A 115343-nucleotide genomic window follows, 5' to 3' on the forward strand; every position below is an offset into this window, starting at 1 on the left:
CATCTCCATTTATTATTTACGAATGATTTTTTCTATGTCGCTCCTATGGAGCTTTAATTGCTTGGGTTTTCTTTTTGCCATATTTATTTAATCCCTAACGGGATTATCACAATCTCAACGTCCCAGAGGGACAAAATATTTATAGTTATAAAAAAAATTATACCAAGTCCCGTTAGGGACGATATAACACATATTAAGATCCTGAAACAAGCCTGCTTCCCGGCAGGCAGGTTCAGGATAAACTATCTAGTATCTCTTTCAGTTTTCTCAGATTTTCCTGCCAGTCTCTCTGTTTTGCTCTTTCCTTTTCAACAACTTCTGCAGGAGCACCACCGACAAACTTTTCATTCGATAATTTCTTTTCAATTCCTGCAAGAGAACCTTCAAGACGTGTAATTTCTTTTTGAAGTCTTTGTCTCTCAACACTAAGATCAATCAGTCCTTCAAGCGGAACATAAATCTCGGATGATTTCACTATTGCGGAAGCACTTGCTTTTGGTTTAGTAATATTTCCACCCGATTTCAGATCTTCAACTTTCGCAAGCTTTTTTATGTAATCAATTTGTCGTTCTTTTACTTCATTTGTTTTCAGAAGAACATTTATTTTTTTGGATGGAGGAATGTTCATCTCGCCACGAATATTTCTAATTGCAGTAACGATATCCACAACTACTTTCATTTCTCTATCTGCCTGCAGATTTATCAAATCATTTTTCACTTTTGGAAATTCAGAAGTAGAAATACTTTCTCCTTCTTCTCTCTCCTTCATCAATTGATAAATTTCTTCAGTAAGGAACGGCATAAACGGATGAACCATCTTCAGCATATTTTCAAAGATTGATAACGCTCTCGAAAGCACAGCAGATTTAATTTCCTCATTATCACCATAAAGTCTGTTCTTTATCATTTCAATGTACCAATCGCAGAAGTCATTCCACACAAAAGAATAAATTATTTTCGTAGCATTATTTATTTCAAAGCTGTCCATTGCTTTGTTGAATTCATCGAGTGTTTCGTTGAAGCGTGAAATTATCCATTCGTCCGCAAAATCAATATGCGTTGTAATTAGTTTTTCATCAACTTTAAAATTCTCAGCGCCTACCTTGCCGACAGGCAGGTTCATCAAAAGAAATCTTCCTGCATTCCAGATTTTGTTGGCAAAGTTTCTTCCAAGCTCACATTTCTCAGTAGAGAAGAGAACATCCTGACCGAGTGGTGCAAGATAAAGCACAGAAAATCGTAATGCATCGGCTCCATATTCTTTAATTACATCAAGAGGATCAGGCGAGTTGCCAAGTGACTTGCTCATCTTTCTTCCCTGCAAATCGCGGATGATGCTGGTGAAGTAAACATCTTTGAAAGGAATATCTTTCATAAAGTGCATCCCAGCCATTATCATTCTTGCAACCCAGAAAAATATAATGTCCGGACCGGTTACAAGTAAGCTGGTTGGATAATAATATTTTCTTTCTTCTTCTGTTCTGAAAATTGCGTGAGCCCAAATCCAGCTTGATGCCCAGGTATCAAGAACATCTTCATCCTGCCTTAAATTTTTTGAACCGCAATGCGGACATTTCTCCGGCGGATCTACGGAAACAATTGGTTCTTTACATTCAATTTTACAATGATCATCACCGATGCAATACCAAACGGGAATTCTGTGTCCCCACCAAAGCTGACGGGAGATACACCAGTCACTTATGTTTTCCATCCAGTGAAAATAAGTTTTCTCCCAGTGAGCTGGATAGAATTTTACTTTTCCTTTTCTTACAACTTCAATAGCAGGTTCGGCAAGTTCCTTCATTTTCATAAACCATTGCTCAGATAAATACGGTTCAATCGGAACTCCGCCTCTTTCTGAGTAACCGACTTTATTCTGATAATCTTCAATCTTTTCTATCAATCCGTTTTGCTCAAACCATTCAACAACTTTTTTTCTTGCTTCGAAGCGATCCAAACCTTGCAGCCAATCAGGAACATTTTTATTTGTTGTTGCATCAGGATTGAAGATGTTTACAATTTCCAGCTTGTGTCTTTGTCCCATTTCATAATCATTTACATCGTGTGCGGGAGTAACTTTAACTGCACCTGTTCCAAATTCCATATCAACATATTCATCTGCAAAAATTGGAATCTCTCTTCCTACAACCTGCCTGCCGGCAGGCAAGGTCGGCAGCTTAACTTTTTTGCCGATGAAACCTTTGTATCGTTCATCATTAGGATTTACTGCGACACCCGTATCGCCGAGTACTGTTTCCGGTCGTGTCGTAGCAACAACAATATATTTGTCAGAACCAATAACCGGATAACGAAAATACCACAACTTCCCGTTTACTGTTCTGTAAAGAACTTCTTCATCAGAAATTGCTGACTTGTTTGCAGGATCCCAATTTACCATTCTGTAACCGCGATAAATTTTTCCTTCTTTGTAAAGATCAACGAAAGCTTTTATTACTTCGCGGTAGTAATCATCATCCATTGTAAAACGTTCACGTCGCCAGTCGCAGCTTACGCCAAGCTTCTTCAATTGCTGAATGATTATTCCGCCGTATTCTTTTCTCCACTCCTGGCAGTGTTTAAGAAATTCTTCGCGACCAATTTTGTATTTATCAATTCCCTTCTCTTCAAGGAATTTTGTTACCTTTGTTTCGGTTGCGATTGATGCGTGGTCTGTTCCCGGAACCCAGCAGGAGTTGAAGCCCTGCATTCTTTTCAGACGGATGTAAACATCCTGGATTGTGTTGTTGAGAATGTGTCCCATCGTAAGCATTCCGGTAATATTCGGTGGAGGAATTGCAATCGTGAACGGTGATCTGTCGTTAGGCTCTGAGTCAAAGAGTCCGTTATCGAGCCAGTATTTGTACCACTTATCCTCTGTGCTTGAAGGGTCGTATGCTTTGGGTATTTCTGTTCGCCGCGGCGAATTGGTTTCTGTCATTAAATTTCTGTTTATTCGATTTTTGAAGTTTAAATATAAGGATTTTCGGGATGGTGGATTAAGATAAATAGAACTAATGAATAGTGTTAATGTTTATAACTTTCTTGGGCTAAAAATAAATACCTGCTTATTTTATATACATAAGATCTTTATATCAATCGATTATTTCTATAATTTAATATGAAAATTCATCGCCAACATTTTCTTATATTTTTAGTAAATTTGAGTCAAAAGAATTATTTGAGCAAATGATTTCAAAAGAATACATACGAGAATTAAAAGATAAAGGAAATGGTGCTATTCTACATTTTGTGAATGATACAAAAGAGAATAATAAAATTTTATTTTTTCTTGAAAATCTTGGCTATTTACCGGAAGATTTTGATGGAAGTTGGCTCATAAATTTTTTGCAAAACAGAAGTAACCAAATAAGATTTTGGGCAGTAAAGAATATCGGTAAACTTAGTGATGAAACTTATTTATCAGCACTATGTGAAGTTGCAAAAAAAGATTCTGACACAACGGTAAGACGTGAAGCCGTATCTTCTTTAGGCAGAATGCGAAATCCAAAATCAAAAAAATATTTGTTTGAATTGCTAAAAGACGAAGACCCAAAAGTGGTTTGTCAAGCAATTAGAGGTCTTTTAGTTTTTCGTGAGGATAAAGACATTCAAGATACCTTAAAGCCATTAATTGACCATCAAAATGAAATGGTTAAAAGTGTTATCTACAAAGAATTTTTCTCAGAAGGGAAATCAAAAAATGAACAACCACACCCCGAATCTTATGATTATTTAAAAAACGTAATTGTTAATGGAGATGTTAGAGAAATTCTAGAAAATGTTCCTGATGAAAGTGTTCATTTAACTTTTACTTCACCACCTTACTATAATGCTCGTGATTATTCTATTTATCCAAGTTACAAAAATTATTTACTTTTTTTAGATGAAGTCTTCAAAGAAGTTCATAGAATAACTAAAGAAGGACGTTTCTTTATACTAAACACTTCCCCAATAATAATTCCTCGCGTAAGCCGAGCACACTCAAGTAAAAGATATCCGATTCCTTTTGACATTCATCCACACCTCATTGAAATGGGATGGGAATTTATAGATGATATAATTTGGCTAAAGCCCGAAGCAAGTGTAAAAAACAGAAATGCCGGATTTTTACAACATCGTAAACCACTCGGTTACAAGCCAAATGCAACAACAGAGTATTTAATGGTGTATCGAAAGAAAACTGAAAAACTATTGGATTGGAATATCCGACAATATGATTGGACAACTGTAATGGATAGTAAAGTTGAAGATGGATACGAAACAACTAATATTTGGAAAATAGATCCGACTTTCGACAAGATACATTCAGCAGTTTTCCCGGTTGAATTATGTAAAAGAGTGATTAAATATTATTCCTTTAAGGGTGATTTAGTTTTCGACCCATTTGCAGGAAGTGGAACTGTTGGAAAAACAGCAAAAAGTTTACATCGGTATTTCTTCTTAACGGAAAAGGATGCGAAATACTTTAATTATATGAAGCAAAAAGCCCACAACGAAAGTCTATTCAAAGAAAAAGAAACAAGTTTCCTTACCCTTGAACAATTTATTCAATCAAAAACTACATGACACTTACTGACCAAGTAATCAAAAATGTAATTCGTAAGCTCATTAATGGAAAAGATTATCGCATCGAAATAGTAACTTTAATAAATGCCGAATTTCTTCAATACGCAATTGACTTCTTTAAAAGAATTGTTGATGGAAAACTAAAAAATGAAAATATAACTGTTGACTGGTATAAGAAAGAGTTCTTAAACCCAACCCTTTCTTCGAGTGAAATAGCAATTAATTCTGGATTGAATAAGAAGACGATTACTAATATGTATAACACAGCAAGAAGAGAAATTGTCATTGAGGCTTCCAATGAACATTATGATACTCTTTACAACGCTATAAAAGAATTAACAGAAACTGAACACGAATTAGATTTAACTCTTACGATTAAATTTAGAGGTGTAAGTGTTGATTTAAATGTAAGTGAAAGTCTAATAGTTATTAACACGCTTGCTGTAAAAAGAGCGGAACTTCGTGGTGGACTTTGGAGCACTGCCGGTAAACGTGCAGAAAAATATTTAATGACAACTCTTTGTAAAATTTTTGATGTTCCCGCTAAACACTACGACCAATCTCGTGTCCCCGAATCAATGAGAGAAGTTGACTTCTATTTAATCAATGATAGTAAATTCTATCGTTGCGAAGTTAAGCTTATGGGAAAAGGAAATCCTGAAAGTGCAGATGCTATTTTTGCAAGAGAGAGTAGCATATTTGTTGCTGATAAACTTTCTGATTTAAATAAACAGCAAGCAACAAAACTAAATTGCGAATGGATTGAATTAAGAAGCCCTGAAGGATATAGGAGATTCTCTCAAATATTACAAAAACTTGGAATATCGCATACTCCTTTCAATGATGATATTGATAAAAAGTTAGATATTATTTTTAAAGAGATGTTTAGGTAAGTAAGTTTATAACCTCAAACGCATCATTAATCACCATTTCAATTTCATTTATTCTAAAGCTGTGCTGTTCACGTTCTTTTTCTGTGGAGGCATCTTTTTCTCCGGCAATATAAAACTCGGCAAGCTGCATTGCTTCTTCTTCGTTGTTTGCATCAATGTTTACTATGTAATCACGGTGCAGCAGGACTTTGTATGTTTTCATTAGTGAGTTTCCTCTTGTAAAAAATAATTACTTCTAATTTAAAAAAATCAACATTAAGAATCCCTGATAGAACACAGATGATGCAGATTTAACTGATTAACGCAGATCGAAGGCAATCTGCATAATCAGCGTTACCTGCCTACCATCGGGTAGGTCTGCGTGCTATTTTTTACAGCACCCGTTCGGGAATAAAAGTTAAATAATACTTGCTTTTATACCCGTAAAGGTATAATTTAAAGTGAATGTTAAAAAACAATACCCGTACAGGTATAATAAATGACAAAGATATTAAACCCAATCGCATCGTTTGTAAAAGAGAAACGGAAAAAACTAAACCTCACTCAGATTGATCTCGCGGAAAAAGCTGGTGTTGGAATCCGTTTTGTCAGAGAGCTTGAGCAGGGAAAAGAAACCCTTCAGCTTAATAAAGTAAACCAGGTGCTGCAGCTTTTCGGACATGAAGCCGAACCAGTAAAAAAATCTTTTAAGGATTAATTATGAGACGAGGAAAAGTATTTTACAAAGATGAGTTTGCAGGAATAGTAATTGAAGATGACAATGGTGTTTCATTCACTTACGATAAAGACTACCTGAAAAGAGAAAATGCAAAACCCGTAAGCTTGACAATGCCATTGAGAGATGAACCGTACACAGATAAAGTCATGCTTCCTTTTTTTGATAATTTAATTCCGGAAGGATGGCTGCTTGAAATTGCAGAGCAAAACTGGAAAATAAATCCGCGTGATAGGATGGGTTTATTACTTGCTTTCTGTAAAGACACGATAGGAGCAGTAAGTGTAATAAGGGAAGAATCAAATGAGTAAATGTCTCTATTGCTACAACAAATTAGAAGGTGGTGAAAAAGATTTCCATCCGGTTTGCAGTAAAAAGTTTTTCGGCTCGCAAATCCCGCCTTTAGTTGACCTCGATATGAAGAAAATCAAAGAACTTGCTGTTGAAGCACTCGGAAAAAGTATTTCAGTTCCGGGTGTTCAGCCAAAATTATCTTTGGACTTCAAAGGAAAAGGAGGAAAAGAAAACCGCCTGACAATTGTTGGTTTGTGGGGAAGATTTATTTTAAAACCTCCTTTTAACGAGTATCCTGAAATGCCTGAGCTTGAAGATGTGACAATGCATTTATCTGAACTGCTGAATATAAATACTGCGGAACACAGTCTGATTAAATTAAAATCAGGCGAGCTTGCTTATATTAGCAAACGATTTGACAGAACAAAGAATGGAAAACTTCACGTAGAAGATATGGCTCAACTAACCGGAACATTGACAGAGAACAAATACAGAAGTTCGATGGAAAAAGTTGGTAATGTAATTTTGAAATATTCAAGCTATCCCGGTATCGATGCAATCAGATTGTTTGAACTAACTTTGTTTTCATTTATTACTGGAAATTCAGATATGCACCTGAAGAACTTTTCTTTAATCAGAAATGAAGATAATGAGATAATGTTATCACCGGCTTATGATCTTCTATCAACAAAACTTCTGATTCCGAAGGACAAAGAAGACCTGGCATTACCTTTAAATGGCAAAAAAAATAATTTCAAGAAAAAAGATTTTGATCTTTTTGCTTCGCAGTTAGGAATTAACGAAACAGCGTTGAAGAAAATTTATCTGAGGTTCGGCGACTTATTCCAGGAAATGAAAACACTCATCAACAAAAGTTTCTTGTCAAAAGAAATGAAAGAAAAATATTTTGCTTTGCTTGATGACAGAAGGAAAGCACTTTGGAATTAAAAACAATAGAACACGGATTAAACTGATCAGACCGATTTACACTGATTTAAATCTGTGTTAATCAGTTTCATCAGCGTCATCAGCGTTCTATTGGATTCAATCTTCAACCAAATAAAGATAATTTGGAATTTTAATCTGGATGCCGTGGTATTCGCCTTCAAGATCGCTCCATTGGTCGCCGACAGTTCCAACAATATCATAACCGTGTTTTGTTAACCAGACTCGCTTGCCACTTTTAAAATCTTTTGTTTTCATTTTTGTTTCATCCCCGATTTGAGTAATCAATGTATCAAATTTTGTGTAGCCAGCATTCTTCAGGTTCTGATATGTTGCTTCATACTCTTTGAAGTTTCTTCCGGTGAGAAAAATAATCTTTGCACCTTTCGAAAGCAGAAAATCATAAAGTGTTTTCACCTGTTCGATTGCAGGTGCTTTTAATTCTGCATTCCACTTCTTGTTCATCTCGTACACATAACCAAATCCCATTTCTTCGGCTAATCCATAATTATCAAGTGCTGTTTCATCAACATCAAATACTACAACAGAGTTTGACTTGAATTCAGCTTTCGCAAATTCTTTTTTTGCATCCTCAATTACTTTATTCAGCTCTTTATCAAACTTTCCGGATTCGTAATATTGTTTTACTTCTTCTTTCGCGATGGAAAGGTTAATTGGTTTCTCATTCTTTTCGCAAGCGAAAAAAAGAACAATCGAGAGAGCTAGTATAAGAAAAAGCTTTCTTCCGATGTTGAAATTAAACTTCAAATATCTCTCTGTTTAATTTAGTCTGGCGAATAATTGATTGGAGAGTACCTATTTTTATCTGTGAGTGATTAGGAATGGGAACTGTGATGGTGGAATCCCCTATTTTCTTCTGCATAATAATATGACTGCCTTTTTGTCTAACTTTCTGAAAACCATTCGATTCCAGAAGTTTACATACATCTTTTCCAGAAAGAATCTTCAGCTTACCCAACATTAACCTCAAGCTGAGTTACAAAAAACTCAGAGTGAAGTCTTTCCTTAATTTCAGAAGGAGAAGCTGACTCTAAAAATAATTCTATAGCTTCTTTAAGATTAGAGCTGGCTTCTTCAACAGAATTTCCCTGACTGGCTATATCGAGTTCAGGACACAACGAAACATACATGTTGTCTTCTTTTTCAATAATTGCTGTAAAGTTTCTCTTAATATTCATAACTCATTTCCTTTTTGAATTCTTTTAAAAATAAGCATAGAGAAAATTTGAAACAATAAAACTTTTAATCCGAGACTGCCTCATAGCTGCGCTCCTCGCAATGACAATTAATTATTTTCCAAAGAAAAATAACAATGGACGATCCAGCCGTTTTGCCCATTCAGATTCGTTGTGTTCAGCACCACGGGCGTAAAAATAATCAAGATCAGTTCCGATTACATAACCCATTTGTGTTAATTTACAAAACATTTTCTGTCCACGAAGTAATCCATCTTCACCATGATCAATATAAAATTTAATTTGTTTTTTCGGTTCCGAATATTCCTCCAGCATTTTAAAAACTTTGTCATCGTTATAATAAAATGAACTTGACATACACCCAGCCATCGAGAAAACTTCGGGATGATTCCACGCAATCAGGAAGGAAGCAAGTCCACCCATCGATGAACCCATAATTGCAGTATTCTTATTATCTGCAAGCGTTCTATATCTTGAATCCACAAAGGCTTTCAGTTCTTCAATTAAAAATTTTCTGTATCTCTCACCTTTTTCACTATCACTATATTCTTCAAGACGATCGTTATTGTTATAGATTCCTACAACAATAATCTCTTTCATCTTAAACGCATTTGTCAATTTTGTAACAGTTTCATCAACCTGCCAGTCTTTTCCTGCAAAAGAAGTTTTAGGGTCAATCAAATTTTGTCCATCGTGCATATAGAGCACAGGATATCTTTTTGAAGCATCTTCTTCATACTTTGCCGGCAGCCATACAAAAAAATCCCGTTTGCAATTAAGAATCCGTGAATACATTTCCCGATGGTATTCAACGTTACCAATAACGGATATTCTCCCCTTGTTTTTTTTCTTATTGAATTTTCTTTTTCGTCTGAAGATTGCCATTTCACTTAAAAGTTCAACAATGCTTGGAAATAGATGCTAAAAATAACCATCATTGTCCGATTATTGAAAGAATTTTATTATGTGTTTAAGAGCATTTCACATAAAAATTTTAACAGTTAACTAAGGCAAGTAATGGATTATTAGTCAAATTTTGTGGATTTTAGAGGTGTAAATAATAATATTTTTAGATGGAAGAATTATGGCAATCATCAGACCATTCAAAGCACTCAGACCCACAAAAGAAAAAGCCCAACTAGTTGCAAGCGTTCCTTATGATGTTGTCAACCGAGAAGAAGCTGCGAAGTATGCAGAAGGAAATCCGTTAAGCTATCTACACATCACGAGATCGGAAATAGATCTGCCTGAAATAAAAGATGTTTATTCAAAAGAAATTTACCAAAGAGCAAAAGAAAATCTGAATAGAATTATAAAAGAAGTTCCGCTTAAGTTAGATGATAAGCCAGGCTTTTATCTTTACAGATTAATAATGGATGGAAGGGCACAAACCGGAATCTGCGCTACTTTTTCTGTTGATGATTATGATAACGACGTAATATTAAAACATGAGAAAACCCGTAAAGTAAAAGAAGACGATAGAACAAATCACATCGTTACTACGGAAGCTCAGACTGGAATTGTATTCTTAACTTATCGTGGAGTGAAAACGGTTAACGAAATAGTTGACAAAACAATGAAGGATTCAAAACCGGAATATGATTTCACAGCACCGGACGGAATTCAGCATACTGTTTGGATTGTTCCTGAAAATTACAATCAAATTATTGTTGATGAATTCAAGAAGATCAGCAAACTATACATTGCTGATGGACACCACAGAGCAAAAAGTGCAAGCCGCGCAAGAGAAGAAAAGAAGAATGGGAATCCGAAACACACAGGCAATGAAGAATACAATTATTTTGTTGCTGTCCTCTTTCCGGCTGAACAATTAAAGATACTTCCATATAATCGTGTTGTATTTGATTTGAATAAATTGAGTAAAGAAAATTTTCTCAATACAATTAGTGAAAAGTTTGAAGTGAAAACCACAACCAACAAACAACCGCAAACCAAAAACAATTTTTGTATGTATTTGGATAAACAATGGTATCATTTGAAGGCAAGAGATTCTGTGCTTGCAAGTTTATCTCTTGAAAAATCTGTTGGGGAAAAACTTGATGTGAGTATTCTTCAAAACTTTTTGCTTAATCCAGTACTTGGAATTGATGATCCGAGAACAAACAATCGTATTGATTTTATCGGCGGAATCAGAGGAACGACAGAGCTTGAAAAATTAGTTGATTCGGGAAAAGCTGTGGTTGCTTTTTCACTTTATCCAGTCGGGCTTGATGATTTAATGAATATCTCGGATGCAGGAGAAGTTATGCCGCCAAAATCAACCTGGTTTGAACCAAAACTAAGAGATGGACTATTAACGCACTTGATTTAAACTATTAAAAAATCATCTTGAATCAGGAAATAAATAAGGCAGAGAATGAAATGAAAAAAGAATTTAATGTGATAATTGAAAAAGATGAGGGGGGATATTATGTTGCTACAGTACCTGCGTTAAAGGGCTGCCATACTCAGGCAAAATCTCTTGATGAGTTGATGGAAAGAACAAAAGAAGCAATTGAGCTGTGTTTGGAAGAGGTTAAAAATTATTTGAGTTAAAGAAATGAAACAAGTAATTCAATCAATTCAAAGTCAAATTAAGGATGGACTGTTTACTAATGAAGCTTCAGTTATTCGCGGAATAATTAATCCGATTTTGCAAAAACTAAATTGGCCGGCAAATGATGTTAGAATTGTTCGTCCTGAATATACTGTAGGGAATCAACGCGTAGATATTGCTTTGTTCCACAATAACCAACCTTTTATATTCATCGAAGCTAAAAAAATTGGAGCAGCTGATGGTGCTGAAAGACAATTATTTGAATATGCATTTCATTCTGGTGTTCCGATTCTGATTCTTACAGATGGCCCAACCTGGCATTTTTTTCTCACTGCAGGTCTTGGAACTTACGAACAAAGGAAAGTAAATAAATTAGATCTAATTGAATATGATGATTTGGAACAACTTTGTTCTAAGTTTAATGAATACTTGGACTACTCAAATGTAATTACAGGTAAAGCACAAAAAATCTTGCAAAAAGATTACGAAGATATAAATCGTGAAAGAGAAATTATCCGAACATTACCTAATGCTTGGAGAAAAATTATAGATGAAAATGATGAATTACTTTTTGAAATAGTTGCAAACAAAGTTGAAGAACTGTGTAATTATAAACCCTTAAAAGGTTTAGTATTTAAATATCTTTCGAAACTTAATGTTGAAACAGAACCTGTAGAACATAAAGTAACTACAGATGTACACACGGCAAAATTAAGGATTAAACCTTCGGGAGGTTTAGGATTTACAAGAATAATCAATTGTAGTTTTGGTGGAAACAATCCTGGAAATAGATGGGCAAATTTAATTACCGCTGGAATTTCTATGGCTGTCAAATTAGGATATTCAATAAATGATTTACAAAAACACACTTCAATTAATTTAATTAAGGGAGAAGAGCACGAGCGTGGATTCAAGTTTGTTCCCAAAACCGGATTATCTTATCAGGGAATGGATGCAAATAAAACTTGGGAAAACGCACTTAAACTTGCTCAATTAACAAAGCAAAAAATTTATGTAGAGTTCGAATGGACTAGTAATCCAAACGCTGTTTATCCTGGGAAAAAAGAAATTTTATTTTGGGAACCTTAATCTTCGAAACAAAAAATACAATAAAAGGAAAATATTATGGAAAAAAGAATTTATAACTTCAGTGCAGGTCCGGCAATACTACCGGAAGAAGTTTTATTGGATGCACAAAAAGATTTATTTGCGCTTCCCGGCGTGGGGATGTCAATACTGGAAATTTCACATCGTTCAAAAACTTACGATGCGATTCACACAGAAGCGAAGGAAGGGCTTAAAAAACTCCTTGATATTCCGGACGATTATCAAATTCTGTTTTTACAAGGCGGTGCAAGCTTACAATTTTCAATGGTTCCTCTAAATCTTATGCCTCCGAAAAATAAAGCTGATTATATTTCAACAGGAAGCTGGTCGAAGAAAGCAATTAAAGAAGCAAAAAGAGTTGGAACTGTAAATGTTGCTGCAACCACAGAAGAAGGCGAAGGAGATAAAAAATTCTTTAAACGAATCCCGAAGCAAAGTGAACTGAAACTTGATCCTGATGCTGCTTATGTACACTACACATCAAACAATACAATCTTTGGAACTCAATGGACAAAAGAACCTGAAGTTGGAAATGTTCCATTGGTTTGCGACGCATCATCAGATATACTTCATAAAAAAATTGATATGAAAAAATATGGACTAATTTACGCTGGTGCACAAAAAAATATCGGACCATCGGGTGTAACATTGGTAATTATGAGGAAAGACCTTGTTGAAAGAAGTCAGGATTCGTTGCATACAATGCTTAATTACAAAATTCACGTTGAAAACGATTCATTATATAATACACCAAATACGTTTGGTATATATATAATAATGCTGGTAACACGTCATCTTTTAAAGCTTGGCGGTTTGGATAAAATGTATGAAACCAATAAGCACAAAGCCGGTATGCTTTACAAGTGCATTGATGAAAGCGGTGGTTACTACAAAGGTCACGCAGAAAAAGATAGTCGTTCATTAATGAATATTACATTCAATCTGGCAACACCTGAATTAGAAAAGAAATTAATTGATGAAGCAACAAAAGCTGGATTCAACGGATTAAAGGGACACAGATCGGTTGGTGGATTACGTGCATCAATTTATAATGCATTCCCGACAAAAGGAGTGGAAGATCTTGTTTCATTTATGAAAGATTTCCAAAAAAAGAATGGATAATTAAATCTAAGTGTTTCTTAGTGTTTTACGTGTCTTAGTGGTGAAAAAAAATGCTTTGCCACTAAGACACTAAGAGCACTCCCAAAGGGATGGCTTTGCCAAAAGTTTCACAAAGAGTAACCAGAAAGCCCAAAATGAAAAAGTTTGTACCCGCATTATTATTCTTATTTGTATTTGTTTCTTGCAGTAAAAAGGAACAAGAGAAATTTGAGGCATTCAGTCCAGAAGCATTTGCTTACGATATTGGTGATAGCTGGGAAGTGAATGCAACAGTCAATGTAAAAGGATTCGCAGTGAAAGAAATTGAAAAAGAATTTTCAGCTTCGATTGATTATACTGTTGACATATCAGGACCCGACAGCCTTGATGTAGAAGCAATTTTTGCTGACACAAAAGAAGTAACAAGTAACGAGTTAACTGATCTTCAACTTGAAGCACAATTTGAATTAAATTATGATTCACCCGAAGGATTATACAAAATCGTTTTTAATATCACTGATAATAATTCGGGTGAGACTACTTCAGCACTGGCTGAATTCGAACTGCAAAAATAATAAACAAAATCAATCTGTAAGTTCTTCAGGCGGAATTAATTTTCTACCAGCAAACCCTGTGTCAACTTCGTGATAATATAAAATATCATCTTCATCGCTTCTCCAGCAGAGAAAAACTTCCTTGCCATTTATTATCGAAGGAAAATCAACCAAACCGATTTGAAAATTCCAGTCCTTAAAATAACATCCGATTTCTTCAAGCTCTTTCATAAAATCATCAATGTTATCAGCAAGCTTTTGAATGCGCGGATCTTTTTCAACTTCACCACCAATATCATCGGCAATCAATCTCATTTCTTTGCTTGAGTCGAGAATATCTTGAACTATTTTTTTTACAAGAGGTAAAGTTTTTTTTGCTTCCGATGGAGTAAAATATTTTAATTCTGTTGTCATTTATTTTTTAAACTTTGTTAATAGTTAAATTAAAACATTATTTGATTAAAAGCAGTTTCATAATTTGGTTTTAACTTCCCTCCCGGAAACAATAATTATTGTTCAAAAGAAAGAAAATTTTATCAATTGTGAAAATCATCATATAAGATTAGATTTCAATTAGTCTGTTTTTCTTCATACAGGCATTTTTCAGCATACAGATTTAGTGGATTTTTCATATCCCATTAGCATAATTATTGCTATTATTCTTCAATTTTACAATAGATTTAACGAAAGATTATTTTAACAAAAATAAAGGACTTTAAAATGAAAAGATTCTTACTGATCGTTTTGATATTCATTACTATCCAAAGCGTAAATTTTGGTCAGTCACCTGTAATACAAAACATTATCAACCAAACAAATCTCGATTCATTAACTCACTTCGTAAGAGAATTATCCGGAGAAGTTTCAACTATTATTGGCGGATCACCATATACAATAGTATCCAGAAATAAAAACAATGCAAGCAATAATATGGCAGCAAATTATATCAAGCAGAAACTTGATAGTTATGGTTTAGTTACTTATGACCAGTGGTGGAGTGGAACCGGAAGAAATGTTTATGGTGTGCAGCTTGGCTCACAATATCCAAATAAAAAATATATTATCTGTGCGCACTATGATGATATGCCGAGTGGTGCAACTGCGCCGGGCGCAGATGACAACGCAAGCGGAACTGCTGCGGTGCTTGAAGCTGCAAGAATTTTCACTCAGTATGATTCTAAATACACGATCATCTATGCATTGTGGGATGAAGAAGAGCAAGGATTAGTTGGTAGCGCTTATTACGCTCAACAAGCAGCACTTGCAGGAGATTCGATTATGGGAGTAATAAATATGGATATGACTGCATGGGATAATGATAATGACAGTGTTGGAGAAATTCACGTCAGGAATTATGCAAACTCAAATGCTCTTAAAGATTTAATGATTCAGGTTAACACAACTTATTCAATTGGTATAACACCAGTTGTTGAAAACCCAGGTACAACTGCAAGTGATCATGCTTCTTTCTGGAACAATGGATATGGCGCAATCCTTCTCATTGAAGAATATTACGGAGGTGATTTTAATGCTTACTATCATAGTGTAAATGATAAAATCCAGTATTACAACCAGCCGTATTATCATAAAATGAGTAAACTGGCATACGGCACCGTAGCAACACTTGCACAATTGACAGATATTGTTCCTGTTGAAATGATAACATTTACTGCTTCGGTCCACAATTCGAAAGTGCAACTGATCTGGTCAACAGCTACTGAGTTGAATAATATGGGTTTTGAAATCCAGCGCTCAGTGAATGCTGAAGATGATTTTGCTACTGTTGGATTTGTTGATGGACGAGGCAGCTCTACTGAAATTAATTACTACTCTTATAGTGACAATCCACAGGTAAGTGGTATTAATAAAATTTATTATCGTCTGAAGCAGGTTGATTTTGATGGAGCTTTCAGCTACAGCAGTGTTGTAAACGTAAACTATGATGTTCCGTCTGAGTTTGTTCTCTCACAGAACTATCCTAATCCATTTAATCCAACAACTATAATCAGCTACTTTGTACCCAAGGAAAGTTTTGTAAGCATAAAGATATATGATTTCCTCGGAAGAGAATTGAAAACATTGGTAAGTGAGACAAAGTCCATTGGAAGTTATGAATTATCTTTAGATGCAACTAATCTGCCAAGCGGTACATATTTTTATTCAATGACTGCTGATGGTTTTTCCAAAACAAATAAGATGATTGTAATAAAATAAACTATCAGTATTTTAATTTGAAAGGCGGTCTGTGTGATCGCCTTTTTTATTTAATATTTTTCTTCAAAGATACAGCCCCTCGTAAGTCACCAATTTTATATCCGACAGCATTATCATTCGGATATTCCTGATTTATAAGCTGCTCTACTTCCGGTGAAATATCATTTTCAGAACCATGACAATTCAGACATTCAGCCTGAACAAGAATTGGTTTCAGATAGCGCAAATACTTGAATTCACCTTCTTCAACAATTTCTGCATATTCACTATCATCATACAACTCATTATTTAGCTGCATCAGAGTAAACTTGTTAAGTACTCTTTTTTCAAAATCATCCGGTGCATTATTAACATTTCTGTTTTTTAAAGATACTCTCTTGACATAAACACCTTTCTGAACACCAAAGTTATTTGTAAGAATCTGTGCTGTATCGGAACAGACGGAAACTGCTGACAGCATACCATTTGTCCGGATTTGATTTATGAGGATACTTTTTAAATCCTTCATAAATTCAACTGCTGTAGCCCGCATTCCTGCTATTTGATTTTCACTTACCTCAATTTTATTTTCGGAACATCCTGATATTAATCCAAAAATAATTAACACATTTAATATGAATATTTTTTTCATGATTTGCTCCTCTTGTTTCTGCAAACATAAACAGTGATTTGATTTAACTCAATCTCAACCCTAAAATAGATTTGTCAGAATATCTTTAATTTTGTTTTTAATAAAATTTACAATTGAAGTGACAGATTCATCTATCCAGTTAACACATAAAAAAATATTCTATTTCTGGCTGCCTCTTGCAGCAACCTGGCTTATGATGGCAGTTGAAGGACCATTCCTTGCATCCCTGATAGCCCGTTCAACAGAACCAAAATTCAATCTCGCCGCTTACGGAATTGCTTTTTCTTTTGCATTGATCATTGAAGCACCAATAATAATGATGATGAGCGCTGCAATTGCACTAGTTAAAAACAAACAATCATTTCTCAAGCTAAAAATTTTTACTTATGCAGTAAATGTTTTAATTACACTGATAATGCTGATTGCAATTATACCTATTATCTTCTACTTCATAACAGAAACCCTGATAGGATTACCTGAAGAAATTTCACGGTTAACGCACATTGCAACAATTATTTTACTTCCATGGCCGGGAGCAATTGGCTTCCGGCGATTCTATCAGGGAATTCTGATCAACAATAATCTTACACGAAGAGTTGCCTATGGCACAGTTGTCAGATTAATTGCTATGCTGGTTTGCGGATCAGTGTTATATATATCCGGTATTGCTGAGGGTGTTGTGATTGGTGCAGCCTCTCTTTCATTTGCAGTTATTATGGAAGCAATTGCTGTAAGACTAATGGTCAGCAGCACGTTAAAAAAAATCAATTCTGAAGAACTCTCCCCTTTACAGAATCTCGAATATAAACAAATAATAAAATTTTATTACCCTCTAGCTCTCACCTCCCTTATTGGACTTGGTGTTCAGCCACTGCTCACATTTTTTATTGGTCAGAGCAGAATGGCAATTGAATCATTTGCGGTACTGCCGGTGGTGACATCGTTCATTTTTGTTTTCAGATCGCTTGGTTTGTCTTATCAGGAAGTAATTATCGCACTTCTCGGTGAAAAGAATGAAGGACTTAAGCCATTGCTTCACTTTGCATTTTTACTCGCGTTATTTCTGGTGGGCGGGTTATCTTTATTTGCATTTACACCCCTTGCCGATTTCTGGTTTATTACAGTATCCGGCTTGAGCGCTTCGCTCGCTGATTTTGCCAGAGTACCTTTGATGATCATGTTTTTCTTCCCCGCATTAACTGTTCTGATTAGCCTTCAGCGCGGGTTATTGGTTGCATCCAGGAATACTAAGCCAATTACTACGGCAACAATAACCGAGGTTTTAATAATCGTAATTATGATGATAATTCTGGTTAATGAATTGGATGTTATTGGAGTTGTTGCAGCGATGTTTGCTTTGGTTGCCGGAAGAGTAGCGGCGAATGTTTATCTGATTAGCTCTTCATTCGTTTCAATAAAAAAACCAGTGCAGCTAAACTAGCTACACTGGTTAATGAAATTTAAACTGCTTGACTTAGATACTTTTTAGAATCCTAATGTCAGAGCAAATATGTGGTTGCCATCAAAATATTCAACATCTCTGTAAGCATAATCAACCTTCACACTGATTCCTTCAAATGCATAATTCAAACCAGCGCCTGCGGTGAATCCAAAGATATAATCTGTGGATTCAACTTCAAGGCCGCCCTGATATCCGGCTCTTAAGAAAAATAAGTTATTGTAACCATATTCTGCACCGAGCTTATATTCGTCAGGCGAGAAGTTGTTATTCTGGAAAGTTGTTGATAGTTGTAAGGTATTCATTTCGTCTATCACAGGTTTATATCCTACACCTATTTCGAATGTTGAGGGAAGCTCGAAAGCTGCCGCATCAATTTTATAGTACTGTGGCGGTCTGTTTAAATCAGTAACACTTGCTTGAGTATAAAGACCTGAGCCATCATATTCCATTTCCGGACCGATATTTTTCATCACAACTCCAATGCTCAAGCCGTTAATATCTGCAAGATCATTATAAATTACACCGACGTTGAGAGCAAATCCGCTGGCGCTGACATTTCCTAATTTTTCACTCAGGAAATTACCAGTTAGGCCAACCGCTATTCGTTCAGTCAATTGCCTGGAATAACTTACTCCAGCGGTAAGAAACTGTGGCGAGAAAGTATCGCCTGTACCATCAGGATCTTGCGTTGTTGTAACAAGGATGTCACCTACATCAAGAGCTTTAACACTAAAAGAGATAACTCCAAATCCTTCAAAGTTTGCTGCAACAGCTCCATACTCAACACCTATGTCTGCTATATATGACATGTGAGAAAATAAAACAGATGCTGAACCATCTATTTTCGCAACACCTGCAGGATTCCAGAATAAAGACTCGACCCCATAAGATGTTGCAACGTTTGATTCACCCATTGCAATTCCACGCGGGCCAGCAGGAATCAGCAGTTGTGCAGCTCCTCCTGTTCCGGTTCTGTTACCACCTCCGGCGTATGCAACATCAAGCACAAGCAGGAGGGTAAATACTACCGTAAATAAATTTATTAATTTTTTCATTTTTACTCCTTTTAAACTTGATTTCATTTAGAATCTATCCAGTATCTGTTGTTCTTGAATAATTGCAAGCTTGAGGATCTTGGTAGTCCCAACCACTGGCATATCGATATATGCTATGTACAAACCGCTTGCAACTGGCAAACCATTTTCATTAGCAAGATCCCATCTTTGAAATTGACCAGAATCATCTTTTTGAATGGTTCTAACATGAACACCAGCTAGATTAAAGATTCTAATAGTTGCTTGTTCCGGAAGATGCGTGAATGTTACAAACCTGTTGTATTTGTTCAATTCTTCCGAATTAACTCCATAGTATGGATTCGGGAACACATTGATTTCATCTACTTGATCTTTAGCTAATTCTGTAGAGAATGTAGCCGCGGTTGTCTTATAATTATAAGTATCGGTCCCAATCTGAATTGGGTTATCATAATTGAATCTAAATATATCACCGGTTGTAAATGTAGATTTATACAGCACTAGATTCCATGTTGCATTATCAGCAACAGTCTGAGATGCTTCATCAATTGGATCTGTACTATATGGTGTGTTCACTATCCACATATATTCTCTATTTGTCGTATTCCATGCGGCACCACCATTAACTGTTGGATTACCTGATCTATCCCAGAACAAGGCATTAACTTGCTGATTTGCATCTATGTTCCATATTTCGAATGGAACTTTGATAGCAAACCTTTGATCAACACCTGGACTAGGATTAAGCGGATGATCAGCAAGCGAATAACCGCTTGCACCAAAAATGGTTATATATGAGCCACCACTCTGGACGTACTTAATAGTGACCCCATTTATTGTTGTATCAGCAAAAACACCAGTCCATCGGAATTCATAATCCTGTTGCAATATGTTCACATCTAATGTGCCGCCTGCTCCACCATAAACAGGCAGAGAAGAATTTGCAAGACCATCAGGATAACCGAAATAAATAAAATCATTTAATATATAATTATCATTTGACCATTGACTACCATCGAAGCTCAATGCGACACCATTTACTGATGGCGGATTATTTTCTGAGAAAGTTAGTGGTGCTGCATAACCAACACTTACACCAACTTGAATTCCATCTATAATTGGGTCTGCAGCGATTCCAAAATTAGTGCTAATGTCATCTCTATCCGGGTAGATGTCTATTCCATCAATAACAGACTGGTTTTCAAGTTTAGGCGAGTTGCTAGTAAGATCGGTTAAATTCCAATACTTAGCCAATCTGCTATTAAAACCAACAGTTGTTATAGTAGTCGTTCCTTCACCATCCAAAGGACCACCACCATATCCGTCATCATAAACTTTCCAATAAACATCAATCGGTACCGCTCCTTGTATCATTATACTCCATTCTTCTCCGCCAACAAATGAACCATTACCCGTACGATTGCTATCACCGAACACAATCGTATTTCCTATTATTACGGGTGTGATATGACCTTCATATACACTTCCATCATTTCCAGCATCAAAGGCCGGAGCTTCAAGAATTGTAACTCCTGGCGGAAATACCATTATTAAACCATCAACCCAATCAGCATCGGGAGATTCATAACTTAACATACACTTAAGTTCCAGCTTTCCGGATTGCGCACCGTAAACTGCAGCAATGTCAACTGCAACATTGGTAAGTGTATCAGGACCTTTTGAATTCATATTTCTGTTTACAACACTTGCAGGAACCCAGTCACCGTTTGCGTCTCTGATTTCCTGACGTTCTGAGAAGAATATCTGATAATCATGTCCTGTCGTTGCTGCTGGATCAACTACTCTTAGGTTTAGTGTGCCGTCAGCAGTTCCACTGTGTGTAAATTCTAGTTCAGTTCCATTACCTTCACCATAAGTAACACCTGGATCTGGTGAATGGGGAACAACAGTAAGTATTGATATCGGGTTTTCAAGGTTATTCGGAACAGCTTCTGGATCAGAATTGTAATTGTATGCTGTAACGGCAAAATAATAACGAATTCCATTGATCAATGGTGTCTGTTTGATGGCATCATTCTTAATAGAAATATATCGTTTAATTCCTGTATCGTTACCAAATTGAACCGGTAGGACTACAACAGATCCTGTTTTAATATCGAATACCAGGTCATTTATTTTTCCAACCTGATCTATAAGATCATAGGTTGCTATTCTTACACCTTCACTGACAGAAGCTGAGGCAGAAGGTAGTTGATATATATTATAACCTTGGAATCGATAGCCTTTACTATCCGATGTTTCCGTTGCCAGAACCTTGCTATTGTCTTTTGACCAATCAAGAACTATTTCCTCATTCAACTCACTTACAGTTACGGCTGGAGCAGGTGGAGGAACCGGTAAATCAAAATTATTATCATACGCTACCTGTGCAACCTGATCATAATATTTAAGCAATCCAACAGCAGAAATTCTATCTACTCCAGGAATAGCTCCAGCTACTATTTCGGCAACCACAACAATTTGAGTATCGCCAGGTTCAAACTGGAAAGGTCCTGATGCGGATCCGATTCTACGATCACCGGCAGGTAGAAGTTGTCCATCCAACCAGCCTTGTCCTGTTTGTGGGTCACCACTAAGTGTGAATGAAGTTGGCAAGCCAGTAGTTGGATCTACGAATGGCTCTCCTGTTTTACCAATTCTTCCACGAAAGAAATTGTAGAATTGATAGGACCCTTGTATATCTCCCTGAGTTGGATCCGTAACGTTCGCATCACCTCTTGCAAAATAGTAGTAGGCTGTCATTGGCAAAGTATCACCACCCGCAGTAATTGGACCCTGGAAAAAGTCGAAACCAACAGCCGGTGGAGGTAATGGATTATAAGTGGCATCTGTTGCATTAGCATTATACACATAGCCTAAACTTAATTCAACATCACAACCCGCATAATCATCTGAAGAGTTTCCTAAATCAACGTCAGACCACATTGATACATACATACTATCTAAAACAGCATCACTTTTATTTATAAGAACAAATTTTCTAAAGAACATACTTCCTAATGCGCCAGTCTGAGAGTATGCCCAGATAGTTTCCTGCATCTCAATACCAAGTGGTGCGGCACCATAAAGGTTTTGTACTCTTTGTGCATCCAAATCATTAGTTACGAACCAAATTGTCTGATTGGCACCAGGTACACCTGGAATATCAATAGCCGGATCATAGACACCATTTTCATCAACATCATCATATGGTGCACCATCAGCTGCAGGCCAGTTATTCCAATCGGATTCATACTGCGCTCGCAGTGCAGATTCCGATGAAGCTTCTAATGTAGCATCAGATGATAAATCTACGGGAGGACCGCCTGGATAAACATCAGGTCGGACTCTGAAAATATTCATTTCGGGTCCGGCTTGTAGTTGTGCAACTGGCACACCACTATTTAAAATCTTACCAGATTGTTGCCCGGTTCTATAAGCAGTGCCTCCAACCTGAGGAACGCCTGCTTTTAAACAACCCCAAAGAAATCCAGATTGGAATACTGCAGTTTTACCGCTTCCTTTTGGATAAACCAATCCTGAGTTTTGTTCGTTCACATCTATATCCGTTATCCCATCGTTCTTATGAACGGTTAATATGTTGTTGATATCGGTATATGTACGAACAATTACATCAGTTGGTTTTTGAAATGTGTTACTGTTGTTTTTCTTATCATCCTCTGACAAAATACTGATATTAAAACTAACTATCAGCAAAAGGAGAAGGATAAGAATATTTGTGTTTTTAATGTTCATATTATTAAACTCCTATTTGTTTTATCATTTATAAAACCATCCTTTTAATACTCTAACCTAATACCTAATCTGATCTGCCGAGGTGTACCGTAGAAGAACGGATTAGTAGTATAAGCAGCGCCGGTAGTAGCTGCTCTCCATTGTTCATAATAATCAATATTAATTGCTTTGTAAAGTTTTTCATAATCCGATCCGTAGGTTTCAATCAAGGTCCCTCCTAGGCTTGGATCGCTAAGGTAGCCGTCGTCATCAGCAGTTCCGGTTCTGAGGAATACATTTTCAATATTCTTTGTATCGAAAAGGTTAACTACCTGAAAATAAACATTAAGGTTTAACATGTCGAAAAGGTTAAAAGTTTTATCTACTCTCAGATCAACCTGAAATGTTGAGGGAGTCGTAGAAGAATTTAACGGTTCGATAGGTTGTCTGTCTCTAGCATCTCCTTCCAAGTCGGCTCCGCCAATTCCCTGAGTAAATGGGTGACCACTCGTGAACGTCAGCAGCGCAGATAAACCCAATTGTTGCAGAACAGGACCGCCATCGTTTAATCCCCAACGATAATCAATATTAAAATTACCGCGAACATCATTGTTGTATTCAAGCGGAGAAATGTATTGTGGTTCAAAAATAGTAACACCATCAAGGGGTGCTCCTACTATGCCTCTGTTTGAGTTAGGGAATGAACCTGTTCCCTTTGCATCCTGAAATGTAAGAGATCCATTTACCATAATTCTTTCGAAACGACGCATGTTAAATGATATTTCAACTCCTTTTGTTGTTGCAAAATCGCCGTTTGTTAATATGAAATAGGCACCATATGTGGATTGATCGTTCGTGTTTTGCGTTGTATAAACAACCTGATCTTTTATGTCTTTATAATAACCAGTGATATCAACTGATGCGATTTCTCCGATCTGCTGTGTGAATCCAATTTCATACTGTGTTGTTCTTGTAGGTCTGACATTAAATCCAACCGGGGCTGGAATGAAGAATCCGCCGCCGATGTTGCTGGATGTCAGATAGTATCCCTGGTAAACATCTCTTAATCTTGATTGCTGAACAAACTTACCATACTGTGCATGGAACACAGTTTGATCAGTTACTGGGAATGAAAAACCCAATCGAGGACTGAGAGCACTGAATGTTGGAACTTCAACAAGCGGATCGTTCCCTTCCGGGCCTGCACCAGTAATGCTACCGTCTTCATTTCTCCAGACTTCACCGGTTGCTTTATTGAAAGATAATTCGGGTCTCTCGGGATTGTAAAGCTGCAAATTATCTATATCAATATAGTCATATCTAAAACCAAAGTTGATTATAATATCATTATACTCAATTCTATCTTGTATATAACCAGCAGCAAAGATAGGTTTATGTGCTTTTTCAACAGGATCATCACCATCATATTCATTTCCAAAAACGTCATATCCGAAATTGTTTACACCTCTGGTAATATAAATTTTTTTTTGTTGTTCTAAATCTGATACTCCCTCAAGCAATGCAGGAAGCGCAAAAACTCCTTCGTTGCCAAGGCTATAATTTCTCATAGTATAACTCTGGAATTCACCACCGATTTTAATTGTATGAGTTTTTTGAAGAACAGTTGAAAGGGCTGCAGAGAAGTTAAGATTCTGTCTGTTATAATTCTGATAACCAGCAACTACATCACCCGGGGCATTAATTGCGAAGGTGAATATCTGATACTGTGGTTGCCTAACATATCTACCAGAGTTACTTGCTGGTCTTCTATTCCACACAAATCCAACCTCAGCATTTGCTGCGCTATCACCATAGGCAAGGAAATTGTCCTTTAAATATGGATCAAATCTGTCAAGAGTACTGAATGCATATCCGCCGTTCAACTCAACAAAGGTAGTTGGATTAACAAGCCAGGTTGCTTTTAAGTTAAAAGCTCCATTGCTCTCATCAATCTGTTCGGTTCTGGCAGTGTTAAGAAAATTCGCTATGTTACCAGCCACACGTGAAGAACTGAAAGGATTAAAAGAAGTAGAAGAGGTGTAAGTTCCAACTGCTCTTAAGATTACGGGATTAAAATCGAAGTTTAAGCTTCCAGTCCCAGTGTAATTCATAAGGGAATTGCCATAAACTGCACCTGCAGGATATTCAAAATTTACAGTGTCGTGCGTTGTTGGATCTCCGATACGACCTAAACTAATTCCTGGATATGGTTGTGGATTTTGATCACGAAAATAATTGTAATCAAAGAGTCCGAAAAATTTAATTACATTGCCATAAATTGGTCCGCTTAGACTTCCAACAAATTCATTGTAACCCCAATTATACGTACCAAGTGTTTTCTCACCGTTATACTCAAATCCTGAGAACCCCTGCATATCCATAATATATTCTGCACTTGCTTTGAAATCTGAAGTACCGCTCTTGATTTGCTGCCTGACAATACCAGAGTTAGCACCTCCGTATTCAGCATTGTAACCTCCAGACTGAACATTTATTTCTTCAAGAGCATCCTGAACAAGTGTTACTTGTCTTCCGCCTACCATGGGGTCGGTGATATTAGTGCCTTCGAGATAGAACCCAACTTCATCCTGTCTGCCGCCACGGACGAAGATAGTATTGTCCTGAAGTACAACACCGGGAGTAAGCGAAAGGATATTATCAACACCTCTAATTGGTAAGGATTCGATTACATCGCTGGTAGTAATTCTGTTTGCATTTGTATTATACTTATTTACTAATTGTTTCTCGGCAACAATTTCTACTGTGCCTACCTGAATGCCTTCAGCTGGCAACTGGAAATCCAACCCTGTAGTAAGGTCGGCATTTATACGAACATTAGAAATTGTTTTTGCCTGATAACCGATGTACGATGCCTTAACTTCGTATGTACCTGCAACAAGGTTAAGGATGATGTATTCACCGTTTACATCGGTTGCAGCACCGTATGAGGTGCCAACTACGATAACGTTAGCTCCTACAAGAGCCTCACCCGTTTCCTGATCTGTGATCTGGCCTCTCAACTTTCCAGATTGGGCCAGTGCCATTGCTGGCAAGAGCAGGAGTAAAAAGAGAATAGTAATTAATCTATTCATATCTCTCTCCTAAATTAGTGGATAATGATGATTGAATTAATTTTTTCATTTATTCTGTCCTGTTCTATTAAATCTGAACTCTTACTAAAAGATCTGTAAAAGAAAATATTTAACATTAGATTTCCTTAGAGTGGACAAACCCTAAGAAAATCTTGACAACCCGTGAATAGAAAAAAAGAATGACACAATTGTGTTAAGGAAAGTGTAAAAAAAAGTCAATAAACCTCCGTTTATTTAATGTTTTTTAATTGTTATAGCTAACCTTGTAAAAATTATTAATAAAGTCAACTTTTTTTTAAAAAAATTTGTGCTTTCAATAATTATGCTATGTCAACTATTTTAAGTCGGGAAGATCGACCACAGGACTATAATCTTGTGAGCAATTTTAATTCAACACCTTGAAATGCTGGTTCATATCTGCATACACCACCGATACAAATATTACCTGCTTGTCTTGTTCCAACAAGCAAACTGATATCGGAATGATTTCCAATTTTGTAACCAATCTGTGCAAAGCCCCAAAATTTTCTAACTGTTCTTCCCGGTTCGGGCTCCTTTGTTTGGAGTTCAGAGACTAACGCAATACTGAAGTTAGGTGATCTGAGATATTCAACATTTAACACATCGGTGTAGTATTCTTCAGTGGTTGTTCTATCTGTAACGTGCTGATGTTCAATTATTATTTTAATGGTATTCACTCCTCCGAAATAGAATCTGTTTTCAAGAATAGGTGTGATATTTTTTGTGTTTGTAGCAAGTTCTTCATTGTATGCAAATGCTGCAATTGTTGTTATGCTTTCATTCCAATCCTGCTGACCTGTTACAAATATTTCTTCAAGCTGAGTCGTTACTGGAATATTTATTTGATTTACTCTCTGATAATAAGAACCAGATGCGAGGGTTTTAGTTTGTGTATATGCTGCAGTCAGATATGTGGCATCACTTAGTTGGTAACCAGCTACAGTCTGGAAACCTTTTTCGTTAGCTTGATTTAACGGTGATGGATGTCTGTTTGGCAAGATATAAGTGTATTCAAGTCTGACGGCTGGGGGAGTATTGTAATAAATTGTTCCGTCTTGAGAGGTGAATGCAATGTTGTCATAATATTTATATTCACCAAGAAGTGATAAATCACCAAAGTAAAAATTCAGATTTCCATAAAATCCCTGACCTACTATATTTTCGGATCCATTAAAAATATTTTGCTTAATATCCTCATTAAACTTAGTAGTGTATTCACCATAGATATCAATATTCCAAAAACTCGGCATTACTCTAACTGAAGCCATTGTAGTGTTTGCAACATCTTCTGATGGAGGGAGATTTGAAGCAACTGTCAGCCCGGCTTTCACCGGGGTCCAGCCACGGTATTCTAAATCGGCAGCGTGCAATATATCTTTTCTTTCATTACTAAAATTAGCAGCGGTTCCCGTTAGCCCTGTTAAAACAAACCCAGCATATCTTCCAGTTACTTTCAATCCCAATAAATTATTATCAATTCTTATCGCGCGATCCTCGTAACTTTTTAAAACCATACCTCTTCCAAATAGAGAATAAAAATTTCCGCCGGTTATTGCTAATCCTTCTTCACTTTCGCCAATGTCAGCTTTAAAGTACAGAAAATCCACACCGGCATATTTTTCTTTCCCGCGACTAATTGATGGGTCAGGATCGTTTGGTTGAAACACATCCAATCTTAAACCTGTGGAGAACATTCCTAATGAGTAATCAAGATTTAACCAGTTTTCCAAAATTTCTCTTTCCTCATCAACATTGTAAGAATATTCAAGACGGTTTGCGAAGCCTAATCCCTCCGGCCAGGTAAGACCGACTGATTCATTCTGTGAAAATGATTTTGAAGGATATAGAGTTAAAATTGATACGACAATAAATAAACTATAATATGCAGAGCAGAAATTTTTCATTTGTTGTTTACCGGATGAATTAGATTGAAAGAATATTGATATGCTATCAAGTATTGAACTCAAAAATCATTTTTTATTAACATAAAAAGCCCCGGCGTGTATCCGGGGATTAATTTCACTTATTAAGTTCTGCTGAGATGATTTCTTTAACTTTTATTTCATCACCTTTCATATAGCCAAGATGTGAATAGATTATCATCCCCTTTTTATCAAGTATAACCGAGTATGGAACCGATTGAGCGTAATATAATCTTGAAATATCCATGTTAGTATCAAACAAAACCGGGAAATCATATCCTTTGGAATTAACCAGCGGTTTTACCTTCGAAACAGTCTTTTCATCATCTGTCGAGATTGCATACATTTTAAAACCTTTGTCTTTGAATTCTTTATATAACTTTTTGTATTCGCTGAGTTCGTCCAGGCAAGGCTTGCACCAGGTTGCCCAGAAACTTAACAATATTGGTCCATCACCTAATTCAGATTTTAGTTCAAATGATTCTCCATCAAGATTTTCTGTTTTGAAATTTGGACCTTTACGGATACCTTCTGAATCTCCCTGCGATAACACAGGAGTTGAAAAAATTATCAGCAGAAAGAGAGTTATTATTATTTTCATTTACTTCTCCAGGATCATTTTTCTGGTTTGTTTAAAGTTATTGATCGTAAGTGTGTAAAAGTAGATTCCGCTTGAAATGTTTGATGCATTAAAATCAGCAAAATATTCTCCGGTACTTTTGTGCTCATTAACAAGTGAAGCAACTTCTACTCCTAATACATTATAAACCTTTAATTGAACCAAGCCGGGTTCTCCGACTTTGTAATTAATTCTTGTTGAAGGATTAAACGGATTCGGATAATTCTGATTAAGCTGATATGCATTAACAATTTGATTATCAGTTACACTGACTGCAGGATCTGTACTGCAAATAAAATCAAGAACAAATCTGTTTGATGGATTTCTAAAAGTACCAACTTCAATCTGAACATGAGCAGTTCCTATAGAAACCATATCGGTGAATACATGCAGCGAGGTTAAAAGAGTATCTCCCGGATCAAGAGGCGGAGTAAGAAAATCAGGTGTGGTTGCAACACTATCTGTTGTTGAAGAAAAACACAGCTCACCAAAACACAAGGATGAGGTCCAATCATTTGGAACATCATTGATAGTTCTTACTTCAAAAATAGTTTGCTGGAATTGAGAAATATTTACGACCTCAAATTCGATAACAATCTCATAAGTGCCGACTGGCTCATACTTGGTCATCCCGTGTGTTATAATCTGGATTTCCTGTGCATTGGTAACCGGTATCAGGAATAAAAAAAAGATTACAAAAATTATATAAACATTTTTCATGATATACCTTGTGATTAAATATACTTGCAATAAATTTTTAAAAATTGAAGGTACATCATCGGGATGTACCTTCACAAAACAAATGGTTATTTAAGCAAAACCATTTTTTTAATCGATATAAAATCTCCGGCTGTCAGTTTATAAAAATATGTTCCTGAAGCAAGAGATGATGCATCAAAATTAATACTGTAAACTCCGGCTGCTTGTCTTGCATTTACAAGTTCGGTTACTTCGCTGCCCATAACATCATAAATTTTAAGGCTCACAAGCGATTCTTCCGGAATTGAGTACGAAATAGTTGTCGATGGATTGAACGGGTTCGGATAATTCTGATCTAAATTATAAGACTCTGGAATTGAGCCCTCAACAGGATTATCTAATACAATACCTTCAGTTAACCATCGAACTGATCTGGAAATCAATGAATCTGCGATGCCCCAATTTGCATTATCCATAATTTGTTCGAATCCAATTCCAAAATAAACTACTCTATAGTCTCCATTATCAGCTTTTACAGAGTTGATTTTGGGACCAGCATTGAATTGAATTACCGGTGTTGTGTTTGCATCAAAGGGAGATACTTCATCAGGAGACATTGTATATATATTTTTTAAAGAAAATCCGGGGATACCATTTGAGATTGGATCGCCAGTAATACCTGTAAAGAAGAAAGAAGGACCAATTGCTGCCACATAATTTGCGTGGAGATAATTATTGAAAAAGCTTTGCGCAAATTGGCTTTGCCCGCCTGGTTCAAAAATATCTGCCCCAATATTTTGACCTGACATTAACAAGTTGCCATCACCGTCAAGATATGCTTGTAAATTATTAACTTCTTCAGGATAAAATGCTGGCATTGTATTACCACCAACCCAGGCAATCAATGTAAAATAGGAAAGATCAACACCCGCTGCACTTAATGCGTTTCGTGAAACCATACCATATCTTCCTTCATAGAAATTATCAAGCGAATTTGTAATAATTGAACCATAACTGCCTTCGCTTGCATCAACAACAAGCAAGTGAACACCGGTGTTTGTAACGAGACTAAAGTTAATTGTAACTATTGTTCCGGGATCATTTTTTGAAACACACTGAATCGTAATTGTTCCGGCACCGTTAAAACCATTGGGATCGATATCAACAGAAATTTCTGTTGAATCATCAACAGCTACTTGAACGGAATCTATTTCTCCGAATGGAAAGGTACCATTAATAGTTGTGAACTCTCCTGTCCACCCAGCTGGTCCGTCAAAAGTTGCAGTTATATTGTATGTGTCGTCTAATAAACCTTTATTGTACAGAGTTGCTGAATACTCCGCAGTGGAGTTATTCGATATAATTGCATCGGGACTTTGTGTTGCTATTGCGGCAACATAGTCCGGACTTATCAATGTCATTTCAACAGCTTGCTGAATTGGCGAACCACTTGAAAGAGGAGTACCAACTTTGTAAACTAAAACAACTATGTTGCATTTCTCCCAGACCATATCGGGAATTACTCCCGTCACTGCTGGAACAGTACGGCTTACGGTTTTAGTTATGGTTTCATTTACATTCCACGTACCATTTATTATTTCTTCCCCCAGAGCGCCGTTCATCATATCTCTTACAAGATGGTTGTGCACGTACTGAGAAGAACCTGGACAAGATCCATTTCCAGTTTGACTCCAGATAATACTATCTTCAAGTAATATAACATTAAATTTATACTGCCCACTTAAACTTGTAAGTGCTTTGAAATCAATCGTAGCATTAAATTCTCTGGTGTTTTTATTAAAGCTTCTATCAACATCAATTGATACTGTCGCGGGAACAGAATTCCTGGTATTCATCTGACCTAACCAGGCGTTTCTATCAATTATTCCGCTTACTCTATCTACAATCCCAGTTGGATATGATGAAAAACCAAAGCTTGAGATAATCGAATTTCCTGAAAAATAGGAAAATGGATCAGAAGAAGAATTAGCCGGACCATGATAGCAAATTGTTATTGCATTAGGTATAGCATTATGTATTTGTTGAATCGCTGTATGTCCGCAGGGACACCATTGACACCATGTGCCGGTAACTTCTTCAAGAACCGGATTTCTTTGTGTCTGCGCCAGTGAATCATGTGAAAGTGTGATCACTGCAAGTGAAATACTTACGATTAACGCAAGGTTACGTAGTTTTAGTTTCATAACTACCTCTTTATGATTTATGATTATTTGATTATTTGTTGTTTATACTTTTAATTTTTCTACATTCAAATCTGATTCGACAAACTTTGTAATCTCAGCTGTTGATAAATATCCGATCATAAAAATAACCTTCTCAAACGTAAATTTCACTATTAAAATAACCTGTCTGCTTTGATTCTTTCCCAAAATAAATATGTCATAAACAGAATCAAAATTATTTAATAGATAAGGCACAAACTTAATGTGCCTTATCTAACTTATTAAATCAATTTATTTCAGAATGTTCAATTTTCTAACCGAACTGAAATTTTCAGCCGTCATTCTATATAAATATATACCCGAGGCAAGACTTCGTGCATCAAATTTTATTTCATAAGTTCCGGCTTCTTTGACTTCATTAACTAAAACCGAAACTTCCTGACCGGTTAAATCATAAACTTTGATGTTGACAAGACTTGTTTTAGGAACTGCAAATTTTATTGTTGTTGATGGATTGAATGGGTTCGGGTAATTTTGATGCAGAACGAAATCTTTTGGAACATCAAAAACAACTTCTGCAATATTGCTGTATTGAATTCTTCCATCAAGATCAACTTGCTTTAATCTGTAGTAGAATGTTTCTCCACCCTTATAACCAACTTCATCAGTATATGAATAATTTTTAGTTTCAGTAGTTGTTCCGGCACCGGGAACAAATGCAATTGTAAAGAACTCGGTTCCATCAGCAGATTTTTCTATTTCAAATCCATGATTGTTCAATTCGGTTGCCGTTGTCCATCTGAGAATAACACCATCAACAGAAGCTTCTGCTGTAAATGCTGTAAGTTCAACTGGTACTGGCAGCAATTCTGTTAACCAAACTTTATCTCCCTGCAAAATTTCTTTTGTATTAAGATTTTGAATAAACACCGAAAGCTGACATTTCTCAGTAATCCAGGTTGAGTTTTTATTGAATGAAAGTGGAATTTCTATGTATGAATTATTAAGTAAATCAACTGCTGTTCCATTTTCATCTGGGATCATTAATCTCTGACAATAATCCACCTGTGTTTGCCCGTGCCAACTGAACGGAATGTCCGTTTCTGTAAGTACAAAATGAACTACAAGGTTATTCCATGTTGGAGGAATATTTGCTACCCTGTTTAGCCTGACAAGGATGTTGTAATCTAAACCAGAGTTTGTTCCAAAAATGTCAACTGAAAATGCCGACATCAGTGCTTTCCTGTTTTGATAGATTGGAAGATAATTCTGATACATACTTTCAGTATTGCTTCCTCCCACAAAATAATCTACTCCATCAAAAACTGCTGTAGGAAATCCGTTAATTCCATAATAAGTATTTCTTGCATTAGAGTAATTGTTTGTAAAAGAATCTCCATTGTGATGTTCAATAACTGCAACTGAATGACCATTGTCAACAAGATCCTCTCCGCCCATCTGTGCCCCGGGACAATAAACACACCATGTTCCGGTTCCGATTTCCAGAATTACCATTTCTCTATCAGTTGTATAAGTATTGAAATATTCTGTTCTGGAATCATTTGTTGGATCCATATCACCAGTAAGATTGGTCTTTACAGTTATTTCATATAAATCATTTGCTGCATTGAGCACGTAAGATGGAAAGGATACAGTTTGTTCAGCGCCAGCAGCTAAAGTAATTGGTGTACAGTTTTGTGAGTAAACCTGACTTCCTCCAAGTTTAATTGTGCAAGTTGCGTCAAATGTTTCCGAATTCAATCCAAAGTTTTTTAAAATTGCCTGCGGAGTAAAATTTGTAGCTGGTGGGTATGTTGCATCAACTAAAATATCTTTTACCATTACATCATGTGTAAGTGGAACAAATAATTTGAGATCATCAATGTACCAGTAATTAAGATTGTATGAATCACCTGAGAAAAACCAGCAGATTTGAAAATCTGCAGCACCAACATTTGCATTATTAATAGTAACAATTTCTGTTGTAGCCGGTATTGAACCCGTTGGATTAACTTTTGACCATACAATATTCCATGAACCGCCACCAGATCTCGTTGCAACTCCCAGTGTATAAGCCCCGCCATAATGATCAAGATTAAATTTAAACTCAGTTGTTACAACTGTATTTCCTGTAGTATTAATTATTGGGCTGATTAATCGTGAATCACCAACAAAGGAAGGTGACCAGCTAAATCTTGCTTCAGGTGCAGTTCCACCAGAATTATTTGTCGAAACTGCAGACCAATTTGTTGCGTGGGCATCAATCGTCCATCCGCTGGGTGGAAATGTACCTGAGAAATCAACATTGAATATTGATTGTGCCATCAATAACGATGGTAACAAAAATAGAGTGAGTACGAATTTTTTCATAAGAGCTCCATTGGTTTAATGATTTGTAGTTATTAAATAATTAACCCAAATAATATTTGGGATGTATTGAGCTTTCTATTTTAAAATTTTAAACATTTTAGTTTGAAACAAATGAAAACGATTCAATTTTGTTTGCGGGATCTTTTCCTATTTCACTGATATCAATTCCCTGATCCCATAAATGATAGAACAACATACTGCAGGCTTCAGCAAGCTGTTTATGTTCAATATAGATCATTGTTAATTCATTTGATATGGGTACTGGTTGTTCAAGTGCAAACATTACTTTCTCCTGATCAAACACAAGCATTTTAATCGGCAGTTTCTTAACAACTCTTGCTTCCTGACCAAGCTTTAGAGATTTTTTTACTGAAGCAAGCAGCCAGTCAACTTCCTTAAGTTCCTGCAATTCATAAATATCCTTACAGGAACCACCGCGTTTTAATAATTTAAATTCTTCATCCTCTTGCTCTTCCAATCTGTCGGAAGTATCACAAGCATACGGTCCTTTATTGAATGTTAGCATCTCTCTTCTGGTGCTTCGGACACAGGCAGCATAGCGTTTATGTATTTGTCCTTTTTCTTTCATCACATCAATAAATTCAAGAGGATTAACGATGGTTTTGCTGCTTTGAAATATTGGCGTGAAAACCTGGGAAATCTGGTTTATTAATTCTTCCTTCCGTTCAAGATCTTTTTTATATGATTCGACAACACGTTCAAGTGCAATTTTGGGCTCAACTGCTTCGTAAAGTTTGTTTCTGCCTAATTTTTTCTCGACACATATATTTCTGCTGATAAGTTTGTTGAGCACTTCGTAGATTTTCGTTCGTGGAATGTTGACAGCTTCCTGGAGTTCTAATACGGTAAACATCTTACCACTCAGTAGTGTCATATATACTTTAGCTTCCCTCTCGGTAAGCCCAATCTCGATAAAAGATCTGAGGTATTTTGAAGTATCCATTAGGTGTGATTTCTATTCAATTACCTGTTAAAGGGGTTAACAATTAATAAATTTTACCCCACTGGGGGTAAAACTAAAGAATAGGAATATAATTTTCAAATAAATTTTCCAATGATTTCTAATTTATTTGAAATTCAATCAGTAAACGCAGGAAATCAATAGTTTAATCGAATGTTGATCCGGTTTGGAAAACTTCCTTCGTAATCTTGTTCTGAATAAATATTACAAAATTTAGTTTTTCAATATTCCACGATGAGAGAAGAGCATCTTGAAAATTAAAAGATAGTCCTCCCTGATCAATGAATTGACGCATGGGACTTCCATCCTTGTTGGGAAGCATAAGACGGGTAACATCGTAGAATTTTGTCTCACCATTCGAACCGGGTGCTTGCTCAAATTCTATATCAGTTTCAGTGAGTACTGTATGAATGACAAGGTCACTCATATTTATAGATGATGTATCTATGAACTTAATATTTACATTGACTGTATAATCACCTTCCAAAGTTGCATCAACATTAATGTTAAATCTTGGAGAAATAGCAAGTCTCGTGTCCACGGCGGATTTGACACTATTAGAATCTGTTGAAATCGGTTTCAATAATCCGTCCACAAGCGAAGTTGGTGCAAAGAAAACATTATAATAATTGATGCGGGTATCACAAATTTCCTGAGCAGCTAAATAAAATAAATCATTTGGCGCCGGAAAGTTTGTAGGAAACTTAACAGCAACTAACTTACTTCTGCCATAAGTAATATCTGTCAATTTTTCAATTATTTTATTCGACGTAACACACGGAACACAACTTACATTTGCAAAATCTTCAATAAGTACAACCTTACTATTCGCTGAAATATTTGCGGAGTTATCAACGTTCATATTAAGAATTATATTTCCGGTTGGTAATATTTCAGGAGTGATTGGCGGATTTGTCTCACAGCTAAAAGTTAATAATACAAGGAGAGTAAGAATTACAAAATGTTTGATCATAATTTTAAAACCTATAAATGAAACAGATGACTAAGTAATAAACATTTTCATTTTTGTGTTGTTAAATTATTCAATAATAGTAAAATAATAAAGACAATTAATCCACACTTTGTAAAAGATCAATCTAATAATAAAAATGCCGTTACTCTATTCAGAATAACGGCACAATAATATCAGAGAATAGATATTATTCTCCGGAACTCATTGCGTTTGTGTGAGCTAACCAGAATCCACCGATGCTGCCTATTTTGGTATCACCCCAGGTTTTTACTTCTACTGTAAATCCATCTCTCGATATAGATAATGGCTTAACAGCATATTTAACTGCGGTGTTTTTATCAACATCAATCATCGTAATACCACAAATAACTTCGGGTTTGTTTTCAAACGGTTTTAGAAAATTAACTTCAACGGTGAATTTTCTTTCACCTGTATTTTCGTGAAGTGTGTAATATTTGGTCTCTGAGTTTCCACCCCAGGTTCCGCTGAGTACCTGCGACTGGCTAAAAGCAACCGCAGATATCATTAAAAATAATCCAAATGTTAATAATAGATTTTTCATCCGATCCTCCAATGATTTATTAAAGAATAGTTAATTAGTGCTAATATTTAGTACTTAAAATAGGTGGTGAAATATAATTATTCTGCTCTTTAAAAAATATTTATTTTCTTTTCAATAAAATTATCTTTTTCTCTTTTTCAAATCAGATTTTTTTACTCCTTTACAAACAAGATTATAAGAATCGTTTATCCATTCAAGAATATGTAATGATGGAATAGAGCCATCAATAATTATTGTATTCCAGTGTTTTTTATTCATATGGTATCCGGGTTGAACACTTTCAAACATCTCTCTTAATTCAATCGTTTTTTCCGGATCGCATTTTAGATTTATCTGCAGGGGGACGCTGTCAAGTGAAGCAAGAAGAAAAATTTTCCCGGCAACTTTAAATACAAGCGTCTCTTCATCAAAAGGAAATTCCTCGGTTACGCTTTCTTTCTTCAAACAAAATTCTCGGATTTGTTCTATATTCATTTATACGCTGATTGCTAAACTGTTAAATTGTTAAATTGTAAACACTAATTAATATAATTCAAATGATTTGCTACTACAACGGACAATTTCAAACTATTTCAGATATCAAAGTTTCGCCCTTTGACAGAGGATTTCTTTTTGCAGATGGAGTGTATGAAGCAATCCGAACTTACAACAAAACGCTATTCAGATATGATGATCATCTTTCAAGATTAAAAAGAAGTCTGAAAGAAACCAGAATTGATTTTACTGAACTTATAAGTTTAGAAAATATTATCTATGAGTTGATGATAAAAAATGAAATTGAGAATGAAGCATTAGCCTATATTCAGATTACACGCGGATCAGCGATTCCAAGAACTCATCATTTCCCGGAAGAAAAAATTTCACCGACAATTTTCATTTCAGTGAAAGAACTAACTAACAATTATGAAGAACAAACCAATGGAGTAAAAGTTATTCTTCAGGAGGACGTACGATGGTTAAGATGTGATATCAAATCTACTTCCCTTCTTCCTGCTGTTTTCGCAAGTCAGAAAGCAAAAGAACAAAATGCCGCCGAATCAATTCTGGTTCGCGACGGATTAATCACTGAAGGAACACACACAAACTTTTTCGCAATAAAAAATGAAACTGTTTACACAGCACCAAAATCAAGATTTATTCTTGAAGGAATAACGAGAAAAGTAGTTTTGGAATTATGCTCAAAATTTAAAGTTGATTTCATAGAAGATTTTATTAATAAAGATGAACTCAAAAGTTATGACGAATTTTTTATCACCAGCACAACAAAAGAAATTACTCCGGTTACAGAAATTGATTATTGGAAAATTAATCAGGGAAACCCGGGCAAGATAACGATGTCCCTTCAATCTCTTTTCAAAAAAATTGTTGAGGATTATTAATGCCGGAATCAGGTAAACAATCAGCCAAAGTTTTTATACTTACCGGCGAATGGCAGGATATCAGAGGAAGAAATAATCTAAAATTTATCGGGACATCAGATGATTTGGGTACGGTTGAAATTAATTTTTCAAACAATCCTGTTTTTTTTGTTGAGAATAAATCAGAAATTCCACACCTCTCAGTTCATTTTAAAAGGAAGCAAGTCGAACTTAAAAATTTTGATGATAAAAATGTTGATGCTTTATACTTCAACTCACAAAGTGATCTGAAAACAGCAGTTGAAGAGTTGGAAAAAATTGGAATAAAAACTTTTGAATCGGATGTCAATCCTGCAAGAAGATTTCTGATGGAAAGATTTATAAACGCACAGATAAAAGTTGATGGAGTATTTTATCATAAAAATAATCTGTCGTCATTTAACAATCCAAAGCTTGAACCATGTGAATTCACACCAAAATTATTAATTGCTTCTATCGATATCGAAACCGGTCAGAATGGTCAGTTATATTCCATTGCAATCCATCTTTCCGGAAAAATTGATGAGAAAAAAGTATTCATTATTTCAGATAAAAAAGAAAAACTTCCCGCACATATTGAAATCTTTCCGGATGAAAAAGAACTTCTTGAGAATTTTCTGCATTGGTTTAATGAGAAAGATCCTGATGTGATAATCGGATGGCATGTGATTGGGTTTGATCTGATGTTCCTTGAAAATAAATGCAAAGAATTGATGATTCCTTTTAATATCGCACGGGGCGAAGGAAGAGTTTCGCTTCGACAAAGAAAACCGCGCGGATATTTTGCTTCTGTAACCGGAAGAGTAATTATTGATGGACCGCAGGCACTTCGTACTTCATTTTTTACTTTTGAAGATTATCGGCTTGAAACTGTTGCACAGGAATTATTGGCTGAGGGAAAAACAATCACTGCAGATAAAGATAAAGTTGAGGAAATTGAAAGGTTGTTTTCTGATGACAAAGCTGCACTTGCTGAATATAATTTGAATGATGCTGTGCTTGTTACAAATATTTTTAAGAAAGCAGGATTGATTGAACTTTCCATTCGTCGTTCACAGCTTTCCGGATTATTAATGGATGAACTCGGAATGATGACCGCAGCCTTCGATCACTTTCTTTTACCAAAATTTCATCGAGCCGGATATGTTGCACCAAATGTGAAAGATCTTGAAGCTTCCGAACATTCAGCCGGTGGATATGTTATGGATCCTGTTCCTGGAATTTATGATGACGTAATTGTACTTGATTTTAAAAGTTTGTATCCATCTATTATTCAAACATTCAAGATTGATCCATATTCAAATCTTAAATCTGATGTTGATACAATAAAAACTCTGAATAATCTCCGATTCTCATCAACAAAACATTTTCTGCCTGAATTTATTGATCATCTTATTGAACAAAGAAATCTTGCTAAGAAGAAAAAGGATAAACAGCTTTCGCAGGCAATTAAAATTTTGATGAATAGTTTTTACGGGGTGATGGGTTCATTCGGATGCAGATTCTATCATCCGAATTTGCCAACGGCAATTACTGGAACAGGACACAAATTATTACTTGGCAGTAAAGAATTTCTTGCTGAAAAAGGATATGAAGTTATCTACGGAGATACCGATTCTCTTTTTGTAAAACTTCCCCGTGAAATCGGGATCCCTTCGGGAAAAGAAGGTGAAGGAGAAACCGCTGAATCAACCGGGAATAAAATTGCAAAAGATTTGAATCAATACTGGGCAAAGAAAATTCAAAATGAATATGGATTGAAATCATACCTGGAAATTGAATATGAAAAATATTATCGTAAATTTATTTTAACTCCTGCAAGAGGAAGTGAAACCGGTGCAAAGAAAAGATATGCAGGATTATTGTCTGAGTCCGTCAAAGCCGGAGGAAAAGAAACAATTGAATTTATTGGGATGGAATTTGTCCGATCTGATTGGACAAGACTCGCAAAAGAATTCCAGGTTGAACTTTACAACAGAATTTTTAACAATGAAGAAATAGAAAACTGGCTGAGAGAAGTAGTTAATAAAGTTAAATCCGGCAAGTATGACGACAAGCTTGTTTATAGAAAAAGATTGAGAAAAGATGTTGACGAATACACAAAGAATATTCCTCAACACGTTCGTGCTGCACGAATGCTTCCCGAAACAACTCGTCCCGGCGAAGCGACAAGCCGGAGCCGGAGTGGAACAGTTTATTATGTTATTACAAAACGTGGTCCTGTTCCGGTAGAATTGAAACATACGGATATTGATTATGATCATTATATCGAAAAGCAGCTTAAGCCAATTGCTGATTCTGTTTTGAGTTTACTTGGTGAATCATTTGATTCAATTGTTCAATCAGATCAGTTAAGTTTTTTTTGAGAAAGAACTGAGATAACTCTTTGTAAAAAGATTTCATTACTGAAATTAAACTTTTGATCTACATAACATTTACTTGATTCAATCTTTACTATTTTTGTGGAAACAAATGAAGGATTTTATTATGAAACTCCACGATATTCTTCTTAACAATCAAACCGATATAATCAACGAAGCATTTGCCGCTCTGGAAAGATCACATTTAAAACATTATAAATCTTCTAGTGCAGATGAGAATTGGCAAAGACTTGCCAAATTATTTGATCTTACTTTAAACGGAGTAAAAACTAAAAGTCTTGTTGATATGATAACGTATTCTGAAAAAATTGCGAAGGAAAGATTTGAGCTGGGCTTTGACCTGCACGAAGTTCACTCAGCTTATAATGTTCTGGAAGAAACTATCTGGAATACAATTATTAAAGAAATTGATCCTTCTGAACTCGCTGAATCACTTGGTCTTGTTAGCACTGTGCTTGGTAAAGGAAAGGAGTCATTGGCTTTGGCTTATGTTTCACTTGCAAGCAAGCAGAAAGCGAAAAGCCTAAACCTTACGCAGCTTTTTAAAGGATTGTAATTGCGGAGTTTATTTTGAAAATTCAATTCATCGGTGCAGCCAGAACAGTTACCGGTTCACAGCATCTTCTTACCATTAACAATAAAAAAATTCTTCTCGAATGTGGGCTATTTCAGGGCAGAAGAAAAGATACTTATGAAAAAAATAAAAACTTCAGCTTCGATCCAAAAGAAATTGACACATTAATTCTTTCACACGCGCACATTGATCACAGCGGTAACATACCTCATCTCGTAAAGGACGGTTTCAGAGGACCGATATATTCCACTTCTGCAACAAAAGATCTGTGTGAGATAATGCTTAAAGATTCTGCATATCTTCAACAGAGAGATATTGAATGGCTGAATAAAAAAAATAAAAAGCATATACCTGACGAATCTCTCTATTCAATTGAAGACGTTGATGCTGCTATACAATATTTTGTTCCGGTAAATTACAACACAGCAACGGAAATTTTTCCCGGAGTAACTGCTTACTTTCAGGATGCCGGGCATATACTCGGCTCTGCGGGAATTTTTCTGGAGATTGAAGAAGAAAACGGGAAGAAAATTAATTTCGGTTTCTCGGGTGATATTGGAAGATATGATACGCCAATTATAAAGGATCCTGATTATTTCCGTGATCTTGATTTGCTTATAATGGAAAGCACCTACGGAAACAGACTTCACACAAAAAAGGATGAAGTAGAAGAAGAAGTTGCAAAAGTTGTGAGACAAGTTTTTGACAGAAAAGGAAAAATAATTATTCCGGCGTTTGCTGTTGGCAGAACTCAATTACTGGTTTACGTTTTTCATAAATTATTCGATCAAAAAAGAATTCCTGAAATTCCGATTTATGTTGATAGTCCGCTTGCAGTAAATGCAACTAAAGTATTTAAAGATCATCCTGAATGTTTTGACAGAGAAACCAGCAGAATATTTTTGGAAAGCGGCAACGATCCTTTTGGTTTTGGAAGGCTCAAATACATTTCAACTGTTGATCAATCAAAAGAGCTGAATGATATAAATGATCCGATAATAATAATTTCCGCATCAGGAATGGCTGAAGGTGGAAGAATTCTTCATCATCTTGCAAACAATATTGGAAATCCAAAAAACCTGGTTTTGTTTGTCGGATACGCTGCAGAGCAAACTCTTGCAAGAAAAATTATGGATGGAATAAAACAAGTGAACATTTTAGGCGAAGAATATTCTGTCAATTGTCAGATTAAAATAATGGACTATTTTAGTGGTCATGCTGATCAAAATGAACTTTTAGATTATTTAAGCTTAAATCCTCAAAAACGCTTAAAAAATATCTTCCTTGTTCATGGTGAAGAAGATCAGGCTCTGCCTCTTAAAGAAAAAATATTGCAAAAAGGATATAAAAACGCAGATTATCCTATGTCAGGAGAAAAATTTGTGATATAGGGAACTTTTTAGTCTTCCTTTCATCTTATTATCGGATTATATTTGCCACTTTGAAATTAATAGAATTGGATAGTTAGTCCAGTAATACCACAGTTTTTCTATTCACTAAAAAATTAAATGAAAGCGAGCGATAAGCTTGAAGATAACAAAGCAGTTTACAAATCGTGAAAGTAAATCTCTTGATCAATACTTACAGGAAATAGGAAAGGTTGACCTATTAACTCCTGATATGGAGATTACGTTAGCTATTCGAATTAAAAAGGGTGATATGCTTGCCCAGGAACAATTAATCAAAGCTAATTTAAGATTCGTTGTTTCAGTTGCAAAACAGTTTCAGAATCAGGGACTTTCACTCGGTGATTTAATTAACGAAGGAAATATTGGTTTGATAAAAGCTGCGCAGCGTTTTGATGAAACACGTGGATTTAAATTTATTTCTTACGCTGTTTGGTGGGTAAGACAATCTATTATGCAGGCGATTGCAGATCAATCGAGAGTTGTTCGTCTGCCTTTGAATCGTGTTGGAAACTTAACAAAGATCAGCAAAGCGTACAGAGATCTTGAACAGGAGTACGAAAGAAAACCAACTACAGATGAGCTTGCAAAAATACTTGATATGACTGCTGACGAAGTTGCTTACGCACTTCAGATTTCAGGTCGTCACGTTTCAATGGATGCACCATTAAAAACCGGTGATGAAAATAAGAATACTCTTATTGACGTTCTGCCAAATGATGAACAGCCATTACCGGATAAAGAATTGATGAAAGAATCTTTGAAGAAAGAAGTTCAGAATGTTCTCGGTACACTTACGGAAAGAGAATCTGAAGTAATTAAATTATATTTTGGAATTGAAGGAGACCATTCGGCAACATTAGAAGAGATTGGCGAAAAGTTTAATCTCACCCGCGAAAGAGTAAGACAGATTAAAGAAAAAGCTTTAAGAAACTTAAGACATTCAAAAAGAAGCGGAAGATTAAAAGCTTATCTCGGATAAAAATAAATATTTGAATTAATATTGAAGTCCGGCAATTGCCGGACTTTTTTTTGTACTAAAGATGACATCTTTTCCCGCCAAAACGGGACAAGTAAAAAGATGTAATCTTTAACTTACATAATGTGCCTTCACTTAAAAACATTCCTCACAATTTCAAAAAAGCCAACCGAAGTACCAATAACTCCACCGATGCTTGAAAGTATGAACACAAGAAAAACTTTTAGCAGACGATTCTTCCACCAGTTAGATACTTTCCTGAAATCTTTTGAAACTTCCTGAAACTCTTTTACAATCGGTGGCTGCATATACGCTTGAACAAAAGCTGCAACATATCCAACACCAATTAATGGCGAAAGACTTGTAATCGGTGCCGATAAAAATGAAACAAGAATTGTTACCGGATGTGCCACGGCGAGTAATGAACCAATTGCACTTGGAATTCCGCAGGCAAGAATCCAGAAGAGTGCATTGCTTCCAGCTTCGGTAATTCCCTGGCTGAATCCGATATAAAATATTGATGCAACAATTATGAACGGAATTCCCCATCCTAATATTTTATTTAATACTGGGGGCTTAGGAATTTCTTCAATACTTTTTAAATCAACTTTCTCGTTACTTTCTAAAAACTTTTTAATTCCTTTCACGTGTCCGGCACCAACAACAGAAACTATTTTTTTTCCATTACTATCTTTCATCTTCTGTGCGATATATTGATCTCGTTCATCTATAATAATTTTTTTTAATACTGGCATTGCTTTTCCAAGTTCATCCATCATTTCAGAAAGAACATCTTTATTTCGGAGCTCTGCCAGTTTTTCTTCGGTTAATTCCTGCTTCTCGAACAAACCACCAAGACCACCGGCAAGGAATTTACTTTTCTGCCACAAGTTCATTGAATGCCAGGCACGTCGTAATGTTATTCTCACTTCCCTATCGCAAAGTTCAATGGGAATGTTTTTTTCATTTGCGACCTGAACTGCTTCAAGCAATTCAGTCCCGGGAGAAACTCCAAGTTTTTCTCCAAGTTTTTTCTGATATGAAGAAAGAACAAGATTAACAATCAATGTACTAAGCTGCTTTTCTTTAATTATTTTTCTGAGATCTAAATTCTCCCAGCGATTTTTTTCCGAAAGTGCTTTCAGTCTTTTTTCATCAAGCTCGACACAAACAACGTTTGGTTTTTCTTTTTCTATCACTTCTTTTACAAGATCAGCAGACTGACGTGAGATATGTGCTGTTCCAACAATGATGAATTCTCGTCCAGCTTTATTTATAAAGTGAACATCTTCACCATATTTATTTACTACTAATTCTGTCATTACTGTGTGAGTTCCATTTTCTATTTAAATAAAATGAGTGGCAAATTTAATCAAATAAGTTTTAAGTGACAGGTATCACGCACTACAAAAAAGCAGATTGAATTGAAGAGATGTCTAATCTATATTTGCCGCCCGGTAATTTATCCACAATTATCAATTCATAATTCATTAACTACATAAGGAGCGCTAATGCTTAAGATTTTTATTTCTGTTCTGTTACTAACTGGAATTAATTTGTTTGCACAAAATCCCGGCGATATTGTATGGAACAAATTATTTGGCGGAACAGAATACGATGAAGCTAATTCGGTAGTTTATACAAACACCGAAGAATTCATTGCTGCAGGTTATACACAGTCATACGGTTTGGGAAGATGGGGAAATGCTTATCTGTTCAAAGCTGATTCATCAGGTGATTCAGTGTGGACAAGAAATTTCGGCTGGGATGGAAACGATGTTTTCGCTGACCTTGTTGAATCATCTGACGGTAAGTTTGTTGCTACAGGATTAACAGACACTCCAAATGACTTTGAAAATATTTACCTGGTAAAGGTAGATATCGATGGCAATCTTCAATGGGAAAAGAACTTCGGTGGACCGGAAAAAGAAGTTGCTCTCTCACTTGTAAATGCTGATGACGGCGGTTTGGTTATCACTGGAGTAACAAGGTCTTTTAGTGTTGGCGAAGAAGATTTGTTTATTCTCAAAACAAATGTTGATGGCGATTCACTGTGGTTTAAAACTTACGGCACAGCCGGAAATGATGGTGGTTATGGAATCAGTAAAACTTCCGATGGCGGATATATCATTACCGGACAATATAATTGGAGTGGTCTGTGGTTACTAAAGGTTGATGCATCAGGTGATACTATGTGGACAAAAGTTTTCGGTGGCAATAATTTTGAAGAGGGAGTTTCAGTTATTGAAACTGATGACAATGGATATATTGTGTGCGGACATTCATCTTCTTTTGGTAATGGTGAACTGGACGTATATGTGATCAAAACTGATTCTGCCGGTAATCTTCAATGGCAAAAGACTTATGGCGGTTCTGGCTACGATGAAGGCAGAAGTATTTTAAAAAGAGATAACGGATATCTTGTCCTGGGCAATACTGATTCAGGTACCGCTGGTGAGTTTGATTATTTTTTAATCTGGACTGATCAAAACGGCGATACAGTTCAAACAAAAACTTATGGTGATGCGGGGCAAGACAGATGTTTCGATGTAATAAATGTTGGATACAAATATTTTTTAATTGCCGGTACGGATTTTAATATTGTAACTTTAGGTGATGCCGGACTTTTATTAATTGAATCCGGTAACAGCCCTTCAGATGTCAAACCCGATCTAATGATTTCCGGATTTTCATTATCGGATGCTTATCCAAACCCGTTTAATCCAACAACGACAATCCGATACGAGATTGGTGAATACGGATATGTGTCATTAAAAGTTTATAATATTTTAGGAATCGAAGTTGCAACTCTTGTCAACGAAGAAAAGCAAGCCGGCAATTACGAAGTTGAATTTAATTCTGTAGAGACAAGTCACGACTTGTCTTTACCGAGCGGAATCTATTTGTATCAATTAAAAGTCGGAAGTTATTCTGAGACAAAGAAAATGGTTCTGTTAAAATAATTCTTTAAAATAAAAAATGTCATCCTTCGACACTTCGACAAGTTCAGTGCAGTCATCTCAGTGTGACATCAACAATTAAATATATTTGTTTATCTAAAAAAACAAAGCCTCTCCCCTTCGGGGAGAGGTTTGGAGAGGGGCTGTCCTTATTTCTCTATTTCATAAACAGGTTTAATATCTACCGGAAGTTGTTCAAGATTCTTTCTTAATGTTTCCATTGAAGGTGAATTAACTGCATACTTTGCAATTAAATCTTTTGCACCCTGATAATCTCCTTTTGCCTGAATCATCAAAACCAGGTTTGCAAGATCACGCAATGCCGGACCAATCTTTTCAAAATTAACTTTTACTTTTTGTGTTTGATCATTGAACTCGTAAGCACCTCTTTCAAGAAGAAAATTATAGATGATTGCATTGCCGCCGCCGTGAGCTTCATTAATTCCAAATCTCACTGAACGGAAAGTACCTGCAAGAAATGTAACATAGGTTTCTCTTTCAAATGTTTCCGGAAAAACCCCCTTCTCTATCATAAAAACATTGTTATACATTCCAAGTATATCTGCTTTACATTCTTCAAGGGTTGCATAAGTTTCCTTCAACTCTTTTCTTACTTCAGTATCCCTTCCATCAACTTTTATAAAACCGGGACCAATTCCGTGAGACATTTCGTGCATTAATGAATGAGTGAAGAATGAATTAAATGTAACATATTTCATTTGATCAGGATCAAGAACAATTTCTGTAATCGGGATAAGCAGCTTGTCATACTTTGCGTGTGCAACATTTTTAAGCATAACTTTTTTTGAACCCTTTACTTTACGCACTCTTTCATCATTCGGAAGATTGAATGCAAGGGTTTGAACTCCGGCTTTTGTATCACCTGCTGTAAAAATCTCATTTACAACTGCAAGCGGTGATTCTGATCCACGTTCAAAATTTTTATACTGATCCGGAATCGGCAGATGAATTTCCATATCTCTTAAATACTGCTTGAACACATCAAGCTTTTTACTTTCTTCCTGATCTTTAATCGTAAGAAAACTTTCGAATGAAGCTTTATAGTTGAACATTCCGTCTTCATAAACTTCATAGGGACCAATCACGATTTCAATTTTATGATCTTTCAAATCCATCCAGTCCATATCGCTCTGATAATAATCATTGCTCAGGAATGCATCAGCTCTTGAGTTTAAATATTTTTTGAGTGTTGGATTATCAGCATACGCTGCAGCTTCTTTCAATAATTTAGAAGCTTCAGTTAATTTATCTTTCCAGTATTCGCTGTAAGGAATTGCAGCGAGTTTTCCATTCTCTCGTCTTATAACAGTAAACTCTGATGTAAAAGGTTTTTCGTCACCTGGATTTGCTTTTATCCAGTTTTCAAATTCTTCTTTGGTCATATCTTCAGGATAAAAATTTGCACCGAGTGGTTTTTTAAGTGAATCAATAAAAGGTGCATCATGCTCAAGTCTGTCGAACGGACCAAACATAATATTGAATAACTCGAGTTGCAGTTTGGAAACTTCTGTATTTTCTTTCAGCAGTTGTGCTTTTATTTCATCGTTCTTTGAGTAAACCTGTTCAAGAAAGATTTCATCCATTATTTTTGATGCCAGGTATAATTTTTCGACTACAACTTTTTCACGTTCATCGAGGGTGCTCGAATCATAATCAAGTTTGGTAGGAACAAACTTTGCAATTTTTTCTTTGAGCATTGCTATATCCTCTGCTTCTTTATTTTGTTCTGTTTTCTTTCCACATCCGAGAAGGAAGAAAGCAAGAACTACGAATATGAATGATTGAATGGATACATGGATGTATGTTTTATATTTCATTTGAATCACCTCATTAATTCAGCCAGATTCGATTGAATCTGACGATTATTATTTTAAAGTTATAAAAAATGATTTTAATGATAAGAAATATAAAAATAAACGCGCAATTAAAGCTTAGATTCAGATAATAATCAAAGCCACTCATCAAATAATTACGACAATTAAATTCGATTCTGCTTAAGTTTGTAAATCAACTAACTACAATAAGGTATAATAATGAAGCATCACAAATATTTTTTACTAATTATATTGTTCACTATTCTGATTGCTGCTTTTACATTCGCACAATCACCCGAACGCAAAGACGTTCCTGATAAATACAAATGGAATCTTTCTGATATTTATCCAACTACTGATGCATGGCAAAAAGATGTTGACATGCTTAAAACAGACGTTGATAAACTTGCTGCATTTAAAGGAACTCTTGGCAAAAGTGCTGATGAACTTTACACAGCATTAAAAACTTCATCAAATCTCCTAAAGACTTTATCAAAAGCATGGACTTATGCCAGCAACCTGAGCAATGAAAACCTGAATATTTCTGCAAATCAGGCAATGATGCAGCAGATGAGCGCACTCGGAACAAAGCTTGGCGAAGTTACTGCATTTATGGAACCAGAAATTCTTCAGATTCCGAAGGAGAAGGTTGATCAGTTTTTTAAAGAGAAACCGGAACTTGCAAAAGAATTCAATATGTATATTGATAACATTCAAAGACTTCGTGCACACACACTTGATGAAGCCGGAGAAAAAATACTTGCAAGCTTCGGTTTAGTTTCTGGTGTTGAAAGTGATGTTTACGATATTTTCACTAATGCAGAAAAACCGGCTCCAACAGTTACTATATCAACAGGTGAAGAGATTGAACTGACTCCAGCATCATACACCAGATATAGAACATTGGATAACCGCGAAGATCGTTCTAAAGTTTTTGAAACATTTTTTAACAGCTATGGCGATTTCAAAAATACTCTCGGTGCAAATCTCGGTGGAAAAGTAAAGAAGGATTGGATTTATGCGAAGGACAGAAATTATAATTCTTCTATGGAAGCCGCTTTGAATTCAGATAATCTTCCCGTGTCCGTTTACACAACACTGATTGCAGAGGTTAATAAAAATTTACCAACTCTTCAACGTGCTTTGGATCTGAAAAAGAAAATGCTTGAATTAGATACACTGCATTATTATGATTTATATGTTCCTCTTGTTCAGAAAGTTGACATGAGTTTTACAGTTGAACAAGGACAACAGATACTGCTTGAGGCGCTAAAACCACTTGGCACTGAATATATTTCAACATTACAAACAGCATTTAACAATCGGTGGATCGATTACATTCCAACGGTTGGAAAAAGAAGCGGTGCATATTCAACAGGCGGGGCTTATGATGTTCATCCTTATATATTAATGAATTGGACAGATGATTATGAATCAGTTTCCACTCTTGCTCACGAACTTGGTCATACAATGCACAGTTATTTTTCAAACAAGACACAGCCTTTTTCAAAAGCGGATTATGCTACGTTCGTTGCAGAAATTGCATCAACAGTAAATGAAAATTTGCTGAACAACTACATGGTTCATCATGCTAAAAATGATGAAGAGAAACTTTATCTTCTTGGGAGCTATCTCGAATTACTCAGAACCACTATCTTTCGTCAGACTTCCTTTGCAGAATTTGAATGGGAAATTCATAAAAGAGTAGAAGCCGGAGAACCAATTACCGGTGAAGATATGTGTGCAATTTATTTTGATATCGTTAAAAGATATTACGGAAACGATCAGGGTGTTTGCAAAGTCGATGATTACATTCAGTATGAATGGTCATACATTCCACATTTTCTTGGTTATAATTATTATGTTTTTCAATATGCAACATCTCTCATTTACGGAACGGCACTTGTAGAAAAGATGACATTGAAAGGTCAAGCGGGTGTTGACGCATATTATAATATTCTAAAAGGCGGTGGATCAAAATATCCAACCGAGTTAATTAAAGATGCGGGAATTGATCCGATGTCACCGGAACCGGTTGCGCTCACAATGAAAAAGATGAATAGTGTAATGGATCAGATGGAAGCTATATTGAAAAAGATTGGTAGATAAACATTTTATTAGCTGTTACAGCTTTGGAGTTTGTCAGAGAACTAGCAATTTGTCAACCTGAACTCGCCTGCCTGTCGGCAGACAGGTTTCAGGTTCTCATTCCATTTCAATTTCAAAGCAATAGATTCCGATCCCGATAAATTCGGGACGGAATGACAGTATTAAGACAGACTCTTAACCTGGACAGCTTTTTTCAGCTTCAAGCTTTTTAAGCGTTCATATTAAAAAGATTTTTAATACAATCGAACTTGCAAATTGAGTTTATTTTTATAAAGTTCACTCAGGAAATTTTTCCGAAATAAAAAGATGATAATTTTGAAATAATCAAATGTGGAGGATTTAATGAAATTATTTTGTTCAACCCTAACAGTGTTCTTAATATTTATGATCACTAATGTTTTTGCACAATCAGCATTTCAAGGCAAAGTAGTTTTCTCTGTTGAAACGGATGGTGAAGAACAAGTAATGAATTACTTAGCAAAAGATAATAAGTTGAGAATGGAAGTACCTGATGAGGGCGGCTATATCCTTTTTGACACCAAGAATTCAAAAATGTACATAATTATGGATGAACAGGAAATGTATATGGAAACTGATTTGCAGGGAATGGGTGAAAATAGCAATAGCAGTACCCGTAGTATCACCAAAACTGGTCAGACAAAAAAAATACTTGGTCATGATTGTGAAAAATTTACGTTTGTAGATGAAGATTCAAAAGGCGAAGCATGGATGACAAAAGAACTTGGTTCGTTTATGTTCTTCACTCAAAATCAGCAAGATGTAGCAGGCTGGCAGAATGAAGTTTTGAAAGAAGGTTATTTCCCGCTGCAAGTAACTGAATACGATGAAGACGGAGTGGTAGAAAGCAATTACACAGTAGTTGAAGTCACGCCAAAAGAATTGAGTGCTGATATGTTTACTCTTCCTCCTTCATACCAAAAACTTGACATGGGAAATATGGGTAATATTAAAGATATGATGAAATAGAAACTCAAACCATAGACAATTTTTTAGGGCGGAGAATTTTTCCGCCTTATTATTTTCTGCTTTGAAGCGTTCGTTAACAAACCAAAAAAATCCGAGTTGCTCCATATAAAATGATAAATGAATAAAAACAATTTTTAAATTGTGAACGGCAAACCAGTTTTGTTTCGATTGCAAGAAATAAATTTTGTTGATGATAAAGATGGTAAACCGATTGCGATTAATCAGTTCATCGGTAAAAGACTAATTGCATCTTTCGGAAATTCGGCTAGCGATTTGCAAATGCTTCAATGGACCGCAGCCGGAGATGGAAAAAGATTAATGCTGATTGTTCATCACACTGATGCCGAACGTGAATGGGCTTACGGTCCCGAATCGAAGAGAGGAACTTTTTCTGATTCATTAATGGAAGAAGCAAATTCCAATGGCTGGACGGTTGTAGATATGAAAAATGATTGGAAAGTAATTTATCCCTAACACTCATTATTGAAATATTTTTTAATGGACAATGAAAATCGACCACAGCGTAAAAACATCAGGCTAAAGGAATATGATTATTCATTTCCCGGATGGTATTATGTAACTATTTGCACATTTAATAGAATAAATTTATTTGGGAAAATTGCAGATGGGAAAATGGTTTTAAATGAGGATGGTAAAATTGTTGAAGAAGAATGGCTGCAAACAAAAGAAATAAGGAAGAATGTTGATCTGGATTATTATATAATTATGCCCAACCATTTGCATGGAATAATTATTATTGAACAATCGTTCGAAGATGTGATTATAAAAGGTAGGGGCGAATTGAATTCGCCCGAAAAAATCGATTCGGGGCGTATACAATACGCCCCTACAAACGATACATTTATATCTCCGTCTCATACACTCGGTGCTATTGTAAGAGGTTTCAAATCATCCGTAACAAAAAAAATAAGAGAACTATCCGGTAATTCTGAATTAAGAATATGGCAGCGAAATTATTATGAGCATATTATTAGAAATGATAATGATTTACACAGGATAAGAACCTATATACAAAACAATCCACTCAAGTGGGAACTGGATGAATATTATAATGCCTGATTAAAAGGTTTGCACAGTTGTTGATATGAAAAACGATTGGAAAATAATTTATCCGGAGAAATGAAACTGAAAATTATTTTTAAAAATCCTAGCGTCGGTTTAACAGCCGACCTTTTTTATTTATTTTTATTTCAAATAAATTCAGAAATTATTATAAAATCCATCTGCCTCGGTGATTGCTTAAATTAATTTATTTTGAAATCACTATTTTACTGACCCAACTAAAGAAATTATAAAACAGCTTTATGAACGAAAAAATATTACCCCTCTTTACCGAAGAAAAGACTATTAAGAAAATTCAGAATAAATTACCAAAGCTATTTCAAATTGCTGAATTAGAAAGCCAAAGAGCTGGAAAAGTTGGAATGGAAGTAGGTTCAATAAGGGAAAGAATAATTGTTTCACTACTGGTATATAAATTTGGCGAAAGAAATGTCGAAACAGAAATTCCTATTACTGAACCTGAAGTGGATGTTAAATTATTTGGTGACTCAATATCTATTAAAACTAAGACAGGAAATAGTTACACAGGTGTGAAACTGATTTGGACAGTTGATGCTGAAAATGCAGTAGAATTTCAGAATACATATAAACCGTCCTGTGATATTATTTTTGTAAAAATAAATTGGGGAAGCAAAGGTGGTTTATTCTATATTCCGCTCGAAATACAGTTAGAAGTATTTCAATTGTTGGGCAGAGAGAATTATATTAAATTGCCAAGTAAAGGAACAAATCCAAGAGGCGTTGAAATTTCAACTAAGGCATTGCAAATGTTGGTTGAACATAAAAAGAATAAATTTGTGAATATTGATTGGAAAAAAGAGGATATTAAATTTAATGCATTTAAAAGATGGATTGACTTATGGGATCAAGAATAAATTTATCTAAAAATGGAACCACAACAAGTTCTTTTGGTAGCCCCGGTAGAATTAATCACGACTCATCAAAATTTTATAACTCGCGATTATATGAAGGATTACTTCCTGATAAAAAATTAATTTATCTTGAGAACAAAATTCCAACCGAAATAATTAATTCTCATTTTTGCCACTCAAGTGAACAGATGAATGAATTACCTGATAATTCTATTCATTTGATGATAACATCTCCCCCGTATAATGTAACCAAAGAATATGATAATAATCTTAATCTTGAAGAATATATACTCCTGCTTAAAAATGTATGGAAGGAAACTTATCGTGTATTAGTTCCCGGTGGACGTGCATGTATAAATGTAGCTAATCTTGGAAGAAAACCATATATCCCTTTGCACTCATACATAATTAAAGATATGACAGAGATAGGTTTTATGATGCGAGGAGAAATAATCTGGAACAAAGCTGCAAATGCCAGCCCTTCTACAGCCTGGGGTAGTTGGCTATCTGCAGCAAATCCGGTTCTTAGAGATATTCATGAGTATATATTAATTTTTTCCAAATCATCATTTACCCATTCGGGAAATGGAAAAGAAAGCACTATTAAGAAAGAAGAATTTTTAGAGTGGACAAAAAGTGTATGGACTTTTCCACCCGTATCTGCAAAAAAAATTGGTCATCCCGCTCCCTTTCCCGAAGAACTTCCAAAACGTCTAATAAATTTATATTCTTTCAAAAACGATGTGGTATTAGATCCTTTCGTTGGTAGTGGTACTACTAGCTTATCCGCTGTAAAAAATAAACGTGATTTTATCGGTTATGACACCAACAAAAAGTATATACAGTTAGCTAATAAACGAATTACTGAATATGCCAGCCAGATAAAAATGGAGATATGAAATGATTAATTTTTTAACCATAGTTATATATCTAACCTTAAGCATAACCTCATTTTGTTTCGCACAACAAGAAACTCTGAGACCAATTAATCCTGACACGCTTAGATGGTTTGGTCTGCAACAAAGTTACCCTCAATTCAGTTATACATGGATAACCGGAAATGAGAAAGATGAGAACATTTACATATTTAGGGTGAAATTAAAAGCTAATGGACAGTTACCGCCACTCAAACATCCTGACACGCGTTATGGTACTGTACTCTCTGGAACTCTTTATATTGGATTCGGAAAGTCAATTGATAACTCTGCGATGTTTGAAATTTCAAATGGTGAAGTGTATTGCATTCCAGCAAACCAAACGCACTATATAAAAGCTGGAGATAGCGATGTTACATATCAGGAAGTTGGCTTTGGACCAACGGCAACAACTGGAACAGCTGTATTTAAATAGTATGAAGATTTGTTATATATCTAATAATGAAAACATTCCTGAATTCTTAAACTGAAAACTAAAGTACACCAACTCCCAGCGGACATCTCACCCAGTTCCTGTCTTCTTCTTCAAAAATTTCATTTTCTTTAATCACTATTCGTTCTGCAGGAATTTGATGAACGGTCAACATATGATTTTGAATTGCTTCGGCTCGTGTAGTTGCAAGATTTTGAAATTCAATTACAGAAACAGGTTGAACTAAAATAATTTTTTCTCTTAACTCATCGAGATAATTTCTTAAATCACCGTTACCATCAGAATCAATTGAATTTTTAATTTTAATTAAGCTAAGAGTTGAATCATCATAGCTTTGCACATAAAGTTCTTCAATAATTTGCTGACCTTTGGTGTAATCATTATTTGTCGGAGATGAACTCGAATCACTAAAGTTCTGTCCTGTTAATCTGTAATTATAAATGCTGTCAAACTTTGCTTCGCGAATTGCCCTTCCATCTGTGATTGTATCAACAGCTCCATAAATTTCCAAAACAATTCCCGGGCGTTCTGCCATTATCTTTGACAGGTTTATCATCTTTTCAAACTGATGATTTTCAAGTTTTGCATTTCCAGCTTCAAAGTCAACTGATTCGAGATCTTCTCCACCAATTCCAAGCAAGTTTCCTAAAAACCTGAATGGTGCTGTAACTATTGTTGTGAGAACCCTTTTAACTGCCCACCAGACTAAAGCCCCGGTATCTGTTTCTGGATCATTCAAATCTCCTTCTACTTCAAGGTCAAGATCTATATTATCGTTGGCATCTTTCAGAAGTGCAATTGCAAGTTTAATCGGCAGACCTAATCCTTCTTCACCTTCAACTTCATCTCCAAGTGTAAACTTGTTTAAAAATATTTTACTGTATGAAGTAAGAATTCCTTTATCAATTTTGTATTGAATATCGAGAGAAAGTTTCCCGCTCTCCAGATAATAACCAATAAAGTCAATTGAATATGGGGTAAGATTTGTCATTTCGATATTATGGAAATTCACTTTGATATTAGAGTAAGCTATCGGATCGAACGGATCCATTTTTCCTTCTATTTTTGCCAGACCATATTCATCGACTGTTCCTTGCAGTTTTATTTCTGCACCAAGAGGATTTTCACTTGTAAAACCTGTTACTTCTCCATTCATATTGTGAATCTTCGATGCGAACTTCAGCGGCAGACTAAAATCAGAAAAAAACACTTCACTGTTTTCAATTTTTATCTTACCAATATCATATTCAAAATCTATTTGGTTCTTTCCGGTATCGACAGACTCAACGAAAGGTTGATTCGTATCAGTGAGACTAATGAAACGTGCATTGGGATCGGTAAATCCCATAGCAAGTGTATCAGAGATCTCTCCCGAATCTTCTGCTGCAGGTGATACTTTAAATAGTTCAGACAGGTTAAAGCTTTTATCTTCAGCAATGGCTATCCTCGCATAAAGATTTTTGAGATCAACTTCGCCAATGCTTATCTGTGTTGGGTTGAACGTCCCTTTAATATCTAAAACCGTAAGAGTTTTCCATTCAAGGAATCTTTCATCGTTTTTTGTATCGTAAAGTTTTAAATCCTCAAGTTTTGAGTTCGCATTAAATGATACTTGAATTTTATCGGATGCAGATGGTTCGTTCAGTTTGAGATTTCCATCAATAGAAAGTTTTCCGTCATCCAGCCGCAGATATGCAAAATCTGAAATGTATGGAGATAAAACCACCAGACTGGCTTCATTGAATGAAAATTTTAAATCTGCTTTTAATGGAGTCATTGAAAAATTTCCGCTAAGCGAAAATGTTCCGCCTCGTCTGAGTTTTGAGGTCAAATGAAATCCCGATGTGTCCGCTGAATTAAGATGTAAATCAGTAACAGTAACGCTGAAGCTGTCAATTTTCGTTTCTGCTGGTGGGGCAATCGATTTATCAGTTATCAATAAATACAGTCTCTCCAGTTCAAATTTGCGTATTAAAATTTCCCAATTACTTTCCTCTTTGTTAACCTGATCCGTGATTATACCAGTTTTAACAGGACCTATCTTTGGGTCAGTTGTAACGGTATCTGTATTGGGATTAGATAATTTCTTAATCAAATCTGAAAAATTAAATTCTTCCTGATTAAGTCTGATAACATTACCTTTTGGTTCGGTCAGTCTGATCTCCTGAAAATCAAGTTCTTTATTGATCAACGGCATAAGACTGAAGTTGATGAAAAATTCTTTAAACGAAATAAAGATTTCTTTCTTTTCTTTTTCGTATAATTTAAATCCTTCAACCGAAAGTGAAAATGTAAATGGGTTGAAGGAAACCGATTCAATTTCAGCATCACGTTTAAGTTCTATCTTTATGTAATTAATTGCCTGGCTTTTTATAACCATCGGTACAATGAAAAAACCTGCTGCTGTATATACCAGGAAGAGAGATAGTACAGACCAGAAAATAATTTTAGGGATTTTTTTCGTAAAAAATTTCATCCAAATAATAATTTATATAATAAGAGTAGTGATAACAGATAATACAAAATTACGTAAAATTCGACGCCCTGCAAGAATGTAATCAGTTGAGTTTTCGCTTTTCTTTTTTTTGCTGAATGATTTCCAGAAAGCAACAAGAAAAACAACAATGAAATAATCTGCGATTACTATCCCATCAAAATATTCAATCATAAAGAACACATTATAAATTATAATTGTTTACCAGGGATTGTCATTCCGGTGAAGTCTGCGATTAGCGGACGAATCTGGGATCTGAGCAGCTACATTCGGATTCCGACAAGCGGGAATGACAGCCACACTATATCTATTCATACTTCTGTGGTATAAAACTAATTGCCGTACCGCCGCCAGGTGCTAATCTTAAATTCAACGTGTCTGAATTGTTGAGCACTTTGCTTTCAATTTTGTATCCAGTAGGATTTTTATCCCAGTGAGAATCTTCTGCATCCTGATATAAAGTTGTTTTATAACTTTTGCCTTCATCTAAAAAATCTAAAGAAATTTCAATCGTTCTTTCATTTTCATCAGTAATACTTCCGAGAAACCATTTATCTGTGTTTCTTTCTTTTCTTGCAATAGTGATGTAATTACCGATCTCACCATTCAGAACAATTGAAGTGTCCCAATCAACCCCAACATCTCTTATAAATTGAAACGCAGGATGCGCATCGTAATTTTCAGGTAAGTCTGCAGCCATTTGCAGCGGACTGTAAAGCACAACATAAATTGCAAGCTGATGAGCAAGTGTTGTGTTAACCTGATTTTCTTTTTTATACTTATCAAATTTTATATCAAATATTCCCGGAGTATAATCAATTGGTCCGGCAAGCATTCGTGTGAAAGGAATTATTGTTAAATGTTCGGGTGGGTTTCCGCCATCCGGCGACCAGGCATTGAATTCCTGACCACGCAAACCTTCGGCACTAACTAAGTTTGGATAAGTTCTTCTCAGTCCAGTTGGTTTTATTGGTTCGTGTACATCAATCATAATCTGATATCCGGCAGCTTTTTCCATAACCTTTCTGTAATGATTAACCATCCATTGTCCGTGATGATATTCACCATTGGGAAGAATTTGTCCCACATATCCGGTTTTGACTGCATGAATTCCCAGACTTTTACAGAGAGCAAAAGCTGTGTCCATTTGTTTTTCATAAGTCAGAATTGCAGCTGATGTTTCGTGATGCATAATGATCTGAACATTTTTTTCTTTTGCATATCGAACAACTTCTTTCAAATTATAATCAGCGTACGGAGTAACGAAATCAAAAATACCTTCGCGATCGTGATCACCAAACCAGTTTTCCCATCCGGTATTCCATCCCTCAATCAACACAGCACCAATACTGTTAGCTGAAGCGAAGTCAATATATTTTTTAGCATTTTCGGTTGTTGCCCCATGTCTGCCGCTTTTCATATCCCAGGTACTTTTACCAAGATGCATTTCCCACCAGATACCAACAAACTTTGTAGGTTTAATCCAGGAAACATCTTCGATGATATTTGGTTCATTGAGATTTAAAATTGTTCTTGAGTTAACTAAATCAGTGGCTTTATCACTAATTAAAATTAATCTCCACGGAGTAACGAAAGGGGTTTTTGTTTTAACTTTTATTCCTGAATCATTTCCAACGAGTTCACTTTGAAATAGAAGATTTTCTTTATCAACTTTTAATGTCATATCTGCATAGTTTGTAAGATTTGCTTCAAGTATGCTGATATACATTCCATTATTTGTTTTCATTGTGACCGGTAAGTTAACGGCATTCTCAGGAATATAGGTTTGTGCAAGCGCTTCATTTCCTCTTTTAGCAAGAGCATTTATTTCACTGAATTTCGTTGTGTTGAAAAGATGTTCGTATATGTCCCAATCTCCTGGAGACCACCAGCAGGTATGATCGCCGGTTAATTTGAATTGCGTATTTTCGTCCAGTAGTACAACATCGTTAAAATTTTCCTGTTCGGGAAAATCAAACCTGAATCCGACGCCATCGTTGAAAACTCTGAAAGTAATAAAACATCTTCTTTTATTCTGATCTTTTTCCTGTAGGTCAATCTTTAATTCTTTGTAATTGTTTCTAATAAATCGCTGCTCACCCCATACTGTTTGCCATGTTTGATCAAACGATGAAGTGAATATGTTTACAATCTCTAGATTTTTTCCAAAGGATTCCTGATCTTTAAAATCAAAACTAAAATACGAAGTATCAATTATTTTATTATCCGAATAATTAATTAAGTAACCGGCTTTGCCTTCACCTGACAAATAAAAAATAAGTTTTATTTTTCCATCAGGCGATAACAGCTCAGTTTCATTGTTTCCATTTCCGCAACTATGGAATAAAAGTATTACAATTAAAACGACTATAGTTTTCAGATAAATAAAATTTTTCCTCATGCGTTTTCTTTCTGTAATTTGAATCTGATTCTGAGTACACTTTCCTTAAAATCTGTTGAGATTATTCTGAAACCGCCAATTTCTTTTGTGGTTGAAACGTGTAAACCGCTGCAGGGACATGCATCATAATCACCGATTTTAATTATCCTGATTTTTTCTCCGGCATTATCTGGCAATTTTGACAGATTGAATTTCTCTTCTGCATCTTCTTTAGAAAAAAATTCTTCTGTTACTTTCAAATCGAATTGAATAATTTTGTTTACTCTTGATTCTATTTCTGCAATTTCTTCCTGAGTTAAATTCCTGTTGAAAATGATAATCGCATTTCGATTTTTTCTTTTCAATGTGATTGCTGAAGGACCTTCCACAATTAAACATTCTCACCATTGTTTGGTTGAGTATATGTTCTGCTGAATGCATCTGAGGATGATATTGTTTATTAGATTTTATCTCGGGATCAGAACTTGTGTTCATATCAAAATAATTGCATGATGGCTAATTGTTTTTCCTTTTAGATTAAAAATTGATATACTCGCAATCGAAAACTATAAAAAAATACAAAATCACTGCGGAACTCTTTATGAAAGATAACAAATCTAATCTCTACTTTATTTCCCTTGGAATACTAATAACAATCGGAATTTTATTTATTATTACAGTGCTGTTACTTACAGAGAACAAAACTATTGCAAACGGTAATCCCGATGAAAATTTTCCACAGGGATACAGAATAGTTTCACCCGAAATACCAGCCTATCTTGAATTCGCCGGAGAAGAAATTCCAACCGATAACTTTGAAGTCTATGAAAGAATGGAAAGAGAATTTTTATCAAATACTTACTGGCATTCAGCAACTATACTTGCAATTAAACGAGCTGGCAGGTGGTTTCCTGTAATAGAACCTATATTAAAGAAGAATAACATTCCGGATGACTTTAAATATTTATGTGTTGCAGAAAGTAATATGGAAAATGTTGTTTCCCCTGCTGGAGCAACAGGCTTTTGGCAATTCATGAAAGAAGCTGGAACAAAATACGGTCTGGAAATAAATTCGCTTGTTGATGAAAGATATCATGTTGAAAAATCTACAGAAGCTGCGTGCAAATATCTTCTCGATTCTTACAATATGTTTGGAAGCTGGATTACTTCCGCTGCTTCTTATAATATGGGTCAGGATGGAGTAAAAAATCAACAGGAAAGACAGAAAGCAAAAAATTATTTCAATCTTGTTTTGAATTCAGAAACATCAAGATTTGTTGCGAGGATCGTATCTCTTAAATACATTTTGCAAAATCCTGAAAAGTATGGGTTCGATATTAAAGATAAGGAGAAGTACAAACCACTTGAATATACTGAAATAATATTGGACAGTTCAGTTACTGACTTAGCAGACTATGCTAAAGGATTAGGAATAAATTATTTTATTTTGAAGATGTACAACCCCTGGCTGCGTGATAATTATCTTAACAACAAATCAGGAATGAAATACTCAATTAAGCTGCCATCGGAAGGTAGTATTGAAATAATTAACGATTGAGATTGGTTAAAAGTTTTTAAAGACTCTGTAAAAAATATTTAATTTTTTTATAATACTTTATTTTGGTTCCCAGTCAACACCATCACAGGGGATGTAGTTTTCGGTTGGGTGTTTGTCGTACTTGATACAAAGTACTGCAGAGCTATCAAAATGTTTACAACTAGAACAGAGTGTTGATTCAATGACTTTTTTGTTGTGCTGTTCAAACCATCTATAGCTCGCCATTGCAGGATGAATGATAAGTACATAAATTGCTGCGACGCTGACAATCCACCATAGTTGAATATCCATGTGCAATCTTAATATCCACAATACGGGAATTGTCATTGCTGTCCTGATGATTGTCCAGAAAACTATTGCGCCCAATTAAAATATCTTTATTAAATAAAAGGTTATTGACAATTTGCTAATATAATGCCAGTATAAAAAGTCTAAATTTTTAAGTTCAAATGAGGGTTTTTTATAGTTAATTGAGGGTGTTGTGTTTGTAATTTTTACATATAAATATTAATATTGAGTGCTAATTAACTAAGTTTTTAGAGGGGTTCGTCATTGTAAATAATTATGGGGAAAGAAAATAGAGTGAGCGCGGGTGGGTTCGAACCACCGACCCTCTGCTTAAAAGGCAGATGCTCTACCCCTGAGCTACGCGCCCTTTTTAAAAAGGAATTCAAATATAGTAAGTTGATAATTCTAATACAAAATAAAGATTTGAACACCAAAATCGATTGGCGGTAAATATGGCTTCTCTTAAAAATTCCAAAATTCTTGTTTGTGATGATGATGAAACTCTCTGTTATCTTCTTAAAGAACAACTTCTCGAAGAAGGTTTTGAAGTTGACGCCGTCTATGATGGTAAATTTGCAATAGAATCAATAAAAAGATCAAATTATGATATACTTTTGCTTGATCTGAATATGAAGGAAGTTCAGGGAGAGGAAGTACTTAAATTTGTAAAAGATTATAATGCTTCGCTACAAGTTATTATACTCTCTGCTCAGGGAGAAATGAGAAAAGCAATTGAATGTATCAAGTCAGGTGCTTACGATTTTATAACCAAGCCGTATGAATTTGATGATCTGATGCTCACCGTCGGCAGAGCACTTGAGCATAAAGATTTACTTGTTAAAACGGAAATTTTAACCAAAGAGATAAGTAAAAAGGGATCTGAAAATATAGTTGGAAACAGCGCCCAGCTTAAAAGAGTTCTTAATCTTGCAAACAAAGCTGCAATTTCTGATTCAAATATTCTTATCGAAGGAGAAACCGGAACGGGAAAAGAACTTCTGGCAGAATACATTCATAAACACTCCGCACGAAAAGATAAACCTTTCGTTGTAATTAATTGCGCTTCTCTGCCCGACCAACTTATTGAAAGTGAACTCTTCGGGCATGAAAAGGGAGCTTTTACAGATGCAAAAAATACTAAACAAGGATTGGTTGAAATTGCTCACGGCGGTACATTATTCCTCGATGAAATTGGTGAACTAAGTCTTTCACTTCAGCCAAAATTGTTACGGTTTCTTGAAAATGGAGAGTACCGAAGGATCGGGGGAATTACTACTTTAACATCTCATGTAAGAGTTATTGGTGCGACAAACAGAAATCTTCTTGAAGAAGCTGACAATAAAAATTTTCGTAAAGATTTATTGTTCAGGTTAAATGTTATTACGCTAACAATTCCACCACTGAGAGATAGAAAGGAAGACATTCTTCTGCTTGCAAACTACTTCATAAAGGAAAAATCTCCGATACGCTCACCAAAACATCTCTCACAGGAAGCAGAAGATATGCTCATTAGTTATTCATTTAACGGTAATATAAGAGAGCTTGAACATATTATTGAAAGAGCTTTAATATTTGCAGAAGGAGATGTTATTTATCCTGAAGATTTAAATCTTCCTCAATCCTATCAAACTCCAACCAGAAAACACACGGATATTGAACATGCTGAGGAAATTTTAAGTATGGAAGAACTTGAGCGGTGGCACATTAAAAAAGTCCTTGATAAAAACAGATGGGATAGAACACAGACAGCTAATCAGCTTGGAATTAGTCCAAAGACTCTGTATACCAAAATCAAGAAATATGAATTAAAACCAGTTTAATTTTTAATGCCTTCGAGCATAATTGCCAAATATTCGCCTGATCTTGTTTTCGGAGAAAACATTCCGGTAGCTATAACTGATAGTAAACTGAGAATAATTTGGCACAACAAAAAGTTCAGGGAAAATTTCACCGGGATCAGATTAAAGGGAAAGGATCTGGTCAGCTTATTAAGTTCATTTGGAATCGATAAAGAGATTGATTCTGTTTATACTAAACCCACCTACAGACACATCCATCAGATTAATAAAGTTTTACATATTGTTCCTCTCTTTGACAAAAACAAAAAGAAAACTCCTGACAATTACAAAATAGAACTCACGGAACCAACAAGCGAACTTCTAGAAAAAACTTCTCTGTCCTTTTCAAAACCCAACGATTTAGATTTCAGAAGTGTGTTACAGGATATTCTGACTCTATTAGTTAAAGAAAATTCTATCGACAGACTTTCTGAAGAAGTACTATCCAAATCTATTTTCCTGACAAAAAGTGATCTCGGTATCATAACTTTTATAAATGAAAATTCCACCAGAGAATTCAAATACTTCGATCAAAGAAAAATAATAATTAACAAACCAGAAGTCGAAAAAGTCGTCAATTCAGATTATAAGTTTATTTCAAAATGGTTAATTCTGAATAAGTCTTCACTGATTGCAGCTAACCAGAAGAATAACCTGGGGAGTAATCTTGCTAATTCTATCGGCTGTGATAATCTGATAATTTCACCTTGTATCTTTGAGAATAAACTGATTGCCACATTAATTGTTGGAAAGAAAAAAAATAGTTTTTCTAATGATGAAATACAATTGCTGGAACAGTTTGCTATTCTCCTGACATTTGTAATCACCAACATTAGTACACGGAATCTTAATACAGCATTAGAAAACAGATTGCTGCAGACACAAAAGCTGGAAACTATCGGAAAACTTTCGAGTGGTATGGCGCATGACTTTGGCAATTTACTATCGAGCATTTTCGGCAGCGTAAACTTATTACGGAAGCGTGTCGATCAATCAGACAATGTTCAAAAGTTAATTGATAATATTGAAAACTGTTCTGTCAGGGCACGTGACTTAACCAAACGTTTACTTTCGTTCGGCAAACCGACTCCTAAAAGAAAAGAACTTGTTAAACCTCATCAGATATTAAATGAGATAAATAAAATTGTAACTCAAACTTTTCCGAGAACGATTACGCTTACAGAAGAAATCGACGAACATCTTTATGATATTATAGGAAACGGGACCGAGATTTATCAGGTACTCCTCAACTTATGTGTTAATGCAAAGGAAGCCTTCAACGAAAAAGGAAATATTAAAATTAGTGCAAAGAATATTTCCATAGATGAAAACAACATTGCGTTTCTGCCAATTTTAAAAATTGGGAATTATGTGAAGTTTTCAGTAAAGGATAATGGTGCGGGCATTGAAGAGCAACATCTGACAAAAATATTTGATCCTTATTTTTCAACTAAATCTAAAGATGCAGGTTCGGGTTTAGGTTTATACGTTTCGTACGGAATTATTAAAGCACACAATGGGATAATCGACGTAACAAGTAAACCAGGCGCCGGAACTACATTTGATGTTTATATTCCGGCTTTTGAACCACCGAAAGAAAAACAACCGGAGCCGGGTGAAAAGATAATACTGCTGGCTGATGATGAACCAATGCTTGGAGATTTGCTGGCTGAATTGCTTGAAACAAATGGTTATTCAGTAATTAAAGTTTCATCAGGAAAGGAAGCGCTCACAGTGCTTCTTGAAGAAATAAAAGTTGATCTTGCAATAATTGATTATAATATGCCGGGAATGTCCGGACTTGAAACAATAGTAGAAATTAGAAAGTTAAATTTGGATCTGCCGATTATTTTGTCTTCTGGCAGTATGTGGGCAAGTCACGAATCAGAGCTGACACAATATAAAATTAATGGTCAGTTAAATAAACCATACGAATTTGAATCGATGCTTGCAACAATACGGAAATTTATTTAGGTCTCCTCCTTTTCTTCAACTCTTATCATCTTTACATCCTTCGCATAGTCAGACAATTCCGGATTTGTAATAGCATTAAGTTTATTAAGTACATCACCAATATCTTTTATTGCTGCATCTATGTACTTTATTCTACTCAATATTGCGTCTTTAGTTATGACTTCCTTTTCTAATTCATTTTTAAGTGCGGCAGAAGAAAGACTAAGAAGAGTAAGTGGTTGTTTTATTTTATGATTTGCTGTTACAATAGTAGCAATGAAGGTTGTTCTTTTCTCAATTTCCAGTAACTGTTTATTGGCTTCAGATAATTTTAAGGCTGATTTTACTCTTGCCATTAATTCAATCCTGTTGAATGGCTTTTTAATGTAATCAAATGCTCCTGCCTCAAGTCCTTCCTTAGTGTCTTCAGCGCTGGCTTTTGCAGTAACAAGAATTATAGGGATATGTTTGGTTTTTTCACTGTTGGTGAGAATTTTACAAACTTCAAATCCACTAATATCAGGCATCATCACATCCAACAAAATAAGATCGGGTAATACTTCATTTGCTTTCTCTAATCCCTCGTTTCCATCATACGCAGTGATGACTTCATATCCCTCCTGAATCAATCTATCCTGGAGTATGAAAACATTTTCGGGCAGATCATCTATTACAAGAATCTTTTTCATTTTATGTGGTTTTCAATTGAGTAATCAATGTCTGAATCTTGTGAGAAACAAATGCCGGGTTTACAGGCTTGGGAATATAATCTGAAAAACCATGCCTGATAATTATTTCTTTATCTTCCTTCATCGCTTTTGCAGTCACTGCAATAACAGGGATTTCTGCCCACTTAGTATTTGCTTTAATATTTTTTATGGTTTTGAATCCATCCATTTCAGGCATAATAATATCAAGCAGTATCAGGTCTGGAATTTTATTTTCCAAAATATCCAGGCATTCTTTGCCATTGTGAGCAAGAATAGGATTACAGTTTACCGTCTTAACAATTTCAGATAATGTAAACAATGTGTTAGAATCATCATCAACAATCAGAACATTTAAATCAAACTGCTGATTATTGTTTGATTCTGAGTGTAATATTGCTTTAGGTTTCTTTTCAGTATTGGGCGGAGAATCGGGCACCTTCACAATTGTTGATTTGGCAAGTTTTTGAATCTCAAGCCAGTTGCTTACATAATGAAATACATCTATTGTGTGCTGTTCTGATTTTAAAGTTATTTCTTTTAAACTTTCATTCAATGATTTTTTTTCTGAATCGGAAAATTCATCATTTATAGCTATAAGCACCGGAATATGTCTGGTTTTCGAAGTTGATTTTAACTGATGAGTAAGTTTTAAACCATCCACACCCGGGCTTGTCAGATTAATTATAATAACATCCGGCTGATTCTCTATTATGTGCATTAAAAAATAATCGCCCGGACTAAATAAACTAAGTTCAATTCCATTATTCCTGAATGTTTCTGAATAGAAGCTAAAGTCCTCATCATCAAAATTTACAATAACAACTTTGCTCATTTTCTTTTTAAGGAGATTTGTCAATCTCGTAAATGAATCATCAAGGTTTTCAAATGTTGCAGGTTTTAATACAAAGTCAAATGTGTCTAAACAATAGCCGATGTTTGCTTCCGTTAACAAAGAAATTAAAATTATGGGAAGGTTTTTTGTTTTGGGATTTTTCTTTAGATCAGACAGTGTCTTCCAAACATTCTTAGTGGAATTCTTGGCATCAACTATTATTGCCAGTGGTGTACTGCTATCCTCAAAACTGAGATTATCTGCTGATTCATCAGTAAATGCTATTTCATATCCCATTGATAGCAATTCCTGTTTTATTGAAGTCCTTAATTTTCTTTCCTGATCGATAACAAGTATTAAATTTTTATCATTTGCGTCAACTTCATCTTTTAGCATCATAGAACGATTATCAGGAACAATCATAAACACCTGTTTAAATGGAATCGAAAAATTAAACGCAGAGCCATTATTAAGTTCACTTTTAACTGTGAGTTCTCCACCAAGTATATCAGCAAGTTTTTTACTAATCGAGAGCCCCAATCCGGTACCACCGCGCTTTTTTGCTTTAGTACTATTCGCCTGTTGAAACTCTTCAAAGATAAAATTGATATCTTCAGTTGCGATTCCGATTCCTGTATCAATCACTTCAAAATTGAGCATTTCGTTTCGTACGGAAATTCTCAACGTCACTTTTCCATAGTCTGTATATTTGATTGCATTACCAAGAAGATTTATTAGTACTTGAACTACTTTCCCGCGATCTGTGCTGATAATAGTATGCGTTTCAATATTCCTGATAATTTCATACGATATTTTTTTCTCCGCAGCGAGTGGTGAGATAGCTCCGGAAACTTCTGTAAGGATCTCATCTAACAAAACATTTTCGTTAATGACTTCAATTTTACCGGCTTCGATTTTTGAAAGATCAAGAATATCATTTATCAGAGTCATCAATCTTTTTCCGCTGTTAAAAACGACTTCTAACCTTTCCTTATTGCGTGGTTCAAGATCAACTTTTTCGAGCATCAGCTCTGTTAAACCCAGAATTGAATTCATTGGTGTTCGAAGCTCGTGAGACATTTTCGCAAGAAATTTTGATTTGGCATCAGTCAGTTCAATTGCTTTCTGTTTTTGCTTTTCTAATTCTTCAGTCTGAGCCGTCAACTCTCTGTGCAGGTAGAGAAGAGTTTCATTCTGTTCTTTGATTTGAATATTCTGCTTTTGATACTCATCGTTAAGAATCTTTAAATCGGCAACCAGTTTTTCTAACTGCAATAAAGCACGTGCGTTTGTAATTCCAATTGCCAACTGATCTTTTATTTTCTCAAGATAATCTCTTACTTCTTCCCGGGGTCTTGTTAATGAACCGAGTTCTAACAGTGCAACTGGTTTATTGTTATAAACTACCGGAAGGAAAAGCAGATATTTTAATTTTAATTCCACAAGTCCTGTGGAGACAACCGGGAGTGATTCTTCGTCAATTAATTCAAGGCTCTGTTTAGTTTCCAGAACTTTTTTAAAGAAGGAATTGTTTTGTGAATGCCCCGGTTTTTCTGTATTCAGACCATAAGAAGAAATCAGTTTCAATTCATCCTCTACAGAATACAATCCACCGATAATAAAATCACCCGCATCCAATATTTTCTTTAAAGCGGCATCAGAAATTTCTTTCAAAGTTGGATTCTGATTAATGAGCGTGATGAACTCCGCATATTCATTTCTGGCTACTTCTCTCTTCTTGAGTTCGTCCAGCATTTTATTAAATGCCATCCCGAGTTTACCAATTTCATCCTTACTTTTAATTTCAATTTTATTGTCAAACTTTCCGGCATACGTCTGCTCGGTGGCTTTACTTAGTTGGGTGAATTGTTTCCTTAGTTTGTCAGTAAAAACCAAAGTAAAAATTAACGAGAGTGAAATGCTGACTAACCCGATTATTAAAAAAATGTTTCTAAGTGTGGATCTAAGTTCGCCGGCTTCAGCAAAAGTTGAGAATACTAAATAATAGAAATTATTCTTATTCTCGTCGGCGGCAGGTTTATAGATAGTTGCAAGAATATCTTCAGATTCTGTCCCCTGCAGATAAAGTTCAAAATTTCCTTTCGATTTTAAATCTTCAGCTGCGAGATTTAATGCGTGAAGATATTTTTGATTAGCCTGTTCATTAGAAAAATCAGCAACATAACCATCCCAGATCAGGGCTACTTCCGAGTTTACTCTTTGAGCAATATCATTAAGCATTTCATTATTTATTTCTCTCCCATAAAGATATTCTTTACCATCAGGTGCAGTGTATGAGATCATTATCAGATACGGATTTGAAGCGGTAAACTCTCTTAAGCTGAATTCTTTTGGCGGTAAGTTAATATTGTTCTTTACTTCATAATGTGACACGGATTTATTATTAAGCTCAATAATAAAATCAAGATTGCTCGTTTGAAACTTTTTATCTGACCATAAATCATCAATTCCATTTGTATATAAGGAAATAAAATCATCTTCTATTCCATTTTGGAACTGCTTATTAACACTTACTAAACTTCTGGCAGATTGCTGCAGGCTTCGCGTTTGAAAGTTTGTTAGAACTTCATAAATAATTGAATAGAACACAACAAATGAAGTTCCCAGAATCAGTGCGACTATAAGAAAGTTGATTAACAATATTCTGAGACTGATCTTCATCTATCACTCTTGTACAGAATGTGATTTACTGGTGATTTACTTTATTGATAGTTGAAAGAAGCTCTGCTAAATCATAAGGTTTGCAAAGAAAATCAGATGCTCCGAGCTTTGCACATTCAATTGCACTCTTTACATCTGACTGAGCTGTTAATATAATTACTTTGGATTTGAAGCCCGGGATGTTGTTGATTTCTTTCTGAACATCAAAACCATTTTTCCCGGGCATGTTAAGGTCAAGAAGAATGAGATCCGGATTATTCTGAATTAAAAATTCTACTGCGCTTTCTCCGTCTGTTAAATACCTTGCATTGTATCCTTTTGCATTTAACTCTTCAGAAAGAAAACTACATAAATTAATATCATCATCAACAATCAGAATTGATTCCATCTGTTAAGGGGTTTCTTTGGATTCAAACTCGTACAATTTAATTTTGTTCCTGCCTCCATCCATCTCCCTTTTAAGTACATTTTCCCACTGAGGATTTTCGAATCTTTCCTGAAGCGTTGGCATAATCTCCAGCTTTAACAGAATCACAAGTTCTTTCTTTCTTATTGTGGTCTGATCAAACCCGGTAAGATAACGAATACCAAATACCCACCATGGAAGATCCTTTAAGAATGGAATTCCATTACGAACTACAAGTTCTTCATTTACAAACAAACCACCGATAGCAGTTTCTTCACCATCCAGCATAATAACCTGAGTAGCTGCTGTTGTCTTTCTGATTTCTGTTGTTAATTCACTTGTCTGGAATGAACTCCTCTCAACAGCAACATCTAAAAGTGCATAATCTAATCCATTTTCCTTATGAACGTAAGGGGTTACAATTATTATTGTTCCGGTTGGAAAGAATTGTTCAGTTGTATTGCCAGCAAAATCTCTTGTTCTTACAGAGAAGTCCGATCCAATTTGAATTTTACCTTCGTTTCGATCTCTTACCACAATACTCGGATTTGAAATTATTTCACCAATATTGTTCTGTTCAAAGAATTTGAATACTGCAGTTGCTTGTCCAAAAAAATCACCTATCTGAAAATCAGATGTAACACCCAATTTAAATTCTGGTTGGAGACCTTGTGAACTCTGCTCACGTGATGTTTCTGTTTCACCTCTTAAAACACCAGCAAGATTAGTTTGTTCGCCGGAAAGCAAAACTCTCCAATCAAGGCCAACTTTTTTTGCTTCGACCAAATCTATTTCGCAAAAGAGAGCAGATATTTTCACCTCTCTTTGAGTTGGGGGAGCATAAGTTTCGGGAGTTCTTTCAAGCTCTTCTTTTGTTTTAGATTTTACAATAATTACATCTTCCTTCATTTCATACTCAAGACCAGCAAAATTAACGATCATAAGAAGAGCTTTATCGTAAGGCATATTAGTAATTTCAATACCAATAGGATCTGTTTTCTGCACAGTTGCGACAATTCCTCTTCCGGAAACACTTTCGCTCACTTTGCTGAGCAATTCAATTGCCTGGTTGAAAGGCAGTGTTTCAGACATGGTCACCAGCTCGTCCGGGTTCTGGTTGGTTTTAAATCTTCGCTCCCAATATTCCTGAGGCGACGCCTGAAGGACGATGAAAATTGATATAACGAAGTAAGCTATAATGTTTTTCATGCTTGTACTCTTATTTTGTATTTAAATTTCTGTCTAATTCAAGGGTTACTTGTTCAATAATTCCACCCTTGTTCAGGATGAAGCTGACTGTGTTATTGTCATAGTCAATTTTTGTAAGGTATCCGAGGTAAACTTGTTCTCCTTCCCAAACTAAGTATGTGCTGCCTTTATTATCAGCCACAAAAGCACCTTCAGGTATAAGCGCCAGCAGTCTGGCTCCCTGAACATCAAGCAGATTATCTACGTTCGGTGGAATTTCGTTTCTGATTAACGGATAGAAGGCATCATAGACTGGTCCGGTGGCAAGATTATTCTCAACATATTCAGCAGGGGCAAAACGATTGTCGGATGAGAAATAAACTTTTGCCTGCATTTCAAAGTTCACTAAGAACATCGGGATTTCTTCCTGTATCTTAACCAGATTACTCAAAGAAACTTTGCTGATTTTCTTGAGCTCCTTGCTTTGCTCGATTGCATAAACCAGTTTATAAAAATCGTTATAGTTGCCCGATCCTGTCAATTTGTATTCGTGGAAGAAAAATTCCTTATCAGGTGTTTGCCCGATGTACTCCACATTTACCGTAGTTTCTCCTGGGAAGTTAGCAACTATGTTATTAACGAAATTATAAAACTTGATGGAAGAAATATTCTGTGGAATATTAAATTTCCGGTTTGCAAGTATTGAGTCGAGCTCTGCAGATTGTTTCTGCAAATCACTATAGCGGTTTTCAAGCTCAACCGGATCATAAACATTTTTATTCAACTCATCAAGTTTTTCTTGTCTTTCTGAAATATCTCCTCGCTGAATGACAAAAAGATAAATGCCGCCAGCAACCAGGATGATAATCAGTAGTGCAAGAACACTAAGAGTGCTAATTAATTTCTTATTCATTTTGGTACTTCTGATTTGAAATTTGGAAATTTAAATTGAACCTGTATGCACTCTTTTCTCTTAACTCTTCGTATATCATACTCTGAAGGACAGCGTCCTGAATAGAATACGCAAAATCTGTAAGAGAACTTCGTGTTAATGAATAACCTTCTGTATTAACTTTATTCCCCTCGTTCGTTAATTTTGATAACCACATATTATTGCTGGTCTGGCAGAAACCCGATACTTGTTTAATAAGTTCCTTCCAGACACCTGTTCCTGCAGCCGCAGAATCTAGTATAGCGACAGTTTGCCCGAAGCTTCCGATTTTGCCTTCCAGGTTAGCTATCTTAACTAATACCTCCTGATTCTGCCTCATCAAAATTGTCTTCTCTTCAATTTTTTTATCAAGTTCAGCTAACTGTTTATTATTATCCAGTACTTTCTGAGTTATAAAGAATGCCGCAACAAATAATAATGGAAGAAGTGCATATCCGTGCCAGGAGAATTGAAATACCTTCTGTTCTTCTTTGATATATTTTGGAAGAATATGCAGTCCCTGATGCTCTTTATTTAATTCATCATAATAATCGAGTGCTACAGAAACCGGAATGCTAAATGCTGAAAATTTTTCTTTTGATTCTTCGTTGAGTGCAGAAAGATCAAGATCATCAAATTCCAAACGGCTGACATTTGCTTCAGGAAAAGTTCCGTAAAAGGATAAAATTATATTCTCGGAATCATCTTCACCACAAACAATAATATTATCAAGTGATGATATTCCTCCGTTTTCCATTTCAAGTAAAATCTTAGAAAAATATACATCGTAAGTATGGAGGTTTTGTGTTCCGATATCAAGCGTTGTTCCGATATGTTTTATTCTTCGTCCCTGAAGGAAAATCAACTTGCTGTATTCTTTCCCGATATAAACGATTAAAGAATGATCATCTGGGAAGAATTTTTTTCGCTTTGCTACATAATATGCAAGAGATATATCAGAACTTTTTATCGTCGGTATATTGTATCCTCTTTTTCCCTTCTGGCGCGCAAGAGAATTTACAAGACTTGCACAAGGAATATTTTCAGTCACAAAAACGGCAAGCAAGGCTTTATCAGAAAGTTCAACATAATCAATGCTGGTTTTGTCAACTGCAATGTTCTTTGACTCAAGTATGTCATTAATTATAGCTTGTTTGAGTTTGGCTGGATTTTCAGACCTCTCCCCTTCATAAAGATGATAGTAAATATTTGGCTCGGCTAAAGCCGGAAGGAATAAATGTTTGTTCAGATTGTATGAACTGAGAGCAGCATTAAGTTCATTCATTCCTGATAAATCGAGCTCACTTTTAGAAGACAGAGACCCTTCTAATCCCTCAAGATCAAGAGATTCTTCTTCTACGCTGAATCCGCCGCCGGGTTTATCCAGGCTAGCTGATTTTGAATGACTGATCGAGGCTGTTTTTATAACAGCGGGCTTACCTGTTGCCGCACTCTTATTAATAACAGCCAGCTTGATGTCATTGCTTTCACAATATATTGAAATTACTGGTTTCATTTTGCAGACAATAATTGGTTTATTCTTGTTTTATTATTTGAATAAGTAATCGCTGTTTCGAGCGATATCCTTTTCTGATCGTATAAACGTTTTAAGTCCTGTTCCATTGTGACCATTCCCATCGGACCACCCTGATTTATCATCATATATATTTCACTGAGATTGTTATTCTTTATGGCAGCTTTAACACTCGAAGTTATAATTAAAACTTCTTTTGCTAATATTACTTTTCCATCCAGACTCGGAACGAGTTTTTGAGAAATAACAGAAACTAATACGTCTGCTAATCTGTTTCTTACTCTTTCCTGTTCATGTGCATCTACTTCAGCAATAATTCTTTCGATAGATTCAGTGGCTGATGAAGTATGAAGAGTTGAAAAAACTTTGTGACCTGTATCGGTTACTTCAAGTGCAGCCATAATTGTATCCGGGTCTCTCATTTCACCGATGATTATTATATCCGGATCTTGTCGTAATGATTGAACAACTCCTTCTTTAAAAGATAGAACATCTCTTCCAACTTCTCTGTGCTTGATCATGCAAAAGTTAGAGCTGTGGACATATTCAATCGGTGCAGCTATTATTATTACATGCGCCGGATCAAATTTATTATGGTAATCAACTATAGAATCCAGTGTTGTTGATTTACCAGAACCTGTAATTCCTGTAATTAATGTTAAACCAAATTTTATGTAATTATGACTAAGATATTTAATTGCATTCTGATGGAAATCTAAAGAAGCAAGAGGACGAATAGTCGTGTTAATTGCTCTCATACTGCATGCAAGAGTATCAAGATCAAAATACGCATCTGCTCTGAATCTTACATTAATTTTCCTGCGTTCATAGAAAAATGTATAACTGAAGTCAAGATTTCTTGTCGCAGCAATATATTTCTTCTGATTGGAATTGAACATATTTGCAATCAGTAATGCGGATTCATCTTCAGTGAATTGAGGAAGGTCCTTTATTCTTTCAAGTTTTCCATAAATCCTCATCCAGATGTAGCCTTCATTACCATGACCACCGATTTCAATATCAGAAGCATCACGCTCAATCATCGAAGTGAGAATTTTATTAACAAACTTTCTTAAAAGTACTGTTTCATCTTCCTTAAGTTTGCCGCTGTTCTCAAGAATGTATGCAACGCGGTCTGGTCCATAGATGGATTCAGGTATCCTTGCACAAAAATCTGATAAAATCTTTTTTTCTTCTTTGACTATCAACTTACAACCTTAATTTTACTTTTAACTCTCTACTCAGTTTTAGTTACTTACATGTTTTATTCCAACCAAAAACATAACAATAGGTCATAAAAACTTCTCTGAAACAGAAAAAATGCTGATTTCTGATAAATTTATAACCACTTGTAAAAAAATTTAACTACCAAAACAACCCAACCTTTTAGTAAAACTTACTTAATTCCTGAAAAAATTAATCTTCAGTTGTTGATGAAATAACTTCTTCGATTGAAGTCATTCCCAATTTAACCTTTTCAAGTCCTGATTCTCTTAAGTTTAGCGTTCCATCTTTTTTTGCTTGTGTTTTGAGTAACTCTTCGTTCACTTCTTCACCGGATTTAACTATCAGGTGTCTTATTTCTTTAGAAAAATAAAACGCTTCATGAATTGCCATCCGACCTTTAAATCCTGTACCACCGCATTCATCGCATCCGACAGCACGATAAGTCTCATATTGCTTCCACTCTTCAGGATTTATTCCCACAGCTTCCAGGTAATCATCATCATGTTCAGTTACTCTCTTTTTACATTTAGAACATAATTTTCTGATTAGTCTTTGAGCTACAATTAAATTTATTGCGTAAGCAATTAAGAACGGTTCAATACCCATTTTAAATAATCTTGATACCGCACTTGGTGCATCATTCGTATGCAATGTGGAAAAGGTAAGGTGACCGGTATTTGCAAGCTTTATAGCAGTTTCTGCTGTTTCTTTATCTCTCATCTCACCGACGAGAACTATATCCGGGTCATGTCGTAATATTGACCTTATTGCTTGTTCAAAATTCATCTTGTAGCCAATCTTCAATTGACGTGCACCTTCAATAACATACTCCACAGGATCCTCAACAGTAAGTACATTCACTTCTGGATTAATTACCTGGCAGAGTGCTGCAACAAGCGTTGTACTTTTTCCACTTCCGGTTGGACCAGTAAGAATAACCATTCCCTGCGGCTGGTTAATTGCTTTAATGAATTTCTGTTTTGCAACACCGGTCAGACCCAGTTTTTCAAGATCTTTAATAACTTTTCTATCATCCAGTATTCTTATAACTACACTTTCAAATTTGTTTTTAAGTTCTGTACCAACCATCGGGAGAACCGATACTCTGAACCTGATTATGTAGTTATCAATTGCTCTCTGAATAAAACCATCTTGTGCCATTTCACGTTCGAACCTATCCATACCTTTTCCACGATCTTTAACAACTGCAATTACTGCTTCAGGTAAAGTGTTCTCCTGAACATGCCACAAACGTAATGTTCCGTCAATTCTCATATATATTTCAGTACGATGACCGCTTCCGGGAATAAAGTGAATATCGCTTGCCCCTTTGCGAACTGCTTCTACTAATGCACCTTCTACAAGATTTATCAACGCACTTTTATTTATCTCAGCATCGAGTTCATCTTCGTCGAGATCCTCCCTCTCTTCAGTAGGAATCAGATTCTCGTAGTCGTCTGAAATGTTCTGCAAGAATTTATTTTCGGGTGGGAAAAGTTTTTCAATTAACTGGTCATAATCTTTTTTCTTAATGAAGATTACTTCTGTTTTTTTTGCATTCAGCCCGAAAGCAACTTTTTGGACATTTTTATTTGTTGGGTCAGTCGAGGCAATTATCAGTTTGTCTTTTATCTGCTCATCATACATAAACGGAATAATGTTTTCTTTCAACATTATTTCTTTAAGTTCTTCGCCCCCGCTTTCCACTATACTGCGAATTGAATCGAGTTGATTCGGCTGGATTGTTTGCAAATCTATATCAAGTTCCCTGAATGCGTAAAGAATTGCAACTTCTCTGAAAATTACATCGTGCTCATATTTAAAATCATCTACAAGTATCTGGGCAAGATTTCGTTTCAACTTATTACGATCATTAAACTTTGCATTCAGTGCTTTGTCAAGCGTTGACGCATCAATAATACCTTTCTTGAAGAGCAGATAACCTATTTTGTCATTAATTTCCAATTTCGTCTCTATCATTTAGTGCCCGTTACTTCCTTAATTTACACCAGGCGTTTTTGGTCTTACAGTTGCTGTTTCCGCAGATACCAGAGTCAACGCAATCATGATTATCATAATTATCATTGCAATTGTAACCTGGATAATTTCGATGAGGTTCTTCAGCCGAAAAACCGTTTCACTCTCATAGTAATTTGCTAATTGAAGAGCTGTGTTCTTTATTGTTCCCGACTCTTCGCCAGAGTGAATTCTCGATATAGCTGTCTCGGTAAAAACACCTGAGGCTTCAAAAGCATCTGTAACTCCAACACCTTTCTTGAGCATTAGTGGTATCGCTATATTTTTAATTCTTTCTTCGAAATACCTGTTACCAGTAGCTTCTGCAGCAATCCTTATTGGTTCAATGCTTTCTGCTGAGCCATGATAAAGAGTGTAAAACACGCGACAAAATACTTCAATCAATGTTTTGTGAATTAGGCTTCCGATCACTGGAAGTTTTAATATGTATTCATCAAAAAGAAGTCTGCCTTTCTTAGTCCTGCTGAACTGAAATAAAGCTATAGGCGGTACAAAAATCAACGCTCCGATCAGAATCGGGTTTGCAACTAAAAAATCACTCATTTTGAGTGTAAATGCAGTCATCGGTGGTAATTCAATACCAAAACGAACGAATAATTTTGCTGTTTCAGGGAATATATAACCAACATAAAATAATACTGCAAGGAAGAGCACAAACAATGTAACCATAGGTGTAATAAGTGCACTTCTTAAACTCTTTCTGAACTCTTGCCTTCTTTCAAGAAATTTTGCAGTTGCAAGATATATCTCGGTCATATTACCACTCTTCGATGCAAGCCCAAGCATATAAGCAGTGAACTTACCAAAAATATTCTGATACTTTAAGAATGTTGCTTCAGAGTCAGCACCTTTTTTAAGATCATTTCCAATTTCTTTTAGAGTATTCCGCAACGTTGCATTCTGGGTATCATTGGTTAGCAAAGTTAGAATTTCTCCGTACCCAAGTTTCTGATTTAAAAGTTCAGCGCTAATTTTTACGAATGTAACGATCTCGTTGTTTGGTGGTTTTCGTTGAAAGTCAAGGAGTTTTTTATTTACTGACAGAACATTATATCCAAGCCTCGTCAGTGCTTCTTCAACTTCTTTTTTACTGAAGGCTTTTTGTTCACCGCTTATAGGTTTTTCTTTTCCTTTTCGTACCCTGTACAGATAAGTAGATTTTTTCTGAACGTCTGCAAGTTTAAGTCTGTTTTTTTCAACAAGTTTTTGAATTTTCTTTTTCCCCTCTAATGCAGTTGCAGCCGTAACTGTCCCGGATATAGGCTGACCATTAGACTTTTGTGCAGTGAATTTTAACTCAACCATTTACCACTCAAATTTAATTTAATGAAAGTTTTGATGTTGCCGTCAAATTTGGTTCCGAAAATTCTTTTGATTTTTCAACTAAATACTAATCTTTTGTTTTTAATTAAATGGTGTATCCAAGTAATAAAGAGAGTTTGCTGTAAAAAATACTTTCAGCAGCTACTGGCTGGACAACTGCTTTTCGGAGAGTTTTGAACAGAACAGGTGAAGTTCACCTAAAAGGTGAGCCTCACTTTTGATACGGAGATATGCCAGATTTAAATCGCCGAGGCAGATTAGCATATCTTGTCTTTGTGCAGGTCGTTTTGATCTCTAAGGAAGAGGTTTTTCTTGCCTTGTTAAATCTTATGGCAAATCGAGGAAATATAGCTTATCTTATTTGAGTTTTTAAGGAATTATTAACAATTTAGAATTTCGTCTCGTGCCCAATAATTTCCTGGTTATTCAACTCAACAAGGTTACAATCGTTAAAAAGTTCTTCTATTTTTTCTATATTGGCAAGAATCAAGTCGCAAAGTTTATTGTTCGTAATGTTACCGGTTGTAATTATTAGCAGTCTTTGTGGATTTTTCTGAAGATAAAAAGAGTTTAAGAAATCTGTGTCTTTCGTAGTAACTATCCTTTTTTCTTGCTGTGCTATATCACGAATTTCCTTATCAGTTGTTTTTTCTTTACGTGGCAAATTATCTGTATGGATAACATCGTGCCCTTTTTCTTTAATTAGCAGTGAGAGCTTATAAAGCAGTTGAGCATCTATAATGAACTTCACGCTAACACTGCACGGATAGATTTCACCTTAGTTAACCTCGAAGCAAATTGCAAACACGCTTGTATATCTTCTTTCTCAATGGCAGGGTAATCCGAAATTATTTTTTTGATCGTCATTCCGGCAAAAAGTAAATCTAATATCATTTCAACCGGATATCTCCTATTGCGTATTGTTGGCTTATCGTGACATATATTCTGGTCTATTGTAATCCTTGATAAATAATTTCCCATTTTTCTGTCTCTAATTATTCTATTTCAAAGCTACACTTTTCCAAAGTTGTTTGCAATGATTCTAAGAAGCTTTGCAGGTCGTTCCGATAGAGCTTGATTTATTTCTTTTATTTCCTTCTACAAACAGATCGTTCCTTCGGAACTCATAACTTTTTTTTTCTGTGCTCAGTATAATTCAGATTAATAAATTTGTGTTAGTCTTGCACATCAGCCTGTGAAATTCGGGTCTTTTTAGATTTGCCGATTTAAATCTGCCTAGGCGGGTTGTCATATCTGCTTATCTTTTAAAAATAAAAAAGGGCTGCATTTAACTGCAACCCTTAATTAGATAATACAGATTTGATTATAAAATAACTTCGTTCTTTATTACTGAATAGCTGTAGTTATCGAACTTGGAGTTACCGAGGTTTCAACTGTCCAGCCATAACCTTGTCCAGTAGTTGGTGTTCCTTCAATTACGAGTAATGAATCACTTGTTGATGTAACCTCATAGCTTCCATTAGCAGTTGTAACTAATTTTGCTGGTATCTCAAAACCATTATCATTCGGACCTCCATCATTAAATGTATTTCCGCCACCACCCATTGATAATGGCTTCTTATAGAACTGCTGTGCCATCGCTGCAAGGTTTGTACAATCTGATACTACACCATCTTTTGCTGATTCTTCAGCATTTGCATTGAAAAGATTTATACCTACAACAACTGCGATACCTACTATGATAACGCCAAGAACGATTAAGAGAAGCTGTTGCTGACCCATTTTTTACTCCTTTGTTTGTTTGTGTTTAGTTAGTTATGTGTTTTTTAATGAACTTGTTAATTAATAATCGTTGTGTACATTTCATCAGGTGTAACAACTGTTTCGACTTTTATTGAATCATTACCCGTTACTACTTCACTTCCTGTGCCAACTATTCTGATTTCTCCAGCCTGTATATCTGCTGTTAAAAAATTTCCATTTGCTGTTTGCACCATTTGTGAAGGAATGATAAAACCTTCGAATGATTTTCCTCCCCCTCCAATTTCCGCAGGTTTCTTATAATATTGTAATGCCATAACCCCGAGACTAGTTGTTTCTTCAATCAATATGTCTCTCTTTCCTTCAATAGCATTTGCTCTAAATAATGTAATAGAAATAGCAACAGCGATTGCTATTATTATTAGTGCAAGTACTATCATTAAAAGCTGTTGTTGACCCATTGTTGTTTAATTAAATTATGTTTTAATTGTTGAATAGTAATGAGTAAAAATTATGCCATCAGGTAGAAAAACTATTCTTCAGCAAAATTTTCAACCACAAAAGCCGTCATTGCTGTCAAGGTAATATCTACAAGTAAAGTTTGCTAACACTATTTGCTTTACTGCGGCGGCGCATTAGAAATTATTAGGATTTTGTAATTAAGACAATTTTTTCATAACTAATTGATTAATTTTTAAATACTTTGAATTTGCATTTATGAATGATTGTTAATTTTTACCGGTTCGACTTTCGGCATTATTAAAAAATAGCAGAATTACCCGGTGGTAAATGTAATAGTTACGGAGAAAGGAAAAATTGAAATGAAAAAAATTTTTACTTGTCGATTTTGACGCCGACATTACTGTCCATTAATTTTGTAAGAACTTTGTTGTCGGATCTATTTCACGAAGTAGTAAAAAAAATACCTGTTAAATTATCTTAATATGCAATTCCCTCAACTGTTCTTCGTTTACTTCAGACGGACATTCATCCATTAAAGAAACTGCGCTCGCTGTTTTGGGAAATGCAATTGTATCTCTTATTGAATCAACTCCAGCAAACAATATTACCATCCTGTCAAATCCGAATGCAATCCTACTGCGACGTGGTCACTATTTGTTTCTAAACCGATATTGAAAACATTGAAATTTAAACTAATTATTTATGGTCTTCAGATTTTTCTTATAATTAATATTGATTGAGTCTTTTGCAATTGCTTTTTCAAAATAAATTTTGGCTGAATCGGGAATACCATTTTTTACATAAAAAACTCCGAGGTCATTATTGTAACCTGCATTATCAGGAAAAACATCTATGGCTATTTTCATAAACTTAATTGCAATATTAAATTCCTTAGCTTGTGCATAATAATATGCCAGAGCTGATGTCAAATCAGCTTTTTCTCTTTTACTTTTCAAATCAATCGCTAAAAATTTTGATAACCAAACATCCGCTTTAACTTTTTTACCCAACTTCAAGTAATTTTTAATAAGATTTACAACGGTAACGGGGTTATCCTTATCAATATTTATAGATCTTTCCAATACATCATTTGCTTTTATTAGGTCACCAGTCGTTTCAAATGCCAAGGCTGCTTTGTAATAGTATTCGGTATTTTCTGGTTTTATTCTTATTGCGTTTTCTGCACAATGTATGGCTTTATCATACATCTTATTATCAAAATAATAAAACCCTAATCCCATCCAATAGGTTGCTCTTTGAGGATTTTTTTCAATAGCCGCACTCCAGTATGTTAATCCGCTTTTATAAACTTGATTATTCAAAAAAGTAAATAGAGATAAATAGATAAAAATTGATGTTCCTAATACTATTATGACAGGCTTACTTAGAGAAACAAATATCTTTTCAATAATCACTGCATAGGAAATCATAATTCCGAATAATGGAAGATACATACGACAATCAATATAATTAAACTCCCCATCGTCAGCATTAACCCTTACAAAAAGTGTTGGTAAAACAATTATTAGAAACATTAGAAATCCAAACATAAAAATTCTGATTCGATTATCCTTCCTGTTAAGAATTGTGTATGTTATTAATAAAACAAGTAACAGAGATCCGATTAAAATTAACGTGGTGTTTTTATTTGGAAGTGGATCAATATATAGGAAATAACCTGTCTTAGCCAAGTATTCAAAAAGGATATAAATATTCTGAATAAATGAATTAAAGCTGATCTCTTCTCTTACATTTATAGATGCAACGAAGCTCCTTAAGCAAAAATAAACAATCGCCGGTATAAAGAAATAAAGCAATAAATAAATTCTATTCCATTTAATGGATTTATTTTCATTGTGAATTATTTCAAATAGTAAAATTATCACCGGGACAAGAATCCCAGCTTCTTTTGATAGCATAGCAAAGAAATAAGCTATCAAACTAAGTGAAAAATAAAAGTTACTTCTTGTCTCCCTGTATCTCAGATAAAAGTACAGACTCCCAACGGCGAAAACAGCAAGAAGCAGGTCATTTCTTCCAACTATCCAGGATACAGCATTAGTATTTAAAGGATGAATTGCAAAAATTAAAGTGGTGATAAGAGATACCTTATCGTTAAACCCAATTTTAGTTAAAATTTTGAATAGTAAAAGTGAGACTATAATATGCAGGATAATGTTTGTTAAGTGATACATCATAGAAGATTGTCCGGCAATTGCAGTATCAATTATAAAACTGGTCATCACTATTGGACGATAGTAATTATCATACAGATATCCATTTACAAAAGTAGATGGAATATCAAAAAGACTATTAATTTTTTCATATTCATCAAAAACGATCAGATTATCATCTATATAGGTAAAATCAAACCAAAGATTGTGAATATAAAACAGTAAAATAATCCCCACTATAAGAAATTGTGGCGAGTATTTTATCAATATTGATTTGGGTGTCTCTGCCTCATTCAAACCATTTGAGTTAATCATAGAAAATGATTTATTTCAAATTTATTTTTAAAATACTGAACATATATAATCAATCGTCAGAAAAGAGATTTTAACTGCCTCTCTGTAATTTTTTCTTTGAGTTCATGATAATAACTAATAGAATAAATATCTAGCTATTTATAACATTTTTTATACCAATTTCACTGATATGAGTAACTTATCATCTCTCGTATGATGATTATGTAATCTTTTTATGCAATTCCCTCAACTGCTCTTAGTTTACTGTTAAACAGTGAGCCTCACTTTTGGATACGGAAACTCTCTTTCAACCTAACACTATATTTTCTATATTTTAAATACAAATAAATATAAGGAGCAATTATATGGCAAACGTATTTGACAGAATAACTGTTAACCCTGCGATATGTATGGGTGAAGCAACAATCAGGGGAATGAGAATCACTGTGGCTTTTGTGTTGAAACTTATCGCTTCAGGAATGCACAGCGAAGAAATCTTAAAATCTTACCCTGAATTAGAAAAAGATGATTTGAAACAAGCAATAGAATATGCTGCGTGGTTGGCAAGTGAGCGTCACCAGCCATTGATGGTTAACAGGTGAATAAAATTAAGTTTATTGCAGACATTCATATCTCTCCTGTAACCATTGAAGACTTACAGAGAAATGGATATGGTATTCAAAGAGTTACTGAATTTTTACCACCAAATGCAGTCGATGAGGAAATTATTAATTTATCCATTCAGCAGGATGCAATTATAATTACTCAGGATTTAGACTTTTCAAACCTTATTGTTCAACATGGATTAACCAAGCCAAGTGTTATTTCTCTGCGTATTGAAAAACCAACTCCACAAAAAGTAACAGAAATTTTGATGAATCTTTTACCAAGAATAAAAGAAGAATTATTAAAGGGATGCATTATATCTGTTGATGACAATCAATTTCGTATCAGGCAGCTTCCAGTTCGTAAGTAATAAAAATAATTCTGTAAAGTTTTTCCCTCACTTTTTTATTCCATTACTTATCAACTATCTTAATATGCAATTCCCTCAACTGTTCTTCGCTTACTTCGGAAGGACATTCATCCATCAGTGACACTGCACTCGCTGTCTTTGGAAATGCAATTGTATCACGGATCGAATCAACTCCTGCAAACAACATTACCATCCTGTCAAATCCGAATGCAATTCCGCCGTGAGGTGGTGCCCCGTATTTAAATGCATTCATAAGAAAGCCGAATTTTTGTTTTGCTTCTTCATCACTTATTCCTAATGCCCGGAACATTCTGCTCTGCAATTCTGAATTGTGAATCCTGATGCTTCCGCCGGCAATTTCGTTTCCATTTAAAACCAGATCATAAGCCTGTGCTTTTATTTTACCGGGATCTTTTTCCAGCAAATCAATTTCTTCTATCTTCGGAGAAGTGAATGGATGATGCATTGCATAAAATCTTTTCGTTTCTTCATCCCAGTCAAATAATGGAAAATCAGTTATCCATAAAAGCGATGGCAGTGTTTCTGATTTGATCAATTCCAATCGTTTTGCGAGTTCAAGTCTCAACGCACCCATTTGATTGAGAGTAGATTTTTTCTCACCTGCGAGGATTAAAATTAAATCATTCGGTTCCGCTTTCATTGCAGTTAAAAGATTTCTTTTTTCTTCTTCACTTAAAAACTTTGCTGTCGGAGAATCAATTCCGTTAAACTGAACTTTAAACCACACCAATCCTTTTGCACCAAGATTCTTTACAAAGTTTGTAAGTCCGTCAATCTGGCTTCTGCTGAATGCCGCGCTGTTTTGTGCAACAATTCCACAAACAATTCCATCTGAATCTATCACATCTCTGAAAACTTTAAATTCTGACTTTTGAAATACTTCGTTCAGAGTATGAAGTTCCATCTCAAACCTTAAATCTGGTTTATCACTTCCGTATTTTAACATTGCGTCTTCATACGAAAGTCGTTTTAATGGAAGCGATAAATCTACATTCCAGATTTCTTTGAATAATAATTTCATCAGACCTTCAACCATACTAAAAACTTGTTCCTGACTAACAAAAGACATCTCAACATCAATCTGTGTAAACTCTGGCTGGCGATCTGCACGTAAATCCTCATCCCGGAAACATTTTACTATCTGAAAATAACGATCGAATCCTGATACCATTAATAGCTGTTTATACTGCTGTGGTGATTGGGGAAGTGCATAAAACTTTCCTTTATGAATTCTGCTTGGGACAAGATAATCTCTTGCGCCTTCCGGAGTACTTTTCATCAGCACTGGAGTTTCGATTTCAACAAAATTATTTTCATCAAAATATCGCCTGACTAATTGAGCCATTTTATGCCGAAGCAATAAAACTTTTTGAAGAGCTGGTCTGCGTAAATCGAGATACCGGTATTTCAATCTTAGATCTTCAAATGCATCTGTGTCGTCTTTAATTGCAAAGGGAGGAGTATCAGCTTCATTAAGGATGATCAGATTATCAGCAAGTACGTCAATTGTTCCTGTTTCCAATTCCTTATTGACGGCATCATCCGGTCTTCGTCTGACAGTTCCTTCAACAGAAATTACAAATTCGTTTCTCAATTTCTTTGCAAGATCATAAACATCTTTGTTGATATCAGGTTTTGCAGATGTATCGCTTTGCGAGAAAACCACTTGTGTAATTCCATAACGATCTCTCAGCCAGATAAAAATCAAAGCACCAAGATCTCTTCTTCTGTCAACCCATCCATTCAGAACAACTTTTTCACCAATATTATTTTCTCTTAATTCACCGCAGGTATGTGTACGAATTTTAAAACTCATTTAGATCTTTTTCTCCAATATTCTGTTGTTGAATGCGAAAATTAATCATTACAAAAGGGGTAAACAAATAACTCTCTCTTCAAACGATTCTCAATCTTATTATTAAGCTTTTAACTTCATCCCTCCCTTTTCTCTTAAAACGAGGCTGCGTGAAAGTTAATGTTTTGCTACGAGCTTTAGCTCGTGAATTAAGAATAATACAATAGATTGGCTTTAGCCAAATCTCTTTCGGCTAAAGCCAGAAATTAATTTTATTTTTTAAGACCACCACGACTTAAAAGTCGTGGCTAATTAATATTTTTTATACACTTCCTTTTAGGCGAAAGATAAACGCGCGATCTTTTTATTTCGATAGAATGATATTCAAATAATCTATACTCGCTTCACTGCAAAATCATTTATTAGTAAGTTTCAGTTATGAACATTGTAGAATTAATAAAAAAGAAACGAGATGGTGAATCGTTAAGATTAAATGAAATTAATTTTCTTATTTCAAACTACACAAATGGAAACATTCCAGACTACCAGTTCTCTTCCCTTTTAATGACAATACTTTTAAAAGGTATGAATTCCAATGAAACTTCTTCACTTACAAACTCAATGTTAAACAGTGGGAAAATCTTAAATCTTTCTTCTTTAAAAGGATATAAAATTGATAAACATTCTACTGGTGGAGTTGGAGATAAAACTTCTTTAATCATCGCACCAATTGTTGCTTCAACAGGAATTTTTGTACCAATGATATCAGGAAGAGGTCTCGGACATACAGGTGGAACTCTTGATAAACTTGAATCTATTCCAAGATTCAGAACAGACTTGAGTCTTTCAAATGCAATTTCTGTTTTGAAAAAATGCGGTGCAATCTTAATAGGACAAACAAAAGAAATAGCACCAGCAGATAAAATGATTTATGCACTTCGTGATGTAACTGCAACCGTCGAGTCTATTCCATTAATTACTGCAAGCATAATGAGTAAAAAACTTGCGGAAGGAATCGATGGACTTGTGCTTGATATTAAAACCGGTAATGGTGCATTTATGAAAAGTCAGAAAGACTCTGTTGAACTCGCAAATTCATTAATCAATACGGCAAAATCATTTGATAAAAAAGTAATCGCGTTTATTACTGATATGAATCAACCATTGGGAAATTATGTTGGCAACTGGCTGGAAGTTTATGAGTCAATTCACGTTCTTCGGGGAGAAATTAAAAATGATTTGTCTGAGCTATCAATAAAACTGGCTGGTGCAATGATTTATCTTGGGAAAAAAGCAAAATCAATTCAGGACGGAGAAAAAATTGCCAGTAAAAAAATTGAAAATGGCGAAGCATTTAAAAAGTTCGTGGAGATAGTGAAACTTCAGGGTGGTGAAATAAATTATATCGATAATCCTGATCAGTATCCCAAATCAATTTACATCCAAAAAATAAAATCAGTGAGGCGCGGTTATATAGAAACGATAAATACTTATAATATCGGAATGGCTTCTCTGGAGCTCGGTGCCGGCAGAAAAACAAAAGAAGAAAAAATTGATCCGAAGGCAGGGATCGTTTTGTTTAAGAAGATTGGTGATTACGTTAACAAAGGTGATATCATTTGTGAACTCCATTCTGACTCAAAATCAAAAATAAAATCAGCCGAAGATATTATCCTTCGTTCGATAAAATTTTCAAACACAAAACCGACTTTACCAAAACTGATTAAAAAAGTTATAGAGTAAAAAGAAATTAATTTATAAATTATATAAAAGGAGAGAATGTTTATGTTATTTATAATTGCACTAATTGCTGCAGTGGTTGCTTATTTCGTTTACAAGAATGCAAAAAAAAGATTTCAAAAAAATGAAGCCATATTCGCAATGCTTGGTTTTATAGTTGCATTAATCATTGTGCTGTTGCAATGTTTTACCGTAATTCCAGCCGGACATACCGGCGTGATTGATTTTCTTGGTTACGTAAGCGATAATACTTTAAAATCAGGAGTAAATATTATTAACCCAATGGCAAGTATTGAAAAGATGAGCATCAAAACTCAGGAGTTAAAAGAACTGATGAATGTTCCCTCGCAGGAAGGACTAAGTGTTGAACTTGAAATAAGTTTATTATTCAAACTTGATTCTGAAAAAGCTAACCAGATTTATAAATCAGTAGGACCAAATTATGTAGAAATCCTTCTAACACCACAATTTAGATCTGTAGTAAGAGGAGTTACAGCAAGATACGAAGCAAAAGCTCTCTACACTGCATCAAGAGAAAAACTTGCCGGAGAAATTGAATCCGAATTGGAAAAACTGGTTGGACCGAGAGGAATTACTGTCGAACAAGCAGCACTTCGCCAAATAAAGTTACCACCGAGATTAACACAGTCAATTGAAGAAAAATTGCAGGCAGAACAGGAAAGTCAAAGGATGGCTTTCATTCTGAAAAAAGAAGAGCAGGAAGCAGACAGAAAACGAATCGAGGCAAAAGGTATTGCTGATTTTCAGGAAATAGTGTCAAAAGGAATTAGTGAACAATTATTAAAATGGAAAGGTATTGAAGCCACTGAAAAGCTTGCAAATTCACAAAATACAAAGGTTGTGATAATTGGCTCGGGTGAGGATGGACTCCCAATAATACTCGGATCTGATAAGTAATAGTTAAAGATTATTATTCATCCATTGTTCGGATGAAATAGTCTTCATATTTTTGAACTCAAAAGTCAGAAAAATGATTAGACTAATATGATATCAGGTATTCACACTATTAATATACTATTACCAATCTTCTATTTTGCCACTCTGATAGTTTACTTATATGACTTTTTAAAAGGCGAAATAAAACTCGCAAATGTTAAAAGAGTTTTTCTTTTCATCACTCTATTTCTACATTTAATTTATATCGTACTCAGAACTGTTGCCTTTGATCATCCACCAATAACTAATGTATTTGAAATATTTACTATCCTCGCCATAACAATAGCATTTTCTTACTTTCTTGTTGAGTTAGTTTCGGATATTCGTGGGACAGGTCCTTTTATTATTATCCTTCCGTTTCTCTTTCAACTGATATCATCTTTATTCATTCAGGATCTGACAGAGGTGAAAGATGTGTTAAGAAGTAATTTGCTTGGAATTCATGTCATTAGTGCTTTACTCGGTTATTCTGGTTTTACAATTTCTGCTGTGTATGGATTTCTTTATTTGATATTATATAAAGATATCAAGCTTAACAAATTTGGTTTGATCTTCAATCGTCTTCCGAACCTGGAAGTTCTTGAAAGACTAAGTTTGTATTCTGCTGTAATTGGTTTTATTACTTTGACTATTGCAATAATAATTGGAGTAATCTGGCTGCCTATTGCTTTTCCAAAATTTTCATATCTCGATCCAAAGTTAATCGGCACATTGTTAGTGTGGCTGCTCTATGCAATCGGAATTACAAGCAAAATTCTTGGCAAGTGGCGGGGAAAAAAATTAGTTACGCTATCAATTGCAGGATTTGCAGTTGCGATCATATCTACAATTCTTTCAAACTTTTTAGCACAGAGTTTTCATTCTTTTTATTGAGATATGAACTTATTTGCGATATCCATAAATCACAGAACTGCACCGGTTGAATTGCGCGAAGCAGTTTATCTTAAAGAAGATGAAATCCGTCCGTTTATTAATTTTGTAAAAGAAAACCAGATAAAAGAAGGATTGGTTCTTTCTACATGCAATCGTACGGAAATTTTTGGCATTCCTGCAAATAATGAAGCAAGCCATGAAAAATTTCAAAGCCTTCTTCTGAATTTCAAGCCCGCACAAAATATAACTGAAAATAATTTTCAGAAATTTGTGTCAAGGGAAGCGATCAGACATTTATTTTCCGTTGCTACAGGAATTGATTCACTACTTATCGGCGACAACCAGGTTTTCAAACAGGTAAAAGACTCATTTCAAATTTCTGAAGATTCAAATTTTTCCGGTTACATTATGCATAGAATTTTTGACGCTGCAATCAGAGCCGGTAAAAGAGCAATTTCAGAAACTGCAATAAGCGAAGGAGCCGTAACGGTCAGCTATGCTGCTGTTCAGTTAACAGAAAAAATATTTTCAAACTTGAATAAAAAATCTGCACTCGTAATTGGTGCTGGTGAAACTGGTGAGATTGCTGCAAAACATTTATCTGAAAGAGGAATCGGAAATCTTACCGTAACAAACAGAACTCAGAATAAAGCAGAAAGACTTGCAGAAAAATTAAATGCGAAAGTAATCCCTTTTGCAGAATTCAAAGATTCAATCTTTAAGTTTGATATTATTATCAGTGCAACATCAGCTCCAGATATTTTGGTTAGAAAAGATGATATTAAAAGTGCTTTGAAGATGCGAAATAATAATCCAATGATATTAATGGATATTGCCGTTCCCCGTGATATCGATCCGGCAACGAAAGAAATTGATTATGTTTTTTATCACGATCTCGATTCATTGAATATTATCGTCGATCAGAATCTCGCGAAAAGAAAATCAGAAATACCAAAGGTTGAAAAGATAATTGAAGAAGAGCTTGATACATTCTGGGAGTGGTATAATTCACTACAGGCAGCACCAGCAATAAAAGATCTCCGTGATTTTTTTGAAGAAATAAGAAATGATGAAGTAGAAAAAAATAAAAACAAATTCTCTGTTGAAGATCAGGAAAAACTTGACATTGTTACAAAAAGAATCATCAACAAAATTCTCCATCACCCAACTATTGAATTGCGAAAAGCAGGCGATTCTTCTGCTCATCCTGAAGAATCTGTCGCGAAGATTGGAATTATCAAAGAGTTGTTTGGGATAGGTAAAAAGAAGAACGAATGATTGTATGATAGTATGGATGTATGACTTTAAATTTACGCCATCATACAATCATATATCCATACTGTCATACTTTTAGATCAGCACAATAAAAAGAAAGCACATACAATTTGAAAAATAGAATAGTCATCGGTTCGAGAGGTAGTGAGCTTGCGCTTTGGCAGGCTAACTTTGTGAAAAAAGAACTTGAAAAGAAAAATAAAAATGTTTCCGTTGAAATAAAGATAATCAAAACAACGGGCGATAAAATTCTTGATGTTGCACTTTCAAAAATTGGTGACCGAAGTTTATTCACAAAAGAACTTGAAGTCGAACTGCTGAATAAAAAAATTGATCTGGCTGTTCACAGCCTGAAAGATCTCCAAACAGTAATTCCAAAAGGTTTAAAACTTTCCGCAGTTACTAAACGACACAACGTTAATGATGTACTCATAGCAAGAAAAAAAGGAACAACAATTTTTAATCTTCCTGAGAATGCTGTTGTAGCGACAGGTTCATTGAGAAGACGATGTCAGCTTCTTCATATCAGACCTGACTTGAATATTGTTGAGTTGAGAGGGAATGTTCCATCAAGAATAAAAAAATTTCTTGAGTCGGATTGGGATGCTATTATACTTGCAAGAGCCGGTGTTGAAAGATTAAAACTGAACAAGTATATCTCATCAATAATTAAAACTGATGTGATGCTTCCTGCTGTCGGACAAGGTGCGTTGGGAATTGAAACACGAGCAGATAATAAAATTGTAAATAAAATTGTTAAATCAATTCATCATGAAAATACTTACAAAGCTGTTTCAGCCGAACGTGCATTACTTAAAACACTTGAGGGCGGCTGCCAGGTTCCAATAGGTGCATTTGCTGAAATAAAAAAAACGGGATTACATATTGATGCATTAGTCGGATCGCTTGATGGCAGTATTACCTATCGGAAAAAAATTCGCGGGAGTAAAAACAATCCGGAAAATTTAGGAAAAAAATTAGCCAACGAACTATTGAAAGCTGGTGCTAAAACAATTCTTGAGGAAATTTACAAATCAGCGAGAGCAAAATGAACAGACAGAAATTATACACAATATCGTTATTAATAATTGCGGCTTTGATCAGCATTGCTGTATTAACATCTTGCAAATGCCGCACCTGTCAGGATCAGGAACAAGATTCTGTTCCACTTGAAATATTAACCAAAGCTGATTCGTTCATTATTACTTCAACCGGTAAAGAATTTTTTAAAAGCTATATCACACCTGATTTTGCCAGAACCAAACACACTCCACCATACTACGAAATAGCTTATAAATTTTTTATGCCTGATAAACCGTATGTTGATGCAATCATAAAATTCACGGTTGATTCTGTTGGAAATGTGATTAAAAACCGTGACATAGTTGGAATCCCCCGATGTTTAAACTTTCCGGAGGAATGTGATTTTAATATAGATGAACAAACTGCGAGACAGATAGCCGGTAATATGGGTTTGAAAGATGGAGTGAAAGAATGGGACGCTGGATTTATGTGGGATTTCAAATTTAATAGATATGTATGGAGAATTTTATCGACTCTCACTGAACTGGGAAGCGATGAAAATTATAAAGCAACGGGTCAGGAAATGTTAATTGATCCAAACAGTGGAGAAGTGCTTGCATTGAACGACTGGAGAATTAATTAGTTAAACCAACCCGATTGCTTGAAGAAATCGGGTTAGTCATTAAACATATCAATTATGCTAAAAGAGAAACGTGAAATAAAAAGAGAAAGAAAAAGAGAAAAAATTCTCGATGCTGCTGCTGAACTTTTTTCCACAAAGCATTATCACGAAGTAATGATGGATGATGTTGCAAGATTAATTTCTGTTGCGAAAGGAACGGTTTATAATTACTTCACTTCGAAGGAAGAGCTTTATTTTACCATAATGCACACGAGAATGGAAAATTTGCTTTCTATTCTAAAACAAAAAATTGAATCAGAACAGAATAGTATTGATTCGCTTCGCGCTTTTGTCATTCATCTCTATATGTTTATGATGAAACACCGGAAATTCTTTCTCATCTATCAAAGAGAAACTTTAAATAAGCAGAATTCTTTTTGCGAAGACATGATTTCTCATGAGAAACAAATGAAGCAGATGATTATAAATATTATTTCAAAAGGAGAGAAAGATAAAGTTTTCAGAAAAGTTGATGAAGAATTTGCTATCAGCCTGATTTTCGGAAGTATTTATGGTGCGGTTCAAAAAGGAATAAATGAAAAAATTACGGATGATAAAGCAGCAAAAGAAAAAGAAGAAATTTTTGATTTTGTTCTGCACGGACTTTACTCAGGTTTTAACAATATCAAAGAACTTCCGTTAAAAGGAAAGACAATTGTTATAACCAGAACAATTGAACAATCAGAGGAATCTGCTTCTGCACTCACAAGTCTTGGTGCAAATGTGATTATCATTCCAACACTTGATATTGTTCCTCCGTCTGATTGGAGTAAGTTTGATTCAGTGGTTTCTCATTCCGAAAAAATTGATTTTATAATTTTCACTTCGGTTCATGCGGTTCAAATGTTTTTAAAGAGATGTAAAGAAATCGGAGCTTTGATTAACTATAACAGAACAAAAGTTGTTGCCGTCGGAAGTAAAACTTCTGCATATTGTCATAAGAATAATATCAACGTTAATATTGTGCCGGATAAGTTTAGTGCTGAAGGAGTAATCGAGGCATTATCAAAATATAATATGAAGAATAAAGTTGTATTCATTCCCCGCTCAGCAATCGGCAGAGAAGAATTACCGATGGGATTAAAAGAACTTGGTGCGATTATTAAATCGGTGCCGGTTTATAATGTAGCAATTCCTTCCGGTGAAAATGTCAGAACAAATCTTCAACAATTAGATTCAACTAAAGTTGACTTATTTATTTTCACCAGCCCATCTACCTTTGAAAATTTTTTACAGATTGCTGATGTGAAAAATCCATTTCAGTACTTCGGCAAGTTTGACATTGCAGCTATTGGTCCGACGACAAAGGAAGCAATTGAATCAAAAAAAGTTAAAGTGAAAATCCTGCCTGATGAGTTCACAATAAACGGATTAACAAAAAAAATTGTTGAATATTATAATAACCAAAAGGAGAAAATTTGAAATTGCAGAATGATTTAATTTTAAGAGCAGCGAAGCGATTGCCAACAGAACGGACTCCGATCTGGATAATGAGACAAGCCGGAAGATATTTGCCAGAGTACAGAGCAGTTCGCGCAAAACATGATTTTTTAACTATGTGCAAAACACCTGAACTTGCATCAGAAGTTACAATTCAGCCGGTTGATATTATCGGGGTTGATGCAGCAATTATTTTTTCTGACATACTTGTAATTCCCGAAGCAATGGGAATGCATCTAGAAATAAATGAGGGCAAGGGTCCGGTTTTCTCTTCGCCAATCAAGTCAAAAGATGATGTTGATAAACTAAAAGATCCCGATCCATCAAAAGATTTAAAATTTGTTCTCGATGCAATTTCACTTACTAAAAAAGAATTGAACGGAAGGGTTCCTGTAATCGGGTTTGCCGGTGCACCATGGACAATTCTTACTTACATGGTTGAAGGTCATGGAACAAAATCTTTTTCAAAAGTTAAAAGACTTGTTTATGGAAACCCTGAACTTGCTCACTACCTACTTGAAAAAATTACTAAAGCTACTGCTTCTTATTTATCCGCTCAGATTGAAGCCGGGGCAAATCTTGTTCAAATTTTCGATACGTGGGCAGGAATTCTTTCACCAAGAGACTATCAGGTTTTTGCGATGAGATATGTTCATCAATTAATTTCTGAGATAAAGAGAAATGTGGAGCCCATAATTTATTTTCCGAAAGGCGTTCATTACTTAATGCACGAACTCAAGGACATTGGTGCTGATGCAATTAGTGTTGACTGGACACTCGAGCTTGAGAAAGTGAGACGAAAAGTGAACGATAAAGTTGCAATCCAGGGAAATCTCGATCCAACAGTACTTTATGCTGATCCATCATTCATAAAAAGAGAAGCAAGAAAAGTTCTCGAGTCATTCGGCAAGGGTGATGGACACATTTTTAATCTTGGTCATGGTATCCTGCCGGACATTGATCCAGAGAATGTAAAAGTTTTAGTTAATTATGTTAAAGAGGAAAGTAAAGTTTTTCACAATTAGAAGAATAGAACGCTGATGACACAGATATTCGCTGATTTAGATTTTTATCTGCGAGAATCAGTAATATCTGTGTCATCTGCGTTCCATTAAATTTATAGGGAATCACATGTTTGAAGTTGATTTAAAAAAATTCAGGAAATACGATAAACCCGGTCCGAGGTACACAAGCTACCCGACGGCACCGCAGTTCAATGAGCATTTTACTCATTCGGATTTTATTGATGAAATCGTAAAAACTAATTACGGAAAAAATCTTCCCGATCTATCTCTTTACTTTCATATTCCCTACTGCGATACGCTTTGCTTTTTCTGTGGCTGCAATATGCTTGTAACACGAAATCGTGAAAGAATAAACGAGTACATAAAATACGTTCAGAAAGAAATTGATTTGATGAGAACATATCTTCTGCCTGACAGAAAAGTTGTACAGCATCATTGGGGCGGTGGAACTCCAACTCATCTCAAACCGGAAGAAATTAACAAACTTGCTTCATACATAAATCAATCATTCGAGTTTAATGAAAATTCAGAGAATAGCTGTGAGATAGATCCGCGTGATTTAACAAAGGAACATCTTGAAGCTTTACGAAACAATGGCTTTAACAGAATTAGTATGGGCGTGCAGGATTTTAATGAACAAGTTCAGAAAGCTGTCAACAGAATTCAACCAGAAGATTTAACCCGTAAAGTTGTAAACTGGGTGCGAGAATTGAAATTTCACAGTATCAATCTTGATTTGATTTATGGACTTCCATTTCAATCATTGAAATCTTTTACTGACACGGTTGAAAAAATTATTGATATTTCTCCTGACAGAATTGCGTTGTTCAATTATGCTCACGTTCCGTGGATGAAAAAACATATGGCACTCATTCACGAAGAAGATTTGCCGAAGCCGGAAGTGAAACTTGAAATATTAAAAATGAGTATTGAAAAACTCACAAGTGCCGGTTACGAATTTATCGGTATGGACCACTTCGCAAAGCCTGATGATGAATTATCCATTGCAATGCGAGAGAAAAAACTTTACAGAAACTTCCAGGGATATAGCACAAACGCTGGTGCTGATCTTTATGCTTTCGGAATTACTGCGATAAGTCAATTAAAAAATGTTTACGCACAGAACTTCAAGACAGAAAAAGAATATTACACTTCTCTCGATAACGAAACTATTCCAACAGTAAAAGGTTATAAGCTGAATGAAGACGATCACATTCGACACGAAGTAATAATGAAAATTATGTGTGACTTCGAACTGAACTACAAATCAATCGAGGATAAGTTCAAGATTAAGTTTAAGGATTACTTTAAATGGGGCTTGAACAACCTTAAAGAATTTGAAGCTGATGAATTAATCGTAATGAACAATGACGGTTTCAAAGTAAAAGATATGGGACGACTTCTCATCCGTAATATTGCAATGAATTTCGACGGATATATCGAGCGTAAACAAGATACAGCAAAATACTCCAGAACTGTTTAGGATATAATTGCAATGAACCCTGCCTGCCGGCAGGCAGGTTTGATGGATACATTGAACGGAAAGAAGACAAAACTAAATATTCGAGGACGGTTTAACTTAACCACTTGCAAGCAAAATATGCATATTTTTCTATATTTCGCATCCTTATCGGACAATTTTGCATCTCAATTGCAAATTTGTCCATATCTCAGTAATTTCCATTCGTGATTAAAAGACAAATACAAGAAAAACTAATCCAGTTATCAAAACAATTTCCCGTAGTTGCAGTAGTTGGTCCACGACAATCTGGGAAAACTACTTTGGTAAAGATGACTTTTAAAGATAAGGAATTTCAAAATCTTGAGGAGCCGGATACCCGGCTTTTCGCACAGAATGATCCGAGATCGTTTTTATCATCTTCTAAATCAGGATTAATTATAGATGAGGTACAAAGAGTCCCCGATTTATTTTCATATATCCAGTCTATTGTAGATGAAAATAAAGCTCCGGGAAGTTTTATTATTACCGGTTCACATAATTTTTTAATGCAAGAAAAAATTTCCCAAACACTTGCAGGTAGAGTGGCAATACTAACTTTGCTTCCTTTCAGTCTTGAAGAAATTTGGTCAGGAGGCTCAGTAGAAGATTTTTCAAACTACATTTTCAGAGGGTTTTATCCTCCAATCTACGATAGAAAAATTGATCCTTCAGATTGGTATCCTAACTACATACGTACTTACCTGGAAAGAGATGTAAGGTTGATAAAAAATATTCCTGATTTAAACTCTTTTACTTTATTCGTGAAATTGTGTGCGGGCAGAATCGGACAATTGTTAAATCTTTCCTCTCTCGCAGTTGAGGCGGGAATATCCGTAAACACTGCGAAATCCTGGTTATCAGTTCTCGAAGCTAGCTATATTACTTACAGATTGGAACCACACTTTCAGAATTTCAATAAAAGATTAGTTAAAATGCCCAAACTTTATTTTTATGATACAGGACTAGCTTGCTCATTACTTGGATTGGAGAGTAAAAATCAGGTCAGTACACATTACCTGGTAGGAGCTTTATTTGAAAACTTAATTCTTTCAGACTTGATAAAATATAAAATGAATTACGATCTAAACAGTAATTTTTATTTCTGGCGTGACAAGTTAGGGCGTGAAGTCGATTGCCTAATAGAATCGGGACTGGATAAAATCATACTTGAAATTAAATCTGGGAAAACAATTAATGAAGATTTTTTCAATGGTTTAAAGTTTTACAAAGATCTTGCAGACGATATGAACATTTTTTCATATCTTGTCTATGGTGGTCAAAAGGAGGAATCTCGCAGCTCTGGGGAGGTGCTGCCGTGGTACAAAGTAACAAAAGTTTTAAAGAGAAGATAAAGCAAAGTATTCGAGGACGGTTTAACATTTATTGACAGTCCCATTATAATTGCTTACATTTGACAAAAACAAAGGTGAGCAGTTATGAAAATAGACATATTTTCTCCTCCCCTAGTCGATTCAATTGTTTGGGGAACCATCTCGAAAAAATACCTCAGTAAGGTTTACCATATCACTGAGAAAATTATTTCATTTCTATTTGTATTCAGTCTTATACAATTTGTTATCTCAGAAACACACGCTCAAAATTTTTTTCCATTAAAAGTTGGCAATGCTTACCAGATTAAGAATCTTTGGTCTTGGTGGGGTCCTGGAGGAAATGGTGAAATTGGAACTAACTATTACCCTATTACCGTTGTTGAAGATACTGTTATCGACGGAGATATCTTTTTCCGTTATTCTAATAATATATTACTTAATAATGCGTATTTATTTAATTATGATTCCCTAAATCAAAAGGTTTATGTAAAACTTCCGAATGACACTACACTAAGGTTAGGTGTTGATTTAAATTCGCCAGCTGGTGCAACTTACATCTCCTACTTACGTGGATCACCCTTACAATTTACGTCTGGTGGGATTACAAATGAAGTTGTTTTGGGAGATACGCACTCAGTTTACATCATGCAATATTCTCCGGCGTCAGATAACTTTATTTATAAATTTGCTGATAATATTGGTTTATCATATTTCAGAGCCTGGGGTGGAATCATTCAAGCTGGTTACCAATCCACGCAAAATGTAATCTCTGGCATTATTGATAGTATAATTTATAACCCTATTATACTTGATATTGATACTCTCTATCCAATTCAGGATAGACCGATTGATACATTTCCATTTTTATTGACAGTATCTTACACCGCAAACTGGCCGCAACTGATAAATTCATTTTACTTATCAGTTGAGCATATCAGGGTTGATACTTTAATCCAATCATTGCAATATAATATTTCAAAAAATAATCCTCATATTACTTTTAATTTGCCTGATTTGTTGGTCGGAGATAAAATTAAATTAAGAGCTACCGCAACAGATTCCAGTATTTTCTTTAACGTTGCTCAGTATCCGGATACTGGGTGGGTTGTAATGAATGTATTACCTCCGATTTTAAATGTTGAAAACGAAAGTTTTCCAATACATTATGAGCTTCTACAAAACTATCCTAATCCATTTAATCCGTCCACTAAAATCAAGTATCAGATTCCTGAATTAAATTTTGTTATTATTAAAGTTTATGATGTGTTAGGAACAGAAATAACTACTCTTGTTAATGAAGAAAAGATTGCGGGAAGTTATGATGTTGATTTTGATGGAAATGAGCTGGCGAGTGGAATATATTACTATAGAATTACAACCGGAAATTTTTCACAAACCAAAAAAATGATTTTAATAAAATGACTAAAAAGTTCATCGGTATAGCAATCGTAAAAAAAATAATTTTAGCATTAATTATCTATGCTAATCTAATTTGTGCTCAAAACTTCTTCCCTCTTAAAGTTGGAAATGCTTATCAGGTTATAGATGATTGGTACTGGAATGTTGGGCATTTTAGTGGTTCGGGAACAGATTACCAGAATTTAATTGTACAATCGGATACTTTAATAAATGGTCTGCTCTTCTATAAATTCTCAAACAATTTTAATTATTATCCTCCCATTAATTATGATTGTCTATTCAGATACGATTCTCTAAATCAAAAATTGTTTGTAAAGACCCCTTACAGCCCCATTATACGGCTAGCGGTTGATTTCAACACACCGTTGGATTCGCAATATATTTCCTACATTAACGGAGAACCGATAAATTTTATTTCGCAAGGTCTTTCTTACAAAATAGTAATGGGGGATACACAATTAGTTTATTCAATGAAACATCCACAAGAAGATAATATTCCATTATATAACTATGAGTTTTCTGCAAATATTGGTTTATCTAAGTTCAAAGAATATGCCGTAAACACGAACTCACTCTTTTCACATGATCAGAATATTGTTGCAGCAATTATAGATTCATTATTTTACAATCAATTAATATTAAAGGTAGATTCTCTTTATCCGGTTGAAGATAGACCGGTTGATACATTTCCCTTTTTACTAACGGTTCCTTGCACTGCCAGCTATACTGAACTCATAGATTCATTTTACCTTGATGTTGAACACATAAGAGCAGATACTTTAGTTCAGACCAAAAAATACAACATCTCCAAGAGTAATCCACAAATCTCGTTCAATCTTTTCGGGATGCTCTCTGGAGATAAAATTAAATTCAGAGCAACAATTACCGATACCTCCATATTTTATAATACTGCACATTATCCGGATGCGGGCTGGGTTGTAATGAATGTTCTTCCACCTATTCTGAATGTTGAAGAAGAAAATTTATTATCATTCTATGAACTCGCTCAAAACTTTCCAAATCCCTTTAACCCAACAACGAAAATAAAATATCAACTACCAGAACCTGTATTTGTTACAATTAAAGTATATGATGTTCTAGGAAATGAAATAGAAACTCTTGTTAATGAAGAGAGGGATGCGGGAAGTTATAAAATTGATTTCAACGGTTTGGAGTTAACAAGTGGAATATATTACTATAGAATTACAGCCGGAAATTTTTCTCAGACTAAAAAAATGATTTTGTTAAAATGAAAATTGTAATCATTATCACAATACTCACTATCACATTAGTTGCACAACCAACTCCTAACCATTACAATTTTATGGCACAAAGAGATAGTTTGTATTATTTGCTTACAGACAATTCACTTTTGAAATTCTATTCGCATGAAGCAAGCGGTGAATTCTTTCTGACAAAATATGTTGAAGGTAACTTTCCATCTTCTACCAAATACACATTAAATGGTGATTACTTCTTTCTTGCATATAATGATTCAATATTTTATTTCTTAAACAGATCAATAGATGAATTAAGTTTTGAAAACGTGTTTGCACCTGGCTTCGCTATTTCATCACTTCACGGCTTTGGTCCATATTTTTTCATTCGATCTGGTAATACTTATCATCTTTATAAAATTGTAAGTGGACTTGTTGAATTGGTTGAAGATTCATTATTTAATCATCCATCTCAGGAGCTTGTCTTTTTCGTATATCCATATGTTACGATCGCACAAACCGTTTATAAGTACATTGAAGGGTTTGATTTTTACTCTATAACACAAATCAGTATTGGAAATGGAAATACTGGTCTCACCGATAACACACTTATATCCTATAGATTCTGGGTAGAACCTTGGCCATCAATGGAGGAACATAGCGTACTTGAGAAAACAATTATTGAAGAACCGAATTTCCCCAATTTTACCTATAATGGATGGGGAAGTAATATTAGCCAATTGCATCAACCTTTTGGATGGGGAACTTTAATTGCAAAAAAGAATTTATATTTTATGATGTGGGTTGGTGTAATTACTACACATAATTCTCAACTTGCTTATCTACCCACTACTCAAGAAAGAGCTACAATTTCAGACTATTATATTTTCTTATTAGGTAACGACTCGCTCAGATACTCTAAGTGGAATGCAGGTTCTACTTTTTATCCTTTCACCTGGGTAGACTATACTCCAGTTGAAAACAATGATGAACCTATGCTATCTTTTGAACTTTCTCAAAATTATCCCAATCCATTCAACCCATCGACAAAAATAAGATATGAGATTCCTGAAATGAGTTTTGTTACCATAAAAGTTTATGATGTGTTGGGAAAACAAATACTATCTCTTGTCAATGAGGAAAAGTCAGCAGGAAATTATGAAATTGAATTTAATGGTAAAGAATTGGCAAGTGGAATTTATTATTATAGAATTTCCGCAGGAAATTTTTCGCAAACTAAGAAAATGATTCTTTTGAAATAACACTAATCACTCGGTTTTTCTTTCATCGGGTAAAAATTTAAGAAATCATCTATGATCCGGCACTTACGGATTCAATTTCCTTTTCTTCAACAATTTTTTTTCCGGTGTTCAAATCTTTTTCTTTACTGATTCTTTCCAGTCTCATTGAGTCTGTTTTGAATTTTGGGATAACAAGAGACAAAAAATAACTTCTGAATATATACCACCAGAAACTTCTTTCTAGCAAAATTGGATTTATGTTGTGTGCAATTTCATTGTGGGCTTGAGGAGCTTTTTTCCAATGAAGTCCTGCTTTCTGATGATGAATAGTGTGATAGCCATTATTGAAAAGAAGAAAATTAAGGAACCCGGTAAAGTTTCTTGAATGATTCCACTCGGATTCTTCATCGGCGTGAACGTGCTGAACGTAATTAAATATCAAAACGCTAAATAGAGAAACTTGCTGGGGTATGATTACAAATAGTAATGCTTTCTCCCAATCAATTATAAATGCTGCAGCTATCCACAAAACAAGCACAACATACTGTGAAATACTTATCCAGAATTTCTCCCTGTTGTTTGCTTTCATTTCTTTCAGATAAACCATTATTGCTTTTTGCTGATAGTAGCCGCTAATTGTCGGATATGAAATGAGAGTAAGTAAATTATTTCTTTCACTTATCCGATAAGTAATTGAGTCATCGCCTGCCCGATTGTTAAAGCGATGATGGTTTTTATTATGTGTTGGTATCCACGCAAATATCGGGAAACCATAAAATACGGTAAGCCACCAGTCAGTAAACACATTCATCCCCTTTGATTTCCACATTGGTAAGTGGTTATGGTTATGAGTCATTACAGCCACAGTTACTGACATAAATAAAAACCATGTATAGATAAAAGTATTAGTTCCTAGCCAGAGCCATTGACTAATAAATAATGATGAGGTGATAAAAATATAAACCAGACTCTTTATGTCGGCAATTTCTTTTAGTTTTAAACTCATTTTTCAACCTCATCTTTAAAAAATAATTTATTCGGTTTCATTCTTTGTCTTAATTAGTAATACAACATTTAGACCACGTTTTAGGTTTCTTTCCCATTTGCTGTGGCTTTGCAATGACGGGATGAGTTTAATTTTCACAGTTGTAAAATCCAAACTGTTTACTTGACAATCAGGAAGTTTTACCATTTCTGCGAAAGAGCTCATTAATAATTTACACTAATCACTCGGTTTTTCTTTCATTGGAGCACTAGCAAAAAAATCTTTATAAAATCTCTCCGTGTATTTCCCGAGCATTTCTTCAACAACTTTGTGGTGCTTTGAACGGATTACAAATCCGGCGTGGTATGATTTATCCAATCTCCATACAATTTCAGGATCGTTGTAAGATGAAAGATCGGGCCACTCCTGTTTTGATAATGAAGTTATAATTCCTGCATAGTCATTTTTAACTTCGGGATATTTGTATTCTGATTCGCCCCTGAGAATTTCTATTTTCGCCCATTCACGCCATAAATTAATTCCGGATGCCGCAAGCACGAGCTCAGAAAGATTTGCTCCGCCAACACGAGCAGAAGTTTCAAGAAAATAAATTTTTCCATCTTTATCGGATTCAATAAACTCTGTGTGGGAAACTCCGCGCAGCATTCCAAGAGCTTTCATTAATTTTTCATTCAGTTCAAGAAGCTGCTGCTCTTTTTTACTTCCTCGTTCAACTGTCCTGCTTGTAAAAACTCTTCCTTCGTGTGCAACTTCAAATGGCGGTTTCCCGTACTGGCTTGCAATTGCAAATCGTACTTCGTGCTCATAAATAATTGAATCAACGTGATAAATATTTCCAGGGATAAATCTTTCCATCAAGAAAAACGATTGTTCGTCGCCAAGATGATTTATACGATTCCACATTTCTTCTTTGCTGTTAACTTTTTTCAATCCGTGTGCGCCGGCAAGCATTCTTGGTTTAATCATATACGGATACGGAACTTTTTCAGCAAATTCATTAATATCATTGTGATTAAGAACGTGAATGAATTCAGGGACAGGGATTCCCATTTCCTTTGCTCTCATTCTCATTGCAAGTTTATCACGAAAGTAACGTGCGGTTGTGTCACCCATCCCTGGAACGCGTAAATGTTCTCTTAACGCTGCAGCTTTCTCAACATCAAAATCATCGAGGGCAACAATCCTGTCAATCTTTTCGTTCCTTGCAACAAAGCTTACTCCGTAAATAACATCGCGCATATTCCATTCTTTGTTTTTATCCGGCATATAAAAAATTTCATCGATTGATTCTTTAGGCCATGGAGCCGTTTCAAGACTTTTTGATGTAAGTAATAAAACACGACAGCCTTGATCCTTACACTCACGCATAAAGTCAAATCCTTTTTCATAAGAAGAAACGCAAAGCACGGTGTTGGGTTTAGCGGAGTTCATATCTTTTGCTCTTAGTGTATTGTGTATAATAATGTGTGGCAATTTTAAGTTATATGGAAGAAAGAAGCAAGTAAGTAAAAATAAAAAAGGCTCCGGTCAGGGAGCCTTTGCGTTTATATTACTTTAATAGCAGCATCTTCCGGACTTCAGATTTTTCTCCAGCCTGAAGCTTATAAAAATATGTTCCGCTTGCAAGCTTCGATGCATCGAATTCAATTGAATATGAACCGGCAGACTTTTCTTCATTAACGAGTGTGGCTACTTCATTTCCCATAACATCATATACTTTAAGATTAACAAGTTCATTGGCGGGAATGTTGAAAGTAAATGTTGTTGATGGATTAAAGGGATTTGGATAGTTCTGCATTAATGCAAATTCCTTCGGTGAAGTAATTCCTACTTCAACTATTGAAGAGTATTCAAACGTACCGTTATAATCGATTTGCTTGAGACGATAGTAAAATTTTCCTTCGCCGGGGGAAGTGTCTGTAAAGCTGTAGCTTCTCCTCTCCGTAGTAGTTCCAGAGCCCGGGATAAATCCTATCTGTTCATAAAATTTATTATCGACACTCCTTTCAACGGCAAATCCTGAGTTGTTAGTTTCAGTGGCTGTTGTCCAGTTTAGAATAATATTATTATCAATCAGATTCGCTGTGAAAGAAGTAAGTTCAACGGGAATGGTTGAATAATCAACATACGAAATGTATTGAAGGTTTGTAGAAGAATAAATTGTTTGTATCAAATTTCCCGTGGTTCCATCTATTTCGTGTAATCCGCTGCTATTTGTTACCAGATAATTTCCGCTTGGTAACTGATAAACACCTCTTAGACCTGATACCTGCGTAAAGAAGTTTAGCTGAGTTCCGTTAGAATCGTAAATTCCTAATCCTGACGGAGTGGAGAAAACTGCAAGAGCGAGGTTGCCATTCTGCAGTTCAATAATCTGCTGTGGAAAATTTACACCCGTTATCAGGTTGTTAAGATAATTTCCATTCAGATCATACCTGTGTGCAGCATCACTGCTTGAACCCGTAACCAATACATCGTTCATCCTGAAAAGAATAGCAAATGGACTGTTTAATCCACCAGCACCAATTGCTATAAAATTACCCAGATAATTACCACTGTTATCAAATTCGGGAACACCATTCTGATTACCGCCGCTTCCAACTGTCACGACCAGATTCCCATTTGGTCTGTAAGCATGACCACGAATATTATCCAGTATTGTATTATTAACACCTCCAGCAGGAGCATAAATACCGATGTAATTACCCGATGTATCAAACTTCTGAACAAGATCAGTTATTTGATCTGAAACACTGATGAATCCTGCAGGATTAAGCAGTGCATGTTTTGGAGAAGCAAGATTGCCCGGGTTTGATGGAATATAATTCGCATTGACAAGACTACCGGTTACTGGATCAAATGATAATACGTTATCATTCGTCCAGTCAGGAATTAATAAAAGTTTCGTATCCGAATCACCATTTTCTACAGTTTCGTTCAGAGATTTTCCCCAATTAATTTCTGCATTTGAAAGATCATATCTGTCTTTTACCTGGCTGTATGTCAGAACTTCTCCATCTAAAAAGGGGTGAGAAAAATTTTTAATAACACTATAAAGTATAACACCGTTTTCCACCTTCAATACATCTATCAAAATGCCCTCTGGTAGTTTTACACTAACAGGAAGCTGCTGTTTAACAGCGGTTTGTTTTGCTTCGTAATAGATGGATGGATTTAGCTCTTTCTGTATCAACAAATTCTCGAAGTAGTTCTCCTGAGAAAAGATTGAAGTAAACAGGAAGAAAGAACTTAAACAAATAAGTAAGATTTTCTTCATGTGAGGCTCCTTTATAAATGAATAGAAGTAATTCTCTTTTGTAAGTTTAGCTTTTATAAAAGAAAGAAGCAAGTGGACTTTGTAATTTTATTTTCCGTTAACGTATTGAATATTTTTTACAACTTAATAATTTATTCCATTTTGTTAAATTTGTTCCCAATAAATCATAAACTTTTATGCCTTCTAACAAAAAAATAGTTATAATCGGTGCCGGCATTTCGGGTTTAACAACCGCTTATCTTCTTTTTAAAGAGGGTTACGACGTAATTGTTCTCGAGCAAAAAGATAAAGTCGGCGGTTCAATTGAAACTGTTTCTGCCGATGGTTTTCTATTTGACAGAGGACCGAACAGTGGATTGGAAACTACTCCGCTAATTCAGCAGCTTGTAAAAGATTTAAATCTTGAAGACCAATTTGTATATGCCAATCGTGAAGGAAATAAAAGATACATTTTACGCAATGGACAACTTCACGCACTTCCAATGTCACCTCCGGCATTTTTCAAAACAGAATTATTTTCAGGAAAAGCAAAGCTAAGATTGTTTGCCGAGCCTTTCATCGGAAGATCAAAAGATGGTTATTATCAAAGTATTGCTGAATTTGTTACCCGAAGACTTGGCAAAGAGTTTTTAGATTATGCAATCAATCCTTTTGTCGCCGGAGTGTATGCGGGAAGACCGGAAGATTTAAGTGTGAAATCTGCGTTCCCAAAACTTTATGCTCTTGAAGAAGAATACGGCGGATTAATTATGGGCACTATAAAAAGCATTCGTAAAAGAAAAAAAAGCAAAGAAGTTTCCAAGCAAAGTGCAAAAATGTTTTCATTTAAAGATGGAATGAAAGTTCTTCCCGAAGCAATTGCAGAAACACTTGGTAATCGGATTAGCACTGGTGTGGAAGTTACTTCTGTCCGAATTACCGCAGAAGGAAATTACGGGGTTACTTTCAGAGATGATAATCAGAATTTAACTTTGCTTGCAGATGTAGTTCTTTCAACCGTTCCCGCTTATAAAGCTTCTGAACTATTTGGACATTTTGATGAAAATTTATCTAAGCATCTGAATCAAATTTATTATCCGCCTGTTCTAGTCCTTTATCTTGTTTATGAGAAAAAAAATATTGGTCAACCGCTTGATGGTTTCGGGTTTTTAATTCCTGAGAAAGAGGAAAAATCTTTTCTGGGTGCAATATGGAGTTCGGTAATCTTTCCAAATCGTTCCGATGAAACCAAAGCAGCTTTTACTTTATTTATTGGCGGCTCACGTGATGCTGGTTTTGTGGACGACGTTGAGCAAATGGTAATGGACCGTGCAAGAAGAGAATTTGAAATTATAATGAAAATAAGTGCCGAACCGGTTCTGGCAGCTAAAAGATTCTGGTCAAAAGCAATTCCTCAATACAATCTTGGTTATGTTGAACACGAAAATTTCTTTGATCATTTTGAAAAGAACAACAAAGGAATTATGCTTGGCGGGAATTACCGCGGAGGGATTTCGATTGGAGATTGTATAAAGAATTCAGAATTAATAGCTAACAAGATTAAAAAGCTTTTGAATGTATAATTTATAATGTAGAATGTAGAATTATGTTTGTATTCGAAAAATCCGTTAAGTATGGAAATGCGGTATTAGAAAAGAGTTTTAATTTTTCAATTCGAATTGTGAAATTGATGAGTAATTGATTAATAAAAATCGGAATGTTGAACCATTATTAAAACAATTATTGAGATCCGGAACTTCAATTGGCGCTAATATTACAGAAGCACAAAACGCATACACTAAAAAAGACTTTATAAATAAACTTGGTATTTCTTTAAAAGAAGCACGCGAATCAGAATATTGGATTAGACCTTTAATTACAACAAATTATTTAGATAAAAATGAATCAGATAGTATTCAAAAAGATTGCGAAGAATTAATTAAACTATTAACTACGATTATAAAAAGCTCAAAAAAAAATATTTAATCAATTATACATTATAAATTCCACATTATACATTCCGGAGAAGAAAATGCCAGAAAAGAATTTTACCTTCAAACGTTTCAGAAGACTACGTTACAATCCCATAGTCAGAGATATGGTAAGAGAAACCGTGCTGACAAAGAATGATTTGATTTATCCGCTGTTTGTTGTTCCGGGAAATAATGTAAAAAAGCCTGTTAAATCTATGCCCGGAGTTTTTCAGTTATCTGTAGAAAATTTAGTAACCGAATGTAAAGAAGTTCGTGATCTTGGAATTCCTGCTGTTATTCTTTTCGGAATTCCCGAACATAAAGATGAACAAGGAAGTGATGCATATAATCCCAATGGAATTATTCAGCAAGCAATAAGAGCAATAAAAAAAGAAATAAAGGATTTACTTATAATAACTGATGTCTGCTTGTGCGAATATACTTCTCACGGTCATTGCGGAATTCTCGATGGTGAAGATATTCTGAATGATGAAACAATAACAGTGCTTGCCAAAGAAGCTGTCTCTCATGTTGAAGCCGGTGCTGATATGGTAGCTCCATCCGATATGATGGATGGACGAGTTCTTGCAATCCGCAAAGCTCTTGATCACAAAGGTTATACAAAAATTCCGATAATGAGTTACGCAGCAAAATATGCTTCCGGATATTACGGACCGTTCAGAGATGCTGCTGAATCAACTCCCGCTTTTGGTGACAGACGATCTCATCAAATGGATATCGGAAATATCAACGAAGCTCTTCGTGAAGTTGAGACAGATATTGAAGAAGGTGCTGATATTGTAATGGTAAAACCCGCAGGACCGTATCTTGATGTAATAAGAAAAGTGAAAGAAAAATTTGGAATGCCAACCGCAGCTTACCAGGTGAGCGGAGAATTTTCGATGATAAAAGCAGCAGGACAAAACGGGTGGATAGATGAAGAAAGAGTTATGATTGAATCGTTGACAGCCATTAAACGTGCTGGTGCTGATATGATACTTACTTATTTTGCCAAAGACGTTGCTAAGTGGATTGATAAAACTCGAAAATAAAATCGGTCGAGTCGAAAACATTCTCGTTGTCCGTCAGCACAACCAGATTGGAGATATGCTTTGTTCGCTTTCGTTGTATGCTGCATTGAAGAAAAAATATCCTGACTCACAAATTACTTTTGTGGCTGCGAAAACAAATTATGAAATTCCTTTCAATGAGATAAATCCCTTTCTGGATAATATTATTATTTTCGATAAGCAAAATCTTAAGTCGATATTAAATTTCTTTCTAAAGCTTCGCAGAAATAAATATCAGATTGGCATCGTCCCATCAACGATTAAAATTTCAAGGACATCACACATAATTAATTTTCTATCCGGAGCTAAAATTAAAGTCGGGGTAAAGTCAATTGATGGGATAGAGAATAACTCACATAAATTACTTAATATCAAATCTGACTTTGCCTGGAAGAATACACACCAGCTTGAGAGAAACCTTGATGTGGTTAAACAGATTGGCTGCGACCTGACAGAAGGCGAAAAGAAATCAATCAAGTTTAAATTTTCAGATGAAGAGATAAGAGATGCTAAAAGATTCATCGAAGAATCTTTTCCGGATAAAAGCAGAAGGATAATTGGCTTTCATCCTGGAGCCGGGAAAAAGGATAATGTGTGGTCAACAAAAAGTTTTATAGAGCTGATAAGAAAAATTTATACGAAGCACAATAACTACGTTTTACTTACTTCAGGATGGATTGACAATGTGATAATCAGTGAAGTTGAGAAAGAATTAAAAAGTGATGACATCCCATACAAGATTTTGAACAATCTGCCGATAAAAAAACTTGGATCGATACTTTCTTTGATTGATCTTTATATTACCAACGATACCGGTTCAATGCACATTGCTGATTTTTCAGATGCAAAAATGATTTCATTATTTGGCCCAACAAATCCTGCTGAATGGGCTCCTATCGGAGAAAATAAATGTTTTATTCAATCAAAAAACGGAAATATTAATAACATCTCGGTTGGTGAAGTGTACAATCTAACCGAACAAATTCTGGAGAAAACAAAATGAAATACCGCAAACTTGGAAAATCAAATATTGAAGTTTCAGAAATAAGTCTTGGCTGCTGGACGATGGGCGGACTTAATTGGGTTAACGGCGATCCAAATGGCTGGGCAAATGTTGATGAAAGAGAAATTGCAGAAGCAATTAATTATGCAATTGATCACGGCGTAAATCATTTTGATAATGCTGATGTTTACGGAAACGGACGAGCAGAAAGAATGCTCGCAAGAATTCTTGGAAACAGAACTAATAATTTTATAATCGCGACTAAGATTGGTTGGTTTCCGGGGACGGCAGCAAATGCTTATGAACCAAAACATATCCGTCATCAATGCGAACAATCGCTTGTCAATCTGAAAAGAGATTATATTGATTTGTACTATTTCCATCACGGATGGTTTGGTGACAGAGATGAATATCTTGATGATGCGGTGGAAGTAATGTACAGATTGAAAGAGGAAGGAAAAATCAGACTTGTTGGGCAGTCAGCTTATTCTCATAAAGATTTTGTCAAGTTAATTCCAAAAGTTAAACCGGATGTTCTGCAAAGTTTTGCGAATCCGGTTGAAAGAGCTTTTATTGATGATGGAAATCCCACAAGAAAGCTGATGGAAGAAAATCAGATTTCTTTCGTTGCATTCAGACCTTTATACGAAGGATTGCTTCTCGACAAATACAAAAAAGAAAATCCTCCGCAGTTTGAAAATGGAGACCATCGAAAAGGGCTATCAAGATTCTCTTATGAAAGTCTTGCAAAGCTTGAAATTCAATTAAATAAAATAAAAGAACGATTTGGCTCTTCAACTGAAGATCTTGCAAGAGTTGCTCAGCAGTATCTGCTTCATTACAGATTTGTTGGTGCCGTGATACCAGGTTTTAGAAATCTCAGACAAGTGCAACTAAATTTATCTGCGATGGATAAACCACTGAATGATGATGAGTTTGAATTTGTGAGAAACGTTTTTACGAGTTGAGTTCTTTCATCCATCAGTTCGGCGGCATTTTTAAGTGTGTTGAAGATTGCAGTCCGGTTGAAACTTCAGGAATAATTCCCTTCTTGATGTAAATTGGACGAATGTGTTTTCTAAGTGACGGCAGGATTTTATAAAAAGCTATTGCACCAATCAAACAAATTATACCACTTGAAAGAACTGTATATGGCGCACCAATCGTACTTGCTAAACTTCCTGCCATAAAACTCCCGAACGGTGCTGTTCCCATAAAAGCCATAACGTAAAGACTCATTATTCTTCCACGTTTATCATCATCAACAAGAGTTTGCAGTAAAGTATTTGTTGAAGCCATCTGCATCATCATCCCAAATCCTGTGAAGAGCATAAGTCCGACTGACAAATAAATATTTCTCGAGAAAGAAAAGAACAAAAGTCCGAGAGAAAAAATTGTTGTTGCAATTGCAATCCATCTTCCCAAACCGACAACAGATTTTCTGGATGCAAGATAGATCGCTCCGACCACGGCTCCTGTTCCTACTGCCCCAAAAAGAAAACCAAGTGTGTTTGCATCTCCGTGTAAGATATCTTTTGCGAAAACCGGCATCAGCACCGTGTATGGCATTCCTGTAAGACTAACCAACCCGATCAATAATAACAACGCACGAATGGGTTTGAAGTTATATGCGTACTTAATTCCTTCTTTAACTTCTGTAATAACTTTTTCCTTGTGATGATTATTTTCTTTTGGTGGAATCTTCATCATCAATAAAGCTATAATCACCGTAAAAAAACTCATTGCATTAATTAAAAAACAAAGTCCTTCACCAAGTGCAGAAATTATAAAGCCGGCTATAGTTGGACCGATTAATCTTGCGGAGTTGAATACGGATGAGTTCAAAGCTATTGCATTCGGCAGATCATTTCTGTCATCAACCATATCAATTACAAAACTTTGCCTCGTTGGCATATCAAAAGCATTTATCAATCCTGAAAATAAACTCAACGCAACTATGTGCCATATCTCAATTGAATGAGACAATGTAAGATACGCGAGAATAAATGCCTGGATCATTGCAAGAGATTGTGTTGTTATAATAATTTTATGTCTGTTGTATCTGTCCGCAAGTACACCGGCAAAGGAAGCAAAAACAAAAGTTGGAATCTGTGATGCGAAACTTACAAGACCCAAAAGAAATGCTGAATCGGTCAAACGATAAACAAGCCATCCAAGTGCAACCGATTGCATCCAGGTGCCAATTAGAGAAAGGCTTTGTCCTGTAAAAAACAACCTGTAGTTTTTATGACGTAATGCTCTTAATGTTTGCTTAACAAATCCTGATTTCATATTTCAAAAATGCTAAATATTTATTTTAGTACCTTACATTACTTAAAAGTTAAGTTGTACAGAGATGACATATTTTTAAAAAGGTGTCATCTCTCCGCGCTGTGTCATGTGATTTATTAAAAAAAATATCTACTTGAGCTAAAAAAATAATATGCACAAAATTCAAATACGGTTTTATGAAGAGCTGAACGATTTCCTTCCCGAGGAAAAGAAGAAAAGAAGAATTGTTCATCAATTTATTGATCGAACATCTGTAAAAGATTTAATTGAATCTCTTGGAATTCCTCATACAGAAATCGATTTAATTCTGGTCAATGGAAAATCTGTGAACTTCAAATATTTAATAGGCGATGGCGATGATATTTCTGTTTATCCTGTTTTTGAATCGTTTGATATTTCTAAAGTTCAGCATTTAAGACAAAAGCCGCTGCGTAAACCAAAATTTGTTGCTGACGTTCATCTTGGAAGATTAGCCAGATATTTAAGAATGATGGGGCTCGATGTTAAGTATGAAAATAATTTTGACGATTATGAAATAGTTGAATTATCAGTAAAAGAAAGAAGAGCCATTCTTACCAAAGACAGAGGAATATTAAAAAGGAATGAAGTTACTCACGGATATTTTATAAGGGCAATAAAAATTGAAGATCAGATAAAAGAAGTCCTGAATCGATTTCATCTTCAAAAAGAAATTAAAAAATTCTCCCGATGTATTGAGTGCAATGAAATATTAAAACCAGTCAGAAAAGAAAAAATAATTAGTCGGCTTCCGCCAAAAGTAATACAATCACAGAAAGATTTTCACATCTGTCCTTCCTGCAAAAAAATATTCTGGAAAGGAACCCACTACCAGAGGATGCTCTCAATAATTAACAAATTAACCAAAGAGAATTAGGAGGATGGTATTCCAAATTCTCTCATTACTTACGCACAATTAAGTTATTTTTACAGAATTAAAATTTTTTATTGAAAGTCAAAATGTGGATTATTATTCGTCTCCTGATCGGGATTGTTGTTCTTCTAGTTTCGGAGTATTATTTCATAAACAGATTAAATTTTGCGGTCAAACATTTCTTCCCGAATTTTAATGAAAAGCGATTCCCCGCTTTCAGGAAAATATTTTTCATCTGGACGAATCTCTACCCTATTCTTCTAATTTTTATTTTCACATACTTTGCAATTACAGGATCTTATTTAACAGCACCAGAAAGTATATTTATTGATTACCTCCTCGTTTATCCTTTCTGGATTTCATTCATCCTGATGATTCAATGTTTTCTTTTCTTCATTCCGTTAGATTTAATAAAATTATTGTCCCGCCCATTTCTTAAAAAATATGAGTTGAAAATAATCAGAATTCATTCGTCACTTTTGTTTTTGTTGATTGGTTTTTTCATCATCTATATTCCGGCAAGAATTATTTATGATTATAACACTGTTTCTATCCGACCGGTTAAGTATGAAGAAAAAAATCTTCCCGCTTCTTTAGAAAATTTTAAAATCGCTTTCATTTCGGATATTCAGGCTGATCACTATACCGATGAAGCAAGAATAAATAATTTTATTAATAAAGTTAATTCATTAAACCCTGATTTGATATTGATTGCCGGTGATTTGATAACAACAGGTCCTGATTATATTGAATTAAGTGGCAGAGAAGCCGGAAAGTTAAAAGCAAAATACGGAGTTTATTCGTGTGTCGGTGATCATGATAATTGGGCATACAGGAATGATTATTCAAGAAGTCTTGCCGAAGTAAAATCTGCTCTCAATTACAATGGTGTTCAGATGATTGACAATGGAATTGAAAATATTAAAGTTGATAGTTCTGAGATTTCAATAACATTCGTCACTGCTACTTATGTGGAGGATGTGCCCAAAAACATACTGGATAGTCTCTCATCAAATAATCACGGCAGCTTCAAAATATTTCTTACTCATCAGCCGCAGCCAGAACTTATTGAAACAGCCGAAAAAAATAATTTCAATCTTTTCCTTGCAGGTCATACTCACGGCGGACAAATTACTTTTGTTTTTCCATTCATTCAATTGACACCAACAATGTTTGAAACAAAATATATTCGTGGTGATTTTCATTTTGGTGACCCCGGCAAGGGCGGGTCAGGTATGCTGATGATTGTAACTCGTGGGCTTGGAATGTCATTGGCGCCAATCAGGTACAACTCAACTCCGGAAATAACTTTAATCGAACTTAAAAAAGAACCCTAAATCACAATAAACAAAAATCAAATCTCAAACTTCAATATTCAAATTCCAAATGTTTGAATATTCTAATTTGTTTATTGGTGCTTGTTTGTATTTTGCGATTTGAAAATTGATAATTAAAGGTTGTGCTTACACTTTCAGAAATAAATATATATCCTGTCAAATCACTCGGCGGAATCAGTTTGCAATCTGCTGAAGTCGAGGAACGCGGATTAAAGCATGACCGCAGATGGGTATTGATTGATGAATCAAATACTTTCTTCACCCAACGTGATTTCCCGGAAATGGCATTGATTAAAGTTACGATTGAAAAAGATGGACTTTTACTTGAGCATAAGAAGAAAAATTATCCTCCGTTATTAATCCCGTTTTCTTTTGAACATTCGAAAAAAGATAAAGTAATTATCTGGAAGGATACTGTCGTTGGAGAATTCTATAATGCTCAGATAGATGAATGGTTCTCAGAAATTCTTAGTATAAAATGTCATCTCGTAAAAATGCCGGAATCAACAAAGCGAATTGTTGACAAAGATTATGCTGAAAATAAAATTGTAAGCTTTGCCGATGCATTTCCGTTTATGATTATCGGTCAGTCCTCTCTTGATGAATTAAATTCTAGAATGAAAATCCAGTTGCCAATGAACAGGTTTCGTACGAATTTTGTTTTCACGGGTGGAAAATCATTCGAAGAAGATAATTGGAAAAAATTTAAACTGGGCAATTTATTATTTGAAGCTGTCAAACCATGTGCAAGATGTGTGATAACAACAACAGATCAAGAAACTGCAGAAAGATTTAAAGAACCACTTCTGACATTATCAAAGTTCAGAAATTTCAATAACAAGGTTTTATTCGGGATGAATCTTGTTTGTGAATCTATTGGTAAAATTAGTGTTGGAGATCAGATAACTCAACTATCAAATTAAAAAACAACAATTATTATTTTGAAAGGACTAACAATGAGCAGAAAAGTTGAAGTTGCAGGAATAATGGGACCAGTCTGGTTTATCGGCTGGTTATTCACAATCGGTTTTTTAAAGCTTACTTTTTTCCAGGGATTATTAGCCCTTATAATTTGGCCTTACTATATAGGCGATTTCCTATCCAAACTACCACTACAATAGCTTTTTGTAAAATATTTGAAATGGATGAACACAATCTGATCTGATTGTTGATTATAGAACAATTAATCTGATTTCATTGATATTTAAATCAGAAGACAACTATTCTTTTGTGGTGATTTAAATCAAGAGGGACGCTTCATTTATTGTCTTGTGAAAATAATTACTCTATATTTTCTCTGGTATTAAAATCCCGGAGGTAAAAAAATGACTGACTTAAATATTTCATCAATAAAAAATCATCTCACTGACAGAAGAGACAGGCTTCATCAATCAGTAAAGTATGTGCCCGACCCAGCGAAATTATTCAGTCTCCTTCAGGAAGTTGATTCTGCACTTGAAAGGATTGATAACGGATCGTATGGAATCTGCGATGTATGTCATGATCCTATCGAGTCGGAAAGATTATTAATGGACCCGTTGTTAACTGTTTGTCTTGATCATCTGA

The 115343-nt window shown here is 35.1% G+C and carries 98 protein-coding genes, 1 tRNA gene and 2 pseudogenes (1 of these 101 cut by a window edge); 53 read left to right on the forward strand and 48 right to left on the reverse strand.

The annotated features are described in order from the left end of the window. Positions 1–232: 232 nt before the first annotated feature. Entirely contained in the window at positions 233–2938 is a 2706-nt protein-coding gene (locus HND39_04965; protein QKJ95680.1) for a valine--tRNA ligase, read from the reverse strand. 248 nt (positions 2939–3186) lie between these two features. On the opposite strand from HND39_04965, the gene HND39_04970 reads away from it, so the two are divergent. Both HND39_04970 and HND39_04975 read left to right on the forward strand, forming a co-directional pair. Next, positions 3187–4566 carry a restriction endonuclease subunit M gene (locus tag HND39_04970; GenBank protein QKJ95681.1) on the forward strand — a complete coding sequence of 460 codons (1380 nt, stop codon included), beginning with the start codon at positions 3187–3189 and terminating at the stop codon, positions 4564–4566. Beyond that, positions 4563–5459 (forward strand): CfrBI family restriction endonuclease, encoded by an 897-nt coding sequence (locus HND39_04975; GenBank protein ID QKJ95682.1) that lies wholly within the window; start codon positions 4563–4565, stop codon positions 5457–5459. Before HND39_04970 ends, HND39_04975 begins: the two co-directional genes overlap by 4 nt. On the opposite strand, the gene HND39_04980 is transcribed toward HND39_04975, so the two are convergent. After that, positions 5452–5661, reverse strand: a complete 210-nt coding sequence (locus tag HND39_04980) for a hypothetical protein (protein QKJ95683.1) — start codon at positions 5659–5661, stop codon at positions 5452–5454. The two genes, HND39_04975 and HND39_04980, sit on opposite strands and share 8 nt — an antisense overlap. Positions 5662–5937: 276 nt before the next feature. Between HND39_04980 and HND39_04985 the strand changes: the two genes are divergently transcribed. From HND39_04985 to HND39_04995, 3 genes are read left to right on the forward strand one after another with little or no spacing between them, the layout of a single operon-like run. Then, complete coding sequence (locus tag HND39_04985) at positions 5938–6156, forward strand: helix-turn-helix transcriptional regulator (GenBank protein ID QKJ95684.1); 219 nt, start codon at positions 5938–5940, stop codon at positions 6154–6156. Positions 6157–6158: 2 nt separating this feature from the next. Next, positions 6159–6485, forward strand: coding sequence for a phosphatidylinositol kinase (locus tag HND39_04990; protein ID QKJ95685.1), 327 nt, complete (start codon positions 6159–6161; stop codon positions 6483–6485). Further along, complete coding sequence (locus tag HND39_04995) at positions 6478–7416, forward strand: HipA domain-containing protein (protein QKJ95686.1); 939 nt, start codon at positions 6478–6480, stop codon at positions 7414–7416. The genes HND39_04990 and HND39_04995 overlap by 8 nt, the downstream gene beginning before the upstream one ends. Before the next feature lie 96 nt (positions 7417–7512). Here the strand turns inward: HND39_04995 and HND39_05000 are convergent, their stop codons facing one another. The 4 genes from HND39_05000 to HND39_05015 all read right to left on the reverse strand — a co-directional run bounded on the left by HND39_05000 (position 7513) and on the right by HND39_05015 (position 9515). After that, a complete protein-coding gene (locus HND39_05000; protein ID QKJ95687.1) occupies positions 7513–8181 on the reverse strand; it encodes a hypothetical protein in 669 nt (222 codons plus the stop codon). Next, on the reverse strand, positions 8171–8392 hold the full coding sequence (locus tag HND39_05005) for a type II toxin-antitoxin system HicA family toxin (GenBank protein ID QKJ97889.1): 222 nt from the start codon (positions 8390–8392) through the stop codon (positions 8171–8173). The genes HND39_05000 and HND39_05005 overlap by 11 nt, the downstream gene beginning before the upstream one ends. After that, positions 8385–8612: a type II toxin-antitoxin system HicB family antitoxin gene (locus tag HND39_05010; protein QKJ95688.1), complete on the reverse strand. Its 228-nt coding sequence runs from the start codon at positions 8610–8612 to the stop codon at positions 8385–8387. The genes HND39_05005 and HND39_05010 overlap by 8 nt, the downstream gene beginning before the upstream one ends. 111 nt (positions 8613–8723) lie before the next feature. Then, on the reverse strand, positions 8724–9515 hold the full coding sequence (locus HND39_05015; GenBank protein QKJ95689.1) for an alpha/beta hydrolase: 792 nt from the start codon (positions 9513–9515) through the stop codon (positions 8724–8726). Between the two features lie 199 nt (positions 9516–9714). Between HND39_05015 and HND39_05020 the strand changes: the two genes are divergently transcribed. From HND39_05020 to HND39_05040, 5 genes are all read left to right on the forward strand, one after another. After that, positions 9715–10962 (forward strand): DUF1015 domain-containing protein, encoded by a 1248-nt coding sequence (locus HND39_05020; GenBank protein QKJ95690.1) that lies wholly within the window; start codon positions 9715–9717, stop codon positions 10960–10962. Positions 10963–11012: 50 nt separating this feature from the next. Beyond that, a complete protein-coding gene (locus HND39_05025) occupies positions 11013–11186 on the forward strand; it encodes a type II toxin-antitoxin system HicB family antitoxin (protein QKJ95691.1) in 174 nt (57 codons plus the stop codon). A gap of 4 nt (positions 11187–11190) precedes the next feature. Beyond that, on the forward strand, positions 11191–12276 hold the full coding sequence (locus HND39_05030; GenBank protein QKJ95692.1) for a hypothetical protein: 1086 nt from the start codon (positions 11191–11193) through the stop codon (positions 12274–12276). 36 nt (positions 12277–12312) lie between these two features. After that, positions 12313–13416, forward strand: coding sequence for a 3-phosphoserine/phosphohydroxythreonine transaminase (serC, locus tag HND39_05035; GenBank protein QKJ95693.1), 1104 nt, complete (start codon positions 12313–12315; stop codon positions 13414–13416). Between the two features lie 89 nt (positions 13417–13505). After that, entirely contained in the window at positions 13506–13970 is a 465-nt protein-coding gene (locus tag HND39_05040) for a hypothetical protein (GenBank protein ID QKJ95694.1), read from the forward strand. Between the two features lie 9 nt (positions 13971–13979). On the opposite strand, the gene HND39_05045 is transcribed toward HND39_05040, so the two are convergent. Beyond that, positions 13980–14363 (reverse strand): DUF2203 domain-containing protein, encoded by a 384-nt coding sequence (locus HND39_05045; GenBank protein QKJ95695.1) that lies wholly within the window; start codon positions 14361–14363, stop codon positions 13980–13982. 306 nt (positions 14364–14669) lie between these two features. Here HND39_05045 and HND39_05050 point away from each other — a divergent pair, with 306 nt between their 5' ends. After that, positions 14670–16163 (forward strand): M20/M25/M40 family metallo-hydrolase, encoded by a 1494-nt coding sequence (locus tag HND39_05050; protein ID QKJ95696.1) that lies wholly within the window; start codon positions 14670–14672, stop codon positions 16161–16163. A 46-nt stretch (positions 16164–16209) separates the two neighbouring features. Here HND39_05050 and HND39_05055 read toward each other — a convergent pair whose 3' ends face one another. After that, positions 16210–16794: a DUF3365 domain-containing protein gene (locus HND39_05055; protein QKJ95697.1), complete on the reverse strand. Its 585-nt coding sequence runs from the start codon at positions 16792–16794 to the stop codon at positions 16210–16212. Between the two features lie 133 nt (positions 16795–16927). Here HND39_05055 and HND39_05060 point away from each other — a divergent pair, with 133 nt between their 5' ends. Next, positions 16928–18235, forward strand: coding sequence for a hypothetical protein (locus HND39_05060; protein ID QKJ97890.1), 1308 nt, complete (start codon positions 16928–16930; stop codon positions 18233–18235). Positions 18236–18279: 44 nt separating this feature from the next. Here the strand turns inward: HND39_05060 and HND39_05065 are convergent, their stop codons facing one another. The 12 genes from HND39_05065 to HND39_05120 form a co-directional block, all read right to left on the reverse strand. Beyond that, positions 18280–19311 (reverse strand): PorV/PorQ family protein, encoded by a 1032-nt coding sequence (locus HND39_05065; protein QKJ95698.1) that lies wholly within the window; start codon positions 19309–19311, stop codon positions 18280–18282. A 27-nt stretch (positions 19312–19338) separates the two neighbouring features. Beyond that, the gene (locus HND39_05070; GenBank protein QKJ95699.1) at positions 19339–23046 is read right to left on the reverse strand and encodes a hypothetical protein; all 3708 of its coding nucleotides are present in this window, start codon (positions 23044–23046) and stop codon (positions 19339–19341) included. Positions 23047–23090: 44 nt separating this feature from the next. Further along, positions 23091–26117 carry a TonB-dependent receptor gene (locus tag HND39_05075; GenBank protein ID QKJ95700.1) on the reverse strand — a complete coding sequence of 1009 codons (3027 nt, stop codon included), beginning with the start codon at positions 26115–26117 and terminating at the stop codon, positions 23091–23093. Positions 26118–26482: 365 nt separating this feature from the next. Next, the gene (locus HND39_05080; protein QKJ95701.1) at positions 26483–28042 is read right to left on the reverse strand and encodes a hypothetical protein; all 1560 of its coding nucleotides are present in this window, start codon (positions 28040–28042) and stop codon (positions 26483–26485) included. 115 nt (positions 28043–28157) lie between these two features. Beyond that, complete coding sequence (locus HND39_05085) at positions 28158–28661, reverse strand: TlpA family protein disulfide reductase (GenBank protein QKJ95702.1); 504 nt, start codon at positions 28659–28661, stop codon at positions 28158–28160. Further along, positions 28662–29399: a T9SS type A sorting domain-containing protein gene (locus tag HND39_05090; GenBank protein ID QKJ95703.1), complete on the reverse strand. Its 738-nt coding sequence runs from the start codon at positions 29397–29399 to the stop codon at positions 28662–28664. A gap of 86 nt (positions 29400–29485) precedes the next feature. Next, the gene (locus tag HND39_05095) at positions 29486–31582 is read right to left on the reverse strand and encodes an Omp28-related outer membrane protein (protein ID QKJ95704.1); all 2097 of its coding nucleotides are present in this window, start codon (positions 31580–31582) and stop codon (positions 29486–29488) included. A 270-nt stretch (positions 31583–31852) separates the two neighbouring features. After that, the gene (locus HND39_05100; protein QKJ95705.1) at positions 31853–33931 is read right to left on the reverse strand and encodes a T9SS type A sorting domain-containing protein; all 2079 of its coding nucleotides are present in this window, start codon (positions 33929–33931) and stop codon (positions 31853–31855) included. Between the two features lie 97 nt (positions 33932–34028). After that, a complete protein-coding gene (locus HND39_05105) occupies positions 34029–34895 on the reverse strand; it encodes a hypothetical protein (protein QKJ95706.1) in 867 nt (288 codons plus the stop codon). Between the two features lie 163 nt (positions 34896–35058). Beyond that, positions 35059–35886 carry an Omp28-related outer membrane protein gene (locus HND39_05110; GenBank protein ID QKJ95707.1) on the reverse strand — a complete coding sequence of 276 codons (828 nt, stop codon included), beginning with the start codon at positions 35884–35886 and terminating at the stop codon, positions 35059–35061. A 187-nt stretch (positions 35887–36073) separates the two neighbouring features. Continuing rightward, positions 36074–36448, reverse strand: coding sequence for a hypothetical protein (locus HND39_05115; protein QKJ95708.1), 375 nt, complete (start codon positions 36446–36448; stop codon positions 36074–36076). Positions 36449–36568: 120 nt separating this feature from the next. After that, positions 36569–36922: an MmcQ/YjbR family DNA-binding protein gene (locus HND39_05120; protein QKJ95709.1), complete on the reverse strand. Its 354-nt coding sequence runs from the start codon at positions 36920–36922 to the stop codon at positions 36569–36571. 62 nt (positions 36923–36984) lie between these two features. Here HND39_05120 and dat point away from each other — a divergent pair, with 62 nt between their 5' ends. From dat to HND39_05145, 5 genes are all read left to right on the forward strand, one after another. Next, positions 36985–37827, forward strand: coding sequence for a D-amino-acid transaminase (gene dat / locus HND39_05125; GenBank protein ID QKJ95710.1), 843 nt, complete (start codon positions 36985–36987; stop codon positions 37825–37827). Then, a complete protein-coding gene (locus HND39_05130) occupies positions 37827–40211 on the forward strand; it encodes a DNA polymerase II (protein ID QKJ95711.1) in 2385 nt (794 codons plus the stop codon). Before dat ends, HND39_05130 begins: the two co-directional genes overlap by 1 nt. A 121-nt stretch (positions 40212–40332) precedes the next feature. Next, entirely contained in the window at positions 40333–40782 is a 450-nt protein-coding gene (locus HND39_05135; GenBank protein ID QKJ95712.1) for a hypothetical protein, read from the forward strand. A gap of 14 nt (positions 40783–40796) precedes the next feature. Further along, positions 40797–42191 (forward strand): MBL fold metallo-hydrolase, encoded by a 1395-nt coding sequence (locus HND39_05140; GenBank protein QKJ95713.1) that lies wholly within the window; start codon positions 40797–40799, stop codon positions 42189–42191. Positions 42192–42321: 130 nt separating this feature from the next. Further along, on the forward strand, positions 42322–43188 hold the full coding sequence (locus tag HND39_05145) for a sigma-70 family RNA polymerase sigma factor (protein QKJ97891.1): 867 nt from the start codon (positions 42322–42324) through the stop codon (positions 43186–43188). Positions 43189–43316: 128 nt separating this feature from the next. Here HND39_05145 and HND39_05150 read toward each other — a convergent pair whose 3' ends face one another. Next, positions 43317–44507, reverse strand: a complete 1191-nt coding sequence (locus HND39_05150) for a TraB/GumN family protein (GenBank protein QKJ95714.1) — start codon at positions 44505–44507, stop codon at positions 43317–43319. A gap of 1353 nt (positions 44508–45860) precedes the next feature. On the opposite strand from HND39_05150, the gene HND39_05155 reads away from it, so the two are divergent. Continuing rightward, positions 45861–46148 carry a T9SS type A sorting domain-containing protein gene (locus HND39_05155; GenBank protein ID QKJ97892.1) on the forward strand — a complete coding sequence of 96 codons (288 nt, stop codon included), beginning with the start codon at positions 45861–45863 and terminating at the stop codon, positions 46146–46148. Positions 46149–46294: 146 nt separating this feature from the next. Here HND39_05155 and HND39_05160 read toward each other — a convergent pair whose 3' ends face one another. Continuing rightward, entirely contained in the window at positions 46295–47953 is a 1659-nt protein-coding gene (locus HND39_05160; protein ID QKJ97893.1) for a peptidase, read from the reverse strand. A 246-nt stretch (positions 47954–48199) separates the two neighbouring features. Here HND39_05160 and pepF point away from each other — a divergent pair, with 246 nt between their 5' ends. The 7 genes from pepF (at position 48200) to HND39_05195 (ending at position 54381) form a co-directional block, all read left to right on the forward strand. Next, entirely contained in the window at positions 48200–50089 is a 1890-nt protein-coding gene (gene pepF / locus HND39_05165) for an oligoendopeptidase F (GenBank protein ID QKJ95715.1), read from the forward strand. A 342-nt stretch (positions 50090–50431) separates the two neighbouring features. Then, the gene (locus HND39_05170) at positions 50432–51076 is read left to right on the forward strand and encodes a DUF4412 domain-containing protein (protein ID QKJ95716.1); all 645 of its coding nucleotides are present in this window, start codon (positions 50432–50434) and stop codon (positions 51074–51076) included. A 141-nt stretch (positions 51077–51217) separates the two neighbouring features. Next, entirely contained in the window at positions 51218–51550 is a 333-nt protein-coding gene (locus tag HND39_05175; protein ID QKJ95717.1) for a hypothetical protein, read from the forward strand. Positions 51551–51574: 24 nt separating this feature from the next. After that, positions 51575–52156, forward strand: a complete 582-nt coding sequence (locus HND39_05180; protein ID QKJ95718.1) for a transposase — start codon at positions 51575–51577, stop codon at positions 52154–52156. Between the two features lie 245 nt (positions 52157–52401). Further along, positions 52402–53034 (forward strand): ThaI family type II restriction endonuclease, encoded by a 633-nt coding sequence (locus HND39_05185; GenBank protein QKJ95719.1) that lies wholly within the window; start codon positions 52402–52404, stop codon positions 53032–53034. Beyond that, complete coding sequence (locus HND39_05190) at positions 53019–53930, forward strand: site-specific DNA-methyltransferase (protein QKJ95720.1); 912 nt, start codon at positions 53019–53021, stop codon at positions 53928–53930. Before HND39_05185 ends, HND39_05190 begins: the two co-directional genes overlap by 16 nt. A 193-nt stretch (positions 53931–54123) precedes the next feature. Then, positions 54124–54381 carry a cupin domain-containing protein gene (locus HND39_05195; GenBank protein QKJ95721.1) on the forward strand — a complete coding sequence of 86 codons (258 nt, stop codon included), beginning with the start codon at positions 54124–54126 and terminating at the stop codon, positions 54379–54381. Between the two features lie 58 nt (positions 54382–54439). On the opposite strand, the gene HND39_05200 is transcribed toward HND39_05195, so the two are convergent. The 4 genes and pseudogenes from HND39_05200 to HND39_05215 form a co-directional block, all read right to left on the reverse strand. After that, entirely contained in the window at positions 54440–56875 is a 2436-nt protein-coding gene (locus tag HND39_05200; GenBank protein QKJ95722.1) for a DUF748 domain-containing protein, read from the reverse strand. Positions 56876–56887: 12 nt separating this feature from the next. Then, positions 56888–57067 (reverse strand): hypothetical protein, encoded by a 180-nt coding sequence (locus tag HND39_05205; protein QKJ95723.1) that lies wholly within the window; start codon positions 57065–57067, stop codon positions 56888–56890. Between the two features lie 133 nt (positions 57068–57200). Next, complete coding sequence (locus HND39_05210; GenBank protein ID QKJ95724.1) at positions 57201–59294, reverse strand: glycoside hydrolase family 97 protein; 2094 nt, start codon at positions 59292–59294, stop codon at positions 57201–57203. After that, positions 59291–59768: pseudogene (locus HND39_05215) on the reverse strand (hypothetical protein). The gene HND39_05210 and the pseudogene HND39_05215 overlap by 4 nt, the downstream one beginning before the upstream one ends. A gap of 106 nt (positions 59769–59874) precedes the next feature. Here HND39_05215 and HND39_05220 point away from each other — a divergent pair. Then, positions 59875–60831 (forward strand): lytic transglycosylase domain-containing protein, encoded by a 957-nt coding sequence (locus tag HND39_05220; protein QKJ95725.1) that lies wholly within the window; start codon positions 59875–59877, stop codon positions 60829–60831. Between the two features lie 57 nt (positions 60832–60888). Here the strand turns inward: HND39_05220 and HND39_05225 are convergent, their stop codons facing one another. Next, positions 60889–61197 (reverse strand): hypothetical protein, encoded by a 309-nt coding sequence (locus tag HND39_05225; protein ID QKJ95726.1) that lies wholly within the window; start codon positions 61195–61197, stop codon positions 60889–60891. Between the two features lie 217 nt (positions 61198–61414). Then, a tRNA-Lys gene (locus HND39_05230) sits at positions 61415–61486 on the reverse strand. 85 nt (positions 61487–61571) lie between these two features. Between HND39_05230 and HND39_05235 the strand changes: the two genes are divergently transcribed. Both HND39_05235 and HND39_05240 read left to right on the forward strand, forming a co-directional pair. After that, positions 61572–62939, forward strand: coding sequence for a sigma-54-dependent Fis family transcriptional regulator (locus HND39_05235; protein ID QKJ95727.1), 1368 nt, complete (start codon positions 61572–61574; stop codon positions 62937–62939). A gap of 6 nt (positions 62940–62945) precedes the next feature. Beyond that, positions 62946–64931 carry a response regulator gene (locus HND39_05240; protein QKJ95728.1) on the forward strand — a complete coding sequence of 662 codons (1986 nt, stop codon included), beginning with the start codon at positions 62946–62948 and terminating at the stop codon, positions 64929–64931. Here the strand turns inward: HND39_05240 and HND39_05245 are convergent. The 15 genes from HND39_05245 to HND39_05315 all read right to left on the reverse strand — a co-directional run bounded on the left by HND39_05245 (position 64928) and on the right by HND39_05315 (position 82453). Next, positions 64928–65599, reverse strand: a complete 672-nt coding sequence (locus tag HND39_05245) for a response regulator (GenBank protein ID QKJ95729.1) — start codon at positions 65597–65599, stop codon at positions 64928–64930. The genes HND39_05240 and HND39_05245 overlap by 4 nt on opposite strands. A 1-nt stretch (position 65600) precedes the next feature. Then, positions 65601–69134 carry a response regulator gene (locus HND39_05250; GenBank protein ID QKJ95730.1) on the reverse strand — a complete coding sequence of 1178 codons (3534 nt, stop codon included), beginning with the start codon at positions 69132–69134 and terminating at the stop codon, positions 65601–65603. Between the two features lie 25 nt (positions 69135–69159). Beyond that, positions 69160–69522, reverse strand: a complete 363-nt coding sequence (locus HND39_05255; protein ID QKJ95731.1) for a response regulator — start codon at positions 69520–69522, stop codon at positions 69160–69162. A gap of 3 nt (positions 69523–69525) precedes the next feature. Further along, a complete protein-coding gene (locus HND39_05260) occupies positions 69526–70749 on the reverse strand; it encodes a hypothetical protein (protein ID QKJ95732.1) in 1224 nt (407 codons plus the stop codon). 10 nt (positions 70750–70759) lie between these two features. After that, positions 70760–71641, reverse strand: coding sequence for a hypothetical protein (locus tag HND39_05265; protein ID QKJ95733.1), 882 nt, complete (start codon positions 71639–71641; stop codon positions 70760–70762). Next, positions 71634–73175 carry a hypothetical protein gene (locus HND39_05270; protein QKJ95734.1) on the reverse strand — a complete coding sequence of 514 codons (1542 nt, stop codon included), beginning with the start codon at positions 73173–73175 and terminating at the stop codon, positions 71634–71636. The genes HND39_05265 and HND39_05270 overlap by 8 nt, the downstream gene beginning before the upstream one ends. Beyond that, the gene (locus tag HND39_05275) at positions 73172–74401 is read right to left on the reverse strand and encodes a PilT/PilU family type 4a pilus ATPase (GenBank protein ID QKJ95735.1); all 1230 of its coding nucleotides are present in this window, start codon (positions 74399–74401) and stop codon (positions 73172–73174) included. The genes HND39_05270 and HND39_05275 overlap by 4 nt, the downstream gene beginning before the upstream one ends. Positions 74402–74609: 208 nt before the next feature. Then, the gene (locus HND39_05280) at positions 74610–76400 is read right to left on the reverse strand and encodes a type II/IV secretion system protein (protein ID QKJ95736.1); all 1791 of its coding nucleotides are present in this window, start codon (positions 76398–76400) and stop codon (positions 74610–74612) included. A gap of 18 nt (positions 76401–76418) precedes the next feature. Continuing rightward, positions 76419–77762, reverse strand: a complete 1344-nt coding sequence (locus HND39_05285) for a type II secretion system F family protein (protein QKJ95737.1) — start codon at positions 77760–77762, stop codon at positions 76419–76421. Positions 77763–78168: 406 nt separating this feature from the next. After that, positions 78169–78531 carry a DUF5615 family PIN-like protein gene (locus HND39_05290; protein ID QKJ95738.1) on the reverse strand — a complete coding sequence of 121 codons (363 nt, stop codon included), beginning with the start codon at positions 78529–78531 and terminating at the stop codon, positions 78169–78171. Next, on the reverse strand, positions 78528–78761 hold the full coding sequence (locus HND39_05295; protein ID QKJ95739.1) for a DUF433 domain-containing protein: 234 nt from the start codon (positions 78759–78761) through the stop codon (positions 78528–78530). Before HND39_05295 ends, HND39_05290 begins: the two co-directional genes overlap by 4 nt. A gap of 366 nt (positions 78762–79127) precedes the next feature. Then, a complete protein-coding gene (locus tag HND39_05300) occupies positions 79128–79523 on the reverse strand; it encodes a hypothetical protein (GenBank protein ID QKJ95740.1) in 396 nt (131 codons plus the stop codon). A 56-nt stretch (positions 79524–79579) separates the two neighbouring features. Then, entirely contained in the window at positions 79580–79963 is a 384-nt protein-coding gene (locus HND39_05305) for a hypothetical protein (protein ID QKJ95741.1), read from the reverse strand. Between the two features lie 468 nt (positions 79964–80431). Further along, complete coding sequence (locus tag HND39_05310) at positions 80432–80575, reverse strand: hypothetical protein (protein QKJ95742.1); 144 nt, start codon at positions 80573–80575, stop codon at positions 80432–80434. Positions 80576–80656: 81 nt separating this feature from the next. Beyond that, positions 80657–82453: a tetratricopeptide repeat protein gene (locus HND39_05315; GenBank protein QKJ95743.1), complete on the reverse strand. Its 1797-nt coding sequence runs from the start codon at positions 82451–82453 to the stop codon at positions 80657–80659. A 344-nt stretch (positions 82454–82797) separates the two neighbouring features. Here HND39_05315 and HND39_05320 point away from each other — a divergent pair, with 344 nt between their 5' ends. Further along, positions 82798–83034: a DUF433 domain-containing protein gene (locus HND39_05320; GenBank protein ID QKJ95744.1), complete on the forward strand. Its 237-nt coding sequence runs from the start codon at positions 82798–82800 to the stop codon at positions 83032–83034. Then, the gene (locus tag HND39_05325; GenBank protein ID QKJ95745.1) at positions 83031–83408 is read left to right on the forward strand and encodes a DUF5615 family PIN-like protein; all 378 of its coding nucleotides are present in this window, start codon (positions 83031–83033) and stop codon (positions 83406–83408) included. Before HND39_05320 ends, HND39_05325 begins: the two co-directional genes overlap by 4 nt. A gap of 43 nt (positions 83409–83451) precedes the next feature. On the opposite strand, the gene aspS is transcribed toward HND39_05325, so the two are convergent. Next, positions 83452–85245 (reverse strand): aspartate--tRNA ligase, encoded by a 1794-nt coding sequence (aspS, locus tag HND39_05330; GenBank protein QKJ95746.1) that lies wholly within the window; start codon positions 85243–85245, stop codon positions 83452–83454. A 417-nt stretch (positions 85246–85662) separates the two neighbouring features. Here aspS and HND39_05335 point away from each other — a divergent pair, with 417 nt between their 5' ends. The 13 genes from HND39_05335 to HND39_05395 all read left to right on the forward strand — a co-directional run bounded on the left by HND39_05335 (position 85663) and on the right by HND39_05395 (position 100969). Beyond that, positions 85663–86967, forward strand: coding sequence for a thymidine phosphorylase (locus HND39_05335; protein QKJ95747.1), 1305 nt, complete (start codon positions 85663–85665; stop codon positions 86965–86967). Positions 86968–87009: 42 nt separating this feature from the next. After that, on the forward strand, positions 87010–87882 hold the full coding sequence (locus HND39_05340) for a prohibitin family protein (protein QKJ95748.1): 873 nt from the start codon (positions 87010–87012) through the stop codon (positions 87880–87882). 87 nt (positions 87883–87969) lie between these two features. Next, positions 87970–88794 (forward strand): cytochrome c biogenesis protein CcsA, encoded by an 825-nt coding sequence (gene ccsA / locus HND39_05345; GenBank protein ID QKJ95749.1) that lies wholly within the window; start codon positions 87970–87972, stop codon positions 88792–88794. A gap of 3 nt (positions 88795–88797) precedes the next feature. Next, positions 88798–90072, forward strand: a complete 1275-nt coding sequence (locus HND39_05350) for a glutamyl-tRNA reductase (protein QKJ95750.1) — start codon at positions 88798–88800, stop codon at positions 90070–90072. A gap of 107 nt (positions 90073–90179) precedes the next feature. Then, positions 90180–91121, forward strand: coding sequence for a hydroxymethylbilane synthase (gene hemC / locus HND39_05355; GenBank protein QKJ95751.1), 942 nt, complete (start codon positions 90180–90182; stop codon positions 91119–91121). Next, positions 91118–91735 (forward strand): hypothetical protein, encoded by a 618-nt coding sequence (locus HND39_05360; protein ID QKJ95752.1) that lies wholly within the window; start codon positions 91118–91120, stop codon positions 91733–91735. The genes hemC and HND39_05360 overlap by 4 nt, the downstream gene beginning before the upstream one ends. 54 nt (positions 91736–91789) lie before the next feature. Then, positions 91790–93196: a TetR family transcriptional regulator gene (locus HND39_05365; GenBank protein ID QKJ95753.1), complete on the forward strand. Its 1407-nt coding sequence runs from the start codon at positions 91790–91792 to the stop codon at positions 93194–93196. Next, positions 93193–94239: a uroporphyrinogen decarboxylase gene (locus HND39_05370; protein QKJ95754.1), complete on the forward strand. Its 1047-nt coding sequence runs from the start codon at positions 93193–93195 to the stop codon at positions 94237–94239. Before HND39_05365 ends, HND39_05370 begins: the two co-directional genes overlap by 4 nt. Positions 94240–94324: 85 nt before the next feature. Continuing rightward, the gene (hemN, locus tag HND39_05375; protein ID QKJ97894.1) at positions 94325–95722 is read left to right on the forward strand and encodes an oxygen-independent coproporphyrinogen III oxidase; all 1398 of its coding nucleotides are present in this window, start codon (positions 94325–94327) and stop codon (positions 95720–95722) included. 203 nt (positions 95723–95925) lie between these two features. Next, positions 95926–97092 (forward strand): ATP-binding protein, encoded by a 1167-nt coding sequence (locus HND39_05380; protein QKJ95755.1) that lies wholly within the window; start codon positions 95926–95928, stop codon positions 97090–97092. Positions 97093–97176: 84 nt separating this feature from the next. After that, positions 97177–98493 (forward strand): T9SS type A sorting domain-containing protein, encoded by a 1317-nt coding sequence (locus HND39_05385; GenBank protein ID QKJ95756.1) that lies wholly within the window; start codon positions 97177–97179, stop codon positions 98491–98493. A gap of 842 nt (positions 98494–99335) precedes the next feature. Further along, entirely contained in the window at positions 99336–99743 is a 408-nt protein-coding gene (locus HND39_05390) for a T9SS type A sorting domain-containing protein (protein ID QKJ97895.1), read from the forward strand. A 611-nt stretch (positions 99744–100354) separates the two neighbouring features. Further along, positions 100355–100969 carry a T9SS type A sorting domain-containing protein gene (locus HND39_05395; protein QKJ97896.1) on the forward strand — a complete coding sequence of 205 codons (615 nt, stop codon included), beginning with the start codon at positions 100355–100357 and terminating at the stop codon, positions 100967–100969. Between the two features lie 49 nt (positions 100970–101018). On the opposite strand, the gene HND39_05400 is transcribed toward HND39_05395, so the two are convergent. The 3 genes from HND39_05400 to HND39_05410 form a co-directional block, all read right to left on the reverse strand. After that, entirely contained in the window at positions 101019–101954 is a 936-nt protein-coding gene (locus HND39_05400; GenBank protein QKJ95757.1) for a fatty acid desaturase, read from the reverse strand. A gap of 216 nt (positions 101955–102170) precedes the next feature. Next, positions 102171–103385 carry an ATP-grasp domain-containing protein gene (locus HND39_05405; protein QKJ95758.1) on the reverse strand — a complete coding sequence of 405 codons (1215 nt, stop codon included), beginning with the start codon at positions 103383–103385 and terminating at the stop codon, positions 102171–102173. A 118-nt stretch (positions 103386–103503) separates the two neighbouring features. Next, positions 103504–105231, reverse strand: a complete 1728-nt coding sequence (locus HND39_05410) for a T9SS type A sorting domain-containing protein (protein QKJ95759.1) — start codon at positions 105229–105231, stop codon at positions 103504–103506. 176 nt (positions 105232–105407) lie between these two features. Here HND39_05410 and hemG point away from each other — a divergent pair, with 176 nt between their 5' ends. The 5 genes and pseudogenes from hemG to HND39_05435 all read left to right on the forward strand — a co-directional run bounded on the left by hemG (position 105408) and on the right by HND39_05435 (position 110224). Next, a complete protein-coding gene (gene hemG / locus HND39_05415; protein ID QKJ95760.1) occupies positions 105408–106793 on the forward strand; it encodes a protoporphyrinogen oxidase in 1386 nt (461 codons plus the stop codon). 23 nt (positions 106794–106816) lie between these two features. Continuing rightward, positions 106817–107196: pseudogene (locus HND39_05420) on the forward strand (four helix bundle protein). Positions 107197–107242: 46 nt separating this feature from the next. Then, a complete protein-coding gene (hemB, locus tag HND39_05425; protein QKJ95761.1) occupies positions 107243–108235 on the forward strand; it encodes a porphobilinogen synthase in 993 nt (330 codons plus the stop codon). Next, positions 108192–109256 carry a glycosyltransferase family 9 protein gene (locus HND39_05430; protein ID QKJ95762.1) on the forward strand — a complete coding sequence of 355 codons (1065 nt, stop codon included), beginning with the start codon at positions 108192–108194 and terminating at the stop codon, positions 109254–109256. The genes hemB and HND39_05430 overlap by 44 nt, the downstream gene beginning before the upstream one ends. Then, positions 109253–110224, forward strand: a complete 972-nt coding sequence (locus HND39_05435) for a hypothetical protein (GenBank protein ID QKJ95763.1) — start codon at positions 109253–109255, stop codon at positions 110222–110224. The genes HND39_05430 and HND39_05435 overlap by 4 nt, the downstream gene beginning before the upstream one ends. 13 nt (positions 110225–110237) lie before the next feature. Here the strand turns inward: HND39_05435 and HND39_05440 are convergent, their stop codons facing one another. After that, the gene (locus HND39_05440) at positions 110238–111548 is read right to left on the reverse strand and encodes an MFS transporter (GenBank protein QKJ95764.1); all 1311 of its coding nucleotides are present in this window, start codon (positions 111546–111548) and stop codon (positions 110238–110240) included. A 151-nt stretch (positions 111549–111699) separates the two neighbouring features. Here HND39_05440 and HND39_05445 point away from each other — a divergent pair, with 151 nt between their 5' ends. From HND39_05445 to HND39_05465, 5 genes are all read left to right on the forward strand, one after another. Next, positions 111700–112443: a Mut7-C ubiquitin/RNAse domain-containing protein gene (locus HND39_05445; protein QKJ95765.1), complete on the forward strand. Its 744-nt coding sequence runs from the start codon at positions 111700–111702 to the stop codon at positions 112441–112443. Between the two features lie 83 nt (positions 112444–112526). Further along, positions 112527–113777 carry a hypothetical protein gene (locus tag HND39_05450; GenBank protein ID QKJ95766.1) on the forward strand — a complete coding sequence of 417 codons (1251 nt, stop codon included), beginning with the start codon at positions 112527–112529 and terminating at the stop codon, positions 113775–113777. A 122-nt stretch (positions 113778–113899) separates the two neighbouring features. Then, positions 113900–114700, forward strand: coding sequence for an MOSC domain-containing protein (locus HND39_05455; protein ID QKJ95767.1), 801 nt, complete (start codon positions 113900–113902; stop codon positions 114698–114700). A gap of 33 nt (positions 114701–114733) precedes the next feature. Further along, entirely contained in the window at positions 114734–114898 is a 165-nt protein-coding gene (locus HND39_05460; GenBank protein QKJ95768.1) for a hypothetical protein, read from the forward strand. Between the two features lie 204 nt (positions 114899–115102). Then, a protein-coding gene (locus HND39_05465) for a SpoIIE family protein phosphatase (protein ID QKJ95769.1) crosses the window boundary here: on the forward strand, positions 115103–115343 show its 5' portion. The gene runs 734 nt beyond the window's last position; 241 of the gene's 975 nt are visible here — the first part of the coding sequence; the start codon lies at positions 115103–115105; its stop codon lies off the right edge, out of view.

Source organism: Ignavibacteriota bacterium, assembly GCA_013285405.1.
GTDB lineage: Bacteria > Bacteroidota > Ignavibacteria > Ignavibacteriales > Ignavibacteriaceae > IGN2.

Coding starts and splice junctions, on each gene's coding strand:
- HND39_04965 (QKJ95680.1), bottom strand. CDS start 2,938: ATGACAGAAACCAATTCGCCGCGGCGAACAGAAATACCCAAAGCATAC.
- HND39_04970 (QKJ95681.1), top strand. CDS start 3,187: ATGATTTCAAAAGAATACATACGAGAATTAAAAGATAAAGGAAATGGT.
- HND39_04975 (QKJ95682.1), top strand. CDS start 4,563: ATGACACTTACTGACCAAGTAATCAAAAATGTAATTCGTAAGCTCATT.
- HND39_04980 (QKJ95683.1), bottom strand. CDS start 5,661: ATGAAAACATACAAAGTCCTGCTGCACCGTGATTACATAGTAAACATT.
- HND39_04985 (QKJ95684.1), top strand. CDS start 5,938: ATGACAAAGATATTAAACCCAATCGCATCGTTTGTAAAAGAGAAACGG.
- HND39_04990 (QKJ95685.1), top strand. CDS start 6,159: ATGAGACGAGGAAAAGTATTTTACAAAGATGAGTTTGCAGGAATAGTA.
- HND39_04995 (QKJ95686.1), top strand. CDS start 6,478: ATGAGTAAATGTCTCTATTGCTACAACAAATTAGAAGGTGGTGAAAAA.
- HND39_05010 (QKJ95688.1), bottom strand. CDS start 8,612: ATGAATATTAAGAGAAACTTTACAGCAATTATTGAAAAAGAAGACAAC.
- HND39_05015 (QKJ95689.1), bottom strand. CDS start 9,515: ATGGCAATCTTCAGACGAAAAAGAAAATTCAATAAGAAAAAAAACAAG.
- HND39_05020 (QKJ95690.1), top strand. CDS start 9,715: ATGGCAATCATCAGACCATTCAAAGCACTCAGACCCACAAAAGAAAAA.
- HND39_05025 (QKJ95691.1), top strand. CDS start 11,013: ATGAAAAAAGAATTTAATGTGATAATTGAAAAAGATGAGGGGGGATAT.
- HND39_05030 (QKJ95692.1), top strand. CDS start 11,191: ATGAAACAAGTAATTCAATCAATTCAAAGTCAAATTAAGGATGGACTG.
- serC (QKJ95693.1), top strand. CDS start 12,313: ATGGAAAAAAGAATTTATAACTTCAGTGCAGGTCCGGCAATACTACCG.
- HND39_05040 (QKJ95694.1), top strand. CDS start 13,506: ATGGCTTTGCCAAAAGTTTCACAAAGAGTAACCAGAAAGCCCAAAATG.
- HND39_05045 (QKJ95695.1), bottom strand. CDS start 14,363: ATGACAACAGAATTAAAATATTTTACTCCATCGGAAGCAAAAAAAACT.
- HND39_05050 (QKJ95696.1), top strand. CDS start 14,670: ATGAAAAGATTCTTACTGATCGTTTTGATATTCATTACTATCCAAAGC.
- HND39_05055 (QKJ95697.1), bottom strand. CDS start 16,794: ATGAAAAAAATATTCATATTAAATGTGTTAATTATTTTTGGATTAATA.
- HND39_05065 (QKJ95698.1), bottom strand. CDS start 19,311: ATGAAAAAATTAATAAATTTATTTACGGTAGTATTTACCCTCCTGCTT.
- HND39_05070 (QKJ95699.1), bottom strand. CDS start 23,046: ATGAACATTAAAAACACAAATATTCTTATCCTTCTCCTTTTGCTGATA.
- HND39_05075 (QKJ95700.1), bottom strand. CDS start 26,117: ATGAATAGATTAATTACTATTCTCTTTTTACTCCTGCTCTTGCCAGCA.
- HND39_05080 (QKJ95701.1), bottom strand. CDS start 28,042: ATGAAAAATTTCTGCTCTGCATATTATAGTTTATTTATTGTCGTATCA.
- HND39_05085 (QKJ95702.1), bottom strand. CDS start 28,661: ATGAAAATAATAATAACTCTCTTTCTGCTGATAATTTTTTCAACTCCT.
- HND39_05090 (QKJ95703.1), bottom strand. CDS start 29,399: ATGAAAAATGTTTATATAATTTTTGTAATCTTTTTTTTATTCCTGATA.
- HND39_05095 (QKJ95704.1), bottom strand. CDS start 31,582: ATGAAACTAAAACTACGTAACCTTGCGTTAATCGTAAGTATTTCACTT.
- HND39_05100 (QKJ95705.1), bottom strand. CDS start 33,931: ATGAAAAAATTCGTACTCACTCTATTTTTGTTACCATCGTTATTGATG.
- HND39_05105 (QKJ95706.1), bottom strand. CDS start 34,895: ATGGATACTTCAAAATACCTCAGATCTTTTATCGAGATTGGGCTTACC.
- HND39_05110 (QKJ95707.1), bottom strand. CDS start 35,886: ATGATCAAACATTTTGTAATTCTTACTCTCCTTGTATTATTAACTTTT.
- HND39_05115 (QKJ95708.1), bottom strand. CDS start 36,448: ATGAAAAATCTATTATTAACATTTGGATTATTTTTAATGATATCTGCG.
- HND39_05120 (QKJ95709.1), bottom strand. CDS start 36,922: ATGAATATAGAACAAATCCGAGAATTTTGTTTGAAGAAAGAAAGCGTA.
- dat (QKJ95710.1), top strand. CDS start 36,985: ATGATTTGCTACTACAACGGACAATTTCAAACTATTTCAGATATCAAA.
- HND39_05130 (QKJ95711.1), top strand. CDS start 37,827: ATGCCGGAATCAGGTAAACAATCAGCCAAAGTTTTTATACTTACCGGC.
- HND39_05135 (QKJ95712.1), top strand. CDS start 40,333: ATGAAACTCCACGATATTCTTCTTAACAATCAAACCGATATAATCAAC.
- HND39_05150 (QKJ95714.1), bottom strand. CDS start 44,507: ATGACAGAATTAGTAGTAAATAAATATGGTGAAGATGTTCACTTTATA.
- HND39_05155 (QKJ97892.1), top strand. CDS start 45,861: ATGATTTCCGGATTTTCATTATCGGATGCTTATCCAAACCCGTTTAAT.
- pepF (QKJ95715.1), top strand. CDS start 48,200: ATGAAGCATCACAAATATTTTTTACTAATTATATTGTTCACTATTCTG.
- HND39_05170 (QKJ95716.1), top strand. CDS start 50,432: ATGAAATTATTTTGTTCAACCCTAACAGTGTTCTTAATATTTATGATC.
- HND39_05180 (QKJ95718.1), top strand. CDS start 51,575: ATGGACAATGAAAATCGACCACAGCGTAAAAACATCAGGCTAAAGGAA.
- HND39_05185 (QKJ95719.1), top strand. CDS start 52,402: ATGAACGAAAAAATATTACCCCTCTTTACCGAAGAAAAGACTATTAAG.
- HND39_05190 (QKJ95720.1), top strand. CDS start 53,019: ATGGGATCAAGAATAAATTTATCTAAAAATGGAACCACAACAAGTTCT.
- HND39_05200 (QKJ95722.1), bottom strand. CDS start 56,875: ATGAAATTTTTTACGAAAAAAATCCCTAAAATTATTTTCTGGTCTGTA.
- HND39_05205 (QKJ95723.1), bottom strand. CDS start 57,067: ATGATTGAATATTTTGATGGGATAGTAATCGCAGATTATTTCATTGTT.
- HND39_05210 (QKJ95724.1), bottom strand. CDS start 59,294: ATGAGGAAAAATTTTATTTATCTGAAAACTATAGTCGTTTTAATTGTA.
- HND39_05220 (QKJ95725.1), top strand. CDS start 59,875: ATGAAAGATAACAAATCTAATCTCTACTTTATTTCCCTTGGAATACTA.
- HND39_05235 (QKJ95727.1), top strand. CDS start 61,572: ATGGCTTCTCTTAAAAATTCCAAAATTCTTGTTTGTGATGATGATGAA.
- HND39_05240 (QKJ95728.1), top strand. CDS start 62,946: ATGCCTTCGAGCATAATTGCCAAATATTCGCCTGATCTTGTTTTCGGA.
- HND39_05245 (QKJ95729.1), bottom strand. CDS start 65,599: ATGAAAAAGATTCTTGTAATAGATGATCTGCCCGAAAATGTTTTCATA.
- HND39_05250 (QKJ95730.1), bottom strand. CDS start 69,134: ATGAAGATCAGTCTCAGAATATTGTTAATCAACTTTCTTATAGTCGCA.
- HND39_05255 (QKJ95731.1), bottom strand. CDS start 69,522: ATGGAATCAATTCTGATTGTTGATGATGATATTAATTTATGTAGTTTT.
- HND39_05260 (QKJ95732.1), bottom strand. CDS start 70,749: ATGAAAAACATTATAGCTTACTTCGTTATATCAATTTTCATCGTCCTT.
- HND39_05265 (QKJ95733.1), bottom strand. CDS start 71,641: ATGAATAAGAAATTAATTAGCACTCTTAGTGTTCTTGCACTACTGATT.
- HND39_05270 (QKJ95734.1), bottom strand. CDS start 73,175: ATGAAACCAGTAATTTCAATATATTGTGAAAGCAATGACATCAAGCTG.
- HND39_05280 (QKJ95736.1), bottom strand. CDS start 76,400: ATGATAGAGACGAAATTGGAAATTAATGACAAAATAGGTTATCTGCTC.
- HND39_05285 (QKJ95737.1), bottom strand. CDS start 77,762: ATGGTTGAGTTAAAATTCACTGCACAAAAGTCTAATGGTCAGCCTATA.
- HND39_05295 (QKJ95739.1), bottom strand. CDS start 78,761: ATGGGAAATTATTTATCAAGGATTACAATAGACCAGAATATATGTCAC.
- HND39_05300 (QKJ95740.1), bottom strand. CDS start 79,523: ATGGGTCAGCAACAGCTTCTCTTAATCGTTCTTGGCGTTATCATAGTA.
- HND39_05305 (QKJ95741.1), bottom strand. CDS start 79,963: ATGGGTCAACAACAGCTTTTAATGATAGTACTTGCACTAATAATAATA.
- HND39_05310 (QKJ95742.1), bottom strand. CDS start 80,575: ATGGTAATATTGTTTGCTGGAGTTGATTCAATAAGAGATACAATTGCA.
- HND39_05315 (QKJ95743.1), bottom strand. CDS start 82,453: ATGATTAACTCAAATGGTTTGAATGAGGCAGAGACACCCAAATCAATA.
- HND39_05320 (QKJ95744.1), top strand. CDS start 82,798: ATGGCAAACGTATTTGACAGAATAACTGTTAACCCTGCGATATGTATG.
- aspS (QKJ95746.1), bottom strand. CDS start 85,245: ATGAGTTTTAAAATTCGTACACATACCTGCGGTGAATTAAGAGAAAAT.
- HND39_05335 (QKJ95747.1), top strand. CDS start 85,663: ATGAACATTGTAGAATTAATAAAAAAGAAACGAGATGGTGAATCGTTA.
- HND39_05340 (QKJ95748.1), top strand. CDS start 87,010: ATGTTATTTATAATTGCACTAATTGCTGCAGTGGTTGCTTATTTCGTT.
- ccsA (QKJ95749.1), top strand. CDS start 87,970: ATGATATCAGGTATTCACACTATTAATATACTATTACCAATCTTCTAT.
- HND39_05350 (QKJ95750.1), top strand. CDS start 88,798: ATGAACTTATTTGCGATATCCATAAATCACAGAACTGCACCGGTTGAA.
- HND39_05360 (QKJ95752.1), top strand. CDS start 91,118: ATGAACAGACAGAAATTATACACAATATCGTTATTAATAATTGCGGCT.
- HND39_05365 (QKJ95753.1), top strand. CDS start 91,790: ATGCTAAAAGAGAAACGTGAAATAAAAAGAGAAAGAAAAAGAGAAAAA.
- HND39_05385 (QKJ95756.1), top strand. CDS start 97,177: ATGAAAATAGACATATTTTCTCCTCCCCTAGTCGATTCAATTGTTTGG.
- HND39_05390 (QKJ97895.1), top strand. CDS start 99,336: ATGCTCTCTGGAGATAAAATTAAATTCAGAGCAACAATTACCGATACC.
- HND39_05395 (QKJ97896.1), top strand. CDS start 100,355: ATGGAGGAACATAGCGTACTTGAGAAAACAATTATTGAAGAACCGAAT.
- HND39_05400 (QKJ95757.1), bottom strand. CDS start 101,954: ATGAGTTTAAAACTAAAAGAAATTGCCGACATAAAGAGTCTGGTTTAT.
- HND39_05405 (QKJ95758.1), bottom strand. CDS start 103,385: ATGAACTCCGCTAAACCCAACACCGTGCTTTGCGTTTCTTCTTATGAA.
- HND39_05410 (QKJ95759.1), bottom strand. CDS start 105,231: ATGAAGAAAATCTTACTTATTTGTTTAAGTTCTTTCTTCCTGTTTACT.
- hemG (QKJ95760.1), top strand. CDS start 105,408: ATGCCTTCTAACAAAAAAATAGTTATAATCGGTGCCGGCATTTCGGGT.
- hemB (QKJ95761.1), top strand. CDS start 107,243: ATGCCAGAAAAGAATTTTACCTTCAAACGTTTCAGAAGACTACGTTAC.
- HND39_05435 (QKJ95763.1), top strand. CDS start 109,253: ATGAAATACCGCAAACTTGGAAAATCAAATATTGAAGTTTCAGAAATA.
- HND39_05440 (QKJ95764.1), bottom strand. CDS start 111,548: ATGAAATCAGGATTTGTTAAGCAAACATTAAGAGCATTACGTCATAAA.
- HND39_05445 (QKJ95765.1), top strand. CDS start 111,700: ATGCACAAAATTCAAATACGGTTTTATGAAGAGCTGAACGATTTCCTT.
- HND39_05450 (QKJ95766.1), top strand. CDS start 112,527: ATGTGGATTATTATTCGTCTCCTGATCGGGATTGTTGTTCTTCTAGTT.
- HND39_05460 (QKJ95768.1), top strand. CDS start 114,734: ATGAGCAGAAAAGTTGAAGTTGCAGGAATAATGGGACCAGTCTGGTTT.